Raw genomic sequence first — 111,904 nt, 5'->3', positions numbered from 1 at the left:
AGTTCATCAAGCCCTGCAACATGTGCCCGCACATGAAGCGCATGAGCCTGCGCAACATCCGCCGCTCGCTCGAGACCCTCACGCACGAGGTCACCGTCGATCCCGCGCTCGCCGACCGGGCGCGCGCGGCGGTGGAGCGCATGCTCGCGGTGCCGGCCTCGAAGGCCTCCGCCCCGACGGTGATCGCGCGATGAACGCCTTCTCCCGCAACCCGGCCGACCGCGTCGTCGTGGTCGGCGCGGGCGTGGCCGGCCTCAGCGTGGCGCTCCGCCTTGCGCCCCGGCCGGTCACCCTGGTGAGCGTCGCGCCGCTCGGCACCGGCACCGCCACCGGCTGGGCGCAGGGCGGCATCGCCGCCGCGATCGGCGCCGACGACGCGCCGGGCCTGCACGCCGCCGACACCCTGGCGGCGGGCGCCGGCCTGAGCCGGCCCGACGTCGCCGCCCGGGTGGCCGCCGAGGGGCCGGGCCTGATCGCGTGGCTCGTCTCCCTCGGGATCCCGTTCGACCGCACCGAGGCGGGCGCGCTCGCCCTCGGCCTCGAGGCGGCGCATGGCCGCCGCCGCATCGTCCGCTCGGGCGGCGACGCCACCGGCGCCCGGGTGCTGGAGGGCCTCGTGCGGGCCGTGCAGGCCGCCCCCACGATCGAGGTCGTCGTGGCGGACGTGCGCGATCTCCTGCGCGACCGGCACGGCGCCGTCGCCGGGGTGGTCTGCGCCCGCGACGGCGCGTCCTTCCGCATCCCGGCCCGGGCGGTGGTGCTCGCCACCGGCGGCCTCGGGGCGCTATACGCGGCGACGACCAACCCGCGCGGCGCCACCGGGCGCGGCCTCGCCCTCGCGGCGCGGGCCGGCGCGGTCCTGCGCGATCTCGAATTCGTGCAGTTCCACCCCACCGCGATCGCGGCCGGCGCCGATCCGATGCCGCTCGCCACCGAGGCCCTGCGCGGGGAGGGCGCCCGGCTCATCGACGAGCGCGGCGATCCGGTCATGGCCGGGATCGAGGGCGGCGATCTCGCCCCGCGGGACGTGGTGGCCCGCGGCATCTTCCAGGCGCTGGCACGCGGACGCATTGTCCATCTCGACGCGCGCGGCGCGCTCGGGACCCGCATGCCGACGCGCTTCCCCACCGTCGCCGCGCTCTGCGCCGCGGCCGGGATCGATCCGGCCCGCGCGCCGATCCCGGTGCGGCCGGCGGCGCATTACCACATGGGCGGCGTCAAGGTGGATGCCCGGGGCGCGACCTCGGTCCCCGGTCTATACGCCTGCGGCGAGGTCGCCTCGACCGGGCTGCACGGCGCGAACCGGCTCGCCAGCAACTCGCTGCTGGAGGCCCTCGCCTTCGCGGGCTTCATCGCCGAGGGGCTCGACCTGCCGCCGCCCGCCGCGATCCTGCCCGATGACGGCACCGTGCGGACGTCCGGCGACCTCGCGCCGATCCGCCGGCTGATGGAGACGCATGTGGGCGTCGTGCGCGACGCGCAGGGTCTCGCCGAGGCGGTGGCCCGGCTGGCGCCCGCGATCGAGACCTGCGACGCGTCCCTCGTCGCCCTGCTGATCGCCCACGGCGCGCTCCGACGCGAGGAGAGCCGCGGCGCCCATTGGCGCAGCGACTTCAGCGGGGCCGCCCCCGCGCGCCACACCGAGACCACGCTCGGCGCCCTGCGCCGCGCCCTCGCCGACAGCGTTCCGGCCGCGGAGGCCCTGGCCCGATGAGCAACACCGACGGCACCGCCGACATCCTGCCCCTGCCGCGCCTCCTGGTGGAGCCGGTGGTGCGGGCCGCGCTCCTCGAGGATCTCGGCCGGGCCGGCGACATCACCACCGACGCGATCGTGCCGCCGGAGGCCCGCCTCGACGGCTTCATCGCGGCCCGCCAGACCGGGGTGATCTCCGGGGTGGACGCCGCGCGCATCGCCTTCGAGCTGATCGACCCGGCCGTCAGCGTCACGGTCGAGCGCGGCGACGGGGCGCGAGTCGTCCCCGGCGACGTGGTGATCCGGCTCGCCGGCCCGGCGCGCGCCATCCTCACGGCGGAGCGCGTCGCCCTGAACCTGCTCTGCCGGATGTCCGGCGTCGCCACCGCGACCGCGGGCCTCGTCGCGGCGGCGCGCCCGCACGGCAAGGCCGCCATCGTGTGCACCCGCAAGACCACGCCGGGCCTGCGCGCGCTGGAGAAGCACGCGGTTCGGGCCGGCGGCGGCTCGAACCACCGCTTCGGCCTCGACGACGCCGTGCTGATCAAGGACAACCACGTGGCGGTGGCCGGCGGCATCGTGCCGGCGATCGCCCGGGCGCGGGCGCGGGCCGGCCACCTCGTCAAGATCGAGGTCGAGGTCGACACGCTGGCCCAGCTCGAGGAGGCGCTCTCCGTCGGCGCCGACGCGGTGCTCCTCGACAACATGGGGCCGGACATGCTCCGGCAGGCGGTGGCGATGATCGACGGGCGGGCGCTGTCCGAGGCGTCCGGCCGCATCACCGTCGAGACGGTGGGCGCCGTCGCGGCCTCCGGCGTCGACCTGATCTCCTGCGGCTGGATCACCCACAGCGCCGCGATCATCGATCTCGGCCTCGACGCGGCCTGATCCGGGTTCCGCCCGCGCGGCGCGCCCGGATCTGCGCGGACTTGCCCGGGCGCCGCCCCTCGGCAATAACCCCGCTCGGCCGGGCGCCTTCGCCGCGGGCGGGGGACGGCGCAAATCCATGATGCGGGTGACGCCCGAGGAGGATCCGCGCGGTCCCGTCCCGGCCATGCCGCCGCGTCCGGCACGGCCGCTCGGCGTCGCCGGGCTGCTCAGGACGGTGGCGACGAACTCCCTCGCGGTCTGCGACGAGGAGCTGTTCGAGCGGCCGATCGTGCCGCGGCGCTACCTGCTCCAGCCCGTCCTGTTCGTGAGCGACCCGGCGGCGATCCGGCACGTGCTGATCGATCGCTTCGACACCTATCCGCGCGTCACCTCGATCCGGCGCCTGTTCGAGACCGACCTGCGCACCGGCACGCTCGCCAGCGAGGGCGAGACCTGGCGCCGCCACCGCCGCGTCGCCACCCCGGCGATCGACCATCGCGCCATCCGCCCGGACGTGCCCGGCCTGATCGCCCTGGCCGAGGCGCATGCCGAGACGCTCGCGCCCGCGGGCGCCGCGGCGGAGGCGCCCCTCGACATCGAGCGCTGGGTCGGCGGGCTCGCCACCCTGCTGTGGAACCAGATCGTGACGGGCGGCGATCCCGACGGCGTCGCGATCCTGCGCTGGCTCTCGAAGGTGCCGCACAAGCCGCGGCCGATCGACCTCGTGCCGATGCCGGACTGGCTCGCCCGGCGCTTCGTCCACGACCGGCGCGACCCGACGCTGAAGCTGCACGACGCGCGCCTGCACGCGATGATCGCCGAGCGCCGGGCCGAGGGCTATGCCGGCGCGCAGGACCTGCTCTACCGCCTCGTCCGCATCCGCGACCGCCAGACCGGCCTGACCCTGCCGGATACGGAGGTGCGCGACGAGGCCGCGAGCCTCATCGCCGGGGGGGCGGCCTCGGTCCGGGCGCTCACCTGGATCTGGTACCTCCTCGCCCTCCACCCGCAGGTGGAGGCCCGGGTCCACGCGGAGATCGACCTCGTCCTGGGCGGGCGCGCGCCGGAGCCCGACACCCTCGGGCAGCTGCCCTATACCCGCCGCGTGCTCGAGGAGGTGATGCGCCTCTACCCGCCGATCCCAGCCATCCTGCGGCAGGCCGCCGCCCGCGACGTGGTGGGCGGCCATACGGTCCGGCGCGGCACGATCGTCGCCGTGCTGCCCTGGATCGTGCACCGCCATCGCCGGCTCTGGCAGGATCCCGACCGGTTCGATCCCGACCGCTTCCTCGACGCCAACAGCGCCGGGCGGCCCAAGCTCGCCTACCTGCCCTTCGCCACGGGGCCGCGCGTCTGCGTCGGCGCGTCCTTCGCGATGACCCAGATGCTCGCCGTGATCGTCGCGCTGGCCCGCCGCTACCGCTTCCGGCTGGCCTCCGACCGGCCGGTCGTGCCCTTCGGCGCGATCAGCCTGCAGCCCCAGGGCGGGCTGCCGGTCTGGGTGGAGCGGCGCTGAGCGCGGCCCCGCGCAAGGCCCCGGACAAGGAAAAAGCGCGACTCCGGATCAGGAGGGTCGCGCTTTCGGGAAGGTGGCCCGCGGTCTCAGGGAACGGGCTGGGACACTCCTAGCCTAGGCCGGCCGGCGGCGCAGCCGCGCGCGCTCGAAACTGCATACAATGTTCACGGCCTGTCGCCCGGTCCGGATCGCGTCGCGATCCGGCCGCCGCGCCGCCGCAATCCCGCCGCGGCCGGCCAGCGCCGCGGGGTCCGCAAAGCCCTGATTCCACAGGGGGCGCAGGGCCGCCGCGGGCGCCTTACGGCAAAGCTGCCACAGTGTTGCCACGCAGTCACGAGGCGGTCCGAACCGTGCTGCAATGCGGTTTCGAGCTTGGCTTTGGGCGGCGCTCGTTTACCCGTTGTGGAGACATGGCGCCCCAGTGTGCCTGCGATATCCACCGCGTTCTCCACAGTACCAGCCTGCCTTCGAGAGGCCTCGATGCGTCGTTCCGCCCCCGCCCTGATCGGGCTCGTCTGCGCGGCTGCCGCGTGGGCATCCCCCGCGCTCGCCTACGAGATCGATCCGCTGACTCGTCAGCCGCTCGACAACGCCCTCACGGTCCGCGTGCGCCCGCAGGCCGTGGAGACCGTGGCGGTGCCCACCGCCAACGCCTCCCTGAACCCGGCCGCCGACCCGATGGCCTCCGCCGTCCCGCAGATGTCGGCGATCCCGCGCGAGACCGTGTCGTATAACGGCCCCTACGGCGCCGGCACGATCGTGGTCTCCACGGCCGAGCGTCGGCTCTACTACGTCCTTGGCAACGGCGAGGCCCTGCGCTACGGCGTCGGCGTCGGCCGTCCGGGCTTCACCTGGGGCGGCGTGCAGACCATCACGATGAAGCGCGAGTGGCCGGATTGGCGTCCGCCGTCGACCATGCTGCGCCGCCGTCCCGACCTGCCGCGCTACATGAAGGGCGGCATCGAGAACCCGCTCGGCGCCCGCGCCATGTATCTTGGCGGGACCATCTACCGCATCCACGGCTCGAACGAGCCGGAGACGATCGGCACCGCCGTCTCGTCGGGCTGCATCCGGATGACGAACGACGACGTGGCCGATCTCTACACCCGCGCCAAGGTCGGCACGAAGGTGATCGTCCAGCGCTGAAAGCCCGTCCGGCTCGCGGCGATCCAGATATCCGGGGGCCGGCGGCGACGCCGGCCCCCGTCGCGTTCCGGCGTCCGGCTCGGGCCGGCGCGGGGAGGAGATCAGGCCGGCACGGGCGCCGGGCTCAGGCCGGCAGGGGCGCGAACGCCAACGCCTCCGGCCGCTTCACCTCGATCTCCACGAAGGCGATCGGGTGGTCCGAGCCGTTCTGGACGTCGTGCCGGATCCCGGCCGGGCGGCCGTAGGCCTCGCCGGCCGCGAGCCGGGTCTCGCTGACCGCGGTGCCGTCGTGCACCCGGAGGGTGCCCGCCACCAGCATCACCACGAAGTACGGCCAGCCGTGTTCGTGCCAGCCGGTCACCGCGCCGGGTGGGAAGTCCCAGCGGGTGATCCGCAGGGAGGCGTCGTCGCGCTGGACCGTGGCCAGCGCCGGAATCGTGCAGGCGAAGGCCATGGAGTTCGCCGCGTCCGGTCAGTGGCAGCCGCAACTGCCGCTGCCGCAGCCGCCGCCCTTCGCCGCCGCCGCGGCCGTCCCGCGGCGCTCCCGGTCGAGGCCGCGCTCGGCCAGCTCCCGCAGGTAGGTCTCCCAGCGGCTGCCGTACTCGGCACCGAGCTCGTAGAGGTAGCCCCAGCCGAAGATGCCGGTGTCGTGCAGGTCGTCGAAGCCGAGCTTGACCGCGTAATTGCCCACGGGCTCCACCGCCAGGATCTCGACCTCGCGCTTGCCGCCGATCACCTTGCGCTCGGCGGGCGAGTGGCCCTGCACCTCGGCGGAGGGGCTCGACACCCGCAGATACTCGGCCGGTAGGGCGAAGCGCCCCCCGTCGTCGAAGGCCACGTTGAGCACGCGCCTGTCCGCGGACAGGCGGATCTCGGTCGGCCAGCGCTCTTCGGTCACGGCTCTCTCCTCAAGTCCTGTGCAACCGCGCGGTGCGATCGGCTTGCCCGGCGACGCGGATCCCCTCATATGCCAGGGCATGCTAGGTTCGTCATCCGACGCCGATCCCGCCGTCAGGCCGCACAGTGCAGAGTCCCAGATGTGGGGTCCGCGTACCGATACCGCAGCGCCCGTCGCGCCGCTGATCGACCCGTTCCAGCGGGCGATCACCTATCTGCGCATCTCGGTGACGGACCGGTGCGACCTCCGCTGCGTCTACTGCATGGCGGAGGAGATGAACTTCTTGCCCAAGCGCGACCTGCTGACGCTCGAGGAGCTCGACAGGCTCTGCGGGGTGTTCATCGATCGGGGCGTGCGCAAGCTCCGCATCACCGGCGGCGAGCCGCTGGTGCGGCGCGACATCCTGCACCTGTTCCGGCGGCTCTCGCGCCATCTGGGCACTGGGGCGCTGCAGGAGCTGACGCTCACGACCAACGGCACCCAGCTCGGAAAATTCGCGGGCGAACTCGCCGAACTCGGCGTGCGCCGTGTGAACGTCTCCCTCGACACGCTGGACCCCGACAAGTTCCGGGCGATCACCCGCCGGGGCGACCTGGCGGTGGTTCTCGACGGGATCGCGACCGCCCGGGCCGCGGGCATCAAGGTCAAGATCAATGCGGTGGCGCTGAAGGGCGTCAACGAGCACGAGATCGCCGACATGATCGCCTGGGCGCACGGCCTGGGCATGGACATGACGCTGATCGAGGTCATGCCGCTCGGCGAGATCGAGGGCGACCGCACCGATCAGTTCCTGCCGCTCTCGGTCGCCCGCCAGCGCCTTGAGGCGCGCTACACCCTGACGCCGCTGCCCGATCGCACCGGCGGCCCGGCGCGCTACGTGCGGGTGGAGGAGACGGGGGGACGCCTCGGCTTCATCACGCCGCTCACTCACAATTTCTGCGAGAGCTGCAACCGCGTACGGCTGACCTGCACGGGCAAGCTCTACATGTGCCTCGGGCAGGAGGATGCCGCGGATCTGCGCGCCGCGCTCCGGGCCTCGCCGGACGACGCCCTGGTGACGCAGGCGGTGATCGACGCGATCGCCCGCAAGCCGAAGGGCCACGATTTCGTCATCGAGCGCCAGCGCCCGGCCGCCGTGCCGCGGCACATGAGCGTGACGGGCGGGTAGGGCGGCCGAGGGCTGCCCCGCGCGGGCCTGACCCGCGCGAGCCTGACCCGCGCGGGCGCGCTATCCCTTACGGGCAGGCGTGGCGCCGGCCGTCATTGCCCAGATAGGTGCCGGTCCGGACGTCGTAGGAGCGGAAGCGCTGGACGCAATAGGCGGTGTCGTCGCCGGTCGCGGGGGCTTCCGTCGTCTCGGCGCCGTAGCCGACCGTGGCATAGCCGTCGTCGTACCCGTAGCTGCCCGGATAATCGTAGCCGTAAGCCGCGGGGTAGCCGTAGCCGTAGGCGCCGTAGAGGCCGCCGGCCGCGAGGCCGAGACCCAGGCCGACGCCGGCATAGCCGAGGCCGCGCCCGCCGCGGCGATAGCCGTAGCGCTGTCCGCCGAACCCGCGCTGCCCGGCAAAGCCCGCGTTCCCGCGATAGCCGGCATTGCCGAGGGCGCCGCGGCCCGCGAAGCCCGCCGTGCCGACGCCGGCGGTGGCGATTCCCGCCCGACCGGCGAAGCCGGGATTGCCGAAGCCGCCCCGGTTCCCCGCGAAGCCGCCCCGGTTGCCCGCGAACCCGCCGCGGTTTCCGGCGAAGCCGCCGCCGCCGAAGCCGCCGCCGCGGCTCGTCAATCCGCCGCCCGCGAGGGCGCCGCCGCTGAATCCGCCGGCGCCGTGGAATCCGCCCACGCCCCCGCCCCCGCGGAAGCCGCCGCGGGCGTCGGCGCCGGCCGGCAGCAGGGCGAGGGCGCCCAGCGCGAGCGTGGAGACGATGAGAATGCGTGTCATGGGTTTCGTCCTGATGTCGTGACCTCTGAACAGGGTCAACGAAGGCCGAGCCGCCTTCGTCGGGTGCGACATCTTGTCATTCGCGTCCTGCCCCGCTCCGGGGGCGGCTCAGAAGAAGGCCTGCAGCCCGGTCTGGGCCCGGCCGAGGATCAGCGCGTGGACGTCGTGCGTGCCCTCGTAGGTGTTGACCGTCTCGAGGTTCTGGGCGTGGCGCATGACGTGGTACTCGCCCATGATGCCGTTGCCGCCGTGCATGTCGCGTGCCGTGCGGGCGATGTCGAGCGCCTTGCCGCAATTGTTGCGCTTGATCAGCGAGATCATCTCGGGTGCCATCCGGTTCTCGTCCATCAGCCGCCCGACGCGCAGGGAGGCCTGAAGGCCCAGCGCGATCTCGGTCTGCATGTCGGCGAGCTTCTTCTGCACGAGCTGGGTCTGGGCGAGGGGTCGGCCGAACTGCTTGCGCTCCAGCGTGTAGGCGCGCGCCCGGTGCCAACAATCCTCGGCCGCGCCCATGGCCCCCCAGGAGATGCCGTAGCGCGCCCGGTTGAGGCAGCCGAACGGGCCCTTGAGCCCGGACACGTTCGGGAGCAGCGCGTCCTCGCCGACCTCGACGCCCTCCATCACGATCTCGCCCGTGGTCGAGGCGCGCAGGGAGAGCTTGCCCTTCAGCGTCGGGGCGGAGAGGCCCGCCATGCCCTTCTCGAGCACGAAGCCGCGGATCGCGCCCTCGTGCGCGTCGGACTTGGCCCAGACCACGAAGACGTCCGCGAAGGGGGCGTTCGAGATCCACATCTTGGCGCCCGAGAGGCGGTAGCCGCCGTCGATCTTCTCGGCGCGGGTCTTCATCCCGGCCGGGTCCGAGCCGGCATCGGGCTCGGTCAGGCCGAAGCAGCCGATCCACTCGCCCGAGGCGAGGCGGGGCAGGAACTTCCGGCGCTGCTCCTCCGAGCCGTAGGCGTAGATCGGGTACATCACGAGGGAGGATTGCACGCTCATCATCGAGCGGTAGCCGGAATCCACCGCCTCGACGGCGCGGGCCACCAGCCCGTAGGCGACGTAGCTCGCGCCCGCGCAGCCGTATTCCTCCGGCAGCGTCACCCCGAGCAGGCCGCGCTCGCCCATCTTGCGGAACAGCCCGGGATTGCCGGTCTCGTTGGCGTAGGCCTCGACGATGCCGGGCAGGAGCTCCTCCTGCGCGAAGGCGTGGGCCGCGTCGCGGATCGCGCGCTCGTCCTCGGTGAGCTGGTCCTCGATCAGGAAGGGGTCGTCCCAGACGAAGCGCGCCGAGGGCGGGGCCGAGGGGGCGGCGGAGCCCGCAGGCGCGCGCAGGGGAGCATTCATGGTCGGTTCCTCGCCTCTGTCCGGGTCCGGCCGCGCGGGCCGGACGATGCCGGTCTCGGGGACCGGACGTTGCCGGCCAATCTAAGCGGACCGGCGGCGGGTGCCAGCCCGGACGGTGACAGGCGCGGGCCATGCTCCGCCGGGAGGCGCTCCGGCCGGCCCCGAGAGATCGGGGCGGGCCAGGACCTCGGGTCGGTCAAAGGCCTCGGCTCGGTCCTCGGCTCAGTCCACGAATTCGGCGGCGGCGAAGCCCTGCAGGTAGAGCAGGGCGGTGAGGTCGGCGTGGTCGATCCGGACATCGGCCGCGGCGGCGACCGCGGGCTTGGCCCGGAACGCGACGCCGAGCCCGGCCTCGCCCAGCATGTCGAGGTCGTTCGCGCCGTCCCCGACCGCCAGCGTCTCGCCCGGATCGAGGCCCAGGCGCGTGCGGAGCGCGATCAGGGTGGCGCGCTTCTCGGCCTTGCCGACGATCGGCTCCGCCACGGTGCCGGCGAGCCGGTCGCCGTCGAGGACGAGGCGGTTGGCGTGGTTCTCGTCGAAGCCGAGCCGGTCGGCGACCGGCCCGGTGAACAGGGTGAAGCCGCCCGAGACGAGGCAGGTGCGTGCCCCGTGCGCCCGCATCGTCCGGACCAGCGTGCGCCCGCCGGGCGTCATGCTGATGCGCGTGCGCATCAGCGCGTCGACCGTGCCCAGCGGCAGATCCTTCAGGAGCGCCACCCGCTCGCGCAGCGCCGGCTCGAACGCGATCTCGCCGCGCATCGCCCGCTCGGTGATCGCCGCGACGCGGGGCTTCAGCCCGACCTCATCGGCCAGTTCGTCGATGCATTCCTGCTCGATCATGGTGGAATCCATGTCGGCGAGGAACAGGCGCTTGCGCCGGTGCGCGTCGGCGGGCAGCACCGCGACATCGATCGGCTCGCCCGCGAGGGCCTGCCGCAGCCGGTCCGTCAGCGCTGGGGCCGAAGCGGGCGCGCCCGGCACCAGGATCTCGGCGGCGACCTCCCCGTGCAGGGGGCGGGGCTGGTGCTCGGTGGCGAGCACGCGCCGCGCCTCGGCGAGCACCGCGTCGGTGATGGCGGGCCGCTCCGGGTTTGATATCAGGACCGCGACGAGGGTCATCCGGGAGCCGTCCGCACGTGAAGTCACAGGGGCCGCCCAACGACCGGCCGGCGGCGATCCTCATCGCAGGGCCGACCGCCTCGGGCAAGTCGGCGCTGGCCTCCGCGCTGGCGCTCCGGCACGGCGGCGTCGTGGTCAACACCGATTCGATGCAGGTCTACGCGGATCTGCGCCGCCTCACCGCCCGGCCGGGCCCGGAGGAGGAGGCGCGCGTGCCCCACCACCTCTACGGCCATGTCGACGGGGCGGTGAACTACTCGGCCGGTCGGTTCGCCCGCGAGGTCGCGGCGTTGCTGCCGGCGCTGGGCGACCGGCTGCCGGTCTTCGTCGGCGGCACCGGCCTGTATTTCCGCGCCCTCGAGGAAGGCTTCTCCGAGCTGCCGCCGGTGCCCGACGCCGTGCGCGCGGCGGTCCGGGCGGATTCCGAGGGCCGGCCGACCGAGGCCCTGCACGCCGACCTCGCCGCGCGGGATCCCGACGGGGCGTCCCTGCTGCGCCCGAGCGACCGCGCGCGGGTGCTGCGCGCCCTGGAGATCCTCGCCGCGACCGGCCGCCCGATCCGGGACTTCCACGGGGCGCGGGTGCCGGGCCCGCTCGCCGGGCAATCGCTGCGCAGGCTCTTCCTGGCCCCGGACCGGGCCGAACTGCGCGCCCGCATCGACCGGCGCTTCGAGGCGATGATCGCGGAGGGCGCCCTCGACGAGGTCGCGGCGCTGCGCGAGCGCCGGCTCGATCCGCTCCTGCCGATCATGCGCGCCCACGGCGTTCCGGGCCTGATCGCCCATCTCGACGGCACGCTGAGCCTCGCCGAGGCCGTCGCGCGGGGGCAGGGCGACACCCGCGCCTACGCCAAGCGCCAGTTCACGTGGTTCCGCCATCAGATGGGGGCGGACTGGACGTGGCTGGATCCCAAGGCCGCGCTGGACGGCCTGGCGCCGACCTGACCGCATCCGGTCGGCGGCGCCCGGTCCCGATGGCGACGCGCGGTCCTTCGACGAGCCCGCAGCCGCGTCGCCGGAATGCGCGCCGGTCTCGGCGTCTCAGCGCTCCAGCCGCGCCACGAGGCTCGACGTGTCCCAGCGGTTGCCGCCCATGGCCTGCACCTCGGCGTAGAACTGGTCGACGAGGGCGCTCACTGGGAGCTTGGCGCCGTTGCGCCGGGCCTCGTCGAGCAGGATGCCGAGATCCTTGCGCATCCAGTCGACCGCGAAGCCGAAATCGAAGGTGCCGGCATTCATGGTCTTGCCGCGGTTCTCCATCTGCCAGGAACCGGCCGCGCCCTTCGAGATCACGTCGAGCACCGCCTCGACGTCGAGGCCCGCGCGCTTGGCGAAGTGGACGCCCTCGGACAGCCCCTGGACCAGGCCCGCGATGCAGATCTGGTTCACCATCTTGGTGAGCTGGCCGGAGCCCACCGGGCCCATCAGCCGGCAGGCGCGGGCATAGGCCATGATCGCGGGCTCGACCCGGGCGTAGGTCTCGGGGTCGCCGCCGCACATCACGGTGAGCACGCCGTTCTCGGCGCCGGCCTGTCCGCCCGAGACCGGCGCGTCGACGAAGCCGATGCCCGCGTCGCCCGCCGCCCCGGCCAGCTCTCGCGCCACCTCGGCGGAGGCCGTGGTGTGGTCGACGAAGACCGTGCCGCGCTCCATCCCGGCCAACGCGCCGTCGGCGCCGAGCACCACGCTGCGCAGGTCCGCGTCGTTGCCGACGCAGGCGAAGACGATCTCGGCACCCTGGGCCGCCGCGCGCGGGGTCGCGCCGTGCGCGCCGCCGTTGGCCGCCACCCAGGACTCGGCCTTGGCGCCCGTGCGGTTGTAGACCGTGACGTCGTGGCCCTTGCGGGCGAGATGTCCGGCCATCGGGCCGCCCATCACGCCGAGGCCCAGAAAGGCAACCTTCGCCATCGTGTCCGTCTCCGCTCGCGCCCTGAATGCGTCCCTGCGGTCTAGTTTTGGCGCGGGCCCCGGTCAAACCGCGCGCAGCGCCCGGAACTCCGGCCACGCTTGAATCGCGGGCGCGATTGTCGGCAAAATCCCCCGGAACCCTATTCTCGGGCTGGCGAATTTGGGCCACAAGGGCCGCCTGCGCCGGCCGTTCAAGAGCCGGTTTTTCGGAGCGAGACGCCGATGGGCGCAATCAGCAAGCACGGGCCCTGGGCCCTCGTGGCGGCCCTCGGCGCCGCCGCCCTGTCCATCGTCGCGGTCGAGCGCGGCGAGGCCGTCAACGCCCTCTGGCTCGTGGTCGCGGCGGTCTGCGTCTACCTGATCGCCTACCGCTACTACTCGCTCTTCATCGCCGAGAAGGTGATGCGCCTCGATCCGCGGCGCGAGACGCCGGCGGTGCGCCACAACGACGGGCTCGACTACGTGCCCACCAACAAGACCGTGCTGTTCGGCCACCACTTCGCGGCGATCGCGGGGGCGGGCCCCCTGGTCGGGCCGGTGCTCGCCGCCCAGATGGGCTACCTGCCGGGCATGCTCTGGATCCTGGCCGGCGTGGTGCTGGCGGGCGCCGTGCAGGATTTCGTGGTGCTGTTCGTCTCGATGCGGCGCGATGGGCGCTCGCTCGGCGAGCTGATCCGGGCCGAGCTCGGCACCGTGCCGGGCATCATCGCCCTGGTCGGCACCTTGCTGATCATGGTGATCCTGCTCGCCGTGCTGGCCCTCATCGTGGTGAAGGCGCTGGCCGAGAGCCCGTGGGGCACCTTCACGGTGATGATGACCATCCCGATCGCGATGCTGATGGGCGTCTACACCCGCTACATCCGCCCGGGTAAGATCGGCGAGGTCTCGATCCTCGGCTTCGTGCTGCTGATGGCCGCGATCCTCTACGGCCAGAACGTCGCGGCGAGCCCGGTCTGGGGGCCGGCCTTCACCTTCACGGGAACGCAGCTCTGCTGGCTGCTGATCGGCTACGGCTTCGTCGCCTCGATCCTGCCCGTCTGGCTGCTGCTCGCCCCGCGCGACTACCTCTCGACCTTCCTCAAGATCGGCACGATCGCGGGCCTGGCGGTCGGCATCGCCTTCGTCGCCCCGCACATGCAGATGCCGGCGATGACCCGGTTCGTGGACGGCTCGGGCCCGGTCTGGTCCGGCCAGCTCTTCCCGTTCCTGTTCATCACCATCGCCTGCGGCTCGGTCTCGGGCTTCCACGCCCTGATCTCGTCGGGCACCACGCCGAAGCTGATCGCCAGCGAGGCCGATGCGCGCTTCATCGGCTACGGCGGCATGCTGATGGAATCCTTCGTGGCGATCATGGCCCTGATCTCGGCCTGCGTGATCGATCCGGGCGTCTACTTCACCATGAACTCGCCGGCCGCCCTCGTCGGCACCACGCCCGAGACCGCCGCCGCCGCGGTGACCAAGCTCGGCTTCACCATCGCGCCCGAGACCATCACGCAGACGGCCCAGGACGTCGGCGAGCACACCATCATCTCCCGGGCGGGCGGCGCCCCGACGCTCGCGGTCGGCATGGCGCACATCATCTCCTCGGCCATCGGCGGCAAGGGCATGATGGCGTTCTGGTACCATTTCGCGATCCTGTTCGAGGCGCTGTTCATCCTCACCGCGGTCGATGCGGGCACGCGCGCCTGTCGCTTCATGGTGCAGGACCTCATCGGGCTCGCGGTGCCGTCGTTCAAGGAGACCGCGTCCTGGGTGCCGAGCATCCTGGCGACGGCGATCGCCGTGAGCGCCTGGGGCTACTTCCTGTACCAGGGCGTCACCGACCCGCTCGGCGGCATCAACACCCTGTGGCCGCTCTTCGGCATCTCGAACCAGATGCTGGCCGCGGTGGCGCTGACGCTCTGCACGGTGGTGATCTTCAAGATGAAGCGCGAGCGCTACGCCTTCGTCACCATCATCCCGACCGTGTGGCTCTGCATCTGCACCCTGACGGCGGGCTGGCAGAAGATCTTCTCCACCGACGCCAAGATCGGCTTCCTCGCCCATGCCGACCGCTACGCGAGCGCGCTCGCCGAGGGGAAGGTCCTGGCCCCGGCCAAGACCGTCGACCAGATGAGTCAGATCATCCTCAACGACCGGATCGACGCCGCGCTCGCCGCGATGTTCATCGGCCTCGTCGTGGCGATCGCGGCCTTCGGCATCCTGGCCTGCGCCCGTGCCTTCCGCGCCGACCGCTGGACGGCGCTGGAATCCGATGCCCGCGCCATCCCGGCGGAGTGACCCGATGCAGCCGTCGCAGGGATTGATGGATCGCTGGAAGACGCTCCAGAAATGCGTCTGCGACGGCGCCCGCCTGATGGTGGGGCAGGGGGATTACGCGGCCTATGCCGAGCATATCCGCCGGACCCATCCGGACCGGACGCCGATGAGCGAGATCGAGTTCTTCCGCAACCGGGAGAACGCGCGCTTCGGCGTCGGCAACACCAGCGGCTTCCGCTGCTGCTAGGGCGCTCTCCGCCGAAGCGGGTGCCGCTTCGGTGCGAGGCGGCCCGGCGCAGCGGCGGGCGCGGGTTTCATACGGCCTTCGGCACCGCGGGCCGATGCCGGCCGACCCCCGCCTTCCGGGGCATCGCAGCCAGATCCGGCTTGATCAAACCCCGCTCCGCATCCGTCGGGGAGGCCTGGAAGCGAGCCTTGCGTTCGGAGGCGCGGCCCCTGCGCACGAGATTTTGCGGGGCCGGGCCTCCGGGCTCGGGCACGAAACCGGCCCGCGCCGCGTTTTCCCGCCGAATCGATGCGTGTGGAGAGAGCGTGAACCATGGATGGTGAGTCTCGCGGGGACCCGACCGAGCCGAAGGCGGTGAATACCGGCGCACCGTGGGAGCGCGCCTACTGGGCCCGCCGCTTCATGGTCCCGGTCGAGCAGGTCCAGGCGGCGGTGGAGGCGGTGGGCAACGATCCCGCCCGCGTCGCCGCGCATCTCGGCCGCGACTGGCCGGGCCACGAGACCATCACCTGAGCGGGCCGCCGCGCCGGACGATCCCGGACGGTCGGGCCCCGCGCACGGATCCGGCCGTGCGCAACCGCGGGGAGCATCTTGACTTGATCCCCGCAATGCCGGCCTCTCCGCTGAACGGGAGCTTGGCATGAGCATCTTCCAGGACGCTATCCTGCGGTTCGGCCGGACGATTCTGTCCTATGCCGGGGACGCGCTGTTCCTCGAAGCCTCGGTCTCGGCCGCGGCGAACGTGATCCTGGCCGACGGCGACATCGCCGAGGAGGAGATCGAGCTCGCCATCGCCGGGATGCGGGCGAACCCGATCCTCGAGAAATCCTACGACACCCTGCGGATCGAGCAGGAGCTCTACGAAGGGATCGCCCGCGCCAAGACGCGGGCCGGGCGCCTCGAGAATCTGCGGCTCGTCCAGGCCATCGCCGACCGCCCGATCGAGCAGCGCCAGGATGTGTTCCTGATCGCCGCCGACGTGGCCGATGCCGGCGGCATCAGCGAGGTCGAGCACAAGGCGCTGGCCGAGATCGCGGCGGCCCTCCAGGTCGACAAGGACGCGCTGCTGCGCTGACGCCGCGCCGATCCTAGGGATCGATCGCCGGCTCCGGGATCGCGGGCCCTGATTCCGGGACCCGGAGGCAATCGAAAGGCACGTCCGCGCAATCCCCGCCTCTGGCCTCGTCATGCGCCGCGCGGCTAAGCTGACGCGGGACGGCAACGGTTCGTGACGAGGGCGGCGATGGATGCGGCGGGCACAGGGCTCGTCCCGCGCGACGGCGCGGTGACCTTCGACCCGCGGCTGCGGGGCCTGAACGCGATCGTGCTGAAGGGCATCCTGCTCTCGGTCGCCACCTTCGGCATCTACCGGTTCTGGTACATGACCGGCCTGCGGCGCTACTTCTGGAGCCGGACCCTCGTCGCCGGCTCGCCCGGCGAATATACCGGCACCGGAAAGGAGCTGTTCATCGGCTTCCTGCTCGCGATGCTGCTGCTCTCGGGTCTCTTCCTCGGCTCCGGCGTGGTCGCCAGCGCCGCCGCCCTGGTCTCGCCCGGTCTCGCGGCTGTTCTGGGCGGGCTGACGCCGCTCCTGCCGGTGCTGCTCGTGCCCTACGCGCTCTATCGCGGGCGCCGCTACCGGGCCTCCCGCACGCTGTGGCGCGGCATCCGCCTCGGCCAGGACGGCAGCGCCGGGGCCTACGCCGCCCGGACGCTCGGCTGGTGGCTGCTCACGGCCCTGACGCTCGGCCTCGCCTTCCCGTTCATGCGCGCGCATCTTGAGCGCTACCGGATCGATCATACCCTCGTCGGCACCAGCCGGATGCGCTCGACCGCCACCGGCCGGATGGTGCTGGGCCCCTGGCTCGCCCTCTACGCCGTCGGCCTGGGCCCGCCCCTCCTGGTCGGGCTCGCGCTCCTGTTCGCCACCGGCTTCTCGGTCTCGGATCTCCTGGTCCACCGGCCCGGCGGCGGCCCCGATGCCGTGACGACCAACCCGGCCTATGCGGGGACCGCTGTCGCCGCCCTGCTCATCGCCCTCCCGAGCGTCGCGGCCATCTGCCTGCCCCTGGCGCTGCTCCTCGTCCCGCTCTACCGGGCTCGCGAGGTCCGGGCCTTCCTGAATGCGGCCAGCCTCGGCGACGTCCGGCTGGTCTCGACCCTGACGGGCCGGGCCTTCTACGGGCCCTACCTGCGCTTCGCGCTGATCGCGGTCGGCCTCGTTGTCGGGGTCGCGCTCCTGGGCGTTCTGGCGGCCGTGGCCGGCGCCCTTCTGAGCGGGGGCGCGGTCGGAGCAGGTCTTGACGTCAAGGCGGCGATCGGCCCGCTCCAGGCGCTCATCGGTCTCGGCATCTTCGCGACCGGCCTCGGCGTGCTGCTGGCCCTCGCCGTGTTCAAGGTCCGGGTGATCCAGGCCGGCCTCTGGGGCGCGGTCGCCCGCAGCACCGGCGTCAGCGATCCGGACCGGCTCGCGGCGATCGTCGCCGCCTCCGGCCCGGCCGGCAGCGGCCTGCAGGAGGGCCTGGCCGACGCGCTCGACGTCGGCGGCGCCCTGCAGATCGGGTTCTGATGCGGATTGGGCTGCGATGACGGGCGCGGCGGACGCTCCGCTCACGGCCTCGGGGCGCTACTTCGACGGCCTGAGCGCGCGCCCGCATCCGGTGACCCTGCGGCTCGGAACGGGCCTCAGCCTCAGCGGCCCGGGGATCTCGCGCGAGTGGCACCTCCTCGATCTCCGGGCGGCGGCGTCGGAGCCGCCCTTGATGCGGGTCGGGCCGGTGGGCGAGGCCGGCCGGGTCGAGTTCACCGACGCCGCTCTGGCGGCGGCGCTCGCCGCGCGCTGCCCCGACCTCGCCCTCCGGGACGGCGAGCGGGGCACGGCGCGGCTGGTGCTCTGGTCGGTCGCCGCCGCTGGGGCGCTCCTGCTCGCCACGCTCCTCGGCATGCCGGCCGCGGCCCGCCTGGCGGTCCGGTGGGTGCCGGCCTTCGCCGAGGAGCGCCTCGGCGCCGCGGTCGAGACGCAGGCGGTCCGCCTTCTGGGCAGCCCGAAGGCCTGCACGGAGCCGGCCGGCCGGGCCGTGCTCGACCGCCTCCTCGCCCGCCTCGGCGAGCAGGCCGGAGAGGGCCGGGATCCGGCGCTTCCGTCCGGCCCGCGGGTCGCGGTGCTGCGCCACGCCACGGCCAACGCCCTGACCCTGCCGGGGGGGCGGATCCTGGTCCTCTCCGGCCTGATCGCCGAGGCGCGCAACGCCGACGAGTTCGCCGCGGTGCTCGCCCACGAGCTCGGGCACGTCGCCGCCCAGGACCCGACCCGCGCCCTGATCCAGGCCTCGGGGACCGCCTTCGTGCTCAGTCTCGTTCTCGGCGACCTCACCGGCTCGACGCTGATCGTGGGGCTGGGACAGGCCGCGCTCCAGGCCGGCTATACCCGCGAGGCCGAGCGCGCGGCCGACGCCTACGCCGTCGACGCGATGGCGCGGGCGGGCGGCAACGGCGCGGCGCTGGCCGACATCCTCGAGCGCATCGCCCGCGACGAGCCGGACGGCCTCGCGCTGCTGCGCAGCCATCCCTTCACCCGCGAACGGGCCGCCGCGATCCGCGCCCGGGCCGGCCCGGAGGCGGGGACGCGCCGCATCCTCGGTCCGGTGGATTGGGCGCTCCTGTCGGACGTCTGCGCCTCCGCGCCGCAGGCGCAACCGATCCGCCACCTGCGACACGGCGGCCCGCCCGGGCCGGCGGACATCCTGCAGAAACACGCCTACCCCCGGTTGTGATAGAGGGATCGGCGCGGCGCGGACCTCCGCACGCCGCCCGATCCCGGTTCGGACGCCATCGAGGGACGCTCGGAGACGGAGCGCGGAAGACCGCATGGGCCTCGTTCAGTACGCGCTGAAGTTCCGCATCACGGTCTACGTGCTGGCCGTGCTGATGACGCTCGGGGGCACCGCCGCCGTGGTGGTGACGCCCAAGGACGTGCTCCCCGTCGTCGACATCCCGGTCGTGGTCGTGGTCTGGACCTATACGGGGCTCTCGACCTCCGAGATGGAGCGCCGCATCACCACCTACGCGGAGTTCTCGCTCTCCAACAACGTCAACAACATCAAGCGCATGGAGTCGACGACGCTCCAGGGCACCGCGGTCCAGAAGGTCTATTTCGACGACGACGTGAGCATCGATCTCGCGATCTCGCAGACCGTCTCGGCCATGAACTCGATCCGCGCCACCATGCCCCCCGGCGTGCAGCCGCCAATCGTGCTGCGCTTCTCGGCCTCCTCGGTGCCGGTGATCCAGCTCGCCATGACCTCCACCAAGGAGAGCCTCACCAAGGTCAACGACTACGCCCAGTACCGCATCCGCCAGCGCCTCGTGCAGGTGCCGGGCTCGACGCTGCCCTCGCCCTTCGGCGGCACCCCCCGCCAGATCATGGTCGATCTCGACCTGCACGCGCTCCAGGCGCTCGGGCTGACGGCCCTCGACGTCACCAACGCGATGTCGGCCCAGAACCTGACGGTGCCCTCGGGCCTCGCCAAGATCGGCGAGCAGCAATACCCGATCCAGCTCAACGCCACCCCGGAGGCGATCGAGGCGCTCAACCAGATCCCGATCAAGACCGTGGCCGGCCAGCCGGTGCTGGTGCGCGACGTCGCCTACGTGCGCGACGGCGGGCCGCCCCAGGTCAACATCGTGCGCTCGGACGGGCTGCAATCGGTGCTGATGCGGGTGTTCAAGAACGGCACCGCCTCGACGCTGGACGTGGTCAACAACGTCAAGAAGGCGCTGCCCGAGATCCGGGCCGCCGCGCCCGAGGGCATGTCGATCAAGCCGCTCTTCGACCAGTCGGTCTTCGTCACCGCGGCGATCGAGGGCGTGCTGCACGAGGCGATGATCGCCGCCGGGCTCACCGGGCTGACGATCCTGCTCTTCCTCGGCTCCTGGCGCTCGACGATCGTCGTGCTGATCTCGATCCCGCTCTCGATCCTGACCTCGCTCGCGGTGCTCGCGGCGCTCGGCGAGACCATCAACGTGATGACGCTGGGCGGCCTCGCCCTCGCGGTCGGCATCCTGGTGGACGACGCGACGGTGGCGATCGAGAACACCTACCGGCTGTTCGAGGAGGGCGAGCCCTTCCGCAAGTCCGTGGTCGAGGGCGCGGCCAGCATCGCCAAGCCGACCCTGATCTCGACGCTGTCGATCTGCGCGGCCTTCACCTCGGTCTTCGCCCTCACCGACACGCCCCGCTACCTGTTCACCCCCCAGGCGCTCGCGGTCGTGTTCGCGATGCTGACCTCCTACCTGCTGTCGCGCACCCTGGTACCGGTGCTGATCGACGTGCTGGTGGCGCGCGAATATGCCGAGCACCACGGCGGCGGCGCTCCGGAGCGCCGCCGGGGCCGCATCGCGCGGGCCTTCGGGTTCGTCGGGCGCCCGGTGGTGCGGGCGGCCGGGGCGTTCCGGCAGGGCTTCGAGGCCCGCTTCGCGCGCTTCCACCGCGGCTATCTCGGGCTGCTCCACGTCGTCCTGCGCCGCCGCATCGCCACGCTCGCCGTCGTGGGCCTCGTCTTCGCCGGCACCGGCGTGCTGTTCGTCTTCGTCGGGCGCGACTACTTCCCGCAGGTCGCCTCGAGCCAGATCACCCTGCACCTGCGCACCCGCCCGGGGATGCGGATCGAGACGGCGGAGCAGACCTTCGCGGCGGTCCAGGCGGCGGTGCGCGAGGTGATCCCGCAGGGCGAGATCGAGCAGGTGCTCGACAACATCGGCCTGCCCTCGAACAACTACAACTTCGCCTTCTCGGACGGCTCGTTCGTCGCCTACAACGACGGCCAGATGCTGATCAGCCTGCGTGAGGGCCACGGCTCGACGGCGCTCTACACCAAGCGCCTGCGCGAGGTCCTGCGCGAGCGCTTTCCCGACCTCGTTGTCTACGTCCAGCCCTCCGACATCATCACGCAGATCCTGAATTTCGGCACCCTGTCGCAGATCGACGTCCAGGTCTCGGGCCGCAACACCGCCAAGGACCTCGACGCCGCGCAGAACATCGTCCGCCGGCTGAAGGAGACCCGCGGCGTGGTCGACGTGCATCTCCACCAGATCGTCGGCACGCCGCAATTCTTCGTCGACGTCGACCGCCGCCTCGCCTCGGAGCTGGGGCTGACGCAGCAGCAGGTGGCGCAGGGCCTCAACGTCTCGCTGGCCGGCTCCTTTCAGGTGACGCCGAACTTCTGGTCGGACCCGAAGACCGGCATCCCCTACCAGCTCTGGGTGCAGACCCCGGAATACCGCAACGATTCCCTCACCGCGCTCCGCAACACCCCGCTTCTCGTCCAGGGCGCGGGCGACCAGCCGGGCGTGCTGACGCTCCTGTCGAGCGTCGCCGATTTCCGGCGGGAGGGCGTGCAGACGGTGATCGGCCACGTGAACACCGCGCCGACCTTCAACATCTACGCGGCGGTGCAGGATTCCGATCTCGGCTCGGTCGCCGCCGAGATCCAGACCATCGTGGCCGAGGAGCAGAAGGCGCTGCCGGCACCCGACAAGATCACCGTCCGGGGCCAGATCGAGAACATGGAATCGGCCTTCTTCCGCCTCGGCGTCGGCCTCTCGATCGCGCTCGTCGCCGTCTACCTCCTGATGGCGGTGAACTACCAGAGCTGGGGCGATCCCTTCGTGGTGCTGCTGGCGCTGCCGCTCGCCTTCTGCGGCATCGTCACCAGCCTGTTCATCACCGGCACCACCTTCTCGATCCCCTCGCTGTTCGGGGCGATCATGTCGGTGGGCATCGCCTCGGCGAATTCCATCCTGCTCGTCACCTTCGCGCGCGAGCACCGGGAGGCGACGGGCTGCTCGGCGCTGGAGGCGGCCCTGCTCGCCGGCGACACGCGCCTGCGGCCGGTGCTGATGACGGCGGGGGCGATGTTCCTCGGCCTGATCCCGATGGCTCTGGGCACCGGGGAGGGCGGCGAGCAGAACGCCGCGCTCGCCCGCGCGGTGATGGGCGGCATCGCCTTCGGCACGCCCTCGACCCTGCTCTTCGTCCCCTTCCTCTACACGCTGCTGCGCAGCGCGCCGGTCCAGGCGCCGGCGGATTACCTCGAGGCCGAGGAGACGGGCGCGTCGGCGGCCGGGGCCTGATCCCGGCCGCTCAGGCCGCGCGGCGCGGAACCAGCGCCGCGACGGCGCCGGCGAGGTCCGAGAAATGCCCGATGACCCGGTCGGGCCCGAGCTGGTCGACGGGCACGTCGGTGTAGCCGAAGGTCACCGCCACCACCGGCACCCCCGCCGCCTTGGCGGCGTCGATGTCGGCGCGCGAATCGCCCACCATCACGGCGCGGGCCGGATCGCCGCCCGCCCGCTCGATCGTCAGGGTGATGTGGCGCGGATCGGGCTTGTGAAACGGGAAGGTCTCGCGGCCGCAGATCGCCGCGAAGCGCCCGGCGATGCCGAGCTTCTCCAGGAGGTCGATCGCCAGCCCCTCGACCTTGTTGGTGCAGACCGCGAGGCGGAACCCGTCCGCCTCCAGCCGGTCGAGCGCCTCGGTCAGGCCCGGATAGAGGTGCGAGCTCCCGCAGATGTTCTGCCCGTAATGCGCGATGAAATCGAGGAAGAGCTGCTCGTGCCGCTCCGGGCTCAGCGTGGCGCCGGCCGTCTCGAAGCCGCGCCGGATCAGCGCCTTGGCGCCCGCGCCGATCAGGTCGCGCGCCTCGGCGAGGGGTAGCTCCGGCAGGCCCTCGCGGACCATCAGGACGTTCAGGGTGCCGACGAGGTCGCCCGCTGTCTCGGCAAGCGTGCCGTCGAGGTCGAACACGGCGATCGGGGGCAGGGACATCGGCTCTCTCGGTTGTGGGTCGCGCCTCGCTAACCCTCCGCCGGCGCCCCCGCAACCGGGCGTGCCGGCGCGCGGAAGCCCCGTGCGCCCCGGCGGGTCGCGCATCCCGCCGCGGGATCCGTTCAGCGGGGGCCGGCGCGGCGCAGGCCGTCCGCCAGCGTCGCCCGCGCGGTGTCGAGCGCGATGGCGACGGCCGTCATCGTCGGACCGTCCGGCGTGCGCTCGCGGCTGTAGCGCACCGCGTCCGCGGCCAGCGCGTCGACCTCGGTGGTCAGCGCATCGAGCTCCGTCCCGTCGCGGCTCGACCGGGCGAGCCCGGCGACCTCCAGCAGCCGCTCGACGATCTCGTCGATGCGCTCCCGGCGCAGCCCCGCGAGGCGCTGGCGGATCCAGGCCAGGACCGAGACGAGGCCGCCCGCGATGGCGCCCAGCAGGTAGAGGGTATCGCCGTAGCGATCGACGAAGCCGTGCTGCTCGCGCTCGAAATAGTCGATGGCGCCCGGATGGATCGGGATGCGCGCGCTCGTCGCCGCCGCAGTGGTGTCGTAGGCCGGGGCCTGGATGTACTCGGCGGCGTCCGTCGTCTGGGCGGCCGCGGTCCGCTTCTCGAACAGCATCTGGGTCACGTCGGCTGCGACCGCGCGGCTCAGCGAGGCCCGCGCCACCAACCGGTAGGAGGCGCCCACCGTCTTCACGTCGTCGGCCGGAAGCTTCGGGTCTCCGCCGAACAGGCCGCCCGGCACGCTCACCGCCTGGAGCCGCGGGAAGCGTTCGATGATGGCGTCGTCGTCCTCGACCGCGACGAATTCCACCTTGCCGGTGCGGGCGACCGAGCGGACGGCGCCGACGAGGGCGAGCGCCTTCGGGGCCGACGGCGCGATGATGCTCACGAAGGCGTCGATGCGCTTCTCGCGGAAGGCGGCGGCGACACCCTCCTGGTCCACCCGGACGAGCTGCACCGCCCGCTCGCGGGCGGCGGCGCCCGGCTCCTCGAGCGGCAGGCCGAAATAGCCCAGGATGCTCTTGAGCAGGGCGAAGTCGGCATCCCGGTGCGCCGCGATGCCGAGCCGCTTGCCGGCGAGCTTCGGGAAGCTCCGGATGCCGGCGCTCTCCGGCGAGACGATGATCATCGCCTGATCGCGCAGGATGGCGAGGGTCAGCCCGTTCGTCGGGAGCAGGACGTCCGGCCGCACCACGGCGAGGTCGGCGCGCCCCTCCTGCAGGGCGGCGGCGCTCTCGCGCACGTCGTCGAACGACAGGATCTTCAGGCGCACGCTCTCCCCGCCCGCATCGAGAGCGTCGGCATAGGCCTTGATCAGGTCGGGCTCGGTGCCGTCCCGCGGGGCGACCGCGATGGTGAGCACCGTGGCCTGCAGCAGGTACCAGGCCGCGACCGCGCCCGCGCCGAGGAGCGCCACCGCGGCGGCTAGAAGCGTCTCCCGGCGCAGGAGCCAGCCGGCGGCCCGGCGCGCGTCGAACCCGCCCGTGCGGATGGGGGGCTCGGACGTCTCCGACGCCCGGTCCCGGCGGAACGGGCTCGGCCGATCGCTCGGCGCCGCGTCCCCGTCTCTCTGCCCCGTCCCGTCGATGACCGACGCCCTCCCGTCGCTGAGATGCCGGCGCTTCCGCCGGGCGGCCGGCGCTCAAGTCCCGGTTCCGGCCGCGGTTCCGTTCCGCACCCTTCACATGCGCGCGAGGATCTTGCGCGCGAGGCGCGTGCGGATCCTGCCCGCGCGAGTCACGCCCGCGCCCTCAACTTGCCCGATTGAGCGCCGAGAGGACGCCCGCCACATTCGGACCCGCCCATGACCGTTCGCCCGACGCTTCCCGCCCTCGCCCTCTGCCTCGCCGCCACGGGGGCGGGGGCGGCGTCCTTCGAGTTCGTGCCGGCGCCCCAGGCCGATCTCAACCGGATGTACCGGGTCGACAAGGTGACGGGCGAGGTCACCTCCTGCCAGTACGGGCTGCAGGAGAGCGGCGGCGGCATCGGCCTCACCGTCTGCTTCCCCTCCGGCGAAGGCGCCGGGGCGCAGCCGCCCTCGGAATACGGGCTCGTGGCGACGCGCCACACCCGCGAGGCCGGGGTGTTCCGGGTGAATTACCGCACCGGCGAGATGAGCATCTGCTTCGTGCTGGTGAAGAAGGGGCAGGTCGTCTGCACGCAGCAGGCCAACCCCGCCGCCGACGGCGCGGCCGAGGCCCCGTCCGCGGGTCCCGGGTCGGGCCGCGCCGGGGCCGGGGCCACGCCCTCGCAGGGTGGCCGGCCCTGACCCTGCCGCCTCGCCGCGACGGTTCCGATCCGGGCGCCTTCATGCTAGGGCCGGCCGCGCTTGCCGGGCATCCGGCGCGAGGAACGCCGTCGTGGTCCCACTCTCCCCTTCGATGATCGCGCCGAGCCGCGACGGGTGTGCCTGAGATGAGCGGTCCCGACCTGCGCCGCGCCGCGGCCGAACGTGCCCTGGCGCTGATCGAGCCCGGGATGCGGCTCGGCCTCGGAACCGGCTCGACGGCGGCGGCCTTCGTGACGCTCCTCGGCGCCCGGGTGCGCGCGGGGCTCGACGTGGTCGGCGTGCCGACCTCGGAGGCGACGCGGATCCAGGCCGAGGCGGAGGGCATCCGCCTCGCCACCCTGGAGGAGCTCCCCGAACTCGATCTGACCATCGACGGCGCCGACGAGGTCGATGACGACCTCCGGCTGATCAAGGGCGGGGGCGCGGCGCTGCTGCGCGAGAAGATCGTCGCCTGCGCGAGCCGCCGCATGGTGGTGATCGCCGACGCGGCCAAGCGCGTCCCCACCCTCGGCGCCTTCCCGCTGCCGATCGAGGTCAACGTCTTCGGCCACGCCGCCACCCTGCGCGCCGTCGAGGCCGCGATCCGCCGGGCCGGATGCGCCGGAGCCCTGCGCCCGCGCCTCTCCGCCGACGGCAGCCCGCTCCTGACCGATGGCGGCCACCGCATCCTCGACGCGCATCTCGGCGCGATCCCCGATCCCGAGGCCCTCTCCGCCGCCCTCTGGGCCGTGCCGGGCGTGGTCGAGCACGGCCTGTTCCTCGGGATCGCCGCCGCGGCGATCCTCGCCGAGGCGCGGGACGGCGCCGCCCACGTCACGGTGCTCGGATCCCTCGGATGAGGCGCACCCGGCCTCGCCCCGGCGCCCCACCCGCTCACCCGCCCCTCCCGGAAGGCCAACCATGACCCGCCGCCTCGTCGCGACCCTGGCGCTCCTCGCCCTGCCCAGCCTCGTCCTGCCCCCGCTCGTCCTGCCCGCCGCCGCCGCCGCGCCGGCCAAGCCCGCGGCGGCGCCCGCCAAGCCCGCGGCGGAGCCGGCCAAGCCCGTGACCTCGGGGCCCAACGCCAACCACCTCGCCCTCGCCCGCGAGGTCATGCTCTCCTCCGGCATCGCGCGCTCGTTCGATTCGGTGCTGCCGGCCTTCGGCGACCAGATCCGCCAGCAGAACCTGACCCGGCCCGAGCTGTCCAAGGACCTGAACGAGGTCCTGGCCGGTCTGCAGCCCGAGATGGAGCTGCAGAAGCAGCGCATGGTCGACATCGCGGCGCGCATCTACGCCGACAAGCTGAGCGAGGCGGAGCTGCAGGACATCGCGGCCTTCTTCCGCTCGCCCGCGGGCAAGCGCTACGTCGAGACCCAGCCGATGCTGCTCGACCAGATGGTGCAGGCGATGCAGAGCTGGACCCAGGAGGTCTCCGAATACGTGATGGTCCGCACGCGCGCCGAGATGGGCAAGCGCGGCCACCAGATGCAGTAGCCGGACGCCGATGCGTGCCCCTTCGGCCTCCGCACGCTTCGAGGCCGCGGGCGCGGCCCTCCTCGCCCTGATGCCGCTCGTCATGGCGCTGGCGAACCGCTCGAGCCCCCTCGTGGTCGGGCTCGCCGCGACGGCCTTCCTGGCCGGGCGCCTGCTCGGCGACCGCCCCGCGCTGAGGCCGCTCCTGCTGGCGCCGCTCGGCACCCCGCTCGGGCTGGCGAGCCTCGCCTTCCTCGCCTTCGCCCTCGTCTCCTGCGCCTGGAGCCCGTTCCCGGACGCCTCCGCCCGGGCGGCGCGGGAATTCCTGCCGACGCTCGGGGCGGCCTACCTGCTGGCCCGCCTCGCCCCGGGGCGGATCCCGACCTTCGCGCCGCGCCTCGCCGCGGGCGCCGCGCTCGTCGCCGCGCTCTCCATCGCGGTGGGGCTCGCCGCCGGCCTGCCGGTGCAGGCTTGGCTCGGGCAGCGGGTCGCCGCCTTCGTGTTCAACCGGCCCGCCATGACCCTGGTCCTCGTCGCCGGGCCGCTCGCCCTGCTGCTCTGGCGCCTGCGCCGACGGGTCCTCGGCCTGCTCGCCGCCGCGGCGGGCGTGATCGGGGCGCTCGGCTCGATCAGCGGCGCCGCCATGCTGGGGCTCGCCGCGGGGCTCGGCATGGCCGGGCTCGCCGCCGCGCTGCCGCGGCGCGCCGCGATCGCGCTGGCCGGACTCGGGCTCGGGCTCGCGCTGGTCCTCGCCCCGGTCGAGGGCGATCTCCTCGAGCGGTTCATGCCCGAGGCGGCGCATGCGCGCCTCGTGCAATCCTCGTCGCGGGCGCGCGTCGCGATCGCCCGCAGCTTCGGCGCCGCGGTGGCGGCCGATCCCTGGCGCGGGGCCGGGTTCGGGGTGGCGCCGCGCTTCGCCGAGACGCCGGTCGCCGCGCGGATCGACCCCGACCTGCGGCCGATGCTCGCCGTCGGGCACCCGCACAACAGCTTCCTGCAGGTCTGGGCCGAGCTCGGCGTTGCGGGGGCCGCGCTGCTGGCGCTGGTGCTGATGCTGACGCTGCGGGCCATCGCCCGGCGCGAGCGGGGCCCGCGCGCGGTGGCGCTCGGCCTCGTGGCGGCGGCGGCGGCCATCGCCTGCGTCGAGCACAACGCCTGGGCGGCGTGGTGGACGGCCGGGCTCGGGGCTGCCATCACCTGGCTCGCCGAGGCTGAACGGACCCGACCCGCATGAGCGACTTCGACTGCGACCTCTTCGTCATCGGTGGCGGCTCGGGCGGGGTGCGGGCGGCGCGGATCGCGGCGGGCTACGGCGCGCGGGTCCGGCTCGCCGAGGAGTACCGGGTCGGCGGCACCTGCGTGATCCGCGGCTGCGTGCCCAAGAAGCTGATGGTCTATGCCGGCCGCTTCGCCGACGCCTTCGCGGACGCGCCCGGCTTCGGCTGGGACGTCGGCACCCCGCGCTTCGACTGGAGCGTGCTCAAGCGCCGCCGCGACGCCGAGGTGACGCGGCTGGAGGGCATCTACGACGCCAACCTCCTGCGCGCGGGCGTCGAGATCCACCCGGAGCGGGCGGTGATCGAGGATCCCCACACCGTGCGCCTCGTGGGCTCCGGAACCCGGATCCGCGCCCGGATCATCCTGGTCGCGGTCGGCGCGCATCCGGTGAAGGAGCCGCTGATCCCGGGCGCCGAACTCGCCATCACCTCGAACGAGGTGTTCGAGCTGGAGACGCGGCCCGAGCGCATCCTCGTCGTCGGCGGCGGCTACATCGCGGTGGAATTCGCGGGGGTGTTCGCGAGCCTCGGCACGCAGACGACGCTGCTGCACCGGGGCGACCGGCTGCTGCGCGGCTTCGACGACGAGATCCGCGACGCGCTGGGCGAGGCCTACGGGCACCGGATGGACCTGCGCCTCGGCCGCACCGTCCAGCGCCTCGACCGGGTCGAAGGCGAGCGCCCCGACCGGGACGGGGGCGCGATCCGCGCCACCCTCGACGACGGCACGAGCCTCGTGGTCGATCAGGTGCTGGTGGCGACCGGCCGGCGCCCCAACGTCGCGGGCCTCGGCCTCGAGACCGTCGGCATCGGGCTCGACGCGGCGGGCGCGATCCCGGTCGACGCCTATTCGCAGACCTGCGTGCCCTCGATCTACGCGGTGGGCGACGTCACCAACCGCGCCAACCTCACGCCGATCGCGATCCGCGAGGGCCACGCCTTCGCCGACACGGTGTTCGGCGGCAAGCCGGCCTGCGTCGATCACCGCCTGATCCCGACCGCGGTGTTCTCCACCCCCGAGATCGGGGTCGTCGGCCACAACGAGGACGTCGCCCGCGAGATCTACGGCGCCATCGACGTCTACAAGGCCGCGTTCCGGCCGATGCACGCCACGCTGTCGGGCCGGCAGGAGCGCATCCTGATGAAGGTGCTGGTCGAGCCCGTGAGCGACAAGGTCGTCGGCGTCCACATCTTCGGGCACGATGCCGGCGAGATCATCCAGGCGGTGGGCATCGCGGTGACGATGGGGGCCACCAAGGCGGATTTCGACCGCACCGTCGCGGTCCATCCCACCGCCGCCGAGGAACTCGTCACCATGCGGGTGCCCGCCGTGACCAAGCGCCCGGTCGGCGTCGGCTAGCGGGGGCCGCGCCGCGATCGGGGCCGGCGCCGACCCGCGACGCGCCGGGGGCTCGACGCGGGCCGCGGCCGGGCCATATCACCGCCATGGGCAAGCGGGCATCCGGCAAGGGCAATTCGAGCGACGACGCGCATGCGCGCCGCCAGGCCATCATCGACGGCCTGCTGGCCGATGCCATGCGCCCGGCCTTCAGCTACCGCCTGCCTAGCCTCGACGCCCTCGCGGCCGATATCCGCCGCGCCATCGACGTGCTGCTCGCCAAGGCCGAGCGCCAGCGCAGCCGCTGCCTGACCTACGGGGACCTGGAGGAGGCGCTGCCCCCGCGCGACGTCTCGGCGGAGGACCTCGAGGCGATCTTCTGGATCCTGGCCGAGCACGGCATCGAGGTCGAGGACGGCGAGCCGTAGGACTTCGGATCGGTTCGAGGGACCGGCGCGCCTCCCGCCGATCTGTGGGCGAACCGGTTCCCACGTCGACATCGGGCCTCTCTCGGATCGCGTGCGAGGCGCGGGATCGTCCCTCCCCCCTCTGCGGGGGAGGGTGCCGAGCGCAGCGAGGCGGGAGAGGGGAGCGCCGGTGCAGGACGGCGATCTGCATCGACGCTGCGCCCTTGCCGGAAGCCGGGCTCCCCTCTCCCGTCGCCCTTCGGGCGCCACCCTCTCCCGCGGAGGGGAGAGGGACGCGCGGGCTTCATCCGCGATGTGTGAACCTCATAGCCCGCCGATGGGCGCGGGAGACGACGATCGGCGGAAACGCCGTGTGAACCCGCCCCGAAGGCGTGCCGGCGGACCGCACGCAACCACCCGCCCGAGCCGCCCGTTACCCGCCCGCGAGCCGGAGCGCCGGCCAGTGGGAGGACATCATGGGTCTGCTCGATTCGGTGATCGGCGGCGTGCTCGGGCAGGTTCTCGGCGGCGGGCGCCAGGGCCCCGGCGGGGCGGGCCACGGCGGCCAGGGCGGGGCCGGCGGCATGCTCGGCGGCGCGATGTCCCCGATCGTCAAGGCGCTGCTGATGCTGCTGCTCGCCAAGGGCGCGAGCGGCGGCTTCGGCGACATTTTTGGGCGCGGCCATGCGGGTGAGCCCGGCCCCGAGGCCGACCGCTCCGGCGGCGGCCGGCCCGCGCCGCGCGGCGACGCGGGCACCGGCGGCTGGGACCAGGATGGCGGACGCCGCGACGCGCCGCTGCCCCCCGGCGATTTCAGCGACCTCTCGGGGATGCTCGACGGCCCGGGCGACGGGCAGGCCCCGTCCCGCGCGCCCGGCGCCGGCCCCTACGCCCAGCTCGACACCGAGCCCGGCGACCATCCTGATCTCGGCGGCCTCGACGGCCTGATCGAGGGGTTTCGCAAGAACGGCCTCGGCGACGTGATCGAGAGCTGGATCGGCCACGGACAGAACCGCCCGGTGGAGCCGACCCGCCTCGCCGACGCGCTGGGCTCCGATACGGTGAGCACCCTGGAGCGCGCGACCGGCCTGGACCGCAACGCGCTCCTGTCCCAGCTCGCGGAGGTTCTGCCGGAGGTGGTCTCCCAGCTCACGCCGCAGGGGCGGGTGCCGGGGGAGGGGGAGCGGCGGGGGTGGTGAATCTGATTTGCTATTTTATCAAAAACTCACATTACTCAATTTCATAGATTAAAGTTAGAACAATGCGTGAAGATATTTATTTCGGGATGCGTCTAAGTAAAATATACTTCAAGAATGGGAAAAGCATAAATCTAAAATCGAATAGCATCATCCTTTTAACCGGTCCGAATAACTGCGGGAAAAGTCAAACATTAAAGGAAATTATACAATTCGATCCGACAGAAAATAAGCTTGTAGATAAGATGGAGTACGAAATTATTGGAAATAAAGATCTTATGTGGCAAGAAGTATTAAACGACACAACTTTGGCTTCTAATAGATCTTATTTTAGGGCAGAGATCGGCGATAATTTTTCTGGAATTGGTCGTGTAATTCTGCAAAATAAATCGAACCCGGCAGTTAGGAGGGTATTGTTACAATCTTTGCTTTCAAATATTACAACTGCAAATCGTTTATTTCGTATTCGTACAACGCCGTATGACGAAAACTTTCATCCCTTGACTGGAATGCCTCCCGCACCACAAGAGCTAAAATACCTCTATGAAGACGATCAGTTCGAAGAGGAATTTTTTGTGGCAGTGCAGAAGGCATTTGGAAAAGGAGCGGTAATTGATAAACACAATTTTCAAAGTCATAAATTGCATTATTTAGATAAATCAGAGCGAGAATCAGTTCCAGCGGTACGCAGTCGTGATTTTGCTAAGTGGTTTTCGGAAAGACCCTTGCTGGATAATCAGGGAGACGGTGTTCGGTCTTTTTGTTCGGTATTGCTTTCGGTTATGGCGGGGCAAAAGCCACTTGTCTTAATCGATGAGCCTGAGGCCTTTCTTCACCCCCCGCAGGTTAGGGAACTAGCGCGGGCGATAGCTAAGAACGCTGCTGAGCGCACGCAAATCATAATTGCGACTCACTCAACTGAATTTCTTCAAGGACTTATCGATTTTGCTCCAGAGAGAACTCAAGTTGTACGATTATCACGGCCAAAAGCTAATCCTCCGTGTTGTACTAAAGTTAGTGTGTTGAGGTCAGAAGATGTTTCGAATTTTTGGTCCGACCCGCTTTTGAGAATATCTGATGCATTGTCAGGGTTGTTTCATGATGCGTCGGTGCTTGTTGAAGGAGATAGTGACGCAACGTTTTTTAGGGCAATGTATGATCAGCTTGCTCCTGAAGAAAATTCGCGAAAGCCTGATGTTCGCTTTTTCCACTGTGGTGGTAAGCCGCGAATATATAAAATTGTGAAATCTCTGAGATCCATCGGTATACCTGTCATAGCCGTTCTAGATATCGATATATTGGATGATTGGGGAAATATTTTTCGACTTGTTGAAGCCTTCTCAGGCAAGCCAGAATTGATAAAAATAAATGTTGAACGCATATCTAGCTTTGTTTTGAAAAGCGCAAAGTTGAGAACAAAATCGGAAATTATGAATTTAATTGATAATGCGTTTTGCAATTACGATGACAACCAAACGGTCTTGGAAGCTGATTTGGAGATGGCAAAGCCTGCTCTAAGACCTAAATTGCCATGGCGCGAGATCAAAAAAGGAGGCAGTGCATACTTCGACGAGAATGGGTTGGGCAACGATTATAAGACAATTCAGAATTATTTAAGTGATCTGGGTATTTTGATCAATGATGTTGGCGAATTGGAAGGTTATGACAAGACGATTGTTGCAATAAAAAGGCAATGGCTTGAACAAGTTATGCAAAAGAACCTGATCACAAGCCCGGAGTTAGCCAAGGCTCGTGAGTTTGTTGAACGAATCCGGAAAAACGTACAGGGCCAGCAATCAGAATAAATAAGTTTACTGCTAAACCCGCCGCATCACCAAGCTGGCGTTCGTCCCACCAAACCCGAATGAGTTCGACAGCACGACATCCACCGACTTCCGCTTCGCTTCGTGCGGCACGAGGTCGATCTTGGTCTCGACGCTGGGGTTGTCGAGGTTGAGCGTCGGCGGCAGCACGCCGTCGCGGATGGTGAGGATCGAGAAGATCGCCTCGATGGCGCCGGCCGCGCCGAGCAAATGGCCCACCGCCGACTTGGTGGAGGACATCGAGGCGTTGGCGGCGGACTCGCCGAGCAGCCGCTCCACGGCCTTCAGCTCCAGCTCGTCGCCCATCGGCGTCGAGGTGCCGTGCGCGTTGATGTAGCCGATCTCGGACGGCGAGATGCCGGCGCGCTTCACGGCCGCGCTCATGCAGCGGAAGGCGCCGTCGCCGTCCGGGGACGGCGAGGTGATGTGGTAGGCGTCGCCCGAGAGGCCGTAGCCGACCACCTCGGCGTAGATCCGGGCGCCGCGGGCCTTGGCGTGCTCGTATTCCTCCAGCACCACCACGCCCGCGCCCTCGCCCATGACGAAGCCGTCGCGGTCGCGGTCATAGGGGCGCGAGGCCTGGGTCGGCCGGTCGTTGAAGCCGGTGGAGAGGGCGCGGCAGGCGGCGAAGCCCGCCAGCGAGAGGCGGTTCACCGGTGATTCGGCGCCGCCCGCCACCATCACGTCGGCATCGCCCAGCGCGATCAGCCGGGCCGCGTCGCCGATGGCGTGGGCGCCGGTGGAGCAGGCGGTGACGACCGCGTGGTTCGGGCCCTTCAGGCCGTGGGCGATCGAGATCTGGCCCGAGGCGAGGTTGATGATGCGGCCGGGGATGAAGAACGGCGAGACCCGGCGCGGGCCCTTCTCGTGCAGGGTGATCGAGGCGTCGTAGATGCCCCCGATGCCGCCGATGCCGGAGCCCACGAGCACGCCCGTGGCGCATTGGTCCTCGTGGCTCTTGGGGTGCCAGTCGGCGTCGTCGAGCGCCTGCTGGGCCGCGGCCACGGCGAAGACGATGAAGGGATCGACCTTCCGCTGCTCCTTCGTCTCCATGTAGGCGTCGGCGTTGAAGCTGCCGTCGCTGCCGTCGCCGAGCGGCACCTGGCAGGCGATCTTGCAGGCGAGATCGTCGGTCTCGAACGAGGTCACCCGCGCGGCGCCGCTGTCGCCCGCCACCAGCCGGCTCCAGGTGTGCTCGACCCCGCTGCCGAGCGGCGTGACCATGCCCAGACCCGTGACGACCACCCGACGCATCGCGTTATCCCGTACCGATTCCACCAGAACGAATAACGGCGCGCGGGGCGTTTGGCCCCGTCCGCGCCGCGATTTTTGCGAGAGCTCGACGCCTCAGGCGGCCGAGTTCTTCTCCAGGAACTTCACCGCGTCGCCGACCGTCTGGATGGTCTCGGCAGCGTCGTCCGGGATCTCGACGTTGAACTCCTCCTCGAAGGCCATGACGAGCTCGACGGTGTCGAGGCTGTCGGCACCGAGGTCGTCGATGAAGTTCGCGCCCTCGACCACCTTCTCGGGCTCGACGCCCAGGTGCTCGACAACGATCTTCTTCACGCGCTCAGCGATATCGCTCATCGTTTCCGGTCCTCGTCTTCTTGTCGTCTGTGTGTGTTGCGTGGTGAAGGCGCCGTTGCCATTGATCCCTGGGTCGAGACCCTGCCGGACCGGCATGCGGATGGCGGGCCCCATTCCCGTCATCCCGGAACTCACGGGGTGCGTTTGGACTGGTATCCCGCTCCGCCGTCAACCCCCTTGCCCGGCAGCCGGGGTGTTAACACAGGGTTTCGGCGCTGGCGAGGGGCGGTTCAGGCGCGGTTCATCGCCCTGAATTTCCTGCGCAATCGTTGCCCGAATGCCCCGCCTGCGCCCGCCGGCCGGTGCTCAGATCATCGCCATGCCGCCGTTGACGTGCAGGGTGTGGCCGGTGACGTAGGCGGCTTCCGCCGAGGCGAGGTAGACCACCGCCGCCCCGATCTCGTCGCCGCTGCCGAGCCGGCCCATCGGCACGCGCCCGAGGATGCCCTCGCGCTGCTTCTCGTTCAGCACGTCGGTCATCGGCGAGGCGATGAAGCCGGGGCTGACGCAGTTCACGGTGACGTTGCGCGAGGCCACCTCCGCGGCGAGCGCCTTGGTCAGGCCGATCAGCCCGGCCTTGGCCGCCGCGTAATTGCCCTGGCCGGGATTGCCGGTGGTGCCCACCACCGAGCCGATATTGACGATGCGGCCGGAGCGGCGGCGCATCATGCCCTTCACGGCCGCGCGCGAGAGCCGGAAGGCCGCCGTGAGGTTCACCGCGAGCACCTGCTCCCATTCCTCGTCCTTCATGCGCAGGAAGAGGTTGTCGCGGGTGATGCCGGCATTGTTCACCAGGATGTCGAGCCCGCCCAGCGCGGCCTCGGCCGCCGGCACCAGCGCCTCGACGGAGGCCGCCTCGGCGAGGTTGGCCGGCACCACGTGGGTGCGGCTCCCGAGTTCGGCGGCCAGCGCCTCCAGCGCCTCCGCCCGGGTGCCCGAGAGGGCGACGTCGGCGCCCTGCGCGTGGAGCGCGCGCGCGATCGCCCCGCCGAGGCCGCCGGTCGCGCCGGTGACGAGGGCCTTGCGGCCGGTGAGATCGAACATGCGGATCCTCGTGGTCAGGCCGTGAAGGCGGCGACGTCGTCGGGCGTGCCGACGGCCGCGGCCGTCGCGCCCGGGGCGATCCGCTTGACGAGGCCGGTCAACACCTTGCCGGAGCCGACCTCGCTGAAGGCGTCGACGCCCGCCGCCGCCATCGCGGCGACGCTCTCGCGCCAGCGCACCGTGCCGGTGACCTGGGCGACGAGGTTCCGGCGGATCGCGTCGGGATCGGATTCGGGCGCCGCCGTGACGTTGGCGTAGAGCGCGACCTTGGGCGCCCCCAGCCGGATCTCGGCGAGCGCCGCGCGCATCGCCTCGGCGGCGGGCGCCATCAGGCTGCAATGGAAGGGGGCGGAGACGTTGAGCATCACCGCGCGCTTGATGCCGCGCCCCTGCGCGATCGCGACGGCGCGCTCGACGGCGGCCTTGTCGCCGGACAGGACCACCTGCCCGCCGCCGTTGTCGTTGGCGACGTCGCAGACCGCGCCCTCCGCGGCGGCCTCGGCGATGGAGCGGGCGGCCTCGACCTCGGCCCCGATCAGGGCGGCCATCGCGCCCGCGCCCGGGGCGACCGCCGCCTGCATCGCCTCGCCGCGGATCCGCAGCAGCCGCGCCGCGTCGGCGATCGAGAGGCTGCCCGCCGCGGCGAGCGCCGCGTACTCGCCCAGCGAATGGCCGGCGACGCAGGCGACGTCGCGGGCGAGATCGAGGCCGCGCTCGGCCTCCAGCACGCGGAGCGCCGCGAGGCTCGTCGCCATCAGCGCAGGCTGCGCGTTGGCGGTCAGCGTCAGGGTCTCGGCCGGGCCCTCGAACATCACCGCCGAGAGCCGCTCGCCCAGGGCCGCGTCGACCTCCTCGAAGACCGCGCGGGCCTGCGGGAACGCCTCGGCCAAAGCCTTGCCCATGCCGACGGCCTGGCTGCCCTGTCCGGGAAAGATGAGTGCGCGCGCCATGGCCCCGCTTGTCGAATCAACGCCTTGGGAAGGGCGGCGCACTCGCACCGCCCGGGATCCAAGTCAATCTTGCGGCGCAAAAATCCGGGCGCCTGCGCCCGGTGCCTTCCGCGCCGGATCGTACGCTATCCCGTGGCCGCCGGGCGGCCCTTCGCCCACGGCAAGCCGCTGTGCTTGTTGCCAAAGCCCATCCGGTGTAAGAGGCGCCACCGCCCGACATCCATCCGTTCCGCCGAAAGGAGCCGCCTCGCATGGCTCGCGTCACCGTCGAAGACTGCATCGAGAAGGTCGAGAACCGCTTCGAGCTCGTTCTGCTGGCCAGCCACCGCGCCCGCCTGCTCGCCGCCGGCGCCCCGCTGACCGTCGACCGCGACCGCGACAAGAACCCGGTCGTGGCCCTGCGCGAGATCGGCGACGAGACCATCACGGCCGACGACCTCAAGGAGCAGCTGATCCACTCGATGCAGAAATACGTCGAGGTGGACGAGCCCGAGGCCGAGACGGTGCCGCTGCTGTCGAGCTCGCCCGCCGCCGCCGCCGTCGCCCCGCAATCGTCGAGCGACGATGCCGCGGTGCAGTTCGACCGGATGAGCGAGGACGACCTCCTGCGCGGCCTCGAGAACCTCGCGCCCCCGGTCGAGACCGAGGACGAGGGCGAGTAAGCCGCTCTCCCGAACGGATCAGGGCCCGGCGGCGACGCCGGGCTTTTTTGTCGGCGCGGCCGCAAAATCCGGGCGCTCTGCGACCCCGTGCATCTGGCGCCCGCCCGCGCGATGCGGGACACTCCCGGCTCGCCGAGGGGCGGGGCTGGCCGAGGGGAAGGACGTTTTCCGCGTTATGATGCGCCAGTACGAACTCGTGGAGCGGGTCAAGCGCTACAACCCGGCCGCGAACGAGGCCCTTCTCAACCGAGCCTACGTCTACGCGATGCGCGCCCACGGCACGCAGAAGCGCGCCTCCGGCGACCCGTTCTTCGCCCATCCCCTCGAAGTCGCCGCCATCCTCACCGATCTCCGGCTCGACGACGCCACCATCGTCGCCGCGGTGCTGCACGACACCGTCGAGGACACCGCGGCGACGCTCGACGAGATCCGCGCGCTGTTCAGCCCGGAGATCGGCGCCCTCGTCGACGGCCTGACCAAGCTCAAGCGCCTCGACCTCGTCTCGAAGCAGGCGGCGCAGGGGGAGAACTTCCGCAAGCTCCTGCTCGCGGTGGCGGCGGACGTGCGGGTGCTGCTCGTCAAGCTCGCCGACCGCCTGCACAACATGCGCACGCTCGGCCACATGCCGGCCGAGAAGCGGGTCCGCATCGCCCAGGAGACCCTCGACATCTACGCGCCGCTCGCCGGCCGCATGGGCATGCAGGAGCTGCGCGACGAGCTCGAGGACCTCGCGCTGCGCAATCTCAAGCCCGAGGTCTACGCCACCATCAGCCAGCGCCTCGCCAATTTGATGGCGAAGTCCGAGCGGATGGTGGAGAGCATCGAGCAGGACCTCACCGCCAAGCTCGCCGCGCAAGGGATCGCCGCGACGGTGACGGGCCGCCAGAAGCGTCCGTTCTCGATCTGGTCGAAGATGGAGCGCAAGTCCGTCGCCTTCGAGCAGCTCTCCGACATCTTCGGCTTTCGCGTCGTGGTGCAGAGCGTGGGCGATTGCTACGCGGCGCTCGGGATCGTCCACACCAGCTGGCCGATGGTGCCGGGCCGCTACAAGGACTACATCTCGACGCCCAAGCAGAACGATTACCGCTCGATCCACACCACGGTGATCGGGCCGAAGAGCCAGCGCGTCGAGCTACAGATCCGCACCGAGGCGATGGACGAGATCGCCGAGTACGGCATCGCCGCGCATGCCCATTACAAGGAGATGGGCGGCCGGGAGGAGGGGGGCATCCACCCCAAGCTCGCCACCGAGAGCGGCGCCTACCAATGGCTGCGCCGCACGATCGAGCTGCTGGCCGAGGGCGACAGCCCCGAGGAGTTTTTGGAGCACACCAAGCTGGAGCTGTTCCAGGACCAGGTGTTCTGCTTCACCCCGAAGGGCCGCCTCATCGCCCTGCCGCGCGGCGCCACGCCGATCGACTTCGCCTACGCGGTCCATACCGACGTCGGCAACACGGCCGTCGGCGCCAAGATCAACGGCCGCATCGTGCCGCTGCTGCACGAGCTGACCAACGGCGACGAGGTCGAGATCGCCCGCTCCGACGGGGCCTCGCCGCCCGCGGCCTGGGAATCCCTCGTCGTCACCGGGAAGGCCCGCGCGGCGATCCGGCGGGCGACCCGCTCGGCGGTGCGCCGCCAATATGCCGGGCTCGGGCGCCAGATCCTCGACCGGGCCTTCGAGCGCGCCGGCAAGACCTTCTCGGAGGACAAGCTGCGCGGGGCGCTGCCGCGCCTCGCCCGCGGCTCGACCGAGGACGTCTTCGCGGCGGTGGGGCGCGGCGAGATGTTCTCCGGCGACGTCGTGCGGGCGGTCTACCCGGATTACAAGGACGAGCGCCGCCCGGCGCCCGCCTCGCCCCAGCAGCCCGTCAACGGCGCCGGGCGGCTGACCCGCTCGAAGGACCAGACCATGCGTCTGACCTTCCCGGAAGGCGGGGAGGCCGGCCCGCAGGCCGACGCGATCCCGATCCGGGGTTTGGCCGGCGACCTGCCGGTGAGCTTCGCGCCGAACGGCGGCGCGGTGCCGGGCGACCGCATCGTCGGCATCCTCACCCCCGGCGTCGGGGTGACGATCTACCCGATCCAGTCGGCGGCGCTCGCCGCCTTCGACAACGAGCCCCAGCGCTGGATCGACGTGCGCTGGGACATCGAGGGGCCGTCGGCGGAGCGCTTCCCGGCCCGCCTCGCGCTGCAATCGATCAACGAGCCCGGCGTGCTCGCCCAGATCGCCCAGGTGATCGCCGACCACGACGGCAACATCGACAACATCTCGATGAAGCGCCGGACGCAGGACTTCACCGACGTCAGCATCGACCTCTCGGTCTGGGATCTCCAGCATCTCAACGCCATCGTGGCGGAGCTGCGCGGCAAGCGCGCGGTCAGCCGGGTGGAGCGGGTGAACGGCTAGCGGGCCGGCGGCTTGCGTCCCCGCGACCCCGCTGCCACAAGCCCGAACCAGCCCGACCCGACCACGACGGAGCCCCCGCGCCGATGACATCCGCCTCGATGAGCCCCGATGCAGTCCTCGCGGAGTTCCGCGACGCGGGCGCGCTGCTCGAGGGCCATTTCGTCCTGAGCTCGGGCCTGCACTCGGGCACCTTCCTGCAGAAGATGGCGATCTTCTCCGAGCCGCCCCGGACGGAGCGGCTGTGCCGGGCCCTCGCGGAGGCGATCCGGCAGCGCTTCGGCGCCGTCGACATCGTGGTCTCGCCCGCGATCGGCGGCATCGTGCCGGGCTACGAGACTGCGCGTCATCTCGGCGCCAGGGCGATCTTCGTGGAGCGCGATCCGGGCGGCCCCTTCACCCTGCGGCGCGGCTTCAGCATCCCGGCGGGCGCCCGCGCGGTGATCGTCGAGGACATCGTCACCACCGGACTCTCGGCCCGGGAATGCCTCGCGGCCCTGCGCGCCGAGCCCGGCGAGATCGTCGGGGCGGCCTGCCTGATCGACCGCTCCGGCGGGCGCGGCGAGATCGGCGTGCCCTTCGTCTCCCTCGTCACCCTGGATATTCCGGCCTATCCGGCCGACGCGCTTCCGCCCGAACTCGCCGCGCTGCCGGCCGTGAAGCCGGGCAGCCGCGCCATCAAGGCCTGATCCCGCGGGCTCTGCGCGCGCGGATTCCTGCGCCGGCCCGGGCCTGCCCGGACGCGGGCTCAGCTTGACAATGTGGTTGTCCGACGACCATTGTCGCGGGCGCTCGGCTTCGTGGCCTCACTATTCATCGGCCTGACGCGTGTATTGCCTGCATCGTAGAGTCACTCTCGGCCGGATCGGCCGGCCGGTACGCACGTTCCATTAACGACGGTGGACGCGAGATCCCGTTTTTTCACGCGGGATCGTGATGTCACCACCGCTCCCGTTTCAGAAAGCAGCCATTTTCCTATGGGTACCAGCCAGCGCAGCGCCCTGTTCATCGACGGCGCCAACCTCTACGCGACCACCAAGGCCCTCGGCTTCGATATCGACTACAAGCGCCTGCTCAAGGAGTTCCAGGCTCGCGACAACCTGCTGAGAGCCTTCTATTACACCGCCATGATCGAGGATCAAGAGTATTCCTCGATCCGCCCCCTGATCGACTGGCTCGATTACAACGGCTACCGCGTGGTGACGAAGCCGGTGCGCGAGTTCACGGATTCGGCCGGGCGACGGAAGTACAAGGGCAACATGGACATCGAGCTCGCGATCGATGCCCTGGAGCTGGCGCAGCATATCGACCACATGGTGCTGTTCTCGGGCGATGGCGATTTCCGCTCCCTCGTCGAGGCGATGCAGCGGCGCGGCGTGAAGGTCACCGTGGTCTCGACCATCCAGACCCAGCCGGCGATGATCGCCGACGAGTTGCGGCGCCAGGCCGACGAGTTCCTCGAACTCGCCCATCTGAGCGGCAAGATCGGCCGCGACCCCGGCGAGCGCCAGGCGCGCGCCAACTACGAGCCGCGCGAGCGTCCCGAGCGCCCGTCGCGCCCCGCCCCCCCGAGCCCCAATCCGGCGCTCGAGAGCCGTTACGGCATCCGGCAGGACGGCGACGAGGAGGCCTGAGGGCCGCTCCCAGGGGCCGCCTCGCCAGGACGGAGCCTCAGGGCTCTGCCCCGGGGCCGGGCCCGCCCTCAGCCCCGGTCGCGCAGGAGCCGGGCGCGGTCGCGCTGCCAGTCGCGCTCCTTCGAGGCCTCGCGCTTGTCGTGGGCCTGCTTGCCCTTGCCGAGGCCGAGCTCGACCTTCGCCCGGCCGCGATCGTTGAAGTAGATCTTCAGCGGCACCACCGTGTAGCCCTGGCGCTGGGTGGCGCCGATCAGCTTGTCGATCTGGCGGCGATGCAGCAGCAGGCGGCGCGGGCGCTTCGGCTCGTGGTTGAAGCGGTTCGCCTCGAGGTATTCGGGGATATAGGCGTTGAACAGCATCAGGTCCTGGCCGGAGGGGCCCGCATAGGCCTCGCCGATCGTCGCCTTGCCCTTGCGCAGGGACTTCACCTCGGTGCCGGTGAGCGCGATCCCGGCCTCCAGCGTGTCCTCGATCGAGTAGTGGAAGCGCGCGGCGCGGTTATCCGCGACGACGCGCCGGTTCGGTTCGGTTTTCGGGGCCATCGCGGTCTCTGGCTCAGCCCTCGATCAGGCCGGCATGGCGCAGAGCCGCGTCGACGATGCCGCGGGTCTCGTCGGAGATCCCGACCAGCGGCAGCCGCACGGCCTCGCTCATCATCCCGAGACGGGAGAGGGCATATTTCACCGGGGCCGGGTTGGCTTCGGCGAAGAGGCCGGTCTGGAGCGGGAACAGCCTGTCCTGAAGCCGGAGCGCCGTCGCGAAATCCCCCGACAGGGAGGCTTCCTGCAGGTCGGCGCAGAGGCGGGGCGCCACGTTCGACACCACCGAGATGCAGCCGTGGCCGCCCTGGGCGTTGTAGCCGAGCGCCGTCGCATCTTCGCCCGAAAGCTGGATGAAACTCTCCCCCATCGCTTGGCGCTGGGCGCTGACGCGGTCGATCTTGGCCGTGGCGTCCTTCACCCCGGCGATATTCTTGAGCTCGAACAGGCGCTGCATGGTCTCGACGCTCATGTCGACCACAGAGCGCGGCGGGATGTTGTAGATGATGATCGGGATCCCGATTGCGTCGTTCACCGCCTGGAAATGGGCGTAGAGGCCGCCTTGCGTCGGCTTGTTGTAGTAGGGCGTGACCACGAGCACGGCGTCGGCGCCCGCGCGCTCGGCGTGCCGGGCCCGCTCGATCGCCTCGGCCGTCGAGTTCGAGCCCGCGCCCGCGATCACCGGCACGCGTCCGCGCGCCTCGTCGATGCAGGCTTCGACCACGCGATCGTGCTCGGAATGGCTCAGCGTCGGGCTTTCCCCGGTGGTGCCCGTGGGGACGAGGCCGTGGGTGCCCTGCTCGATCTGCCAGTTCACGAACTTGCGGAACGCGGCCTCGTCGAAGGCCCCCTCGCGGAACGGGGTGACCAGGGCGGTCATCGAGCCCCTGAAGCGGGCGGTGGTCTCGGTCATCGTCAATGTCCCGGACGGCCGCGCCGTCCCCCTCGAGCGGCGCCGCGCCGGCGCCGGGCCGCAGACATAGGGCTTCCGCCGGGCGCGCGCAAACGGATGCGCGACGCGGTTAATCACCTGTTAACGGGCTTGGCCGGACCTTGCGGCATGACACCTCCCGCAAGCCTGGAAACAGGGGAGTGATCGCGTCCATGGCGTTTCTCGCGCGACCGCGCCGGGCCCTGATGGGTCTTCCCCTGATCGGCCTGCCCCTGGCAGGGCTGCCTGTGCTGGGCCTCGCCCTGTTGGCCGGGACGGCGCTGACCGGATCGCACGCGGCGCCGCTCGCCGAACTGCGCGGCTCGGACGGCACGGCCTCGCAGCCGACCCCGCCGGCGAGCGACGCGGTGGCCCCCTCGAGCCTCGTGGAGGATGCGCGCCGTCCGCTCGATGCCGCCGCCGCGGACGCGATGAAGCTCGATCCGAAGGCCGCCGAAGGCGAGCCGGCCCGGCTCTCGCCCACCAAGGCGCTGCCCCCCGGCGCCGCGGCCTACGCCTCGGCCGACCCGGACGCCCCGATCGCCTTCCCGCTCCCCGACGCCGCCGTCAGCCCGGCCGCTCCCGTGCCGGAGGTGCCCGACCCGGCCGCGGCCGCCAAGGCCGGGTCCACCGACGTGACGCTGCTGCGGCAGGCGATCGACCTCTACCGCAAGGGCAAGGTCGGCGACGGCGACCGCCTGCGCGACGGCTTCACCGACCCGGCCGCGCGGGCGCTGCTCGAATGGGTGGCGATCCGGGCGGGCGCCGGCATCGGCTTCGAACGCACGGTCGCCTTCACCCGGGCCAATCCCGACTGGCCCGCCGGACCGCTGCTGCGCCGCCGCGCCGAGGAGGCGCTGCTGACCGAGCGCAAGAGCCCGGCGGTGGTGCGCGCCTTCTTCGGCGCCGCGCGGCCCGCGAGCGCGCCGGGCAAGTTCGCCCTCGCGCTGGCGCTGCGGGCCGACGGGCTGGAGGCGGACGCCGCCGATCTCGTGCGCGACCTCTGGCGCGGCGAGACCTTCGGGCGCAGCCTCGAGGGCCGGGTGCAGGACGCCTTCCCGGGTGTCCTCACCCGCGTCGATCACCGCTACCGGATGGAGCGCGCGCTCCTGAAGGAGGATTGGGAGACGGCCGGCCGCGCCGCGGGCTACGCGGGCGGAGGCTATGTGAGCCTCGTGCGGGCGCGTCGGGCCGTGGAGGACAAGAGCTCGGGCGCCGCATCGGCGCTCGCCGCCGTGCCGCCGAGCCTGCGCAACGACGCCTCCTTCATCCTCTCCAAGGCGCAGTATCTGCGCCGCGCCGACAAGCCGGTGGAAGCGGCGGCCGTGCTCGCCACCGCGCCGAGCAACGCCGACGTGCTGGTCGACGGCGACGAATGGTGGGTCGAGCGCCGGATCGTCGCCCGCAAGCTCCTCGATCTCGGCGACGCGCGGACCGCCTACGCGGTGGCGGGCGGGCACGCCGCCCGCACCCCCGAGAAGCGCATCGAGGCCGAGTTCCACGCCGGCTGGATCGCGCTGCGCTTCGCGGGCGATCCGGCGGGCGCCGCCCAGCACTTCGCGCAGGCCGCCACGGCCGCCGAGACGCCGATCTCGCTGGCGCGCGCCGCCTACTGGCAGGGCCGCACCGCCGACGCCCTCGGCCAGCCCGAGGCGGCGAAGGATTTCTACGCCCGCGCCGCGCTCCAGCCGATCGCCTATTACGGCCAGCTCGCCCGGGCGAAGCTCGGCCAGACCAGCCTGCCGCTGCGGGCGCCGGCCGATCTCGATGCGGCGGCCCGGGCGGCCTTCGAGGACCGGCTCTGCATCCGGGCGCTGCGCCTGCTCGGCGCCGCCTCCCTGAAGGAGCTGGCGCTGCCGCTCTACATCGACACCGCCCAGCGCCTCGCCGACCCGGCGGAGCTGCAGGCGCTCGGCGACCTCGCCGTCGAGATGAAGGATCCCCGCGCCCTCGTGGCGGTGGGCAAGCTCGCGGTGCAGCGCGGCCTGCCCCTCGACGCCCACGCCTACCCGACCATCGGCATCCCGGCCTACGAGACCTTCACGGCGGTGCCGCAGGTGGAGCGGGCGATGGTCTACGCCATCGCCCGGCAGGAGAGCCAGTTCGATCCCCGCGCCCAGTCCGGCGTCGGGGCGCGGGGCCTGATGCAGATGATGCCGGCGACCGCCCAGCGCACGGCGCGCCGGGTCTCCGCCGCCTACGACGCCGACCGCCTCACCAGCGATCCGGCCTACAACGCCCGCCTCGGCCAAGCCCATCTCGGCGAGCTGATGGAGGATTGGCGCGGCTCCTACGTGCTGGCCTTCGCCTCCTACAATGCGGGGGGCGGCAACGTGAAGAAGTGGATCGACGCCTACGGCGATCCGCGCAAGGCCGAGGTCGACGTGGTCGACTGGGTCGAGCGCATCCCCTTCACCGAGACGCGCAACTACGTGCAGCGGGTGATGGAGAACCTGCAGGTCTACCGCTCGCGCCTCGACGGCAAGAGCGCGCTCCTGATCGACGGCGACCTGCACCGCGGCGCGCGGTAGGGCCCTCGGCGCGCCCGGGTCGGCGCACGCGCCGGCCCCGGACCGGCTGCTCCCGCAGCGGCCCGCGCGGGTCCGATCCCGCGCTACTCCGCGGGGACGAGCGGGCGCGGGGCGTCCTTCCGGGTGAGGGCGAAGAAGCCGACGGCCGAGGCGACGATCACGGTCCCGAAGGCGGCGGCGACCCCCAGCACGAACCCGAAGCCGCCCCGATCGTGCAGGAGGGCGATCATCGGCACCACGAACCCGCTGACGGTGAAGCCGAGGAAGTAGCGCACGCTGTAGGCCCGGGCGCGATAGTGGGGCGGCACGTACCGGGCCACCATCGCGTCGTTGATGACGACCTGCCCGTAGAGCGCCGCCATCGTCAGGACGAGGCCGACCAGGAGCGGCACTCCGGTGCTGACCGCCGCGATGCCGAGCCCCAGCGGCTGCAGCACGGAGAGGCCGAGGAAGAGCGTCGGCAGGCTGTAGCGGTCGATCAGGCGCCCCATCAGAAGCTGGGTCAAGGCCCCGAACGCGAACACGGTGGTGGCGACGGACCCGATCAGGACGAGGGGCAGGCCGTCGCCGACGCGCTCGTCCACCACCTTCGGCAGCGCGATCGTCGTGATGTTGAAGGTCATCCCCCCCGCCACGATGGCGAAGGCGAAGGCGACGAGGAGCGCGACGGGACGCGCGACCGCGATGACGGGCTTCGTCCCAGCCTTGCCGTGGGCGCCGTCGCCGTCGCCGGGGACGAGCCCGACGAAGGCCGCGCCGCAGGCGAGGCAGAACAGGCCCGGCACGATGAAGGCCGCCTGCCAGCCGAGCCCGGCCGCCAGCAGAGCCGTCACGCCCGACGCCGTGGCGGCGCCGACATTGCCCCAGACGCCGTTCACGCCGAGATCGTGCCCGAGGCGGCGGGCATGGGTCACCAGCATGGTCGAGCCGACGGGGTGGTAGATGGCCGAGGCCAGCCCGAGCACGCAGAGCCACACCAGGAAGGCCGTCGGGCTCGCCGCCGTCGCCACGCCGAGGCAGGACAGGCCGTATCCGAAGAAGAAGATCGCCAGCATGGTGCGCCGTCCGAACCGGTCGGCGAGCCAGCCCATCGGAAGCGCGCAGAGGCCGAAGGCCACGAAGGCGCCGGTCGCGAGCTTGATCAGCTCGCCGTAGCCGAGACCCGTCTGCGCCGCGATGGCGATCACCGCGGTCGGGTAGATCAGCAGGACGAAATGGTCGAGGGCATGGGCCACGTTGACGAAGCGAAGGGTGCGGCGCGACAGGGTTTCGGCATCCATCGTCCAGCCCTCTCCTCGTTCGTCCTCCCGTCTACCTGACCCGTTGAACGCCGTCGGGCCGAAGGTGTACGTCATCGGGCCAAGGAGGCGCCATGCGCTCGACCCGGGCCGAGGATTACCAGGGGGTTCCGCGCGCCGTCGCGGTGATGCCGAAGCGGTTCGCGTCCGGCGGAACGACCGATCGGCACGTCCACCCGCGGGCGCAGCTGCTCTACGCGACCGCCGGCCTGATGATGGCGCGTGCCGAGGACGGCACCTGGGTCGTGCCGGAGGGCTATGCCCTCTGGATCCCGCCTGGGCTGCCCCATGCCGTCGTCATGCACGGCGATGTCGAGATGTGCTCGGCCTATCTGGCGGCGGACGCGGTCGCGGACGTCCCCGACCGGGCGCGCGTCATCGAGGTCTCGGCCCTGCTCGCGGCCGCCCTGGTCGCCCTCTCGGGAGAGCCCGTGCTCTACGACGAGGCCGGGCGCGGCGGGCACCTGGCGGCCCTGGTCCTCGACGAGATCCGGCGGGCCTCGGAGACCCGATTGACCCTGCCGCTGCCGCGCGACGCCCGCCTCCGCCGGATCTGCGTGAGTCTGGTGGACGACCCGGCCTCGACCCTCGATCTCGACGCCTGGGCCGAGCAGGCCGGACTGAGCCGGCGCAGCCTGACGCGCGGGTTTCGCCGCGAGACGGGCCTCACCTTCGGCCAGTGGCGGGCGCGGGCAAGGGTCGTGCGGGCCCTGGCCCTCGCGGCCGATGGCCGGTCGCCGCGCCAGGTCGCGGCGTCGGTCGGCTACCGGAGCATCCAGGCCCTGCGGGGCAGGACGGAGGCGCTGCTGCCGGAGCCCTGATCCGCCGTCCCGCAGGGCGCCTCCCGGTGTCGGCGCGGCGTCGGCGCGGCGTCAATCCCGGGCCAGCGCGCCCTTGCCGATGGCGAAGACGCGGCCGTCGCCGAGGAGATGGGCGGTGAAGCCCTGGGGGAAGAGCGGCTCGAAGGCCTTGTCGCGCACGTTCAGCCCGCCCGTGAAGGCGCCGAAGGCCGGCATCACCAGGCGCGCTCCGTCCGAGACGAAGCAGCGGCGGCGCACGGCGCGGCCCCGCATCGCGACCTTGCCGCAGGGATGCAGATGGCCCGCGACCTCGCCCGGCCCGGCGCCCGGCACCGGCTCGTGGCGCAGCGTCAGGGTGCCGAGAGCGAGGGTGTCGGCGTAGCGCCCGCCGACGCCCTCGCTCACGCCGGCATCGTGGTTGCCCGCGATCCAGACCCAGTCGCGGCCCGCCTGCAGGGCGGCGACCATGGCGCGGTCGCCGGGCTCCATGCGCTCGGGCCCGCGGGCGTCGTGGAAGGAATCGCCCAGCGCCACGACCCGCGCGGGCTCCAGCCGGGCGACCGCCTCGTGCAGGTTCGCGAGGGTCTCGCGGGTGTCGTAGGGCGGCAGGAACTGGCCCGAGCGCGCGGCGAAGGCCGAGCCCTTCTCCAGGTGCAGATCGGAGACCACCAGCGTGCCGTGCGCCGGGAGCCAGAGCGCCCCGGACAGGTCCAGGATCGCCGCCTCGCCCGCGAGCGTCAGGCCGGCGGGCTTTGCCGTCTTCTCAAGTCTCTGGCTGAGCGCCAAGATCAGGTCCTCGTCCGGGGGATCGGGGCGCATCGCGGTCGGCCTCAGCCCAGCGCCTCTTCGAGAAGCTGCGCCTCGGCCTCGGCCAGGATCTCGTCCGCACCCTCGCCATAGACCTTCTCCCGCCCGATCTCGAGCATGACGGAGACGGAGAGCGGCGAGACGCGGTCGAGCGCCCGGTGGATGATTCGCCCCTGGATGCGCTCTAGCATCATGCCGAGGCGCCTCACGTCGAGGAGTCCAGTTGCCGCATCCTGCCGCGCGGCGCGCAGGAGCAGGTGGTCGGGCTGGTGCTTGCGCAGCACGTCGTAGACGAGGTCCGTCGAGATCGTCACCTGCCGGCCGGTCTTCTTCTGGCCCGGATGGCGCCGCTCGATCAGCCCGGCGATCACCGCGCATTGGCGGAAGGTGCGCTTCATCATCGCGGATTCGTCGAGCCAGGCCTCGAGGTCGTCGCCCAGCATGTCCTGCGCGAACAGCTCGGCCAGGAAGCCCGGCTCGGTCGCGGCGCGCTCGGAGACGTCCCGCGTCATCCAAACGGCGATGCCGTAATCGTTGGCCGCAAAGCCCAGCGGGCGCAGGCCCGCCCGCTCCAGCCGCCGGGTCAGCAGCATGCCGAGGGTCTGGTGGGCGAGGCGGCCCTCGAACGGGAAGGCGCTGAGATAATGGCGCTTGGCTCGTGGGAAGGTCTCGACCAGGAGGTCGCGCGGGCCCGGCAGCACCGAGCGGCTGCGCTGCTGCACGAGGTAGTCGGCGACCTGCCGCGGCAGGCGGTCCCACTCGAACGGGTCGGCGATCAGCGCCCGGACGCGGGCGGCCAGGAAGGTCGAGAGCGGGAACTTGGCGCCCGCGTAGCTCGGAATCGCCGGGTCGGTGCCGGGGCCAGCCTTCGTCACCATCGCCTCGTCCTCGGCGAGGCCCTCGAAGCGCAGGACCTCGCCGGCGAACAGGAAGGTGTCGCCGGGCGTCAGGGTCTCGGCGAAATCCTCCTCGATCTCGCCGAGCACCCGGCCGGTCTTCGGCAGCACCGTGCCGGGCCTGCCCCGGAGCTGGCGGGCGAGGCGGACCTTCACCTTCGCGGATTCCACGATGGTGCCGATGTTCATCCGGTACTGCTGGGCGACCCGGGCGTCGCGCACCCGCCAGAGCCCGTCGGGCCCGCGCAGGATCTTGGCGAAGCGCTCATAGGCCCGCAGCGCGTAGCCGCCGGTGGCCACGTAATCGACCACCGCCTCGAATTCCTCCCAGGCGAGGCCCGCATAGGGCGCGGCCGAGACGATCTCGTCGTGGAGCGCCACCGGGTCGAAGGCATCGGCGCAGGCCATGCCGAGCACGTGCTGGGCCAGCACGTCGAGGGCGCCGATGCGCGCGTCCGGCGTGTCCTGCGCCGCCTCCTCCACGGCGTCGAGGGCCGCTTGGCATTCGAGGATCTCGAAGCGGTTGGCCGGCACGAGATAGGCCTTCGAGGGCTCGTCCATGCGGTGGTTGGCCCGGCCGATCCGCTGCATGATCCGGCTCGCCCCCTTCGGCGCGCCGATGTTGATCACCAGATCGACGTCGCCCCAGTCGATGCCGAGATCGAGGGTCGCGGTGCAGACGATCGCGCGCAACTGGCCCGCCGCCATCGCGGCCTCGACGCGGCGGCGCTGCGTGGCGTCGAGCGAGCCGTGATGGAGGGCGATCGGCAGAACGTCGTCGTTGAGCTGCCAGAGCTCCTGGAAGGTGTACTCGGCCTGGAGCCGGGTGTTGACGAAGACGAGGGTGGTGCGGTGCTCCCGGATCAGGCCGTAGATCGCCGGCATCGATTGCCACGCCGTGTGGCCGGCGAGCGGCAGCGGCCGGTTCGACTCGAGCATGCGCAGGTCCGGCCGCGCGCCGCCGCGGACGACGACGAGGTCGGCCATCGCCGCGGCGGCTGGCGCGCCCTCGGCCGGGGACCGTTGCGGTACGAGGTACTTCCGCAACTCGTCCGGCTCGCGCACCGTCGCGGACAGGCCGATCGCCACGAGGCCCGGGCTCAGACGGTGCAGCCTCGCGAGGCCGAGGGAGAGGAGATCGCCCCGCTTCGAGGTGACGAGGGCGTGGAGCTCGTCGAGCACCACGCAGCGCAGGTTCGCGAAGAGCTCGGCGGCCTCGCGATGGGCGATCAGCAGGGCGAGCTGCTCGGGCGTCGTCAGCAGGATGTCGGGCGGGCGGTTGATCTGGCGGGTGCGCTTGTGGGCCGGCGTGTCGCCGGTGCGGGTCTCGACCCGGACCGGCAATTCCATCTCGGCGATCGGCGCCTCGAGGTTGCGGGCGATGTCGACCGCGAGCGCCTTCAGGGGCGAGACGTAGAGCGTGTGCAGGCCGCGCCGCGCGGCGGGCTTGGCCTGCGCCAGGGCGACGAGGCTCGGCAGGAAGCCCGCCAGCGTCTTGCCGGCCCCGGTCGGAGCGACGAGCAGCGCCGAGCGGCCGGCGCCGGCGATCGCCAGCAGGTCGAGCTGGTGCGGACGGGGCGCCCAGCCGCGCCCGGCGAACCAAGCCGCGAAAGCGGGCGGCAGCGGATCCTGTCGGCGTCGCGCGCTCAGGCCAGGGCCATCAGGAAGCGGTCGCTCAGCTCCAGCGCCCGCTCGGTCATCGCGCCCGGATAGCGCACGAAGACATGGCAGCCGCCGGCATAGACGGCGGTGTGGCCGCCGTTGTTGGCCGCCGCCCAGCGCGAGGCCATGTAGAGCGTGTCGTCGAGGAGCGGGTCGGCGGTGCCGATGGTGAAGAGGGCCGGGGGCAGGCCCTTCAGGTCGGCGTAGATCGGCGAGACGTCGGGTCGGCGCCGGTCGATCCCCTCGCGCACGTAGCCGTCGGCGAAGCGGGTGAGGTCGGTGGTGTTCACCACGAGGCGCTCGTCGCCCCAGTTGCGCACGGACGGGGTCAGGCCGAGATCGTAGAAGCCCGCGTTGAGGTTGGCGCCCCGGAAGGCGCGGGGCAGGTTGTGCCGGTCGCGCAGCCGCAGCAGCACCATCACGGCGAGATGCGCGCCGACGGATTCGCCGCCGATCGTCAGCGCCGTGACGCCGAATTCGGCCCGGCCGGGCCCGGCGAGCCAGAGGGCGGCGGCCTCGCAATCGAGGAGGGCGGCCGGATAGGGATGCTCGGGGGCGAGGCGGTACTCCACCGAGAGGCAGACGAAGCCGCAGGTGTCGGCGATCCGCTCGAGCCAGGGATCCTGCTCGTCGGCCGAGCCCCAGACCCAGCCGCCGCGATGGATGTGCAGGTAGGCGCCGCGCAGCTTCACCCCCGCCTTCGGGCGGATCACCCGGAGCGGCAGCGGGCCGCCGGGGCCGTCGATCCGCATGGTCTCGGCGCGGGCGCTGCGCGGCATCGCGGGGGAGGCCTGGGTGCCGGCGCGACGGCGGGCGCGCACCTCGGCGATCGGCAGCGACCAGGGGTCGGCCTGCGCCGCGTGGGCGGCGACGATCTCGGCGTTGAGCCGCTTGGTCGCCGGATCGATCGTCGCCGGGTCGAACAGGGCGTGGTCGATCATCGTTGGGGCCGTTCCATGGAATCGGGGCCGGTACCGTGACGCACCGGAATCACGTCTGTCATCTGCGCTGTGTGCGGATATCTTGGCGGCTCGGCGAGCCGTTGCCATCTTTTGATGGCTCGGGAAACAACCAAACGTCCGACCGGGTGGGGAGTTTCGCGCAGGGTGTGACGCAGGTGTCACGCTTCCGCCGGGTTCCCGGACTTCAAGGGGGCTCCCCGCCGGAGCGGACGCCGGTCTGCACGCCCTCCTCAAGCGCCGCACAGAGTTTCAGGACCAGCCGAATGAACGTCCCGCACGACCGGCACCGCGGCCCGGAGCCCTACACCCAGATGGCCTATCGGCCGGACGGCGAGCGCGGCAGCGCGCTGCGCCGCTTCATCGGCGGCTCCCCGGCCGCCGTGTTCCTGCGCCTGCTGTTCCTGTCGGTCCTCGTCGGCGCCTTCATGGCGATGCTCGGCCTGACCCCGGCACGCCTGTTCTGGCAGATCTACGACGGGGTGCGCAGCCTGATCGATCTCGGCCTCGCCACCTTCCACGATTTCGGCGGCTGGATCCTGGCGGGCGCCGTGGTGGTGGTGCCGCTCTGGTTCGTCTCGCGGCTCTTCGCGACCTCCCGGTAGGACGCAGTCGGGCGGCCGGGCCGCCGCGCGGGTCAGCCCTGCGCGCGGCGGCGCGGCTTTCGGTTGAGCGCCCGGCCCGCGCGGTTACAGTCGCGGCCTCTCCCGCCCCGGGCCCGCCATGCTCGCACCCTCGCCCGTAACCGGCCGGCGCGTCCTCGCCCTCGCCCTGCCGATGACGCTCGCCAACGTGACGACGCCGATGCTCGGCTTCGTCGGCGCCACGGTGATCGGCCGCCTCGGCGACGCGGCGGCGCTGGGCGCCATCGCCCTCGGCGCCGTCATCTTCGACGCGATCTTCTGGTCGTTCGGGGCCCTGCGCATGGCGACCGCGGGCCTCACCGCCCAGGCGGTCGGCGCGCGGGACGCGGCGGAGGTCGACCGGACGCTGGCGCGGGCGCTGGCCGCCGGGCTCCTGGCGGGGCTCGCCCTGGTGGTCCTCCAGCTCCCGATCGCGGCGACCGCCTTCGCGATCAGCGGCGCCAGCCCCGCCGTGGTCGCGGGCCTGTCGACCTATTTCCACATCCGGATCTTCTCCGCCCCCGTCGTGCTGGCGAACTACGCCGTGCTCGGCTCTGTCCTCGGTCGCGGCCGCACCGACCTCGGCCTGCTGATCCAGGTGGCGATCAACCTCGTCAACATCGTCCTCACGCTGGCCCTGGTGCTCGGCCTCGACCGCGGCATCGCCGGGGCGGCCTGGGCGACGCTCGGCGCGGAGGCGCTGGGGTTCGCGCTGGGCCTCTGGCTGCTGCGGCGGCTCGGCGCCCGGCCGTTCCGGGTGCCGCTCGCCGAGATCCGCGATCCGGCCGCGCTCCGGCGCACGCTCGCGGTCAACGTCGACGTGGTGATCCGAACCCTGGCGCTCGTCGCCGGCATCGTGCTGTTCTCGGCGCTCGGCGCCCGCCAGGGCGACATCGTGCTCGCGGCCAACGCGGTGCTGTGGAATCTCTTCCTGATCGGCGGCTTCTTCCTCGACGGCTTCGCCACCGCGGCCGAAGCCCTGTGCGGACAGGCGATCGGCGCGCGCGACGCGGCCGATTTCCGCCGCGCCGCCCGGCTGAGCCTGCGCTGGTGCCTCGGCTTCGGCGTGGCGGTGAGCCTGCTGGCGCTGGGCCTCGGCCACGCCTTCATCGACGTCGTGACGACGAGCGAGCCCGTCCGGGCGGTGGCCTACCGCACCCTGCCGTTCGCCGCGCTGGCGCCGCTGGTGGCCGCCACGCCCTTCGCCTACGACGGCATCTATATCGGCGCCACCTGGACGCGGGCGATGCGCAACCTGATGCTGGCGGCGCTGGCGGGCTATTGCGCGGTCCTCGCCGGGGTGCAGGCGCTCGGCCTCGGCAATAGCGGGTTGTGGCTCGCCTTCCTGGGCTTCCTCGCCGCCCGCGGCATCGGCCAGGCGCTGGCCTATCCGGGCCTCGCGCGGCGGACCTTCGCGCGTTTCCCGGTCCCGGCCGTCTAGACGTCGCACCCGGTGGGCAACGCAGCCTCTCGACGAACCCGCAACCGCGTCGCCGGGATGCGCCCTAGCGCGGGTCGGTCCAGGCCCGGGGCGCGGCGGATCCCGTCCGGACCGGCTCCGCCTCCGCCGAGACGGTCGGCGTGAGTGCGCGAGCCGGGGCGGGGCGCTGCGCCGCCCGCTGCACGCTGGGCTGCACGGGCGCCTGCACCGGAAGCGCGGCGCGGCGCGTGCGGACCCGGCGATGGCGGCGCGCGCGCGGGCGCTCGCTCGACGCGCCCACGACGCCGCCCACGATCGCCCCCGCCACGGCTCCGACCGGGCCGGCGATGAGAGCGCCCGCGACGGCGCCCGTCCCGACCCCGACCGCCGTGTCGCTGGCCGCCCGCGCGGCAACCGGCGCGGCGAGCGGCGCCGCGAGCGCGAAGATGATCGCCAGTGCAGGCCGGATCGATGTCATGGCGCGTTCCCTCGTCAACGGGGCGCCTCTGATCGGCGAAGGTGGCCGCAGCATGGCTGAGGGACAATCGCACCGGATTCTCGCCGCCGTGCGGCGGCGCGTCTGGCGCGACGACCGCTTTGCATTATGGTGCAGCGCACAGTCCAAGGCCTCTACAGGAAGACCCGATGTCCGACCTTCGTCTCCGCCGCAGCGTGCTCTACATGCCAGGCTCGAACCAGCGTGCCCTGGAGAAGGCCAAGACCCTGCCGGCCGACAGCCTCATCCTCGACCTCGAGGACGCGGTCGGGTCCGAGGAGAAGGAGCTCGCCCGCGCGCAGGTCTGCGCCGCGGTCAAGAGCGGCGGCTACGGCGACCGCGAGCTGGTGATCCGCGTCAACGCCCCGCAGACGCCCTGGGGCGAGGCGGACCTGCGCGCCGCCATCGAGGCCCGGCCCGACGCGATCCTGATGCCGAAGGTGTCCTCGCCCGCCGTGCTGGAGAGCATCGCCAACCATCTCGAGGCCCTCGACGCCCCCGAGGACATCGCCGTCTGGGCGATGATCGAGACGCCGGCGGCGATCCTCAACATCCAGCAGATCGCCCAGGCCCGGCGCGACCGGCGCACCCGCCTGACCTGCTTCGTGCTCGGCACCAACGACCTCGCCAAGGACACCTGGGCGCAGCTCGTGCCCGGCCGCGTGCCGATGCTGCCCTGGATCATGTTCGCGCTGGCCGCGGCGCGGGCCGAGGGCCTGACCATCCTCGACGGCGTCTGGAACGACATCTCGGACGTCGACGGCTGCCGCACGGAGTGCCGTCAGGCGCGCGACCTCGGCTTCGACGGCAAGACCCTGATCCACCCCAACCAGCTCGAGCCCGCCAACACCTCCTTCGCGCCGACCGAGGAGGAGGTCCGCCGCGCCCGGCTCGTGATCGAGGCCTTCGCCAAGCCCGAGAACGCCAAGCGCGGCGCGATCAAGCTCGAGGGCCGTCTCTACGAGCGCCAGCACATCAGCATGGCCAAGCGCGCGGTGAGCTGGGCCGAGACGATCGGGGCGAAGGGCTACTGAGGAGCGCCGACGCCGCCCGCCTCGCGCGGGCGGCGGGGCGCTAGGCCTCAGGCCGCCAGCAGCGTGCGGGCGTCGTCGGTCGGCGCGAAGGCGGCGCGCTGGGTCCGCGGATCGCGCTCGGTCACCGTGACGAGGCCGGCCTCGTCGAGGCGCGAGAGGGCGCGCAGCACGTGCGCGTGCGCCACATCGAAGATCCGGGCGAAGCTGCGCGTGTCCGGCGCGAGGCCGAGATGAGGGGCGGCCAGCAGGCCCGCCTCCAGCTGGGTCAGGTCGGGCCGGCGCTGGCGAAGCTCCGCGACCGTACCGATGAACTCGACTTCCGTCATGCCTGTGCTCGGGGATGGAGGGTGACGAGGACCGACTTCGAGGTCGGCGTGTCGCTCTCGGCCCCGAAGGTCGAGAGCGGCACCAGCACGTTCAGCTCCGGGTAGTAGCCGGCCAGCGCGCCGCGCGGCATGTCGAAGGGGACGAGGCGGAAATCCTCGGCCATCCGCTCGACGCCGTCCGCGTGCGTGCCCCGGATGTCGACCCGGTCGCCCGCCCGCGCCCGGATCTCGGCGAGATCGTCGGGATGGGCGAACAGCACCTTCCGCTCGCCGTAGACGCCGCGGTAGCGGTCATCCAGGCCGTAGATCGTGGTGTTGTACTGGTCGTGGGAGCGGAAGGTCTGCAGAACGAAGGTGTGGTCGCAGGCCGCGGCCCGCTGGTGCTCGGTCGCCGCGGGCAGCGGATCGGCCGAGAAGGTCGCCTTGCCGGCCTCGGTCTCGAACACCCGCTCGGCGGCGAGGTTGCGCAGCATGAAGCCGCGCGGGCGCCGGACCCGGGTGTTGTAGTCGGCAAATCCCGGGATGGTGCGGGCGATCCGCGCGCGGATCTCGTCATGGTCGTCGGCGAGCGCCGCCCAGTCGATCCCGTCAGAGCCGACGGTGGCGGCCGCGAGGCCGGCGATGATCGCGACCTCCGAGCGCAGGTGCACCGAGGCCGGCTTGTTGATGCCCCCCGAGCCGTGGACCATGCTCATCGAATCCTCAACGGTCACGATCTGGGTCTTGCCGCGGCTGTTGCGGTCGATCTCGGTGCGGCCGAGGCAGGGCAGGATGTAGGCGACCGCGCCCGGCACGAGATGGGAGTGGTTGAGCTTGGTCGCGATGTGGACGGTGAGGCGGCAGCCCGCCAGCGCCCGGGCGACGAGCGCCGAATCGGGGGCCGCCCGGGCGAAGTTGCCGCCGAGGCCGATGAAGGCCCTGGCCGAGCCGTCGAGCATGGCGCCGATCGCCGCCAGCACGTTGTGCCCGGGCTTGCGCGGCGGCGCGAAGCCGAACTCGCGCTCCAGCGCGTCGAGCAGGGCGGCGGGCGGGCGCTCGTTGATGCCGACGGTGCGGTCGCCCTGCACGTTGGAATGGCCGCGCACCGGGCAGAGCCCCGCGCCCGGCCGCCCGACATGGCCGCGCAGGAACAGCACGTTGGCGATCTCGCGGATCGTCGCGACCGAGTGGCGGTGCTGCGTCACCCCCATCGCCCAGGTGGCGATCACCCGCTCGGCCCCGAGATAGACCGCGGCCATCGCCTCGATCGCGTCGCGGGGGAGGCCCGACTGATCGAGGATCGCCTCCCAGGGGGTGGCGTCGACGGCGGCCCGATAGGCCTCGAAGGCCGCCGTGTGCCGGGCGAGGAAGGCCCGGTCGAGGAGCGAGGGCCGGCCCGCGGCGAGGGCCGCGTCATCGGCGGCGAAGACCGCCTTGGCGAGGCCCCGGAAGGCCGCCATGTCGCCGCCGAGTCGGGGCTGCAGGTAGTGGCTGGCGATCGGCCGGCTCGCGCCGCGCAGCATCTCGACGGTGTTCTGCGGATCGGCGAAGCGCTCCAGCCCGCGCTCGCGCACGGGGTTCAGCACCACCACCTCGGCGCCGCGCTGGGCCGCCCGGCGCAGGTCGCCCAGCATGCGCGGATGGTTGGTGCCGGGGTTCTGCCCGACCACGAAGATCGCGTCGGCGCGCTCGAAATCCTCCAGCGTCACCGTGCCCTTGCCGACGCCGATCGCCTGGGTGAGCGCGATGCCGCTCGCCTCGTGACACATGTTCGAGCAGTCGGGGAAGTTGTTGGTGCCGAAGCGCCGCGCGAAGAGCTGGTAGAGATAGGCCGCCTCGTTGGAGGCCCGGCCGGAGGTGTAGAACTCCGCCTGATCCGGATGGTCGAGGCCGCGCAGCGTCGCGCCGATCTCCGCGAAGGCCTCGTCCCAGGCGACCGGAAGGTAGCGGTCCGAGGCCGCGTCGTAGCGCATCGGGTGGGTCAGCCGGCCCTCGCCCTCCAGGGCGTAGTCGCTCCAGCCGCGCAGTTCGGTGACGGTGTGCCGGACGAAGAAAGCCGGCGGTGTGCGCTTGTCGGTGGCCTCCCAGGAGACCGCCTTCACGCCGTTCTCGCAGAACTCGAAGGAGGAGCCGTGCTCCGGATCGCCCCAGGCGCAGCCCGGGCAATCGAAGCCGTCGGGCTGGTTCGCCTTGAGCATGGCGCGCGCACCAGACAGCGGCGCACGGCTGCCGAGCAGATGCTTGCCGCAGCTCTTCAGGGCCCCCCATCCGCCCGCCGCCGACGAGCGCTTGGTGGACCCGACCGGGTTGTCCATGCGGTGACCTGACAAACGACCTGCTCTGTGCAGGTGCGAGATAAGCGGCCCCCTCGCGCCGGCTCAATCCGGTCCGGATGCAGGCCCCTCATGCGTGGGGCACGTGGGCCGAGCGGGAATTGCCGCCGCCCATGCAACCAGAGCTTAAGCCGCCCGTGCCAACTCGGCCGCGTCCCGCCCGACCGCGGATGCGAGGCTCGTCAGGCCCTCGGCCCGCATCCGGGCGACCAGCCCGGTCTTGATCGTGCCGACGAGGCCGGGCCCGGCATAGACCAGCGCCGAGTAGAGCTGGATGAGGCTCGCGCCGGCCCGGATCTTGGTCCAGGCGGCCTCGGCCGAATCGACGCCGCCGACGCCGACCAGCGGCAGCCGGGCGCCGACCCGCAGGTAGGTCTCGGCGAGCAGCCGGGTCGCGGGCCCGAACAGCGGGCGGCCCGAGAGGCCGCCGGTCTCCCGGGACAGCGCGGCCTCGGCGAGGCTCGCGGGCCGCGCGACCGTGGTGTTCGAGACGACGAGGCCCTGCACGCCGCGCCGCTGGGCCGTGGCGCAGATCGCATCGAGGCTGTCCAGGGTGATGTCGGGGGCGATCTTGAGCAGCACCGCCGCAGGGGCCGTCCCAGAGGCCGTGGCGGAGGACGCCGCCCCGTCGCGGGCCTCGACCACCCGGGCGAGCAGGTCGTCGAGGAAGGCCTCGCCCTGGAGGTCGCGCAGGCCTGGCGTGTTCGGCGAGGAGACGTTGACGGTGACGAAATCCACGAGCGGGGCGAGCCGGGCCGTGCAGGCGACGTAGTCGGCCAGCCGGTCCTCGGTCTCCTTGTTCGCCCCGATATTGACGCCGACGACGCCCGGGCGCCCATGCCGAGCCGCGAGGCGGCGGGCCACCACGTCGAGCCCCTCGCTGTTGAGGCCGAAGCGGTTGATGACCGCGCCGTCGCGGGCGAGGCGGAACACCCGCGGGCGCGGATTGCCGGGCTGCGGGCGCGGCACCACGCCCCCGACCTCGACGAAGCCGAAGCCCAGCCCGAGCAGGGCGTCGGGCACCTGCGCGCCCTTGTCGAAGCCCGCGGCGAGGCCGACCGGATTGGGGAAGCGGCGGCCGAACAGCTCGACCGCGAGGCGCGGGTCGTCGGAGGGCGCGCGACGGGCCGGCAAGGCCGCCAGGGCTCTCAACGTCAGATTGTGAGCCTGCTCGGCGTCGAGCCCGTGCAGCACCGGGCGAACCAGGGGGAACAGGATTTCGATCATGCTCCGATCTCCGCCGGGAACACGTGCGCCCCGTCCGGCCCCAGCGGCAGGTCGACCGTGGACCGGACCGCGGCGAGGGGCAGGTCGCCGTAGAGGTGCGGGAACAGGTCCCCGCCGCGGGACGGCTCGAAGCGCAGGGCCTCGTCGAGCGCGTCCGCATCGACGGACAGGAGAATCAGGTCGGCCTGCCCCGCGAAATGCCGGCGCGCGGTCTCCGCGACCTGCGCGGCCGTGGAAAAATGGATGAATCCGTCCGCCTGATCGACGGGCGCGCCGCCGAAGCGGCCGGCCGTCAGGGCCGCGTCCCAGAGATTGCGCGGACAGATCTTGTAGATGAGGGGCATCGCGTCACCGTTTCCATGCGCGCCGTCGATAGGATCGGCGACCACGTCGTGACAACCATTCCGCGGAATCGCGGTTGATCGGGAGGGGGACCTAGCCCCTCGGATGCGGTTGCGCAGCCCCGAAAAGCGGTTGCATTCGTCCGCGAGTAGTTCTACATTCCTACAACTAGGCCGTGCGTCTCAGCGGCCCGGCGAGGCACCGAGCCCGACAGATGTTGTCCCACGAACAGATCTGGACCGCCATCGACCGCTTGGCGGAACGTCACGGTTTCTCTCCCTCCGGCCTCGCGCGGCGCTCCGGGCTCGACGCCACCAGCTTCAACCGGTCGAAGCGGATCGGCGCCGACGGCCGCAAGCGCTGGCCCTCGACGGAATCCGTCTCGAAGGTCCTCGCCGCCACCGGCGCGAGCCTCGACGATTTCCTGCGTCTGATCGAGGCGCGCGAGGGGCCCGTGCGCTCCACCGTGCCGCTGATCGGCATGACCCAGGCCGGCGCCGGGCGGCTGTTCACCGACGACGGCATGCCGACCGGCGGGGCGGGCTGGGAGGAGATCGACTTCCCCGATCTCGGCGAGGAGCGCGCCTTCGCCCTGGAGGTGCAGGGCGATTCGATGCTGCCGCTGTTCCGCGACGGGGACGTGCTGATCGTCTCGCCCTCGGCCAGCGTGCGCAAGGGCGACCGCATCGTGGTCCGCACCCATACGGGCGAGGTGCTGGCCAAGGAGCTGAAGCGGCGCACCGCCCGCACGGTGGAGCTGATCTCGCTCAACCCCGACCACGAGGACCGGGTGCTCAACGTCGGCGAGATCGCCTGGATGGCCCGGGTGATGTGGATCCGCCAATAGGCGTGCCCCCGCCCCGGCGCGGGCCTCGGCGGCCGCGCTCCGGTGCGGCGCGTCTGGCCCTCCGGCCGTGAGCCGCCCGACGCGAACCGCGCGACGTGAACCCTCTGCCTTGGCCGTCGCGCCAAGTGCCGTTAACGCTGGGGCGAGCGCGGCCCCGTCCGGGCCGCTTTCGGATGACCCGATGCCAGAGCCGTATGCCGATGGCCCGATCGACGAGGCCGACAGGGTCCTGGCCGCGGCGGCGGCGCTGCTCGACGGGGCGGCGGTCGCGGCCTTCCTGCTCGACGGGTCGGGAGCCGAGGCGCGCATCCGCTACGTCAATCCTGCGCTCACGGCCCTGACCGGCCACGACCGCGCCGCGCTGCTCGGGAGCACGCTCGGGGTGCTTCTGCCCGAGGCGGTGGTCGAAACCGGGCCCGCGGCCGAAATCCTGGCCGCGCGCGCCGACGGATCGAGCTACTGGGCGCGGCTCACGCTCTCGCCGGTGGCCGCGAGCGCGCTGCGCCTCGGCCAGATCCTCGACGTGACGGCGCGGCGGGAACTGGAGGGCGCGCTCGCCTTGTCCCGGCAGCGGGAGGCGCTCGGCCTGCTCACGAACAGCGTCGCGCACGAGTTCAACAACTTCCTGCAGATCCTGATCGGCTACATCGACGGGCTGAAGCGCCGGCTCGGCAACCATCCGGAGCCGTTCATCCAGCGCGCCATGAGCCGCTCGGCCGACGCGACGGAGCGGGCGGCGGTGCTGACCCGGCAATTGCTGGCCTTCTCGCGCCGCATCGCCCCCGACCTGCGGGCGATCGATCTGGACGCCACGGTCGCCGAAGTGATCGCGGCGATGCGGCCAAGCCTGCCTCCCCGGATCGGCCTCAGCGTCGCCACGACGCCCGACCTGCCCTGGGCGATCGCCAACGCGACGCAGGTGGAGCTGGCGCTTCGCCACATCGTGGCCAATGCCTGCGAGGCGATGCCGGACGGCGGCACCGTCACGGTCTCGAGCTTCCGCGTGCCGCCGGGCGACCGCTCGATGCAGCATCCGGGCGAGGGCGCGGTCGGCCTGATCGTCTCCGATACCGGCACCGGCATGTCCCCCGAGATGCTGGCGCGGGCGCTGGCGCCCTTCGCCACCAGCCGCGAGGCCGGCCGCGGCGCGGGCCTCGCCATCGTGCACGGGCTGATGAAGCGGCAGAACGGCACCATCAGCCTCGACAGCCAGCCCGGCGCCGGGACACAGGTCCGGCTGGTCTTCCCGGCCGCCGCCCGGCGCAGCCTGCATTGAGGGCGGCCCGGAGGGAGGGCGGACCGTGCCGGACCCGGTGCGAAACCCCGCGCTCTTGCCTCGCGGCGGCGACGAAATCGGAAACGTCGCGATCGGGACGGACTAAAACCGCGTCTGGCCCGTCCCCATATTGTCGACGGCGCGCATAGCCGCGACCTGTTCTCTCGTAGAGGCCATCGATGCTCACCTCCACCAAGCGCCGTAAGCGCACGGCGACCCTTCTGGCGCTCGCCGCGGCCCTGACGCTTGCGGCTCCCCTCGCCGAGGCACGGCCCGGCGGCGGCGGCAGCATGGGATCGCGCGGCTCCCGCACCTTCAACGCTCCGTCTGCCACGCCGACCGCTCCGAGCGCCGCGCCGATGCAGCGCACGCAGACCCAGCCCGGCTTCAACAATCCGGGCATGCAGGCGCCGGCCCAGGGGCGGCGCTTCGGCGGCGGCTTCCTCGGCGGTCTGCTCGGCGCGGGCCTGATCGGCGCGCTGCTCGGCGCCGGCCTGTCCGGTGGGCTCGGCGGTATCGGCTCGTTCCTCGGCCTGCTGATCCAGATCGGCCTCGTCGTGCTGCTCGTCTCCTTCGCCCTGCGCTGGTTCCGCCGCCGCAACGGCCAGCCGGCCGGCGCCGGTGCGCCCTACGCGCGCTCGGGCCTCGACGACGCGCCGCCGCGCGGTCCGATGGGAGGTCCCGCGGGCGGTCCGATGGGCGGCCCGTCCGGTCCCTCGGCTGGCCGCATGTTCGGCGGCCAGCCGGCGCAGCCGCAGCAGCGTCCGGTCCAGATCGGCCCGAACGACTTCCAGGCCTTCGAGCGCCTGCTCGGCGAGGTCCAGGACGCGTTCTCGCACGAGGACCGGGTGGCCCTGCGCAACCTCGCGACCCCGGAAATGGCCGGCTACTTCGATGAGGAGCTGCAGGCCAACGCCGCCCGCGGCGTCGTCAACCGGGTGACCGACGTGAAGCTCCAGCAGGGCGATCTCGCCGAGGCCTGGGGCGAGGGCCAGGACGAGTACGCCACGGTGGCGATGCGCTACACGCTCCGCGACGTCACCGTCGACCGCCGCAGCGACCGCGTGGTCGAGACTGGCGCGCCGGAGGCCACCGAGCTCTGGACCTTCGTGCGCCGGCCCGGCCGGGCCTGGATCCTCTCGGCGATCCAGCAGACCCGCTGAGCGCCGCTCGTACCGCGCTAAACTAGGCCGGCCTCGCCTTCGGGCGGCGCCGGCCGTCTCATGTCGTCCCAGGCGTTGGCGAGGGCGACGAAGCCCGCTACCGGCACCTCCTCGGCCCGCGCGGTCTCGCTCAGGCCGGCGGCGGCGAGGATCGTGCCGGGCTCAGGCGTCAGCGCCTTCAGACTCTGCCGCAGCATCTTGCGGCGCTGGCCGAAGGCCGCCCGCGTCACCGCCTCCAGCGCTCCGACCCGGCAGGGCAGGGGAGCCTTGCGGGGTCGGAGCTGCACCACGCTTGAGGTCACCTTGGGGGGCGGCACGAAAGCCGAGGGGCTGACGTCGAACAGGATCTCGGCCTCGGTGCGCCAGCCGCAGAGCACGCCGAGCCGGCCGTAATCGGCGCGCTGCCCTTCATCGGCGACGATCCGCTCGGCCACCTCGCGCTGAAACATCAGCGTCAGCGAATCCCACCAGGGCGGCCAGGCCTCGGCGTCGAGCCAGCCGGTGAGGAGCGGCGTGCCCACGTTGTAGGGCAGGTTCGCGACGACCCGGGCCGGCCCTGCGCCGATCAGCGGCCGCGGGTCGAATTCCAGGGCGTCGGCGTCGATCACGGCCAGCCGGCCGGGATAATGGGCGGCGATCTCGGCCATCGCCGGCAGCGCGCGCGGGTCGCGCTCGATCGCGATCACCCGGCCCGCCCCCGCCGCCAGCAGCGCCCGAGTCAGTCCGCCGGGCCCCGGCCCGACCTCGACCACCGTGACGCCCTCCAGGGGCCCCGCCGCCCGGGCGATCCGGCCCGTCAGGTTGAGGTCGTAAAGGAAGTTCTGGCCGAGCGCCTTGCGGGGCTCCAGCCCGTGGCGCGCCACGACCTCGCGCAGCGGCGGCAGACCGTCCGGGGCGCTCACAGCTCGTCGTCGAGGTCGAAGTGGCGCGACGCCGTCGTGCGGCCCGCATAGGCACTGAGCGGGATCACCGTCGCGCTCTCCGGACGGCCCCCGGCGCGGGCCTCCGCGTTGCGGGCGAGCCGGTCCGCGAGGCGCAAAGCCGCGATCAGGCTGTCGGGCCGCGCGATGCCCTGGCCCGCGATGTCGAAGGCGGTGCCGTGGTCGGGCGAGGTCCGGATGAAGGGCAGCCCGAGGGTGACGTTGACCCCGTCGTCGAAGGCGATGGTCTTGATCGGGATCAGGGCCTGGTCGTGGGTCGGCGCCAGCGCCACGTCGTAGGTCTCGCGGGCGCGGGCGTGGAACAGTGTGTCGGCCGGCAGCGGCCCGGTGATGTCGATCCCCTCCGCCCGCAGGCGGGCCACCGCGGGCGCGAGCACGTCGCGATCCTCGCTGCCGATCGTGCCGGATTCGCCGGCATGCGGGTTGAGGCCGGCCAAAACGAGGCGGGGCGCGGCCAGCCCGAAGCGCTCGGTCAGATCGCGCACGACGATCCGGGCGGTCTCCTCGACGAGGTCCTGCGTCAGCAGGCGGGGCACGTCGCGCAGGGCCACGTGGATCGTCACCGGCACCACCGCGAGGGTCTCGCTCCAGATCATCATCACGGGCCGCGGCGGCGGCAGGCCCGGGGGCACGGCGAGCGCCGCCAGGAACTCGGTATGGCCCGGATGGGCGAAGCCCGCCCGGGTCAGCACGACCTTGGCGATCGGGTTGGTCACGATCGCCGAGGCGCGGCCCGTCCGCACGAAGCCGACGGCGGCGGTGATCGATTCGATGACAGCGCCGGCATGGATCGAATCCGGGCGGCCGGGCAGGGCAGCGACGGTCGCGCCGCTCGGCAGCGCCACCACGGGAAGCGCCCGCGGAAAGACCTCGGCGGCAGTCTCGGGGTCGATCTCGGCCACCGGGACCGGCAGGCCGAGGCGGTCGGCGGCCCGCTCGACGAAGGCCGGGTCGGCCACGAGGAAGAAGGGCGGCAGCGGGTTCAGGCCGCCGCGCCCGAGCCAGGCCGCGAGGGCGAGCTCCGGGCCGATCCCGGCGGGATCTCCGAGCGTGAGGGCGAGCGGTGGCATGGGCAACCCTGACGATGGCTGGGACGGATCCGCCCGCGATCCGGCGGTCCGGTCCCGGGATCTCTCGCCCGGATCTAAGGAGATGGCGCCGGCCCGCAACCCGCGCGGCTGCGAACGGCCCGGCGGCAGGCCGCCCGGCCGCGCGATGCGTCAGCGCACCGAGGCGATGCCGTCGTTGGTGGTGACCGTGCCGACGTTCTGGCGCAGGTCCGCCTCGCCGAGCGTCTTCAGCTCGACGCGGAGCAGGACGGTCTGGTTGCGCTCGCGCGTGCCCAGCGTCGTGGCGATCGGCGAGACGATGTAGTTGAGCGAGACTGTGGTGCACTCGTCCTGGTAGCCGCCGCCCAGGCTCATGCCCGAGAGGTAGAACCGCCCCGGATTCTGATAGACCGGCGTCGCCCCGACCGGGTTCGCCAGGAAGTTGGCGTAGGCGTCGGCGAAGATGTCCCGCGTGTCGAGGTAGTGCGTCAGGTCGACCAGGGCCGAGCCGGTGATGAACCAGTTGGGCGTGATGTTGTAGGTCGCGGTCGCGGTCACGCCCTCGCGGCGATGGGCGAAGCCGAGCAGCGGCTGCGCCTCGTAATAGGAGTAGAAGGTCGAGAGCGTCAGCGGCAGGAACGGCGCGAAGCGCGCGGTCACGCCCGTCTCGAAGCGGTTCACCTTGAAGTCGGTGTGGTCGAAGCGCGCCCGGGTGATGAACGAGATGTTCTGGTTCGGCGAGACCTGGAAGCGGCCGACGAAGTCGGAGCGCCGGGTCTCCAGGCCCGATTCGAGGCCCACATTGGCGATGTCGCCGCGCCGGAACGAGTTGACGCCCGCGAGCTGGATGGATTCGCCGAACAGCACGTTGGTGTACCAGCCGGACGGCGTCACCACCGAGTACTGGGCGCCCAGATTGGTGCGCACGCCGCCCTCGACGCGGTCGTAGCCGGAGAACTTGTCCCACTCGAATAGCGAGGTGTCGTCGAAGACGAGGCTCTGGGCGTCCTCGTTCGGCAGCCGGCCGATCCGGGTCTCGGAGGGCCGCGCGATGATCTGCCCGATCGGCTCCAGGGTGTGGACGCCGAGCGGCCCGAACTCGCTGACGAAGGGATAGCGGTAATCGAGGCCGACCGCCGGCATCACGCGGGCGCTGACGCCCTCGTCGACGTTGGCGATCGTCGGCACCAGGGCGTTCTGGTAGCCCGACAGGCTCGGATTGGTGAAGAAGGTGTCGGCCCGCAGGTAGGCGAAGGGCGTGAACACCTGGCCTGCGTCGTCGATGAAGGTGCGCCGCCAGGAGACCTGGCCCGAAGCGCGGGTGTTCGTGCCGGCGAGGCCCCGGATCAGGCAGGAGGCGCGGTTGAAGGTCGAGCAGGTCTCGTAGAGCGGGTAGCTGATCCCGTTGAAGCTCGGGCTGAACAGGTAGGCGCTGGTGCGCGGCAGGCCCTGGAAGTCGGTCGCCTCGCGCGTCAGGCTGGTGATGTTGCCCTCGAAGCGGACCTCGCCGCCGATCTCGCCCGGCCCGTTGATGCGCTTGTCGTAGTCGATCACCGGAGCGACGATCGGCTGCTCCTTCTGCCAGTCGAAGCTCGACAGGCCTTTGAAGTAGAGGGCGCGTGCCTCGAACCACGAGCGGTCGCCCTGGCCGATCAGGTAGGCCGTCGACACCGCCTCGCGGAAATAATCCGTGGTGATGCTCTGGTTGCGGATGCGGTAATTGTCGAGGAACCACTTGTCGGTGACGCCGACGAGGTCCCAGCCGGTGCGCCAGCGGTCGTTGATGTAGAAGCGGCCCTTGGTCTCCACCGAGCCGCGGAAGTCGCGGTCGCCTGCGCCGAGCGGCCCCGGCAGGAAGGCGGAGGGCGTCGTCTGGAAGATGCCCGACAGGCGCAGATTGTAGGTGCCCGTGTCGAGGCGCTGGCGGAACTCGGCCTGCCCGAGCACGCCCTGGCGACTCACGAAGGCCGGCGACAGGGTGAGGTCGTAATCCGGCGCGAGGTTGAAGAAATACGGCACCGAGGCGCCGGTGCCGAGCGCCGTCGAGGTGATGAAGCGCGGCGTCAGGAAGCCGCTCTTGCGCTTCACCGTCGGGTCGGGCGCCTCGAAATAGGGCAGGTAGGCCACCGGGATGCCGGCGAGCTCGAGGGTCGATTCCTCGAAATAGACCGTGTGGGTCTCGTTGTTGTGGATGATCTTGGCGGCGCGCACCTGCCAGAGCGGCGGCTTCTCCGGGTTGTCCTTGCACGGCTCGCAGGCCGTGTAGGTGCCGTAGTCGAAGGTCGTCTGCTCGCCGTCGATCCGCTCCGCCCGCGGCGCCGAGAACCGGGTCCGCACCGTCTCGCCGCGCCGGACCACCGTCTGCTGGATGCGCAGGGAGTCGATGAAGCCGGTCTTGAAGTCGTCGGTCAGCTCCATCGTCTCGCCGGTGACGACGGCGCCGTCCTGATCGGTGAGGCGGACATTGCCCTCCGCGAAGACGCGGGACGAGGCGCGGTCGTAGCGGACGCGGTCGGCCTGCAGGGTGCGCGGGCCGTAATGCAGCTCGGCGTTGCCGCGTGCCGTGACGGTGTTGTTGTCGTTGTCGTAGATCAGCTCGTCCGCCTCGACGAGGAGCTTCTCGCCCGGCTTGGCCGCGACCTTGGCGGCGAGCGGGTTCGCGGCGCTGGTCTTGTCGCCGCTCGCCTTCTCGGCGCCCGTCCTGGCTCCGCTCGCCTTGGCCGCGCCGCTCGGCGCGGTGCCGGGCTGGGCGGCAGCCCGCGTCGCTGCGGGCGGCAGAGCCGCCAGCAGCGCCAGCAAGCCGGCGAACCGCACGATGGTGGAGACCTTACGCAACGCCTGTCCCAACCTCGGTGACGACGATCGTCACGAACCCAACCAACCCTGCCTCCCGACCCCGCTCGGGGAGCGGGCTTCAGCCGTCTTCCTGGTACAGAAGCGTGAGCGTACCGAGAAGGCTTCCTACCACGGCCGGGAGCCATGCCGCCACTGGCGCCGCCACCACACCGGCGCCGCCGAGCCCCTCCATCAACTGCCGGGCGACGTAGAGGGCGAACCCCGCCGCCACCCCGCCGAGCACGAGCTTTCCGACACCACCAAAGCGGAAAAACCGTAAGGAAACGGTTGCGGCGACGAGCACCATGGCCACGAACAGGATCGGCCGAGCCCAGAGCACGTCGTACTGCAGCCGGTATCGCGTGGCGTCCAAGCCGGCCTTCTCGGTGCGCGCGATGGTTCCGGGCAGTTGCCAGAAAGGCACAGATTCCGGGGGGGTGAAGCGTTGCCGCACCTGTCCCGGATCGAGGGTCGAGGCAATCAGGTAGGTGCCGAAGCTCTCGGGCGGCGACTCGGCCGTGAGCAGGCGCACGTCGCTGAGCTCCCACCAGCCGTCGTGCAGCGACGCGCGCGCGGCCATGATCTGCGACAGGAAGCTGCCCGCCTCGTCGAAGGTGAAGACCTGCACGCCGGCCAGCGTGGTGGTGCCCTCGATCGCGGTCTCGGCCCGGATGATGGCGCTGCCGTCGAGGCTCTTCTGCCGGATCCAGAGGGCCTTGCCGGAGCCCGCCTTGGTGGAGCGGGCGAAGATCTTGGCCTCGATCTCGGTGGAGCGCTGCTTCATCGCCGCCGAGACGGGGTTGTAGACCCCGACCGCGAAGGCGCCGAGCCCGAGCGCCACGCACAGGCCCGGCTGAAGGAACTGCCACGCCGAGATCCCTGCGGCGCGGGCGACGACGAGTTCGAGCTTGCGCGAGAGCTGCAGCAGGGCCGCCATCGAGCCGAACAGCACGGCGAAGGGCAGGACGCCCTCGGCGACCGTCGGGGTGCGCAGCAGCGAGAGCTGCGCCATCAGACCCGGAGAGGCGCCCTCCGCATCGCCCGCCCGGCGCAGCAGCTCGACGAAGTCGAGGGTGTAGACCAGGGCGAAGACCGTGATGAACACGCCGAGGATGGTGCGCACGAAGCGGAGGGCGAAGTAGCGCCCGAGGGTCCAGCCGAGCAGCACCGCCTCAGCTCCGCGCCGGCCGCAGCGTCGGCCGCAGGCCCCGCAGGGCCGCCGAGGTCCGGGCGTTGAAGGCCCGGACGGCCGGCCCCTGGAAGATGATCAGGGCGGAGAGCGCGATCGCCAGGAGCGGCACCCCGTAGACGGCGGCGACCGCGCCCTGGCTGCGCGCGGCGGCGCTGACGGCCGCGAAGCCCGCGATCCGGAGGGCGACCACGGCCGCCACCGCCCCGGCTACCGCCACGCCCCGGCCCTGGCGGGTGGTGCGCGGGTCGCCCAGAGCCGCGAAGGCGATGAAGGCGAGGGCGAGCGGGTAGAGCCAGGACGAGAGACGGTCGTGCAGCTCGGCCCGGAAGCGGCCCTTCTGCAGCTTGAAATAGCCCTCGGACCGGTCGGGAAAGAGCAGCTGCGTCGTCGAGCGCTCGCGCGGCTTGTAGATCAGGTCGGAATCGGGGGGCGCGAAGGCGGCGAGATCGATGGTGTAGCGCTCGAAGGTGAGGATCGAGGAATCCCGGCTGTCCTTCTGCTGCTGGTGCACGCTGCCCTTCTCCAGGGCGAGGTAGCTCTGGCCGTCGACCTCGATCGCGTTGCCGCGCTCGGCGATGTAGATCTTCGTCTTCCCGGATTCCCGCGAATCCTGGATGAACAGTCCCAGCAGGGTGCCGTTCTGTCCGCGCTCGCGGAAATGGAAGGTGATGCCGTTGTCGAGGGTGGTGAACTGCCCCTCCTTGACGACGTTCGCGATGAAGTCGCCGCGCACCCGCGTGATGACGTCGCGCAGCTCCTGGAAGCTCGCGGGCATGACCACGATGGTGGTGAAGCCCACGAGGAAGCTGACCATCAGGGCGAGGGAGAGGAACGGGCGCAGGATCGAGCGCGGCCGCATCCCGGCCGCCGCCATCACGATCAGCTCCGAATCACCGTTGAGCTTGTTCAGCGCGTAGATCACCGCGATGAACAGCGCCATCGGGGCGATCACCACCACCAGCGTCGGCAGCGACAGGCCGGTGACGAACAGGAAGATCAGCAGGGTCTGGCCCTTGGCGGTGATCAGGTCGAGCTCGCGCAGCGCCTGGGTCACCCAGATCGTGCCGGTCAGCCCGATCAGGCAGGCGAGGCAGGCGCCGAGCGCGATGCGGAAGATGTAGCGCTCGATCTGGTTCATCGGCCTGCCGTCCCGGGCTCCTCTTAGCCGGCGCGTCCGGACTCGATTGGCGCGCGAAGTGCGGCGGTTTCAAGAGCGGATGCGCCGCGTTGCGTTCTCCGCCTCAGTGGCTACACAGTGCGGAACACGTAAGACACGGGGACCTCCGGTGCGCGTCACGCGCCCGGGACGGCAGCGCGAGCGCGGAAAGCGAACTCATGGCGGACGGCATCACCATCACCTTCGCTCCGGTGGGCCGGACCGGCGGCGGCGACCTCGTGGTGTTCGTGGGCGACGATCTCGCCCTCGGCTCGGGGGCGGTCGAGGTTCTGGGAAGCGCCGGGCGCGATCTCGTGGCCCGCGCCGCGGCCTCGGAGCAGTTCAAGGGCCGTGCCCTCACCGCGATGAGCCTCCCGGCCCCGGCCGGCGTCGAGGCCGAGCGCCTCGTCGTGGTCGGCCTGGGCACCGAGAAGGACCGGACCAAGATCGAGTGGCCGGTGCTCGGGGGCTTCACCGCCGGCAAGGTCTCGGGCCGGCAGGCCCGGGTGGTGCTCGACTGGCCGGGCACCGAGGTCTCGGCGCGCAACGCAGCCGATTTCGCCCTGGGCGCGCGCCTGCGCAGCTACAGCTTCGACCGCTACAAGACCAAGAAGAAGCCCGACGCCGAGGACAAGGGCGGCAGCGCCCTCACCCTGATGCTCGGCCAGCACCGGGCGGCCGAGGCCGAGGCCGAGGAGACCCGCGCGGTGGCCGAGGGCGTCGTCCTCGCCCGCGACCTGATCAACGAGCCGCCGAACGTGCTCTTCCCCGAGGAATTCGCCCGGCGCGCCTCGGAGCTCGGCCGCCTCGGCGTCGAGATCGAGGTGCTGGAGCCCGCCCGCATGCGCGAGCTCGGCATGGGGGCGCTCCTCGCGGTCGCGGCCGGCTCCGCCCGCGAGCCCCGGGTGGTGCTGATGCGCTGGAACGGCGGACCGGCGGGCGAGGCGCCGCTCGCGCTGATCGGCAAGGGCGTGGTCTTCGATTCCGGCGGCGTCTCGATCAAGTCCGCCGGCGGCATGGAGGACATGAAGGGCGACATGGGCGGCGCCGCCGCCGTCGTCGGCACGCTCCACGCGCTCGCCGCCCGCAAGGCCAAGGTGAACGTGGTCGGCGCCATCGGCATCGTCGAGAACATGCCCGACGGGCAATCCTACCGGCCCTCCGACATCGTCACCTCGATGTCCGGGCAGACGATCGAGGTGATCAACACCGACGCCGAGGGGCGCCTCGTCCTGGCCGACGTGATCTGGCACGTGCAGCAATCCTGCAAGCCGAAGGCGATCATCGATCTCGCCACGCTCACCGGTGCGATCATCGTGGCGCTCGGGCAGGACATCGCCGGCCTGTTCTCGAACGACGACGATCTCGCCGCGCGCATCCACGCGGCGGGCGAGGCGACCGGCGAGAAGGTCTGGCGGATGCCCCTGATCCCCGCCTACGACAAGGCGATCGACTCGAAGTTCGCCGACATGAAGAACACCGGCGGGCGCCACGGCGGGGCGGCCACGGCCGCCACCTTCATCAAGCGCTACGTCAACGACGTGCCCTGGGCGCATCTCGACATCGCGGGCGTCGGCATGTCCTCCTCGCCCACCGAGATCAACCGGAGCTGGGGCGCCGGCTGGGGCGTGCGCCTGCTCGACCGGCTGATCCGCGACGGCTACGAGGGCTGATCGCCCGCATCCCGTAGGATCCCATGCGCCGCGTCGCGCTCATCACCGCCGCGATCCCGGTCGCCGCGGCGCTCCTCGCGCTCGGGCTGGTGGCCGGGCTGGGCCTCAGCGCGCGCTCGCCCCTGCCGCCGGTCCTCGACGCGCTCGCCTACGGGTTCTTCCTCGAGCGCTACCCGCTCTTCGCCTTCGGCCTCGTCTACGGGCTCGCGCGAATCGCCGCCGCGGCGGCGGGGCCGGGGCCCGCCGGCTGGGCGCGGCGGCTGCCGTTCGGGCTCCTCGGCCTCGCCCTGCTCGCGGGCCTCTCGCTCTATCCGACCTTCGGCGGCCTCGTCCTGCGCGGCGGCTTCGCCGTGGGCGGGGTCGCCTTCCTCAACCATCAGCCCATGCTGGTGGCCTATGCCCTCGGCGCCGCCGTCGCTGCCCTGGCCTTCGGTCTGCCGATCGGCCTCGCGGTCCTGCTGGCGAACCGGCGATTCTCCGGGATCGGCCGCGGGCTGGCGACCGCGGCCCTGAGCTTTCTCGCCCTCTGGTTCGCCGCCGCCCTGCTCGGCCTCGCCCGGGACGAGGGCATCGGCCCCTGGCCGCGGCGCGCCTTCACGGCGGGCGAGGCCGCGAGCGCGGCCGGGATCCTGCTGCTCGCCTGCCTGCCGCACGCGCTGGTCTCGGCCCTGCGCGCGCCCGCGTCCGCGGCGACCGCGCGACGCTGAGGATCCGGGCGGCTCCGCGACCGGCGACGATGCCGGCCGGCTGTCTAGCGCCGATCCGCCGACTCGCTTGCCCCGCTCCCGGCCCTGTCGCAATGATCCGAATCGAGGGAGCGGGACAATGGGTAGCGCGGCCGGCAGACGCCGCGCGTCAGGGAGTACGCCGTGATCGAGCAAACCAGGGCCCCCCGTCCGTGGGTCGGGGCCTATCCGCCGGGCATGCCGGCCGAGATCGATGTGGACGGGCTCGGCACCGTCCTCGACCTGTTCGAGACGAGCGTCGCCCGCTACGCCGACCGTGCCGCGGTGATCTGCTTCGGTTCGTCGATGCGCTACGCCGCACTCGGCGCCGACGCGCGGGCGCTCGCGGCCTGGCTGCAGGGGCAGGGCCTCGCCCAGGGCGACCGCGTCGCCATCATGATGCCGAACGTGCCCGCCTACGCCGTGGCCCTGTTCGGGGTGATCGCGGCGGGCGGCACGGTGGTCAACGTCAACCCGCTCTACACGCCGCGCGAGCTGACCGCGCAGATCACGGATTCGGGCGCCCGGATCGTGATCGTGCTGGAGAATTTCGCCGGCACGGTCGCCGCGGCGCTGCCCGATCTCGCCCTCGACCGCGTGGTCGTGGCCCGCGCGGGCGACGGGCTCGGGCTCAAGGGCCGGGTGATCAGCCTCGCGGCGCGCCACATCAAGAAGGCGGTGCCGGCCTACGCCCTTCCGGCGGGCCTCGCCCACGGCTTCGAGGACGCCGTGAAGGCCGGCCGCCGTCTGCCCTATCGCCGGCCGGACCTCGGCCCCGAGGACCTCGCCTTCCTGCAATATACCGGCGGCACCACCGGCATCGCCAAGGCCGCGATGCTCACGCACCGCAACATCATGGCCAACGTGGTGCAGTCCCAGACCTGGTTCGAGGCGATCGACCCGGACGGTCCGCAGCGCACGATGGTCACGGCGCTGCCGCTCTACCACATCTTCGCGCTGACCTGCTGCTTCCTGTTCTTCATCCGAGCCGGCGGCTCCTGCCTGCTGATCCCCAACCCGCGCGACGCCGACGGCTTCATCAAGACGCTCAAGCAGCACCGCTTCACCCACATGTCGGGGGTGAACACGCTCTTCAACCTGCTGAACAACCATCCGCAGATCGGCACCGTGGACTTCTCCCATCTCGACTACGTGGTGGCCGGCGGTATGGCGGTGCAGAAATCCGTGGCCGCGCGCTGGAAGCAGATCACCGGCAAGGCCATCATCGAGGGCTACGGCCTCTCCGAGACCTCCCCGGTGGTCTGCGTGAACCCGTATCGGCTGAGCGAATGGTCGGGCACGATCGGCTACCCGCTACCCTCCACCGACGTCTCGATCCGCGACGCGGACGGGATGCCCCTGCCGGTCGGCGTCCCGGGCGAGATCTGCGTGCGCGGGCCGCAGGTGATGAAGGGCTACTGGAACCGGCCCGACGAGACCAGGCGGGCGATGACCGCCGACGGGTTCTTCCGCACCGGCGACGTGGCGGTGATGCTGCCGGACGGGCAGGTCCGCATCGTCGACCGGATGAAGGACATGATCCTGGTCTCGGGCTTCAACGTCTACCCGAACGAGGTCGAGGACGTCCTGGCCTCCCATCCGGGCGTGCTTGAGTGCGCGGTGGTCGGCGCGCCCTGCGACGACAGCGGCGAGATGGTGGTGGCCCACGTGGTGCTGAAGGATGCGGGCCTCACCGGGGATGCGATCCGCCTGCACGCCCGCTCGCAGCTCACCGGCTACAAGGTGCCGCGCAAGGTCGTGATCCACGACAGCCTGCCGAAGACCAATGTCGGCAAGGTGCTGCGCCGGGCCCTGCGCGACGACGCCCCGGCCGCCTGAGCCGCCTCCGGGGCTCGTCTCAGGCTCGCTCGGTCCGGACCGCGACGAGCCCGACGCGTCGCGCTCCGTCCGCGCGGCCCGCCAGCCTCGCGGATCGGGGCTATCGGTTCCGGTGCGGGCGCGTTGCGCGCACGCCGCCTGCGGCACCATGCGCCGTAACCCTGCGGTTTCTTGAACGAAGCCGCAGGCGCGGCCGGTTGTGCCGGCCGGCTCCAGGGCCGATCTTGCCGGAGCTTCGCGCGCAGGAGAGCAGCATGTTGATCAAGCGGACCCGCGGCTGGGAGATCCCCGAACGCCTCGCGACACCGGAAGCGGTCTTCCTGAACCGCCGCGCGCTTCTCGCCGGCGCCACCGGACTCGCCGCGGGGTCGCTCGCCGGCGGTTCCATGGCCTTTGCCGCGGCCGGCCCCTACCCGGCGCCGCGCAACGACGGCTACACGCTGGACCGCCCGGTCACGCCGGAGCGCTACAGCGCGGACTACAACAACTTCTACGAGTTCGGCACCTCGAAGAGCGTCCTGCCGGCCGCCAACGCCCTCAGGACCGACCCCTGGGTGATCAAGGTCGACGGCCTCGTCGAGAAGCCGTTCGAGATCGGCGTCGAGGACTTGATCCGGAAGATCGGGCTGGAGGAGCGGCTCTACCGGCACCGCTGCGTCGAGGCGTGGTCGATGGCCGTGCCCTGGACGGGCTTCCCGCTGTCGAAGCTCGTGGCCTTGGCCAAGCCCGCGTCCGGCGCGAAATACGTACAGTTCCAGACCTTTCTGGACAAGGCGATGGCCCCGGGCCAGCGGGCGTTCTTCTATCCGTGGCCCTATGTCGAAGGGCTGACGATGGCCGAGGCCGGCAACGACCTGCCGTTCGTCGTCACCGGAATCTACGGCAAGCCGCTGCCGAACCAGTTCGGCGCCCCGATCCGGCTCGCGGTGCCGTGGAAGTACGGGTTCAAGTCGATCAAGTCGATCGTGAAGGTGTCGTTCGTGGCGGAGCGGCCCAAGACTTTCTGGGAGGGCCTGCAATCCTCCGAGTACGGCTTCTGGGCCAACGTCAACCCGGCCGTCCCGCATCCGCGCTGGAGCCAGGCCAGCGAGCGGGTGCTCGGTACCGACCAGCGCGTGCCGACCCTGATCTACAACGGCTACGGCGAGCAGGTCGCCGATCTCTACAAGGGCCTGGAGAAGGAGCGGCTGTTCGTCTGACGCCCGGTGATCGCGGGCTCCCGGCACGCGGCCGGGAGCTCGAGCGCCGCCGGCTCAGTAGGTCCAGCGCTGGGCCTTCGCCACCAGGAAGTCGCGGAACGCCTGCACGCGGGCGACGGTGCGCATCTCCTCGGCATAGACGAGGTAGCTGTCCAGCGTCGGCATCTCGCTGTCGCGCAGCACCTGAACCAGCGTCTCGCCGCCGTCCACGGCGTAGTCCGGCAGGATGCCGATGCCGACGCCGGTCTCCATCGCCTTCTGCAGGGCCGCGACGTTGTTGACGGTGAAGTGCACCGGCCTCCGCTCGCGGCCCTCGCGGCCGATATCGGCGAGGTAATGCGCGGCTAGCAGATAGGAGGGCTCGTTCCCGCCGAACGAGACGAGGCGATGGTCGTCGAGATCGGCGATGGTCTTGGGCTCGCCGAAGCGCTTCACGTAATCCGGGCTCGCGAAGGCGTGGTAATGCACGGTGAAGAGCCGGCGCTGGATCAGGTCGGGCTGGGCCGGGCGGCGCATGCGGATGGCGATGTCGGCCTCGCGCATGGCGAGGTCGAGCTCCTCGTTCGTCAGGATCAGCTCGATCCGCACGTCCGGATAGAGATCGAGGAACTCCGCCACCCGCTGGGCGAGCCAGGCCGTGCCGAGGCCGACCGTGGTCGTCACCTTGAGGTCGCCCGACGGGCGCTCGCTGGTCTCGACGAGGCGCGCCTTGGTGTTCTCCAGGCGCAGCTTCATGTCGCGCGCCGCGCGGAACAGCAGGTCGCCCTGCTCGGTCAGGATCAGCCCGCGGGCGTGGCGGTGGAAGAGCGGCGCTTTCAGCTCACGCTCGAGGGCGCTGATCTGGCGGCTGACCGCCGATTGGCTCAGCCCGATATCGTCGCCGGCTTTCGTGAAGCTTCCCGCTTCGGCGACATTGAGGAAGATCCGGATCTTGTCCCAATCCACGGCGGCCCCGCACACGTGAAACGCCCGCGCGCCTGCGCGGTCGAGCTTCCGGTCCGATCCGCACCGTTGCGGCGGGCCGCGCTCGGCTGACATCATCGCACTGCGGCAATGTCGCCAGCACATAACTCATGCGTGCAGGAGGTCGCTCCGCGCAAGTCGCGCGGAGACAATTTTGTTGACGGCGCACCGGAATGGCGCGGCGGGCGCCGTGGGGTTACTCGGCCGCGGCCTGCTGCGGCGGCTCGCCGATCTCCAGGTTGGCGAGGTACTTCTCGGCTTCCAAAGCCGCCATGCAGCCCATGCCGGCCGCCGTGATCGCCTGCCGGTAGACGTCGTCGGTGACGTCGCCCGCCGCGAACACGCCCGGGATCTCGGTCTCGGCGGTGCCCGGCCGAACGCTGAGGTAGCCGCCGTGGCGCATGGGAAGCTGCCCCTCGAAGATCGCGGTGGCCGGCTGATGGCCGATCGCGACGAACAGGCCGTCGGCCTTGCGCTCGCTGATCGCGCCGGTGCGCACGTCGCGCAGGCGCAGATGGGTGACCGTCGGCGCCGGCTTGTCCGTGCCGCAGACCTCCTCCACGGCGTGGTTCCAGACCACCTCGACGTTGGGATGCTTGAACAGGCGCTCCTGCAGGATGCGCTCGGCCCGGAAGGCGTCGCGCCGATGCACGACGGTGACCTTGGCGGCGATGTTGGCGAGGTAGAGCGCCTCCTCAACGGCCGTGTTGCCGCCGCCGACCACGACGACCTCGCGCCCGCGGAAGAAGAAGCCGTCGCAGGTGGCGCAGGCCGAGACGCCGCCGCCCTGGTACTTCGCCTCGGAGGGCAGCCCGAGCCACTTGGCCTGGGCGCCCGTGGCGATGATGAGCGCGTCGCACGAGTAGGTCTCGCCCGAATCCGCCTCGAGCCGGAAGGGCCGCTGCTTCAGGTCGACCGTGGTGATGTACTCGGAGACGATGCGGGTTCCGACATGCTCGGCCTGGAGCCGCATCTGCTCCATCAGCCAGGGCCCCTGGATCGCCTCGGCGAAGCCCGGGTAGTTCTCGACGTCCGTGGTGATCATCAGCTGCCCGCCGGGCTGGAAGCCGGAGATCAGCAGCGGCTCGACCATGGCGCGGGCGGCGTAGATCGCCGCCGTGTAGCCGGCAGGTCCGGAGCCGATGATCACGAGCTTGGCGTGGGTGTGGGCCATGTCGTCCTCGAATTCTGCCGGCGCCTCAGCCCGGCCGTGAAGCCCGGTGCGCCGCGTAGCGGCGGCCCAGCACCGCCGCGATGACGGGCGTCGCGTCGACCGGCTTGTAGCTCAGCGGTTCCAACCGACCGGTGAACGGCCGCAGGGCGCCCATGAGGGCGAGGCCCGCGAACATCCGCCGATGCCGGATATAGGTGCGCGGCAGGTCGAACAGCAGGACCGGCGCCCCGGTGCTCACCGCCTCGCTGACCATGTTGGCAGAATCCGACGTGACCACGACGGCGTCGGCGAGCGCCAGCATGGCGACGTAGGGGTTCTCGCCCGTCCCGTCCCAGAGGAAGCCGCCGGTATCGGCCGCCAGCACCTTCACCGCCTCTCGCAGGGGATCGGGCGTGCGGCGCGAGACCGTCACCATCAGGCGGCAGCCGCTGGCGGCGAGCTTGCGCAGGTCCGTCACCAGCCGGGTCATCTGGGCCCGGCCGTAGCTCAGGTGCCGGCTGTCGCCGCCGATCAGCACCGCCGCCCGCGGACCTGCGAGCGCCGCGAGCCGCGGATCCGGCTTGGCGCGCGCGGCGGCGAGGCGCTCGGCCGTCACCAGATGGGGTGCCGTCAGTGTGGTGAAGACGTTGGGCCCGCGCAGATCGTCGTAATCGGGCACCCAGATGAAGTCGGCGCTGTCCTGCCCCGTGCGCGGGTCCTTGAGGAAGGCCGTGAAGGTGTGCCCTTCGCTCGCCCGGCGCAAAGCCCGCATGTAGGGCACCGAGCGCCGTCCGGAGGCGATCAGGATCTCGGGGAACGGCCCGGCCAGCGCCCCGGAATTCCGGTACGGCCCGTGACGCGGGTCGATGGGCCCCCAGGGCGCCATCCAGCCGAAGGGTCCGTGCGCGGGCACGCGGCGCAGCACGTAGTCGAGGCCCAGCGTCTCGGCGATGCCGACGCACTGGTTCTCGTCGCCGGCCTTGCCGTCGGTGACGATCCAGGCCCGCGTACCCGCGAGCGCGCGCGGCGGAAGGGCCTCGGTCCGGCGGGTCGTGTCGATGTCCTGCTGCACGGTTCGAGCGGCGATCGAGGGGAGGCCGGTCAGTCCGCCGGCAGGCTGCGGCGCAGCCAGGCGGCGTAGATCTCGGCGATGGCCGCGACGCGGCGGCGCTCCGAGCCCGGCTCGTACCATGCGCCGCCGTAGCTCGACGGCATGGCGCTGAGCTGGGGATGGCGGGCGAGGACCGCGCCGCGCGGGCCGACGAGGAGCACCTCGCCGTCAAGGTAATCGGTCTGTCCGCCGCCTCCGAGGCTGCCGCGCCCGTTGTCGCCGCCCGCATAGGCCCGCAGCGACAGGCCGGTGACGCGCACCACGAGGCCGGGGCCGCGCCCGCCGATCCGGTCGCCGAAGCTGCGCTGGAGCGCCGCCGTGAGATCGGCCCGCAGGACCTCCGCCTGTGTGCCCCCACCCTGGGCGATCAGCGGGCGGACATCGACGCTGATCGAGCTGAAGCGCCCGCCCGCGGCGGCGAAGCCCTCGGCGCGGACGGCCCCCGAGATCGGCGGCGAGACCGATCCGACCAGGAGCGCCAGCCCTGCGGCGAGCACGGCCGCGAGGCGGCGCGAAAGCGGGATCCTCACCTGCGCTCAGCCGCCGTACTGGACGCCGACGACTTCGTAGGACTTGCCGCCGCCAGGCGTCGTCACCTCGACCGTGTCGCCGACGCCCTTGCCGATCAGCGCGCGGGCGATCGGCGAGGTGATCGAGACGCGGCCGGAATGCACGTCGGCCTCCGGCTCGCCCACGATCTGGTAGGTCTTCTCCTCCTCCGTGTCCTCGTCGACGAGCTTCACGGTGGCGCCGAACTTGATCTTGCTGCCCGACAGCTTCGAGACGTCGATGATCTCGGCGCGGGCGATCATGCTCTCGAGCTCGAGCACCCGGCCCTCGTTGTGTGACTGGGCCTCCTTGGCGGCGTGGTACTCCGCGTTCTCGGACAGGTCGCCATGGGCGCGGGCCTCGGAGATCGCGGCGACGATGCGCTGCCGCTCCACCTGCTGGCGGTGCTTCAGCTCCTCTTCGAGAGCGGCGAAGCCACGGACCGTGATCGGAACCTTGTCTATGCTCATCGTCTCGCGCCACAATGAAGAAGCCCGGCCGGGAGCTGAGTCGCTCCCTCCGGGCCAGTTGTCCGAGTTGTCGACATCGCGGCCGTCCCGTCGCGGGTCAGGCCACGAAATATTCCTGCAGGGCGCGGACTTCGAGATCGCCTTCGAGATAGGCCTGGATCCCTTCGGCCGCCGCCATCGCGCCCGCTAGAGTGGTGTAGTACGGCACTTTATGCAAGAGGGCCGCGCGGCGCAGGGAGCGCGAGTCCGAGAGCGCGCCGGCCCCTTCGGTCGTGTTCAACACGAGCTGGATGTCGCCGTTCTTGATGGCGTCGACCACGTGCGGGCGGCCTTCCAGCACCTTGTTGATCCGCTCCGTCGGCACGCCGTTCTCCACCAGGAAGCGCTGGGTGCCTCCCGTCGCCACGATGGTGAAGTCGAGCTGCTTCAGGAGGCGAATGGCCGGCAGGATGCGCGCCTTGTCGGCGTCGCGCACCGAGACGAACACGGCGCCGGAGCGCGGGACCTTCGTGCCCGAGCCGAGCTGGCTCTTGGCGAAGGCGACCCCGAAGCCGGCATCGAGCCCGATCACCTCGCCGGTCGAGCGCATCTCCGGCCCGAGCAGGACGTCGACGCCGGGGAAGCGGGCGAAGGGGAACACCGCCTCCTTGACGGCGATGTGGGCGAGCGTCTTCGGCTTGAGCCCGAATCCCGCGAGCGGCTCCCCGGCCATGACGCGGGCCGCGATCTTGGCGATCGGCTCGCCGATCACCTTGGCGACGAACGGGACGGTGCGCGAGGCCCGCGGGTTCACCTCCAGCACGTAGATGGCGCCGTCCTTGATCGCGTATTGCACGTTCATCAGGCCGCCGACCTTGAGCGCCAGCGCCATCGCGCGGGTCTGCCGCTCCAGCTCGGCGATGGTCTCGGGCGAGAGCGAGCGCGGCGGCAGCGAGCAGGCCGAATCGCCCGAGTGGATGCCCGCCTCCTCGATGTGCTCCATGATGCCGGCGATGAACACGTCCTGCCCGTCGCAGACCGCGTCGACGTCGACCTCCACCGCGTCCGAGAGGTAGCGGTCGAACAGCAGCGGGCTCTTGCCCAGCACCGTGTTGATCTGGCCGGTCTTGTCGTTGGGGTAGCGCGCCTTGACCTCGGAGGGGATGAGGCTCGGCAGGGTGTCGAAGAGGTAGTCGGCGAACTGCGCCTCGTCGCGGATGATCGCCATGGCGCGCCCGCCCAGCACGTAGCTCGGGCGCACCACGAAGGGCAGGCCGAGATCGGCTGCGACGAGCCGGCTCTGCTCCACCGAGTAGGCGATGCCGTTCTTCGGCTGCTTCATGCCGAGCTTGTCGAGCAGGCGCTTGAACTGGTCGCGGTCCTCGGCGAGGTCGATGGCGTCCGGCGAGGTGCCGAGGATCGGCACCCCCGCGGCCTCGAGGGCGCGGGCGAGCTTCAGGGGCGTCTGCCCGCCGAACTGCACGATCACGCCGTGCAGCGTGCCGGCCTGGCTCTCCGTCTCAATGATCTCGAGGACGTCCTCTTGCGTCAGCGGCTCGAAATAGAGCCGGTCCGAGGTGTCGTAGTCGGTCGAGACCGTCTCCGGATTGCAATTGACCATGATGGTCTCGTAGCCGGCCTCGGAAAGCGCGAAGCAGGCGTGGCAGCAGCAATAGTCGAACTCGATGCCCTGGCCGATCCGGTTCGGGCCGCCGCCGAGGATGATGACCTTCCTGGCGTCCGTGGGCTGCGCCTCGTCCACGACGGTGCCGGCGAAGGGCGCCACGTAGGTCGAGTACATGTAGGCGGTGGGCGCCTTGAACTCGGCCGCGCAGGTGTCGATGCGCTTGAACACCGGCCGCACCGCGAGTGCCCGGCGCTTCTCGCGGACCTCGGCCTCCTCCATTCGCGCCAGCACCGCGAGGCGCGCGTCGGAGAAGCCCGCCGCCTTGAGCTGGCGGAAGGCGCCGGGGGTGGCCGGCAGGCCGTGCGCCCGCACCCGGTTCTCGAGATCGATGATCGCCTGGAGCTGCTCCAGGAACCACGGGTCGATCTTGCAGGAGGCGTGGACCTCCTCCTGGCTGACGCCGAGGCGCAGGGCCTGCGCCACCTTCAACAGGCGGTCCGGCGTCGGCGTGCCGATCGCCGCCTTGATGGCGTTGTGGTCGTCGCCCTTGCCGAGGCCCTCGATCTCGATGTCGTCGAGGCCGGTCAGCCCGGTCTCCAGCGAGCGCAGGGCCTTCTGCAGCGATTCGGCGAAGCAGCGGCCGATCGCCATCGCCTCGCCCACAGACTTCATGGCGGTGGTGAGGGTCGGCTCGGCGCCCGGGAACTTCTCGAAGGCGAAGCGCGGGATCTTGGTGACGACGTAGTCGATCGTCGGCTCGAACGAGGCCGGGGTGGCGCCGCCGGTGATGTCGTTGGCGATCTCGTCGAGGGTGTAGCCGACCGCGAGCTTGGCCGCGACCTTCGCGATCGGGAAGCCGGTGGCCTTGGAGGCCAGCGCCGAGGAGCGCGAGACGCGCGGGTTCATCTCGATCACGATCATGCGCCCGGAGGCGGGGTCGATCGCGAACTGCACGTTCGAGCCGCCGGTCTCGACGCCGATCTCGCGCAGGACCGCCAGCGAGGCGTCGCGCATGATCTGGTATTCCTTGTCGGTCAGCGTCAGCGCCGGGGCCACCGTGATGGAATCGCCGGTGTGCACGCCCATCGGGTCGATGTTCTCGATGGAGCAGACGATGATGCAGTTGTCCGCCTTGTCGCGGACGACCTCCATCTCGTACTCCTTCCAGCCGAGCACGCTCTCCTCGATCAGCACCTCGTTCGTCGGCGAGGCGTCGATGCCGCGCTCCACGATGTCGAGGAACTCCTCGCGGTTGTAGGCGATGCCGCCGCCGGTGCCGCCCATCGTGAACGAGGGCCGGATGATGGCCGGGAGCCCGACCTCGGCCAGCGCGATCAGGGCCTGACCGATGGCGTGCTCGCCGTAGCGCTTGCGCCGCTCGGATTCGCCCGCGCTCCAGCTCTTCTCGAAGGCCGCGAGGGCCGCCTTGCGGGCGTCCGGCTCCGCATTGGCCGCCTCGATCCGGGCGATCTCGGCGAGATACTTCTCACGGTCGGCCTTCTTGGCGGCCGAGGCGTTGGCGAGGGCCGATTTCGGCGTCTCGAGACCGATCTTGGTCATGGCGTCGCGGAAGAGGTGGCGGTCCTCCGCCTTGTCGATCGCCTCGGCGGTGGCGCCGATCATCTGGACGTCGAACTTCTCGAGCACACCCATCTTCTGGAGCGAGAGGGCGCAGTTCAGCGCGGTCTGGCCGCCCATCGTCGGCAGGATCGCGAAGCCGCCGGGCAGGACGTGGCGCTCCTTCTCGATGATCTTGGCGACGACCTCGGGGGTGATCGGCTCGACATAGGTCGCGTCCGCCATGTCCGGGTCGGTCATGATGGTCGCGGGGTTCGAGTTGACGAGGACGATCCGATAGCCCTCCTCGCGCAGGGCCTTGCAGGCCTGCGTCCCCGAATAGTCGAACTCGCAGGCCTGACCGATGATGATCGGGCCCGCACCGACGATCAGGATCGAGGAGATATCGGTGCGCTTGGGCATGCCTGACCTTGTGTCACACGCACGCGCCCGAGCGCGGATGGTCCCTCGGCAGGGCCACGCGATCGAGCGGTGCGGTCGGATTGTCGTTGAGGCTCGCGTTTACACGCGAGGCGGCGGGTTTGAAAGGGCGACGTCGGCGGGGCAGGCTCATCCTGTGTGCAGGCCGGGGGACGACCGCCTCACGGCACGCGGACCCAGCCCTGCGCCATCAGCCGCTCCTGCGGGCGGAAGCGGGCCTTGTAGTCCATCTTGCGCGAGCCCTCGACCCAGTAGCCGAGGTAGAGGTAGGGCAGGCCGAGCGCCCGGGCGCGGCGGATATGGTCGAGGATCATGTAGGTGCCGAGCGAGCGGTGGGCCTCGTCGGGATCGTAGAACGAGTAGACCATCGACAGGCCGTCGGCGAGAACATCGGTCAGGCAATAGGCGACCGCCGGGCCGCTGCCGCGGCCGTTGATCGCCGTATCGGGCCCGCGGCGCCGGTAGGTGACCAGATGAGTGTCGACGTGGCTGTCCTCGATCATCATGGCGTAGTCGAGCACGGTCATGTCCACCATGCCGCCGTCGCCGTGGCGGGCATCGAGGTAGCGCCGGAACAGGGCGTATTGCTCGGAGGCGGGCCGGTTCGGCTCGTCGGCGCCGACGAGGTCGGCGCTGCGGCCGAGAATCCGCTTCTGGCTCGCCGAGGGCTCGAAATCCGCGACGACGACGCGCACCGAGATGCAGGCGCGGCAGGTCTCGCAGGCCGGCCGGTAGGCGATGGTCTGGGACCGGCGGAAGCCGCCCTGGGTCAGGATCTCGTTCAGATCCCGGGCCCGGCGGCCGACGAGGTGCGTGAAGACCTTCCGCTCCTCCTGCCCCGGCAGATAGGGGCAGGCCGACGGCGCGGTCAGGTAGAACTGCGGTGTATCGCGCGGGTGGCTCGTCACGCTTCACGTCGCCCTGGCGCCGGCAAAGCAGCCGAGCCGATGCTTGAGTGTAACGCCCGTCGGCCGCGGCTCAATGGGTCGGGCCAGCGCCGCGCCAATAAATTTCGGCGCATGGCCCGGCCCCCATCGCCCGTCAGCGCGCGTGCACGACGGCGAGGCCGAGGAGCAGGTCGTGGCCGAGGCGGCGGTCGCTGCGCACGAGGCCGAACGCGATGTCGACGAACCAGAGCAGGAAGGTCGAGATCGCCACGTAGAACAGCAGGGCGTGCACCGCCGCGGTGATCAGGTCGACCGGCCGGCCGCTCTCCGGTGCGACCACCCTGAGGCCGAGCATCCGCATGCCCAGCGTGCTCTGGCGGCGGCCGCCGACGGTGATCGCGCTGTACAGGATGCCGCTCGCCGGCAGGACGGCGAACAGCGTCCAGCCGAGCCCGAAGGTCACGAGGCCGATCACCGCGATCGCGATCCAGAGCAGCATCGAGAAGCCGAAGATGAACAGGATGTCGAGGAGATAGGCGCCGGTGCGCGCCCCGAGGCTCGCCCGCAGCATCGGCACCGGGACCGGCGGGAGGTAGGGGGGCGTCTCGAAGCGCTCGGCGTAACCGGTTTGGCGGCTCGGCATAGCGTCGCATCCTGTGCGGCGTGGCGGACGGTGACGAAGTGGGGACGCCGTGCCGATCCCTCAAGGCCACGCCCCGCCGCGGGTCCGCGGGGTCCCGCCCTCAGCGCCCCTCCGCGGCTCCGCCCGGGTCGGCAGCCTCCGCCTCGGGGGTGTCGAGGTAGAAGCGCTTGAGCATGTAGAGCGAGGCGCCGGTCAGGTTCTGCCGGTCGGTGGTGATGCCGGCGAGCTCCCGGCCCGAGGCGAACCGGCACACCGCCCAGTGCTGGCGCTGGCCGACGGCGTAATCCACCCGCACCGTCTCGGGCGAGTTGCCGGTCCCCGCGCGCAGCAGCCGCAAGCCGTCCTCCGAGCCGGCGAGCGCCGGCACCGCCCGGCGGCAGGTCGCCACGCGCTCGCGCTGCACGGTGTTCTCGCAGGCGGCGATGCCGGCGGCGAAGCCCGCGAGCGCGGCGCCGACGACGAGCCAGCGGCGCGTTCGCGGTTCGAGGCCGGGTCTCACGCGCCGGCGCGAAGGTGTTCGGCGACGCGGGGGGCGTAGTAGGTGAGGATTCCGTCGGCGCCCGCGCGCTTGAAGGCGAGCAGGCTCTCCAGCATCGCGCGCTCGCCGTCGATCCAGCCGTTGCGGGCGGCGCCTTCCAGCATCGCGTACTCGCCCGAGACCTGATACGCGAAGGTCGGCACGCCGAACTCGTCGCGGACGCGCCGGATGATGTCGAGATAGGGCATCCCCGGCTTGACCATCACCGAATCCGCGCCCTCCGCGAGATCGAGGGCGACCTCGCGCAGCGCCTCGTCGGAATTGCCCGGATCCATCTGGTAGGTGCGCTTGTCGCCCACCAGCGCCGCCTTGGTGCCGATCGCGTCGCGGAACGGCCCGTAGAAGGCGCTCGCGTACTTCGCCGCGTAGGCCATGATCTGCACGTCGAGGAAGCCCGCCTTGTCGAGCCCCGCCCGAATCGCGCCGACCCGGCCGTCCATCATGTCGGAGGGCGCGATGATGTCGGTGCCGGCCTCGGCCTGGATCAGGCTCTGCTCCACGAGGAGCGCCACGGTCTCGTCGTTGAGGATGGCGCCGTCCGCCAGCAGGCCGTCGTGGCCGTGGCTGGTATAGGGGTCGAGGGCGACGTCGGTCATCACGCCGATCTCCGGCACCGCCCGCTTCACCGCCCGCACCGCCCGGCAGACGAGGTTGTCGCGATTGAGCGCCTCGGAGCCGGTCGCGTCGCGCAGGCCGACCTCCGTGTAGGGGAAGAACGACACGGCCGGGATGCCGAGCCTCGCCGCCCGCTCGGCGGCGCGCACCGCCTCGTCCACGCTGAGGCGCTCGACGCCCGGCATGGAGGCGATCGGCTCGCGCCGGCCCTCGCCCTCGATCACGAAGAGCGGCCAGATCAGGTCGTCGACGGTCAGCGTGTTCTCGCGCACGAGGCGCCGGGACCACGCCGCCTTGCGATTGCGGCGCGGGCGCTGTGTGATGCCGAGCCCGCCGCGCGGGTTCGTCCTGGCCGCCTCGACGGCGATCGGGCGCGGCTCGGGGCTTTCGTGCGACATGGCGTGGAACCTGGGGACGCCCGACGGGGCCTTCGCGCGGGCCTACCACATCCGCCCGGTCTGTCGAACCCTGCCGGGCGTCCCGCCCCCGCTCGTCGCCAAGCCCGTCCCCACGCCCGTCCCCAAGCCCGGCACCTTGCCGTCCGCGCGCCGGTCCGGGGCCGGTCCCCAGCCCAGCGGGGCGCCCGAGGTTGACGCGACGTCGGGGGGCGGCTTCTAAGCGCTGCGGCGCCGGGGCGCTTCGCGCGGGACGGACCCCGCGCGGGGCCCGCTGAGGGGCCGGCCGAAGGGGAGGGCGCGTGAGACAATCGCGGGCGGACGGCGACGGGACCCGGGACGGACGGCGCGGCGACGCGCCGCGCTCCCGGACGCGGGCGGCCTGAGATGCGCACGCCGCTGAGGGGATCGCGCGGGACCGACGCCCCGGGGGACCGGATCGAGCGCAACGCCGACACGCGCAAGTCCCACTGGGACACCGCCCTGATCTGGTTCATGCGCGTCACCGCCCTGGTCTGGCTCGCCCGCAGCATCGCGTCCTGGGCCGCGATCGTCGACGCGTGGCCCGGCGGTCGGCCCTTCGAGAGCGAGCCGTTCGGCCGGCAGGCGGCAATCGTCTACTTCGCGGTGATCGACGCCACCGCGGCGATCGGGCTGTGGCTCACCAGCGCCTGGGGCGGGGTGATCTGGCTTCTCGCCGTCACCTCCTCGGTGACCCTGGCGCTGCTCACGCCGCAATTGCTCCCGACGCCGCTGACCCTCGTCGCGGCTCAGATCAGTATAGTTTTGATTTACTTCCTTTTGTCCTGGTCTGCGGCCAGGGACGTGCGGTAAACGGAAGGTTGTCGTAATCACTTCATTTTGCATTTACCGATAGAAGTAAATCGCGAATTCATCTTGTCGCTTAAAGCGCTTTTCATTCCCCGCCCGTAGGTTGGCTCCATAAGCGGCGCCGCAAACGGCGATCGACGACAAGCAGATCGGGCGAGGCACACGATGAAGACCCAGGCGACCAAGACCGTTGCGACCACCGCCGCCGCCCCCGAGGCGGCCCCGGCCCGCGGCTCCTATCTGGAGGCGCTGCACTTGGTGGAGCGGCTCCACCGCCGGCTCCTCGACGTGATCAAGGACGAGTTCGAGCGCCGCGGCCGCGAAGACCTCAACAGCGTCCAGGCGCTGCTGCTCTACAACATCGGCGACAAGGAGCTCACCGCGAGCGAGCTGCGCACGAAGGGCTACTATCTCGGCTCGAACGTGTCCTACAACGTGAAGAAGCTCGTCGAGACCGGCTTCCTCCACCACGCCCGCTCGAAGACCGACCGGCGCTCCGTCCGGATCAGCCTGACCGACAAGGGCCGGCAGGTGCACGAGATCATCCAGGGCCTCTACGACAAGCACGCCCGCACGATCGCCCCGATCGGCGGCATCAGCGAGGACGATTTCGGGCGCCTGAACCTCGCGCTGGGCCGCCTCGAGCGGTTCTGGACCGACCAGATCCGGTATCGCCTCTGAGCCGCCACGGCGTGAACGCATCGGGGCCGGACTGCGATCGCAGTCCGGCCCCGATGCGTTTCGGCATGAAAAAGGCGCCGCCTCGCGAGAGACGGCGCCCGGACGGGTCGCGGAAGCGACCGTCGGCTCAGTTGAAGGTGTCGATCTCAGCCGACTCGTAGCTGGTGACTTCCATGCCGACGCAGACTTCCTGGACGATGGGGGCGGACCACTTCATGGCGTTTCTCCGGTTTGGGGTAAGACTTGAAAGACAGGATCGGTCGTCAGGACCGGTTCGGCTCAGTTGAAGGTGTCGATCTCAGCCGACTCGTAGCTGGTGACTTCCATGCCGACGCAGATTTCCTGGACGACGGGGGCGGACCAAGCCATGGCGTTCTCTCCTGTGTTGGTGAGTGTTAGATAGGCGATGCTTGGGGCGCAATACAAGCGGGCCCTACACTTATATTTCTCATAGGAGCTTATGTCCGCGCTGTCGCCGGCTCGTCGATCCGGAAAGGCCAGTTCGGTCAAGGCGTTGGTTCGATCCGCGTCGGTGCGGACCCGGACCCGCCCGGCCCGCCTCCGCGCGCGGTCCGGCCGGCGCGTATCGGGTGGGTGGCGTGCCGGATCCGTTCACGATCCGGTCGTGTTGGAGGAGGGCGCGGCGGCCGGCGGCCGGCGGCCTTGAGGGCGACGCGCGTGCGCGGCCGTCTGGCCGACAAAGTCTCTCTTCACCGAGACGTCACCGGCACCTTCCAGCATCGCCGGATGCGCGCCGAGATGGCCGCCGGTGGGCCCGAGCGGGTCGTGCAGGCCCTTGACCTTCCGCATCCGGCCCCGCGGCGAGCGCCGCCCCGATACTCGGGCGCGCCGGTGCCGGCCGCGACCGCCGCCTCCGGCTGCCGCGGCCGAGCGCGGGGCACCTGTCGTGGACGGCCGGACCCCCGATCGTCGCGGTCTTGACGGCTTCCCCGACGAGGCGCATCGGAGCCGCACCGGCCCCGGCCGACGACTCACCCGAATTCAGCGATGCCCAGCGACGGACCCGATCGACCGTTTTCGCCGAGACCCGTGACGCGCCCGCCCGCCTGAGTTCCTCGCGCGGGCCCGCCGCGCGCCCGGGCTCGGCCGGACGCGCGGGAGTCGTCGCCTCAGCCGAGGCGAGGCCCATGAACGAGATTGCTCCCATCGACGTCCGGGTCGAGCCCTCGGTGCTGGCCGCGCGGCTGTCGGACGAGCGCGCGCCCGACATCGTCGAGGCGCTGAACGAGGAGGCCCCCGAGGTCGCCGCCGCGATCCTGCTCGGGCTGCCCTTCGAGCGCGCCGTCGAGGTGCTCGACCAGCCCGAGCTCGATTGCGCCGCCGACATCATCGAGATGCTGCCGCGCGACCGCGTCGCGACCTACCTGTCGGGCATGTCGGCCGACCGCGTCACCGACGTGTTCCGCGAGATCGAGGAGCCCGGCCGCTCGGACCTGCGCGCCCGCCTCGACGCCGAGACCCGCGGCGCCGTCGACCGGCTGAGCGCCTACGGCGAGGAGACGGTGGGCTCGCTGATGACCACCGAGTTCGTGACCGTGCCGGGCACCTGGACGGTGGCGCAGACCCTCGACCACATCCGCCGGGTCGAGAAGACCCGCGAAACCATCTACGCAATCTTCGTGCTCGACCCGCGCACCCGCGCGCTCACCAAGGCGGTGCCGCTGCGCCGCCTGATCTCGGGCAATCCCGACGACAGCGTGCTCTCCGTCGCGCCCGGGCGGCGCCCGCTCGCGGTGACGGCGACCGCGAGCCGCGAGGAGGCCGCGCGGCTGATCTCGAAATACGACCTCCTGGCCCTGCCGGTGGTCGACGCGGTGGGCCACGTCATCGGCATCGTCACGGTCGACGACATGATCGACGCCATGATCGAGAAGCAGACGCAGGACGTGCAGCGCTTCGGCGGCATGGAGGCGCTGCCCGAGCCCTACATGGATATCGGCTTCCTCACGATGATCCGGAAGCGGGCCGGGTGGCTCTGTGCCCTGTTCCTCTCCGAGATGCTGACCGCCTCGGCCATGCAGGGCTTCGAGGGCGAGCTGGAGAAGGCGCTGGTCCTGACCCTGTTCATCCCGCTGATCATGAGCTCGGGCGGCAATTCGGGCAGCCAGGCGACCTCGCTCCTGATCCGCGCCCTGGCGCTGCACCAGATCCGCCTGCGCGACTGGTGGAAGGTGGCCTTGCGGGAATTGCCGACCGGCCTCGTCCTCGGCGCGATCCTCGGCCTCATCGCCATCGCCCGCATCGCGATCTGGCAGAAGACCGGCCTGTACGATTACGGCCCGCACTGGCCGCTCGTCGCCGCCACCGTCGGGGGGGCGCTCGTGGGCATCGTCACCTTCGGCTCGCTGGCCGGCTCGATGCTGCCCTTCCTGCTCCAGCGCATCGGCTTCGATCCGGCGACTGCCTCGGCGCCGTTCGTGGCGACCCTCGTCGACGTCACGGGCCTCGTCATCTACTTCAGCGTGGCGCTGCTGATCCTGCGCGGCACGCTGCTCTGATCCGGCCCGGCGGCCACGGCCGCGAGGGGGGCGTGCGCAGCCGGTTGATCGCCGCCACGCGACTGTAGGTCAGCCGGTCGCGCGCGAACGCGACATTGGTCTTGGCGACATTGGCCTTGGCGACATTGGCCTCGGTCAGCTCCGCCAGGATGTTGAGGATGTCCACGGTCGTCATCGTGCCGAGCTGCATCTCCATCTTCCGGCCCTGCACCGCCTGCTCGATCTTGCGGACGCGCTTGGCCGCCTCGCCGACTTGGACGATGGCCGAGCGCCGCCGGACGAAGACCGCCGAGGCCTGCACCACCGGCGTCCGCTCCAGCTCGAGGGATTCGTAGGCCTTCTGCTGCGCGAGGGCGTTGCCGCGCGCGACGTCCGAGAACTCGCCCGGGTCGTCGATCGGCAGCCGGGCCTGCAGCATCGTCGACGTGTCGCGGAACTTGTAGGGGTATTCGAGACCGCGCCCTGGCGCGTGTGGGTGAAGACGAGGTTCACCTGCGGCAGGAAGCGCGCGTGGGCGGTCCGGCCCCAAGCCGCTTGGCACGCCCACACCACGTCTGTCGTTCCAGCCTGGCTCGGCGACCGCGCGATACTGAATACAGTTAAAACGCGCGTCCTTAACGATCCATGACGCGATGGATTGCTATAGCCGGCCGCAGTGGAGCATTGGATCTGACGACAGGCTTGTCGGCCGGCGCGCCGCATAATTCGGTCGGCGCTGATCGGTCGAAGATTCGCGCGGTCGCCCCGCTCCGGCGGTCGCGTCCCGAACGGATCAGGGCGCGGCGCGGGCGGCATTCGCCGCGGGCACGGACAGGCCCGTCCGGTTCGCGAGCCAGCCGCGCAGGCGCGCCACGGCCGCATCCGTCCCCAGGACGAGGTGCGGCCCGTCGGCGATCGGCGCGAACTCCGCCGCGGGGCCGGCCGCCGCGAGACGCTCGGCGAAGCGCAGCGGAATCACCCCGTCGGCGGTGCCATGCAGGATCAGAATCGGCGCCCGCACCCGCGGGATCAGCGCGGTCGCGTCGAAGCGGTCGCGCAGGCCGAGCCGGATCGGGAACATCCAGTAGCGATCGGCGGCCACGTCGCTGATCGACGAATAGGCCCCGGCCAGCACCACGCCGCCCACCGGGACCTGCGCGGCGAGCCCGAGGGCGATGCCCGATCCGAGCGATTCTCCGAGGACGACGATGCTCTCCGGCCCGAAGCCGAGGCCGCGGGCGAAGCGGTAGACGGTCTCGGCATCCGCGCCGAGCCCCGCCTCGGAGGGTTCGCCGCCCGAGCCGCCGAAGCCCCGGTAATCGAGGGCCAGGACCGCCGGTCCAAGTTCGGCGAGCCGCGCGAAGCGGTCGGTCCGGTAGGCGAGTGACCCGCCGATCCCGTGCAGGTAGAGGATCAGGCCGGGGCCGGTGCCGGGTCGGTACCAGGCCACGAGCGGGGTCCCGTCCGGTGCGGTCAGCCGCTCGACCGCGACGTCCTGCAACCCGAGGGCGCCGGGTGCGATCTCGGCGGGATCCGCTCGGAACAGCAGGCTGCGCTGGCTCAGATACAGGGCGAGGGCGGCGCAGAGATACAGGCCCGCGACGAGACCGGCCGCGACGGAGAGGGCCTTGATCACCCGGGCCCGTCCGCGAAGACGAGCATCAGCGACAGCTCCGCCGTGAGCACGACGGCGCCCGTCCCCGCGGCCTCGATCGAGACGCGGGCGCGCAAGGCGGCTCGGCTCTCCGGCAGGACGCTGAGGCCCGTCAGCACGAAGTGGCCGCGGATCCGCTCGTTCACCCGGACGGGCGCGAGCAGCCGCACCTTGTCGGCCCCCATGTTGACGCACATCCGCAGGGCGGGATGGCGCGGCAGCGCCTCGTCGGCGAAGGTGGAGACCATCGCGAGGGTCAGGTAGCCGTGCGCGATCGTGCCGCCGAAGGGCGTCTCGGCGGCGGCCCGCTCCGGATCGACATGGACGAACTGGAAATCGCCCGTCGCCCGCGCGAACGCGTCGATCCGGCCCTGATCGATCAGGGCCCAGGACGAGGTGCCGATCGGCAAGCCGATGCGCGCCTTCAGATCGGCGAGGAAGTCGGCGGCCGTCCCGGGGGCGGCCTGCGAACCGGCCTCCGGGGCTGCCGCAGGGGCCGTCTCCCCGGCCTCCGGCAGGATCAGCGCGGCGCCTGCCATCAGCCGGCCTGCCGCAGGATCAGGCTGGCGTTCAGCCCGCCGAAAGCGAAGGAATTCGACATCGCGGCGGGGATCGGCATCGGCCGGGCCTCGAGCGGGATGGCGTCGAAATCGAGCTCGGGATCCGGCTCGTGGAGGTTCGCGGTCGGCGGCGCGATCGCGCGTTCCATCGCCAGCACGGTCGCCACCGCCTCCAGCGCGCCCGCCGCCCCGAGCGCGTGGCCGACCGCCCCCTTGATCGAGGAGACCGGCGGGATCCGGCCCCGTCTGAACACCTCCGTCATGGCGAGGCCCTCGGTCAGGTCGTTGGCCCGCGTCCCGGTGCCGTGGGCGTTCACGTAGGCGATGTCGCGCGGGCTCATCCCGGCCGCCGCCAGGGCGCCCGCCATCGCGCGGGCCATGCCGTCGGCGCTCGGCGCCACGATGTCGCCCGCATCGGCATTCGAGGCGAAACCCGCCACCGCGACCCCGGGCCGGCGCCCGCGCGCCCGCGCATGCGCGCCCCGCTCCAGGACCAGGATGCCGGCGCCCTCGGCGACGACGAGGCCGTCGCGGTCGCGCGCGAACGGCCGGCAGCGCGAGCGGCTCATGATCTTCATGGCGTCCCAGGCGAGGAGCGTGCCGCGCGACAGGGGCGCCTCGGTCCCGCCCGCGATGGCCACGTCGACGATGCCGGCGGCGACCATCTGGGCGGCGAGCCCGATCGCGTGGGTGGCCGAGGCGCAGGCGCTGGCGATGACGAAGCAGGGGCCTTTCGCGCCGAAGGCGAGCGAGACCCAGCTCGCCGAGGAGCTGGTCATGGCCCGGACTACGGAGAAGGGATGCAGGCGCTTGCCGTCCTTGTAGAGGCGCTCGTACTGCACATCGAGGCTGGTCAGGCCGCCGCCGCCGTTGCCGAGGATGACGGCGACGCGCTCGGGCGCGACGGATCCCGTCTCGAGCCCGGCATCCGCGACCGCCTGCTTGGCGGCGGCCACCGCCAGGAGGCCGCTGCGATCGCAGGCCGCGAGCGTCGGGATCGGCAGCCCCGAGAAATCGGCGGCCTCGTCCACCTGCGCGGCCAGGATCCCGGTCTCGGGCACGGCGCGGGCGGGCGTGAACAGGTTGGCGCCGGAAACGAGGCTCGACCAGAAGGCGTCGACCGTGAGGCCGCCCGGAGCGACGACGCCGAGGCCTGAGACGACGACGTCGCTCATGCCGCCCGCGCCTCGTCCAGGATGGTCGACGCGTTCCAGCCCGGGATTTCGGCACTCAGGATCTGGCCCAAGATGTCGATCGGCCAGGCCTCGACCGGATTTGGCGGCGGGAGATCAGTTGTTTCAGGCGCCATGATTGCTCGACCCCGCTTCCGGCATGCCGGAGAGTGTCGATGTCAGGCGTAAATTTTCAAGCCAATTATATCGTTCTTAACCCGATTCGCGAAGGATAGTAAATACAGACCTCGCGCTGGGGTTAAGGAAATAACACCGTAGTCTGACCACGTTGAGCAGTTTTGGGACGCCCGATAGGAATCGGAGGCGGCCGATCAACGGCCCGCCGGCAGCACGACAGTGATGCCGTGCCCTTTTCAGGAGTGCATCTTGTGAAGAAGCTCGACCTCGCCGCTCTGAAGACCGTTTCCGGTGGCACCTCCTGCGCCCCGCCCTGCCCCCCGCCGGCCCCGGCCTGCAAGCCGGCCTGCAGCAGCAGCTGCTCGTAATCCGTTCCGCGGGCGGATCGGGACAGTCGGCGCCCGGCCTGTCCCGGATCGTCCTTCGCCGGACGTGGGACGTCGCTCGGGGTTTCGGGCGACGTTTCCATGTGTGGAGCCCGGTTTCTGCCGCCGCCGCGGCCCCGAACAGGCAGTTCCGACCGACGATGATCGAAGCGACGCCCCTGCAGACCTTCGTGGCCGGCCTGCCGATCGGGTTGCGCCGCCGCGCCCTGCGCGCCGCCTGGCAATGGCGGCGGATGACCCGCCGCCTCGCCTCGCACGGCTTCGGTCCCGTCCTGCGCGACACCTTGCGGCTCTCCCGCGCCGAGGCGGACCGGCTCGACGCCGAGGCGGTGTTCTCCGACGATCTCTACCAGCTGGAATGGTTGTCGCTGCTCAATCGATCGCAGGCCAGCATCAAGGCCGATTGGCAGCGGATCGCGTTCCCGGATCGCGCGGCGCTCGAGCGGGTGGCCGCGAGCGGCAAGCCGGTGATCCTCGCCCCGATCCACATGGGCTGCTTCGCGCTCGCCTTCGCGCGGCTGATCCACGACGTCTTCCCCGACCGCAAGATGCTGATCCTGCGCGCCCGCGAGGATCGCGAGATCGAGACCCGGGTGATGCGGCGCATCTCCGAGATCGGGATCGACATGCGGTTCCTGAACGTACGCGACAAGCAGGATTACATCGATGCGGTGCGCTTCGCGCGGACCGGCAGCGTGATCGTCACCTTCGTCGATCTGCCGGGCAGCTACGGCGGCGCCGTCGACGCGACGCTGTTCGGCCGCCCGGTCCGGCTCGCCATGGGGATCGACAGCCTCGCCCGGCTCACCGAGGCCACCGTCGTGCCGCTCGCCATCACCTCCGGCGTAGGCGGCGACACGATCCGGGTCGGCCGGCCCTTCGAGGTCGCCGAGAGCGGCCCGGAGACCCGGCGCCGGGTCACCGACCTCGTCTGCCGCCACATCGAGCAATCGGTGCTCGCCGCGCCGGCGCAGTGGTTCATGTGGCCGCGCCTCGACGAATTCCTGACCGTCCGGCCCGGGGGAGGGCATCCCGCATGAGCTCGAGCGCCGCCCCGACCGAGGCCCGCCACGACGCCCCGGAGCCGGATCCCGCCCCGGGCGAGGCCGCCGACGCCGCGGCCGATCCCGGCGACGCGTCCCAAGCGACCCGGATCGCGGCGCCACGCATCCTCCAGACCATCGATCTGCGCCAGGACCGGACCTCGGCCTTCGCCACCCTGCTCGTCGCCGCGGTGGTCGTCGCGGTCGCGGGCGGCCTCTGGTTCGGGCATTTCGCGCAGACCGAGAGCGTGCGCGGCACGGTGGCGGCGACCGGCGGATTCGCCAGGCTCGACGCTCCGCGGGCGGGCGTGGTCAGCCGCATCTTCGTCAAGCAGGGCGACGCCGTCCAGGCGGGCCAAGCGATCTACGCCCTGCGGATGGGCACCGCCACGGTCGGGGGCGAATCGGCCGTCGACGCCGAGATCCGCAACCTGCAGCTGACCCGCAAGGGCCTCGTCGAGGAGGTCGAGCGCGCCAAGGCCTTCATTGCCCGCGCCCGGACCCAGCAGGAGAAGATCACCGCCGACCAGGAGGTCTTCTACGCGGGCCTCGCCGAGCAGGCCAAGCGCCAGATGGCGGCCGTGGAGAAGACCCGCGCCGTGGTGCGGCGGATCTCGGCCTACGTGCAGAGCGGCTACGCCACCCGCGACCTGCTCGAATCCCACGAGCGGACGAGCTTCGAGTACGAGCGCCAGCTCTCGGAGCTGCGCCTCAAGCGCCTGGAATATCAGCGCCAGGACGCGGAGCGGCGGCGGGAATTCGACCTCCTGGTCGCCACCAAGCTCTCCCAGCAGGCGACCGCGCAGAACCAGATCGAGGCGACCGACAGCCGCCTCGCCATGCTGAAGACGGAAGCGGCGATCGACGTCCAGGCCCAGAATCCCGGCACCGTGCTGGCGCTCGCCGCCCAGGTCGGCGATTCGGTGAAGGCCGGGCAGTTCGTGGCCGCGACCGGCGACCCGAACGCCGCGCCGCTCATCGTCATCGACGCGCCGGCCCGCGCGGTGGGCCTCGCCAAGGTCGGGCAGCGGGTCATCATCAAGTACGACGCGTTCCCGTTCAAGACCTTCGGCATCCAGCACGGAACGATCACCTACATCTCGGCGGCGGCCGTGCGCGCGCCCGCGGGCGACGACAAGCCCGATCTCGGGCTCGATCCGCGACCCGTGGATCGCCAATCCGCCTACCGCATCGAGATCCGCCCGGATCGCAGCGACGTCGAGGCCTACGGCGAGCGCATCCCGATCAAGATCGGCTCGACCCTGTCGGCCGACATCGTGATCGAGCGGCGCCGCTTCCTGGACTGGGTGCTCGATCCGATCCGTGCGCTGAGGGGACGCTGATGTTCGGGGCCGGTCCGCGGCGCAGGCGCAAGATCCGCTCGGTCGTGCAGAGCGAGACCATGGAATGCGGTCTCGCCTGCCTGGCGATGGTCGCCAACGCGCACCGGCACGACATCGACCTGCCCTATCTGCGCGCGCTGTTCCCGCCCTCGCAGCGCGGGATGACCTTCGCCGACATCGTCGAGGTGGCCGAGCAGGTCGGACTCGACGCGCAGGGGCTGGCGATCGCCAATGTCGGCGAATTGCATACGATTACCTGCCCGGCCATCCTGCACTGGAACGGCAACCACTTCGTCGTGCTCGAGACGGTGGTGCGCGGCGTCTTCCACATCCACGATCCGGCCTTCGGCCCGCGTGCCTACGCGCAGGAGGACGTGGAGCGGCATTTCAGCGGCGTCGCCCTCGAATTCGAGCGCCGCGTCGATTTCCAGGCGATCCGGACGGCGCGCAAATCCCTGTTCTGGGCGGTGTTCCGCTCGTGCCGGGGCATCGAGGGCACGCTGGCGCGGATCACCGTCCTGTCGCTCGGCGCGACCCTGTTCGCCCTCGGCACGCCGATCTTCCTGCAGACCGCGATCGACACGGTGATCCCGCAATACGACCTCGACCTGCTGACGGTCGTGGTCGTCGGGCTCGCCCTGTTCAGCGCCTTCGAGGCGGTGTCGCGCTGGCTGCGCGACGTGATCGCGCTGCGCGCCGCGACCATGTTCGAGATCCATTTCACCCGCAACATCGTCAGCCACGCCTTCCGGCTGCCGATCGGCTTCTTCGAGGCCCGCCATCCGGGCGACTTCGTCACGCGGCTGAGTTCGGTCGACCAGATCAAGACCTTCCTGGTCAACGGCTTCATCTCGTCGATCGCGGACGGGGCCATGTCCGTCGTCCTCGTCGGGATGATGTACTACTACTCGCCCACCATGGCCGCCGCCTCGCTGGCGACGCTGGTGGCGGCGATCCTCGTCCGCTTCGCCACCTATCCGGGCATCGCGCGCAGCACCGCCCTGTCCCTGGAGGCGCGCTCCGAGGAGCAGGCCCGCCTGCTCGACGGGCTGGCGCAGATCTCCGCGCTGAAGGTCAGCAACACCACGAGCTTCTTCTCTCTCAAGTGGCTCGAGACATTCACACGCTTCGCCAACTACGGCTACCGGTCTAAGAAGCTTTCCATCGACGCGGACCTGTTCCTGCACTTAATCTTCATGCTCGGCACGGTGACGACGCTCTACATGGGCGTCACCGACGTGATGAAGAGCACGCTCTCCGTCGGCGTGCTCTACGCCTTCTTCGCCCTGCGCGGTTCGTTCTTCAACAGCATGAACACGCTCATCATGAGCCTGCTGCAGCTCTCGGTGATGCGGGTGCATTTCGGCCGCCTCGACGACGTGCTCGACGAGGATCCCGAGCCGCAGAGCGCGGGCGTCGGCATCGAGCGGGTGATCCGCCGGACGGTCGCCCTCGAGGACGTGGCGATCCGGTTCGACCGGTCGGCGCGCCCTCTCGTGGAGCATGTCCGCCTCACCATCCGGGTCGACCGCGCCGAGACGATCGCGATCGTGGGGCCGTCGGGCTGCGGCAAGTCCTCGCTGCTCAAGATCCTGGCGAGCCTGAACGGGCGCGCGGCGGGCGCCATGCTCGTCGACGGCCGCCCGATCGAGGAATTCGGCATCCACGAGTACCGCGCCAATATCGGCTGCGTCTTCGCGGACGACCGGGTGCTCGCGGGCACGGTGCTCGACAACCTGTCCCTGTTCTCGCCCGACATCACGCAGAGGCAGATCGAATCGGCGCTCGTGACGGTCGGCCTGCTCGACGCGATCCGGGACCTGCCTCAGGGCTTCGCGACCCAGCTCTCGGACGAGAGCCCGCTGCTCTCCACCGGCCAGCGCCGCCGGCTGCTGCTCGCCCGCGCGCTCTGCCGCAAGCCCCGACTGCTGCTTCTGGACGAGATCACCGCCAATCTCGATCCCGCCTCCGAGCAGGCGCTGATCCGCGCGCTCATGGAGATCCCGGTCGCCAAGGTCTTCGTCACCCACAGCGCGCACCTGCTGCCCTTCGCGGACCGGGTGCTGGAGGTGAATCACGGCGCGCTGGTCGACGTCACGGCGACCCGGCGCGCCGCCTGACGCGCCCTCGGGCGCGCCTCGGGTCGGCACGGGTGCGGGAATCCCACACCGGGCCGCGAACGTGACACACGGTTAACACCTTCCTGGCTAGGATCGCCCCGTCAGACCCGGAGCCGTCCATGACCATGCTGCTCGTCGCGCTGCTCGCCCCGCTCCTCGCCGCCATCTTCCTCGCCAAGGGACGTCCCGGCCCGGCCCTCGGCTGCCTCTGCCTGATGGGCCTCGGCGTGATGATCGCCTGCGCGAGCGTCGTCGGCCTCGTCCGCCAGCGCGCCTGATCTCACGCGCTGAGGTCGAGGGCGACCGCCGTCTCCTTGCCGCGGCCGGCTTCCGTCTTGCGGGTCGCCTCCACCTCCGCGTAGGCCCGCGCCTTCAGGACGGTGGCGGTCGGCAATTGCACGACGATGTCGCCCGAGGTCGGATCGATCACCTGATAGACGAGATCCTTGGTGCTCGCGTCGCGCACGAATTGCGTCCGGTAATCGGACTCGTTCGGGACCGCGGGGGAGGGAGCGTCCGCCGGCGCGCGGATGTCGAGCGTCACCGCGGGCTCGAGCGGCGTCGGGCTCCGCTCCGTCGGCGCGATCGGGGCAGGCGGTGCCGCGGGCTGGACCGGGGGGACGACGGGAAGTGCCGGCCTCTCGGCGGCTTGCACGCTGCCGATCTCGTTCATGTGTTGGGCCTCCGGATGGGAACCACGATCCCATCAGGCGCCGCAGCGGTAACCCGTCCGTTAACGGCGCACTCACGATCCGAGAAGGCCTCAACACCGGGTTAACGCAGCGCTGAAAATCCCGGCGATGTGGGCCGCCCGAAACGCGACGGGGGCGGGATTCCGACCGGACCCCGCCCCCGTGCCGTTCGGATCGGCGTGTCGGCGCCTACTCGGCGGCGTCGACGTAGAGCTTGCCGCCCTCCGCCAGGAACTCCTCGGACTTCGCCTTCATGCCGGCCTCGCGCTCGGCCGTGGACATGACGGGCGCGGTGTGGATGACCTCGCCCGCCGCCTCCATCGCCAGCACCTCGGCGCGCAGGTCCTGCGTGATCTTCATCGAGCAGAATTTCGGTCCGCACATCGAGCAGAAATGCGCGACCTTGTGGGCGTCCTTCGGCAGGGTCTCGTCGTGGTAGGCGCGCGCCGTGTCGGGGTCGAGGCTCAGGTTGAACTGGTCCTCCCAGCGGAAGTCGAAGCGCGCGCGGGACAGCGCGTCGTCGCGCAGCTGCGCGGCCGGGTGGCCCTTGGCGAGGTCGGCGGCGTGGGCGGCGATCTTGTAGGTGATCACGCCGGTCTTCACGTCGTCGCGGTTGGGGAGCCCGAGATGCTCCTTCGGGGTGACGTAGCAGAGCATGGCGGTGCCGAACCAGCCGATCATGGCGGCGCCGATGCCCGAGGTGATGTGGTCGTAGCCGGGCGCGATGTCGGTGGTCAGCGGGCCGAGTGTGTAGAACGGCGCCTCGCCGCACTCGCGCAGCTGCTTCTCCATGTTGACCTTGATCTTGTGCATCGGCACGTGGCCGGGGCCCTCGATCATCACCTGGCAGCCCTTGTCCCAGGCGACCTTGGTGAGCTCGCCCAGCGTCTCCAGCTCGGCGAATTGCGCGGCGTCGTTGGCATCGGCGATCGAGCCGGGCCGCAGGCCGTCGCCCAGCGAGAACGAGACGTCGTAGGCGCGGCAGATGTCGCAGATCTCGTCGAAGCGCTCGTAGAGGAACGACTCGCGGTGCCCGGCGAGGCACCAGCGCGCCATGATCGAGCCGCCGCGCGAGACGATGCCGGTGACGCGCCGCGCGGTGAGCGGCACGTGGGCGAGGCGCACGCCCGCATGGATGGTGAAGTAGTCGATGCCCTGCTCGGCCTGCTCGATGAGGGTGTCCTTGAAGACCTCCCAGTCGAGCTTGAGCGGATCGCCGCCGACCTTCTCCAGCGCCTGGTAGATCGGCACCGTGCCGATCGGGACCGGCGAGTTGCGGATGATCCACGAGCGGATGTTGTGTATGTTGCGGCCGGTGGAGAGGTCCATCACCGTGTCGGCGCCCCAGCGGATCGACCAGACCAGCTTCTCGACCTCTTCCGCCGCCGAGGAGGTCACCGCCGAGTTGCCGATATTGGCGTTGATCTTGACCAGGAAGTTCCGGCCGATCGCCATCGGCTCCAATTCGGTGTGGTTGATGTTGGCCGGGATGATGGCCCGGCCGCGGGCCACCTCGTCGCGCACGAATTCCGGGGTGATGAAGGCCGGCACCGCGGCGCCGTAGCTCTCGCCGTCGGCGAGCGCGGCCTCGGCCCGCTCCAGCATCTGCTCGCGGCAGAGGTTCTCGCGGTGGGCGACGTAGATCATCTCCTCGGTGACGATCCCCGCGCGGGCGAATTCGTACTGCGTCACCATCTGGCCGGGAGCGGCCTTGCGGATCAGGCGCTCGGCGGGGCAGGGGGCGACGAGCTTGTCGGCGGCCGCGAAGCCGTTGTCCTCGGGCTTGACCGCGCGGGGCTCGACCGTGGCGTAGCCGCGGGACGCGATCCAGGGCTCGCGCACGGCGTTGAGGCCCTTGGCGAGGTCGATGCGGGCGTCCGTCTCGGTATAGGGGCCCGACGGATCGTAGACCCGCACCGGGGCCTCCTTGGGATCCGTCAGCACGATCTCGCGGAACGGCACCCGGATGTCGGCCCGACCGGGGACCTCGGCGTAGAGCTTGTGCGAGCCGTTGATCGGCCCGGTGGTGACGCTCTCTGGGCTACCCTTGACGTCTTTGGTCAGGACGGGTGCGTTCATCGTGGATCTCTCCCTGTGGCGGAGCGATCCGAACCCCTGACGAAAGGCCGATGAGAGCCGGCCCCATATCCCGAGGCCGCAGGTTCCCGTCCCTCCGCCGGTATGAGCCGGATCAGGTTCAAGGGTCAGGACCTGCAGGCCCAATCTCAGCCCCCTCGTGACGGGGCTCCCCTCGGAACGGCCAGAGCCTCGACACTTTGGGCCGCCTTGTCAATCGCGCCCGCATCCGCGCCCGAGACGGAAGGCGCGCCCCGTGTCGGCATGTCGCCGCGCCGCGCGGTCCTCGCGGGCGGGGCGCAGACCTATATCCGGCGGCGACCACGGGAGGGATCCGGTTGGGACGGCGGGACCGCATCTGGCGCGACGACGACCCCGAGACGCACGGGCCGCGGGCAGCGGCGCCCGTGATCTGTCCGCTCTGCGCGCGCCCGATCCCGCCCCGCGCCCGCTCCAGCCTGCATCACCTGACGCCCAAGCTGAAGGGCGGCACCCATCGCGGCACCGTGCGGCTGCACCAGATCTGCCACTCGGCGATCCACGCCCGCTACAGCGAGGCCGAGATCGCCCGCCGCCTCGCCGACGTCGAGGCCCTGCGCGCCGACCCGGAGATCGCGCGCTTCCTCGCCTGGGTGCGGACGAAGCCCGACGATTTCCACGCGGCCACCCGGATGACCCGCGACCGGCGCGGAGCGCGGCGCGACCGGTTCTCGTGAGCCCGCCGCCCTCGGCCCGCACGGGGCCGCGGGACGGCGTTTACCGCGCGTTCGCCATGCCGCGCGGAAGCCCGAGCCGCCGGGGCCTCCTTTAACGGGATGCGCCGAGATTCCCGCCCTGCATGAGGGAGCGGACGGTCATGGCGGGCGGAACGGCGGCGACACCGGAGGCGGATCTGCGGCTCGCCTGGGTCGATGTCGCCAAGGGCATCTGCATCCTTCTCGTGGTCATGATGCACGCCACCCTCGGCACCGGCGAGGCGATGGGCGGCGAGGGCTTCCTCCACACCGTGGTGGCCTTCGCCAAGCCCTTCCGCATCCCGGACTTCTTCCTGCTCTCGGGCCTGTTCGTCGGCCGGGTGATCGACCGCGACTGGCGCCTCTTCGCCGACCGGCGCGTGGTGCACTTCGCCTATTTCTACGGGCTCTGGGTGCTGATCCAGTCGCTCGCCAAGTACGGTGCCATCGTGGGCGACGGCGGGGCGCCGGCCTTCCTCGCCCATCTCGCCGGCACCCTGGTCGAGCCCTACTCGACCCTGTGGTTCATCTACCTGCTCGCCGTGTTCTCCGTGGTCACGAAGCTGCTGCGGCGCCTCCCGGCCCCGCTCCTCCTCGGCGGCGCCGCGCTCCTGCAGACGCTGCCCGTCGATACCGACTGGACCCTGATTGACGAGTTCTGCGCCCGCTACGTCTACTTCGTCGGCGGCTACCTCTTCGCCGGGCGCATCTTCGGCTTCGCCGACGCGGTGCGGGCCCGTCCCGTCGCGGCGCTCGCCGGGCTGGCGCTCTGGGCCGCGATCGAGGGCTGGCTCGCCTTCACGCCGTCCGGGATGGCCGGTTACCCGACGCTCGCGAGCCTGCCGCTGGTGGCGCTCGTCCTCGGGGCCGCCGGGGCGCTCGCCATCGTGGCGAGTGCGGCCCTGCTGATCCGGGCCGGCGGCCCCGTGACGGAGGCGTTGCGCACCTGCGGCCAGCGCTCCATCGTGATCTACCTCGCCTTCTTCCTGCCGATGGCGGCGACCCGCACCCTGCTCGCGAAGTCCGGCCTCGTCCCCGACGTCGGGCTCGCCTCCCTGATCGTCTGGACGGTGGCGGCGATCGTCCCCCTCGTCTTGGAGCGCGCGATTCGCGGCACGCCCCTCGACCTGCTGTTCCGGCGCCCGCGCGCCCTGCACATCGTCCCCGAGCGCGGTCGCGCCGCGGACGCCGTGCTGCGGGCCGCCTGAGCGTCTTCACGGCAGATGCAACCTGTAACTGTATGAGGGGGTTGTTCGCCTGATCTGCCCCGCTCGTGGGCGCCGCGCACAGCGAGGTAGTGCCGATGACGTCCGGAACCGATTCCGTTGCCCGCCAGGACCGCAACGGCACGCTCTGGACGCTGGCGCTCTCGGCGGCGCTCGTCGGGATGGTGGCGCTGCCCCGCCGCCGCGGGCCGCCCGCCGAGGCCGGCGACGCGGCCCCCCGGGAGCCGTCCCCGTCCCATGCGGGAGCGGAGGCGCGATCCGTCTCGCGCCGGGAGGCCGATCGCGGCCGGCAGGCCGCCAAGCCTTCCGAGATCCCGGCCGCGGGCTGGAAGGACATCGCGCTGCGGGTCTACCACGACGTGTCGGAGAACCGCATCGTCTCGGTCGCGGCGGGCGTGACCTTCTACGTCCTCCTCGCGATCTTCCCGGCCATCGCCGCGCTCGTCTCCTGCTACGGCCTGTTCGCCGACCCGGCCGAGATCGGGCGGCAGCTCGACAGCCTGCAGGGCGTGCTGCCCTCGGGCGCGGTCGAGATCGTCGGCGAGCAGGTCAAGCGCCTGACCGAGACCGGCGACAGCAAGCTCGGGCTGACCGCGCTGACCGGCATCGTGCTCTCGATCTGGAGCGCCAACGGCGGCATGAAGGCCGTCTTCGACGCCCTCAACATCGTCTACGAGGAGCGGGAGCGGAGGGGCTTCTTCAAGCTCAACCTCGTCTCCCTCTCCTTCACCGCCGGGGCGCTGCTGTTCATCGTGCTGGCGCTCGGCGGGATCGTGGTGCTTCCGGTGGTGTTCAACACGATCGGCATCAGCGCGCAGGCCTGGTACGTCTCGCTGCTGCGCTGGCCGGTCCTGCTGGTGGCCGTGCTGTTCGCGCTCGCCGCGCTCTATCGCTACGGGCCGAGCCGCGACGCCCCGCGCTGGCGCTGGGTGACCTGGGGCAGCGCGCTCGCGGCCGTGCTCTGGCTCGGCGGCTCGCTGCTGTTCTCGTGGTACGTCGCGAATTTCGGCAGCTACAACAAGACCTACGGCTCGCTCGGCGCGGTGATCGGCTTCATGACCTGGATCTGGATCTCGACGGTGATCGTGCTGATCGGCGCCGAGGTGAATGCCGAGATGGAGCACCAGACCGCACAGGACACCACGCGCGGGCCGGCCCAGCCCCTCGGGCAGCGCGACGCGCGCATGGCCGACACCGTCGGGACGGCGAGCGGGAAGGGCTGACGCGCCGAGGGCAATGCGATCGGGATGAGCGGCCGTATCCGTCGCGTCGTGATCGCGGAAAGACTGCTCTCGGCGCTCTATATCCGGATGTAACCGGCTTAGAATTATTCGAATGCTAAAACATATCCGCGCCCGAACAGAATGCGTGCTTGACGGGCGCGTGCGCCGCACCTTACCGCGGGCCCGTCCCGGCCGTTCGACCCGGTCGGCCTGTCCCGGTATCCCTCGCGGCCGACCCCATGCGCCTGACGCTCCGCACGCTCCTGTTCCGCACGCACTGGATCCTCGGCCTCAGCGCCGGCCTCGTCCTGGCGCTGATGGGCCTGACCGGCGCCCTGATGAGCTACGAGGAGGCGATCGTCGACGCCCTGAACGCCGCGCGCCGCGCGGTCGCCCCCGACGGCCGTGCGCGCCTCGGGCCGGAGGCGCTCGTCGCCCGGATCGAGGCGCAGCACCCGGGCCTGCGCGTCGCCGGGCTGACGATCGCGGGCGATCCGGGGGAGGCGGTGCGGGTGCGCTTCGCCGGCGCGGACCCGGGCGAGCACGCGGCCTCGCACTACGCCGATCCCTACGACGGCGCCGACCGCGGCGCGGTGGCGGGCGAGGCGACCTTCGACACCGTCCGGGCGCTGCACCGCTTCCTCCTGATCCCCGGCGGGCCGCGCGGCTGGGGCCGCACCGTCACGGGGCTCTGCGCCATCGCGCTGCTGATCTTCCTGGCGACCGGTCTCTACCTGCGCTGGCCGAAGCGGCACGGCTGGAGGGTCTGGCTGCGGCCCAGCCTGCGCGTCGCCGGACGCCCGCGCTGGTGGTCGCTGCACGCGGTCGCGGGCACGTGGCTGGTGCCGGTCTACTGCGTCTTCGCGCTCACCGGCCTGTGGTGGTCCTACGATGCCTACAAGGCGGGGGCGACCTACGTCCTCACCGGCGCCTGGCCCGAGGCGCGCCCGCAGCGCGGCCCGCGGCCGGAGGGCGCCACGGCCGGCGGCTCCCGGATGGGCGGGGAGCGGGGCGGCGGCCAGCGGCGCGCCCAGGCCCCGGCGGGACCGGTCGCCCTCGACAAGGCCTGGGAGACCTTCCGGGCCGGGGCCGGGGCCGACGCCGCGACGGCGGTCCTGACGCTTCCCGGCGAGCGCGATCCCGGCATCCGGATCCGCTATCTCGCCCGCGCCGACGACCTGCCGCGGGCCCGCTCCGAGATGAGCTTCGACGCGGCCACGGGCGCCCTGCTGGCCAGCCGGAGCGCCGAGGACAAGCCGCTCGGGCGCCAGATGGCCGACGCCATGCTGGAGGTCCATCGCGGACGCTTCTTCGGCGCGACCGTCGCGCTGGTGTTCTGCCTCGCCGCGCTCGCCATGCCGCTCTTCGCGGCCACCGGCATCGCCCTGTGGATCCTGCGCCGCCGCGCGGCGCGCCGGCGGGCGGTCGCGCCGGCGCGGCCCGTTGCGGTCGGCGCCTGACAACCTGCCCGCGACCGCGACGGCGGTTTCCGTCCGTGCGGTTTCGGTTCTAGACAGGGGCCGACCGCACGCGACACGTAGGCCCGATGAGCGCGAAGACCGAGACCCCGACTCCCGATGCGGAGTCCAAGCCCGTCGGCCCCGGCGACCAGGTGATCCTGGTGGACGGATCGTCCTTCATCTTCCGGGCCTATTTCCAGTCGATCAACCAGGACCAGAAATACAACTCGCGCCCCTCGGACGGGCTGCCGACCGGCGCGGTGCGCCTGTTCTGCACCAAGATCGCGCAGTTCCTGCAGGACGGGGCCGCGGGCACGAAGCCGACCCATCTCGGCATCGTCTTCGACAAGTCGGAGGGCTCGTTCCGCAAGGAGATGTTCCCCGACTACAAGGGGCACCGCCCCGACGCGCCGGACGACCTCAAGCGCCAGATGCCGCTGATGCGGGACGCGGTGCGGGCCTTCGGCCTCCACGCCGTGGAACTGGAGCGCTACGAGGCCGACGACCTCATCGCCACCTATGCCCGGCAGGCCGAGGCGCGGGAGGCCGGCGTCATCATCGTCTCCTCCGACAAGGACTTGATGCAGCTCGTCGGGCCCCTGGTGCGGTTCTACGATTTCGAGTCGGGCGCCAAGGGCAAGCCCGGCTACCGGCCCGAGCGCAACCTCGACGTCGACGCCATCATCGCCAAGTGGGAGGGCCTGCGGCCCGAGCAGATCGGCGACGCGCTGGCGCTGATCGGCGACACCTCGGACAACGTGCCGGGCGTGCCCGGCATCGGCCTGAAGACCGCCGCCGCGCTGATCAAGGAATTCGGCAGCCTGGAGCAGCTCCTGGAGCGTGCGGGCGAGATCAAGCAGCCCAAGCGCCGCGAGACGCTGCTCGCCAATATCGAGCAGGCCCGGCTCTCGCGACAGCTCGTGGCGCTGATCGAGGACGTGCCGGTCCCGGTCGCCCTCGACGACCTGCGCCTGCCCCAGCCCGACCCGGAGCGGCTCGTCGGCTTCCTGAAGGCGATGGAGTTCAACACCCTGACGCGGCGCATCGCCCAGATGCTCCACGTCGATCCCGAGGCCGTGCAGCCCGATCCCCGGCTCCTGCCCGGCGGCCGGCCGCACGGCTACGCCAACGCCAACGGCGGCAGCGACGCGGTGCCGTTCTTCGGCGACGCGGTGCCGCCCGATCCCGAAACCGCGGCGGCGGGGCCTGAGCGTCCGCCAGGCGACGCGCCTCCCGGCTCCGAGGCGGAGGCCGACCCCTTCGCCGATCTCGACCTGCCGGACGCGGCGCCAAAGCCCCGCACGCCCGCCGAGCCGACGCCCGGCAACCTCGTGGCCGCGCGCGCGGCGGAATCGGTCAAGCCCTTCGACACCGAGGCCTACGTGGCGATCCGCAGCCTCGACGCCCTCGACGCCTGGATCGCCGAGGCCGAGGAGGCCGGGGTGATCGCCGTCGACACCGAGACGGATTCGCTGGACGCGCACCGGGCCAATCTCGTCGGCGTCTCGCTGGCCACCGCGACGGGCCGGGCCGCCTATATCCCGCTCGCCCATGTCGAGCCCGTCGAGGGCGTGGCCGACGGCGACCTCTTCGGCGGCGCCAAGTCCGCGACCGGCGAGTTCCGCCTCGTCGCCGAGCAGATCCCCCTCGACGCGGCGATCGCCCGCCTGAAGCCGCTCCTTGAGAACCCGGGCGTGCTGAAGGTCGGCCAGAACCTCAAATACGACTGGCAGGTGCTCGCCCGCTACGGCATCGAGGTGGCGCCCTTCGACGACACCATGCTGATCTCCTACGTGCTCGATGCCGGCAAGGGCGGGCACGGCATGGACGAGCTCGCCCGGCGCCATCTCGGCCACCAGCCGATCACCTTCTCGGACGTGGCCGGCACGGGCCGGGCCAAGGTCACCTTCGACAAGGTGGCGATCGACCGGGCGACGGCCTACGCGGCCGAGGATGCCGACGTGACGCTGCGCCTGTGGCGGATGATGAAGCCCCGGCTCGTGGCCGAGCGCCGGGTCGCCGTCTACGAGACCCTGGAACGCCCGCTGCTGCCGGTGATCGCCCGGATGGAGCGGAACGGCATCCGGATCGACCGCAACATGCTGAGCCGGCTCTCGGGCGACTTCTCCCAGACCCTGGTGCGGCTGGAGGAGGAGATCCAGGCGGATGCGGGCGAGACCTTCTCGGTTAGCTCGCCGAAGCAGATCGGCGACATCCTGTTCGGCAAGATGGGCCTGCCCGGAGCCAAGAAGACGCCGTCCGGCCAGTGGGCGACGCCCGCGACGCTGCTGGAGGAACTCGCCCAGGCCGGCCACGACCTGCCCAAGAAGATCCTCGAATGGCGCCAGCTCTCGAAGCTGAAATCGACCTACACGGACGCGCTCCAGCAACACGCCGACCGCGACACCGACCGGGTCCACACCTCGTTCTCGCTCGCCGCCACCACGACGGGCCGGCTCTCCTCCTCGGAGCCGAACCTGCAGAACATCCCGATCCGCACCGAGGAGGGCCGGCGCATCCGCCGCGCCTTCGTGGCCGGGCCCGGCAACCGCCTGATCTCGGCCGATTACAGCCAGGTCGAGCTGCGCCTGCTCGCCCACATCGCCGACGTTCCGCAGCTGCGCCAGGCCTTCGAGGAAGGCATCGACATCCACGCGGCCACTGCCTCGGCGATGTTCGGCGTGGCGCTCGGCGACATGACGCCGGACCTGCGCCGGCGCGCCAAGACCATCAACTTCGGCATCATCTACGGCATCTCGGCCTTCGGCCTCGCCGACCGCCTCGGCATCGGGCAGGCCGAGGCCTCGGCCTTCATCAAGCAGTATTTCGAGCGCTTCCCCGGCATCCGGGCCTATATCGACGACACCAAGCGCTTCTGCCGCGACAAGGGCTACGTCACCACCCTGTTCGGCCGGATCTGCCATTACCCGCAGATCCGTTCCAACAACCCGCAGGAGCGCGCCAGCGTCGAGCGGCAGGCGATCAACGCCCCGATCCAGGGCACGGCCGCCGACATCATCCGCCGCGCGATGACCAGGATCGAAGAGGCGCTCTCCGAGAAGCGGCTCAACGTCCGCATGCTGCTCCAGGTCCACGACGAACTCGTCTTCGAGGCGCCCGAGGACGAGGTCGACCGGGCGCTGCCGGTGATCGCCTCGGTGATGGAGGAGGCGCCCGCGCCCGCGCTGACCCTGCGGGTGCCCCTCGTGGTCGAGGCGCGGGCGGCGGCGAACTGGGAGGAGGCGCATTGACGGTGCGTCCGCGTCGCGCCGGGCCCTGAACCGCCCGGGGAACCTCCCGCTCGATCGCGCACATCACGTCGCCCATCGCCGACGACGAGCTTCAGGACGACGCCCGGCGCGTCCTGCGCGCCCTGGGGGCGATGAGGCGCGAGATCACCAACGCGAGACTACGGGCGCGCAGCGTCGTCCGCGTGCTGCCCTGTCGCAGCGTCGTCGCGGGCGCCGTCGTCACCGTCGTGGCTATCACAGCGCGCAAGGTCGCCGAGGCGCGCCTGCACGCGCGCGAACGCCGCCTCAGGGCCCGCGTGGAGGGGATCCCGCAGCTCGACTGGCGCGCCATCGCCCTGCGGCTCGGCCGCCGCGGCCGCGGGGAGCCCCCGGATCCGCCGTCCCGGCGAGCGCGCCCGGAGCCGCTCTGACGAAGCTGGGACGAGCCGCGATCAGCCGCGCTGGAGCGCGCCGCGGCGGGCGAACAGGTAGGCGAGATAGATCGCGAAGATGCGCGGGCCGTCCAGAAGATAGCGGCGCGCGAGGCGCTTCGGCTCGGTGCCGAGGCGGAAGGCCCATTCGAGCCCGGCCCGCTGCATCCAGAGCGGGGCCCGGCGCCGGGCGCCGACGAGGAACTCGAGGCCCGCGCCGACGCAGAGCCCGACGCCGCAGGCGATCCCGCGGGCCGCGAGCGCCGCGGCGATGTATTCCTGCTGCGGCGAGCCGACCGCGAGGAAGACGAGGCGGGCGCGGCTGTCCTCGACCGCGTCGAGCGCGGCCTCGAAGGCGCCGGGGTCGCGCAGCAGGTTCATCGGCGGCCGGTGCTGCCGGATCGCGGTGAGGCCGAGCCGGAGGGCGAGCTCTTCGGCGAGCCCGCGATGACCCCCGACCACCAGGATCGGCGTGTCGCGCGCGAGGCGCCGGTCCTGCAGCAGATCGCCCACGAGGTCCGCCCCGGGCGTCACCGGCAGGGCGACGCCCGCGGCCCGGGCCAGCGCCCCGAGGATCCGGCTATCGTTGATGCACAGCCAAGCGTTCCGGTAGAGCGCGGCCACGTCCGGATCGGCGTCGATGCGGACCATGTGGTCGACGTTGGGGGTGACCACGTAGCGGAAGCGCTCGGCCGTGGCCGCGCTCAGGATCGTCTCGACGACCTCGCCGGGCCCGAGCCTGTCGAAGCCGACATTGATGAATTCCTTCCGGTTCCACGGCATCGGTCGTCTCGGCTGGCCTGCGCAACACCCGCCGGTGTCCGCAAGCCCCGTTCCGCCGATCCGGTGCCGATCCGGGACAGAATCCGGCGCCGCGGCACCGCAGAGCCGGTCGATCCGGCGCCGCGCTGCCCGGCTCCGTGCCGGACCGTCCTATTCTGGGCAGGCGCCGAAGCGCCCGCACAGCTCCTCGGGCACGAAGCGGGCGCGGCCGAGGGGGGCCGCGTCCCACGTCCTGACGACGGCCGCCCGAGGGGAGGCCACCGAGCGCGGAGGGTCGGTGAGGATGGTGAGCCAGAAGGCGCCCGTGGCGAGCGCGAATGCGGTGACGAACAGACCGAGCCGGGACATGGGACTCACTCCGCGAATCAGGAACCGCCATGATGCACGCCCGACGCAGTCTCGACATGATCCAAATGGTGGATGTATATCGGGGTTCGTAACCGTATTTGCATGGTCTGTAATATTTAGCACATGACGTATTCAGAAAATACTCCCACGGCGTAGCCGTATTTTCATCGGTTGGACTGTCTGAAATCTTACGCGCTCTTGATCTGGCCGGGGCCGGCCAGGCGCGGCGCCGGACTATCGAAGCAGCGGGACCAGCCGGGGGACGCTCCGCGCGAACGGGGCGCACGGGCGGGTCCGCCGGGAGGCGAGCATGAATCCGATCGCGGTCGAGGATCCGGACGGGATGGAGCGCTATCTCGAGGAGGCCCGGCGCCTGATCGCCCGCGCCGAGGCCTGCGAGCGGGCGCTGCACGAGGCGGGCGCCCTCGAGGGACACCGGCTGATGGCGGCGCAGCTCCTCACCGCCATGCGGCGCCTGGAGCAGACGATGCTGCGCTACCGCGACAGCCGCGCGGAGGTCAGGCCCGCGGACCCGGCCCGCGTTCCGGTGCCGCGCGCGGCGCGGTCGTGGCCGTTCCGGGGGCGGCGCGCCGAGGTCCCGATGCCCTGATCAGGCCGCGGAGGCGATCACGCCGGTCGGGCCGAGCCGCACCTCGCTCTGCTCCAGGAAGGCGTGGGCGTCCTGCTTGCGCTCGAAGATGTGCGGGGAGAGCCCGCGCTTGCTCAGGGCCTCCTGCATCTTCAGACGCAGGAAGGCGCTCGTCGCGTAGCGCGTCGTCGTCAGGTAATGGTATTTGCAGAGGTACTCGATCATCTCCGCATAGGCGTCGTAGAGATTCTCGCTGATGCGGAAGCCGTCGTGGTTGACCACGGAGTTCACCCGCTGGCCCGCCTTCAGGCAGGCGGTCTCCAGCACCTGGCGCAGGGCGTCGATGTCGCCCTTCGAGCGCACCTGCCAGCCTTCCAGGTTCACGAACAGGAGGTTGCGCTCCTTGTCGTAGCTCACCCGCTCGCTGAGGTTGAGGTTGAGCAGGTCGGCCAGCAGCTCCATCGGCTCGTCGCGGAACAGGCGCCGGTCCATCGGGATCGGGTTCTCGATCACCGGGGTGAACTCCATGTGGGCGAGGATGTCGCGGCCGATATCGATGCCGGGCGCCACCTCGATCAGTTCGAGGCCGCGCTTGGTCAGGTTGAAGACGCAGCGCTCCGTCACGTAGAGGACCGGCTGGTCGCGCTCCTGCGCGAAGGGCCCGCTGAAGGTGTTCTGCTCCACGCTCGCCACGAACTTGCGCGCGCGGCCCTCCTGCAGGATGCGCAGGCGCCCGTCCTCGACCGCGGTGACGAGGCCGCCGTTGGTGAAGGTGCCGGCGAAGACCACCTTGCGGGCGTTCTGCGAGATGTTGATGAAGCCGCCGCAGCC

104 protein-coding genes and 1 riboswitch (2 of these 105 only partly in view) are annotated in these 111,904 nt (G+C 71.4%); of the genes, 53 read left to right on the top strand and 51 right to left on the bottom strand.

Going from position 1 to position 111,904, the window contains the following annotated elements:
• The 5 genes from nadA to ACS5RC_RS18140 all read left to right on the top strand — a co-directional run.
• Positions 1–194 carry the end of a quinolinate synthase NadA gene (nadA, locus tag ACS5RC_RS18160; protein ID WP_478345298.1) on the top strand. Its footprint begins 865 nt before the window's first position, so the window shows 194 of its 1,059 coding nt (coding positions 866–1,059); its start codon lies off the left edge, out of view; it ends in the stop codon at positions 192–194.
• Entirely contained in the window at positions 191–1,714 is a 1,524-nt protein-coding gene (locus ACS5RC_RS18155) for an L-aspartate oxidase (RefSeq protein WP_478345297.1), read from the top strand. The genes nadA and ACS5RC_RS18155 overlap by 4 nt, the downstream gene beginning before the upstream one ends.
• Positions 1,711–2,583: a carboxylating nicotinate-nucleotide diphosphorylase gene (gene nadC, locus ACS5RC_RS18150; protein ID WP_478345296.1), complete on the top strand. Its 873-nt coding sequence runs from the start codon at positions 1,711–1,713 to the stop codon at positions 2,581–2,583. Before ACS5RC_RS18155 ends, nadC begins: the two co-directional genes overlap by 4 nt.
• A gap of 118 nt (positions 2,584–2,701) precedes the next feature.
• Positions 2,702–4,081 (top strand): cytochrome P450, encoded by a 1,380-nt coding sequence (locus ACS5RC_RS18145; RefSeq protein ID WP_478345295.1) that lies wholly within the window; start codon positions 2,702–2,704, stop codon positions 4,079–4,081.
• 480 nt (positions 4,082–4,561) lie between these two features.
• A complete protein-coding gene (locus ACS5RC_RS18140; protein ID WP_478345294.1) occupies positions 4,562–5,227 on the top strand; it encodes a L,D-transpeptidase in 666 nt (221 codons plus the stop codon).
• Positions 5,228–5,351: 124 nt separating this feature from the next.
• On the opposite strand, the gene ACS5RC_RS18135 is transcribed toward ACS5RC_RS18140, so the two are convergent.
• Both ACS5RC_RS18135 and ACS5RC_RS18130 read right to left on the bottom strand, forming a co-directional pair.
• Positions 5,352–5,681: a cupin domain-containing protein gene (locus ACS5RC_RS18135; protein WP_478345293.1), complete on the bottom strand. Its 330-nt coding sequence runs from the start codon at positions 5,679–5,681 to the stop codon at positions 5,352–5,354.
• An 18-nt stretch (positions 5,682–5,699) separates the two neighbouring features.
• Positions 5,700–6,125, bottom strand: coding sequence for a gamma-butyrobetaine hydroxylase family protein (locus tag ACS5RC_RS18130; protein ID WP_478345292.1), 426 nt, complete (start codon positions 6,123–6,125; stop codon positions 5,700–5,702).
• A 139-nt stretch (positions 6,126–6,264) separates the two neighbouring features.
• On the opposite strand from ACS5RC_RS18130, the gene moaA reads away from it, so the two are divergent.
• On the top strand, positions 6,265–7,293 hold the full coding sequence (moaA, locus tag ACS5RC_RS18125; RefSeq protein WP_478345291.1) for a GTP 3',8-cyclase MoaA: 1,029 nt from the start codon (positions 6,265–6,267) through the stop codon (positions 7,291–7,293).
• A 67-nt stretch (positions 7,294–7,360) separates the two neighbouring features.
• Here the strand turns inward: moaA and ACS5RC_RS18120 are convergent, their stop codons facing one another.
• From ACS5RC_RS18120 to serB, 3 genes are all read right to left on the bottom strand, one after another.
• Entirely contained in the window at positions 7,361–8,062 is a 702-nt protein-coding gene (locus tag ACS5RC_RS18120; protein WP_478345290.1) for a BA14K family protein, read from the bottom strand.
• 108 nt (positions 8,063–8,170) lie between these two features.
• A complete protein-coding gene (locus ACS5RC_RS18115) occupies positions 8,171–9,403 on the bottom strand; it encodes an acyl-CoA dehydrogenase (protein WP_478345289.1) in 1,233 nt (410 codons plus the stop codon).
• Positions 9,404–9,625: 222 nt separating this feature from the next.
• Positions 9,626–10,522 (bottom strand): phosphoserine phosphatase SerB, encoded by an 897-nt coding sequence (serB, locus tag ACS5RC_RS18110; RefSeq protein ID WP_478345288.1) that lies wholly within the window; start codon positions 10,520–10,522, stop codon positions 9,626–9,628.
• 17 nt (positions 10,523–10,539) lie between these two features.
• Between serB and miaA the strand changes: the two genes are divergently transcribed.
• Positions 10,540–11,466, top strand: a complete 927-nt coding sequence (gene miaA, locus ACS5RC_RS18105) for a tRNA (adenosine(37)-N6)-dimethylallyltransferase MiaA (protein WP_478345287.1) — start codon at positions 10,540–10,542, stop codon at positions 11,464–11,466.
• Positions 11,467–11,562: 96 nt separating this feature from the next.
• Here miaA and ACS5RC_RS18100 read toward each other — a convergent pair whose 3' ends face one another.
• Positions 11,563–12,429, bottom strand: coding sequence for an NAD(P)-dependent oxidoreductase (locus ACS5RC_RS18100; protein WP_478345286.1), 867 nt, complete (start codon positions 12,427–12,429; stop codon positions 11,563–11,565).
• Between the two features lie 222 nt (positions 12,430–12,651).
• Between ACS5RC_RS18100 and ACS5RC_RS18095 the strand changes: the two genes are divergently transcribed.
• The 7 genes from ACS5RC_RS18095 (at position 12,652) to ACS5RC_RS18065 (ending at position 22,066) form a co-directional block, all read left to right on the top strand.
• Entirely contained in the window at positions 12,652–14,709 is a 2,058-nt protein-coding gene (locus ACS5RC_RS18095) for a carbon starvation CstA family protein (protein ID WP_478345285.1), read from the top strand.
• Positions 14,710–14,713: 4 nt separating this feature from the next.
• Positions 14,714–14,935: a YbdD/YjiX family protein gene (locus tag ACS5RC_RS18090; protein WP_478345284.1), complete on the top strand. Its 222-nt coding sequence runs from the start codon at positions 14,714–14,716 to the stop codon at positions 14,933–14,935.
• A gap of 312 nt (positions 14,936–15,247) precedes the next feature.
• Complete coding sequence (locus ACS5RC_RS18085) at positions 15,248–15,448, top strand: DUF3606 domain-containing protein (protein ID WP_478345283.1); 201 nt, start codon at positions 15,248–15,250, stop codon at positions 15,446–15,448.
• Positions 15,449–15,575: 127 nt separating this feature from the next.
• Complete coding sequence (locus ACS5RC_RS18080; RefSeq protein ID WP_478345282.1) at positions 15,576–16,010, top strand: Tellurite resistance protein TerB; 435 nt, start codon at positions 15,576–15,578, stop codon at positions 16,008–16,010.
• A 168-nt stretch (positions 16,011–16,178) separates the two neighbouring features.
• Positions 16,179–17,504: a DUF898 family protein gene (locus ACS5RC_RS18075; protein WP_478345281.1), complete on the top strand. Its 1,326-nt coding sequence runs from the start codon at positions 16,179–16,181 to the stop codon at positions 17,502–17,504.
• Positions 17,505–17,520: 16 nt separating this feature from the next.
• Positions 17,521–18,708, top strand: coding sequence for a M48 family metallopeptidase (locus ACS5RC_RS18070; RefSeq protein WP_478345280.1), 1,188 nt, complete (start codon positions 17,521–17,523; stop codon positions 18,706–18,708).
• Positions 18,709–18,802: 94 nt separating this feature from the next.
• Entirely contained in the window at positions 18,803–22,066 is a 3,264-nt protein-coding gene (locus ACS5RC_RS18065; protein WP_478345279.1) for an efflux RND transporter permease subunit, read from the top strand.
• 10 nt (positions 22,067–22,076) lie between these two features.
• Here the strand turns inward: ACS5RC_RS18065 and ACS5RC_RS18060 are convergent, their stop codons facing one another.
• Both ACS5RC_RS18060 and ACS5RC_RS18055 read right to left on the bottom strand, forming a co-directional pair.
• Positions 22,077–22,760, bottom strand: coding sequence for an HAD family hydrolase (locus ACS5RC_RS18060; RefSeq protein WP_478345278.1), 684 nt, complete (start codon positions 22,758–22,760; stop codon positions 22,077–22,079).
• A 122-nt stretch (positions 22,761–22,882) separates the two neighbouring features.
• Positions 22,883–24,178 (bottom strand): TAXI family TRAP transporter solute-binding subunit, encoded by a 1,296-nt coding sequence (locus ACS5RC_RS18055; protein WP_478345277.1) that lies wholly within the window; start codon positions 24,176–24,178, stop codon positions 22,883–22,885.
• A 387-nt stretch (positions 24,179–24,565) separates the two neighbouring features.
• Here ACS5RC_RS18055 and ACS5RC_RS18050 point away from each other — a divergent pair, with 387 nt between their 5' ends.
• The 8 genes from ACS5RC_RS18050 to ACS5RC_RS18015 all read left to right on the top strand — a co-directional run bounded on the left by ACS5RC_RS18050 (position 24,566) and on the right by ACS5RC_RS18015 (position 32,530).
• The gene (locus ACS5RC_RS18050) at positions 24,566–25,030 is read left to right on the top strand and encodes a hypothetical protein (RefSeq protein ID WP_478345276.1); all 465 of its coding nucleotides are present in this window, start codon (positions 24,566–24,568) and stop codon (positions 25,028–25,030) included.
• A 146-nt stretch (positions 25,031–25,176) separates the two neighbouring features.
• Positions 25,177–25,890 carry a ribose-5-phosphate isomerase RpiA gene (gene rpiA, locus ACS5RC_RS18045; protein WP_478345275.1) on the top strand — a complete coding sequence of 238 codons (714 nt, stop codon included), beginning with the start codon at positions 25,177–25,179 and terminating at the stop codon, positions 25,888–25,890.
• Positions 25,891–25,951: 61 nt separating this feature from the next.
• The gene (locus tag ACS5RC_RS18040) at positions 25,952–26,527 is read left to right on the top strand and encodes a DUF2059 domain-containing protein (protein WP_478345274.1); all 576 of its coding nucleotides are present in this window, start codon (positions 25,952–25,954) and stop codon (positions 26,525–26,527) included.
• Positions 26,528–26,537: 10 nt separating this feature from the next.
• Positions 26,538–27,740: an O-antigen ligase family protein gene (locus ACS5RC_RS18035; protein ID WP_478345273.1), complete on the top strand. Its 1,203-nt coding sequence runs from the start codon at positions 26,538–26,540 to the stop codon at positions 27,738–27,740.
• On the top strand, positions 27,737–29,143 hold the full coding sequence (gene gor, locus ACS5RC_RS18030; RefSeq protein ID WP_478345272.1) for a glutathione-disulfide reductase: 1,407 nt from the start codon (positions 27,737–27,739) through the stop codon (positions 29,141–29,143). The genes ACS5RC_RS18035 and gor overlap by 4 nt, the downstream gene beginning before the upstream one ends.
• A gap of 86 nt (positions 29,144–29,229) precedes the next feature.
• The gene (locus ACS5RC_RS18025; protein ID WP_478345271.1) at positions 29,230–29,550 is read left to right on the top strand and encodes an RNA polymerase sigma factor region1.1 domain-containing protein; all 321 of its coding nucleotides are present in this window, start codon (positions 29,230–29,232) and stop codon (positions 29,548–29,550) included.
• A gap of 455 nt (positions 29,551–30,005) precedes the next feature.
• Positions 30,006–30,728, top strand: a complete 723-nt coding sequence (locus tag ACS5RC_RS18020) for a YidB family protein (protein ID WP_478345270.1) — start codon at positions 30,006–30,008, stop codon at positions 30,726–30,728.
• A gap of 62 nt (positions 30,729–30,790) precedes the next feature.
• Complete coding sequence (locus ACS5RC_RS18015) at positions 30,791–32,530, top strand: ATP-dependent nuclease (protein ID WP_478345269.1); 1,740 nt, start codon at positions 30,791–30,793, stop codon at positions 32,528–32,530.
• Positions 32,531–32,542: 12 nt separating this feature from the next.
• On the opposite strand, the gene fabF is transcribed toward ACS5RC_RS18015, so the two are convergent.
• The 4 genes from fabF to fabD form a co-directional block, all read right to left on the bottom strand.
• Positions 32,543–33,802, bottom strand: coding sequence for a beta-ketoacyl-ACP synthase II (gene fabF / locus ACS5RC_RS18010; RefSeq protein WP_478345268.1), 1,260 nt, complete (start codon positions 33,800–33,802; stop codon positions 32,543–32,545).
• 93 nt (positions 33,803–33,895) lie between these two features.
• The gene (locus tag ACS5RC_RS18005; protein WP_066926221.1) at positions 33,896–34,135 is read right to left on the bottom strand and encodes an acyl carrier protein; all 240 of its coding nucleotides are present in this window, start codon (positions 34,133–34,135) and stop codon (positions 33,896–33,898) included.
• A gap of 306 nt (positions 34,136–34,441) precedes the next feature.
• Positions 34,442–35,179 (bottom strand): 3-oxoacyl-[acyl-carrier-protein] reductase, encoded by a 738-nt coding sequence (gene fabG, locus ACS5RC_RS18000; RefSeq protein ID WP_478345267.1) that lies wholly within the window; start codon positions 35,177–35,179, stop codon positions 34,442–34,444.
• 14 nt (positions 35,180–35,193) lie between these two features.
• On the bottom strand, positions 35,194–36,129 hold the full coding sequence (gene fabD, locus ACS5RC_RS17995) for an ACP S-malonyltransferase (protein WP_478345266.1): 936 nt from the start codon (positions 36,127–36,129) through the stop codon (positions 35,194–35,196).
• A gap of 251 nt (positions 36,130–36,380) precedes the next feature.
• Between fabD and rpoZ the strand changes: the two genes are divergently transcribed.
• The 4 genes from rpoZ (at position 36,381) to ACS5RC_RS17975 (ending at position 40,829) form a co-directional block, all read left to right on the top strand.
• The gene (rpoZ, locus tag ACS5RC_RS17990; protein WP_478345265.1) at positions 36,381–36,791 is read left to right on the top strand and encodes a DNA-directed RNA polymerase subunit omega; all 411 of its coding nucleotides are present in this window, start codon (positions 36,381–36,383) and stop codon (positions 36,789–36,791) included.
• A 175-nt stretch (positions 36,792–36,966) separates the two neighbouring features.
• A complete protein-coding gene (locus ACS5RC_RS17985) occupies positions 36,967–39,198 on the top strand; it encodes a RelA/SpoT family protein (RefSeq protein WP_478345264.1) in 2,232 nt (743 codons plus the stop codon).
• Positions 39,199–39,296: 98 nt separating this feature from the next.
• On the top strand, positions 39,297–39,884 hold the full coding sequence (pyrE, locus tag ACS5RC_RS17980) for an orotate phosphoribosyltransferase (protein ID WP_478345263.1): 588 nt from the start codon (positions 39,297–39,299) through the stop codon (positions 39,882–39,884).
• A gap of 288 nt (positions 39,885–40,172) precedes the next feature.
• On the top strand, positions 40,173–40,829 hold the full coding sequence (locus ACS5RC_RS17975) for a LabA-like NYN domain-containing protein (RefSeq protein WP_478345262.1): 657 nt from the start codon (positions 40,173–40,175) through the stop codon (positions 40,827–40,829).
• Positions 40,830–40,897: 68 nt separating this feature from the next.
• On the opposite strand, the gene smpB is transcribed toward ACS5RC_RS17975, so the two are convergent.
• Positions 40,898–41,371: an SsrA-binding protein SmpB gene (gene smpB / locus ACS5RC_RS17970; protein ID WP_478345261.1), complete on the bottom strand. Its 474-nt coding sequence runs from the start codon at positions 41,369–41,371 to the stop codon at positions 40,898–40,900.
• A gap of 13 nt (positions 41,372–41,384) precedes the next feature.
• Positions 41,385–42,281: a 4-hydroxy-tetrahydrodipicolinate synthase gene (dapA, locus tag ACS5RC_RS17965; RefSeq protein WP_478345260.1), complete on the bottom strand. Its 897-nt coding sequence runs from the start codon at positions 42,279–42,281 to the stop codon at positions 41,385–41,387.
• A 191-nt stretch (positions 42,282–42,472) separates the two neighbouring features.
• Between dapA and ACS5RC_RS17960 the strand changes: the two genes are divergently transcribed.
• Complete coding sequence (locus ACS5RC_RS17960) at positions 42,473–44,830, top strand: lytic transglycosylase domain-containing protein (protein WP_478345259.1); 2,358 nt, start codon at positions 42,473–42,475, stop codon at positions 44,828–44,830.
• A gap of 83 nt (positions 44,831–44,913) precedes the next feature.
• Here ACS5RC_RS17960 and ACS5RC_RS17955 read toward each other — a convergent pair whose 3' ends face one another.
• Positions 44,914–46,110 (bottom strand): MFS transporter, encoded by a 1,197-nt coding sequence (locus ACS5RC_RS17955; RefSeq protein ID WP_478345258.1) that lies wholly within the window; start codon positions 46,108–46,110, stop codon positions 44,914–44,916.
• Positions 46,111–46,202: 92 nt separating this feature from the next.
• Here ACS5RC_RS17955 and ACS5RC_RS17950 point away from each other — a divergent pair, with 92 nt between their 5' ends.
• Positions 46,203–46,949: a helix-turn-helix domain-containing protein gene (locus ACS5RC_RS17950; RefSeq protein WP_478345257.1), complete on the top strand. Its 747-nt coding sequence runs from the start codon at positions 46,203–46,205 to the stop codon at positions 46,947–46,949.
• Positions 46,950–47,000: 51 nt separating this feature from the next.
• On the opposite strand, the gene pdeM is transcribed toward ACS5RC_RS17950, so the two are convergent.
• From pdeM to ACS5RC_RS17935, 3 genes are read right to left on the bottom strand one after another with little or no spacing between them, the layout of a single operon-like run.
• On the bottom strand, positions 47,001–47,714 hold the full coding sequence (pdeM, locus tag ACS5RC_RS17945) for a ligase-associated DNA damage response endonuclease PdeM (protein ID WP_478345404.1): 714 nt from the start codon (positions 47,712–47,714) through the stop codon (positions 47,001–47,003).
• 44 nt (positions 47,715–47,758) lie between these two features.
• On the bottom strand, positions 47,759–50,281 hold the full coding sequence (locus tag ACS5RC_RS17940; protein ID WP_478345403.1) for a ligase-associated DNA damage response DEXH box helicase: 2,523 nt from the start codon (positions 50,279–50,281) through the stop codon (positions 47,759–47,761).
• Positions 50,278–51,234 carry an alpha/beta hydrolase gene (locus ACS5RC_RS17935; RefSeq protein ID WP_478345256.1) on the bottom strand — a complete coding sequence of 319 codons (957 nt, stop codon included), beginning with the start codon at positions 51,232–51,234 and terminating at the stop codon, positions 50,278–50,280. The genes ACS5RC_RS17940 and ACS5RC_RS17935 overlap by 4 nt, the downstream gene beginning before the upstream one ends.
• A gap of 284 nt (positions 51,235–51,518) precedes the next feature.
• Between ACS5RC_RS17935 and ACS5RC_RS17930 the strand changes: the two genes are divergently transcribed.
• Together ACS5RC_RS17930 and ACS5RC_RS17925 are read left to right on the top strand one after the other, a co-directional pair.
• Positions 51,519–51,857 carry a DUF6460 domain-containing protein gene (locus tag ACS5RC_RS17930; RefSeq protein ID WP_478345255.1) on the top strand — a complete coding sequence of 113 codons (339 nt, stop codon included), beginning with the start codon at positions 51,519–51,521 and terminating at the stop codon, positions 51,855–51,857.
• Positions 51,858–51,975: 118 nt separating this feature from the next.
• Positions 51,976–53,316 (top strand): MATE family efflux transporter, encoded by a 1,341-nt coding sequence (locus ACS5RC_RS17925; protein WP_478345254.1) that lies wholly within the window; start codon positions 51,976–51,978, stop codon positions 53,314–53,316.
• Between the two features lie 64 nt (positions 53,317–53,380).
• Here ACS5RC_RS17925 and ACS5RC_RS17920 read toward each other — a convergent pair whose 3' ends face one another.
• Complete coding sequence (locus ACS5RC_RS17920; RefSeq protein WP_478345253.1) at positions 53,381–53,773, bottom strand: hypothetical protein; 393 nt, start codon at positions 53,771–53,773, stop codon at positions 53,381–53,383.
• 167 nt (positions 53,774–53,940) lie between these two features.
• Here ACS5RC_RS17920 and ACS5RC_RS17915 point away from each other — a divergent pair, with 167 nt between their 5' ends.
• Positions 53,941–54,825: an HpcH/HpaI aldolase/citrate lyase family protein gene (locus tag ACS5RC_RS17915; RefSeq protein WP_478345252.1), complete on the top strand. Its 885-nt coding sequence runs from the start codon at positions 53,941–53,943 to the stop codon at positions 54,823–54,825.
• Between the two features lie 47 nt (positions 54,826–54,872).
• Here the strand turns inward: ACS5RC_RS17915 and ACS5RC_RS17910 are convergent, their stop codons facing one another.
• From ACS5RC_RS17910 to ACS5RC_RS17895, 4 genes are all read right to left on the bottom strand, one after another.
• Positions 54,873–55,151, bottom strand: a complete 279-nt coding sequence (locus ACS5RC_RS17910) for a hypothetical protein (protein ID WP_478345251.1) — start codon at positions 55,149–55,151, stop codon at positions 54,873–54,875.
• Positions 55,148–57,445: an FdhF/YdeP family oxidoreductase gene (locus ACS5RC_RS17905; protein WP_478345250.1), complete on the bottom strand. Its 2,298-nt coding sequence runs from the start codon at positions 57,443–57,445 to the stop codon at positions 55,148–55,150. Before ACS5RC_RS17905 ends, ACS5RC_RS17910 begins: the two co-directional genes overlap by 4 nt.
• Positions 57,446–57,589: 144 nt before the next feature.
• The gene (locus tag ACS5RC_RS17900) at positions 57,590–58,690 is read right to left on the bottom strand and encodes a quinone-dependent dihydroorotate dehydrogenase (protein ID WP_478345249.1); all 1,101 of its coding nucleotides are present in this window, start codon (positions 58,688–58,690) and stop codon (positions 57,590–57,592) included.
• Complete coding sequence (locus tag ACS5RC_RS17895; RefSeq protein ID WP_478345248.1) at positions 58,687–59,034, bottom strand: DUF952 domain-containing protein; 348 nt, start codon at positions 59,032–59,034, stop codon at positions 58,687–58,689. Before ACS5RC_RS17895 ends, ACS5RC_RS17900 begins: the two co-directional genes overlap by 4 nt.
• 212 nt (positions 59,035–59,246) lie before the next feature.
• Between ACS5RC_RS17895 and ACS5RC_RS17890 the strand changes: the two genes are divergently transcribed.
• The 3 genes from ACS5RC_RS17890 (at position 59,247) to ACS5RC_RS17880 (ending at position 62,318) form a co-directional block, all read left to right on the top strand.
• Complete coding sequence (locus ACS5RC_RS17890; protein ID WP_478345247.1) at positions 59,247–59,879, top strand: S24 family peptidase; 633 nt, start codon at positions 59,247–59,249, stop codon at positions 59,877–59,879.
• Positions 59,880–60,060: 181 nt separating this feature from the next.
• Positions 60,061–61,155: a two-component system sensor histidine kinase NtrB gene (locus ACS5RC_RS17885; protein WP_478345246.1), complete on the top strand. Its 1,095-nt coding sequence runs from the start codon at positions 60,061–60,063 to the stop codon at positions 61,153–61,155.
• Between the two features lie 179 nt (positions 61,156–61,334).
• Positions 61,335–62,318: a TIM44-like domain-containing protein gene (locus ACS5RC_RS17880; protein ID WP_478345245.1), complete on the top strand. Its 984-nt coding sequence runs from the start codon at positions 61,335–61,337 to the stop codon at positions 62,316–62,318.
• Positions 62,319–62,335: 17 nt separating this feature from the next.
• Here ACS5RC_RS17880 and rsmA read toward each other — a convergent pair whose 3' ends face one another.
• From rsmA to lptF, 5 genes are all read right to left on the bottom strand, one after another.
• Positions 62,336–63,220, bottom strand: coding sequence for a 16S rRNA (adenine(1518)-N(6)/adenine(1519)-N(6))-dimethyltransferase RsmA (rsmA, locus tag ACS5RC_RS17875; RefSeq protein ID WP_478345244.1), 885 nt, complete (start codon positions 63,218–63,220; stop codon positions 62,336–62,338).
• Positions 63,217–64,329, bottom strand: a complete 1,113-nt coding sequence (pdxA, locus tag ACS5RC_RS17870) for a 4-hydroxythreonine-4-phosphate dehydrogenase PdxA (protein WP_478345243.1) — start codon at positions 64,327–64,329, stop codon at positions 63,217–63,219. The genes rsmA and pdxA overlap by 4 nt, the downstream gene beginning before the upstream one ends.
• Before the next feature lie 150 nt (positions 64,330–64,479).
• Complete coding sequence (locus tag ACS5RC_RS17865) at positions 64,480–67,143, bottom strand: LPS-assembly protein LptD (protein ID WP_478345242.1); 2,664 nt, start codon at positions 67,141–67,143, stop codon at positions 64,480–64,482.
• A gap of 79 nt (positions 67,144–67,222) precedes the next feature.
• Complete coding sequence (gene lptG / locus ACS5RC_RS17860; RefSeq protein WP_478345241.1) at positions 67,223–68,311, bottom strand: LPS export ABC transporter permease LptG; 1,089 nt, start codon at positions 68,309–68,311, stop codon at positions 67,223–67,225.
• A gap of 4 nt (positions 68,312–68,315) precedes the next feature.
• The gene (lptF, locus tag ACS5RC_RS17855; protein ID WP_478345240.1) at positions 68,316–69,473 is read right to left on the bottom strand and encodes an LPS export ABC transporter permease LptF; all 1,158 of its coding nucleotides are present in this window, start codon (positions 69,471–69,473) and stop codon (positions 68,316–68,318) included.
• A gap of 197 nt (positions 69,474–69,670) precedes the next feature.
• On the opposite strand from lptF, the gene ACS5RC_RS17850 reads away from it, so the two are divergent.
• The 4 genes from ACS5RC_RS17850 (at position 69,671) to msrP (ending at position 74,927) form a co-directional block, all read left to right on the top strand.
• Entirely contained in the window at positions 69,671–71,164 is a 1,494-nt protein-coding gene (locus ACS5RC_RS17850) for a leucyl aminopeptidase (RefSeq protein ID WP_478345239.1), read from the top strand.
• 23 nt (positions 71,165–71,187) lie between these two features.
• On the top strand, positions 71,188–71,871 hold the full coding sequence (locus ACS5RC_RS17845) for a hypothetical protein (RefSeq protein WP_478345238.1): 684 nt from the start codon (positions 71,188–71,190) through the stop codon (positions 71,869–71,871).
• A 216-nt stretch (positions 71,872–72,087) separates the two neighbouring features.
• Complete coding sequence (locus ACS5RC_RS17840; RefSeq protein ID WP_478345402.1) at positions 72,088–73,728, top strand: AMP-binding protein; 1,641 nt, start codon at positions 72,088–72,090, stop codon at positions 73,726–73,728.
• A gap of 254 nt (positions 73,729–73,982) precedes the next feature.
• Positions 73,983–74,927, top strand: a complete 945-nt coding sequence (gene msrP, locus ACS5RC_RS17835) for a protein-methionine-sulfoxide reductase catalytic subunit MsrP (protein WP_478345237.1) — start codon at positions 73,983–73,985, stop codon at positions 74,925–74,927.
• Between the two features lie 54 nt (positions 74,928–74,981).
• Here the strand turns inward: msrP and ACS5RC_RS17830 are convergent, their stop codons facing one another.
• The 10 genes from ACS5RC_RS17830 to hemB form a co-directional block, all read right to left on the bottom strand.
• Positions 74,982–75,872 (bottom strand): LysR family transcriptional regulator, encoded by an 891-nt coding sequence (locus ACS5RC_RS17830; RefSeq protein WP_478345236.1) that lies wholly within the window; start codon positions 75,870–75,872, stop codon positions 74,982–74,984.
• 214 nt (positions 75,873–76,086) lie between these two features.
• On the bottom strand, positions 76,087–77,064 hold the full coding sequence (trxB, locus tag ACS5RC_RS17825) for a thioredoxin-disulfide reductase (RefSeq protein ID WP_478345235.1): 978 nt from the start codon (positions 77,062–77,064) through the stop codon (positions 76,087–76,089).
• A gap of 25 nt (positions 77,065–77,089) precedes the next feature.
• Entirely contained in the window at positions 77,090–78,115 is a 1,026-nt protein-coding gene (locus ACS5RC_RS17820; RefSeq protein WP_478345234.1) for a mitochondrial fission ELM1 family protein, read from the bottom strand.
• Between the two features lie 29 nt (positions 78,116–78,144).
• Entirely contained in the window at positions 78,145–78,684 is a 540-nt protein-coding gene (locus ACS5RC_RS17815) for a hypothetical protein (protein WP_478345233.1), read from the bottom strand.
• Between the two features lie 6 nt (positions 78,685–78,690).
• Positions 78,691–79,167, bottom strand: coding sequence for a transcription elongation factor GreA (gene greA, locus ACS5RC_RS17810; RefSeq protein ID WP_478345401.1), 477 nt, complete (start codon positions 79,165–79,167; stop codon positions 78,691–78,693).
• A gap of 103 nt (positions 79,168–79,270) precedes the next feature.
• A complete protein-coding gene (gene carB / locus ACS5RC_RS17805; protein ID WP_478345232.1) occupies positions 79,271–82,759 on the bottom strand; it encodes a carbamoyl-phosphate synthase large subunit in 3,489 nt (1,162 codons plus the stop codon).
• A gap of 179 nt (positions 82,760–82,938) precedes the next feature.
• Positions 82,939–83,685, bottom strand: coding sequence for an arginyltransferase (locus ACS5RC_RS17800; protein WP_478345231.1), 747 nt, complete (start codon positions 83,683–83,685; stop codon positions 82,939–82,941).
• A 133-nt stretch (positions 83,686–83,818) separates the two neighbouring features.
• Positions 83,819–84,307, bottom strand: coding sequence for an RDD family protein (locus tag ACS5RC_RS17795; RefSeq protein ID WP_478345230.1), 489 nt, complete (start codon positions 84,305–84,307; stop codon positions 83,819–83,821).
• A gap of 100 nt (positions 84,308–84,407) precedes the next feature.
• Positions 84,408–84,806: a hypothetical protein gene (locus tag ACS5RC_RS17790; protein WP_478345229.1), complete on the bottom strand. Its 399-nt coding sequence runs from the start codon at positions 84,804–84,806 to the stop codon at positions 84,408–84,410.
• The gene (hemB, locus tag ACS5RC_RS17785; RefSeq protein ID WP_478345228.1) at positions 84,803–85,858 is read right to left on the bottom strand and encodes a porphobilinogen synthase; all 1,056 of its coding nucleotides are present in this window, start codon (positions 85,856–85,858) and stop codon (positions 84,803–84,805) included. Before hemB ends, ACS5RC_RS17790 begins: the two co-directional genes overlap by 4 nt.
• Between hemB and ACS5RC_RS17780 the strand changes: the two genes are divergently transcribed.
• The 3 genes from ACS5RC_RS17780 to ldtR all read left to right on the top strand — a co-directional run bounded on the left by ACS5RC_RS17780 (position 85,857) and on the right by ldtR (position 87,367).
• Positions 85,857–86,078 (top strand): hypothetical protein, encoded by a 222-nt coding sequence (locus ACS5RC_RS17780; protein ID WP_478345227.1) that lies wholly within the window; start codon positions 85,857–85,859, stop codon positions 86,076–86,078. The two genes, hemB and ACS5RC_RS17780, sit on opposite strands and share 2 nt — an antisense overlap.
• A 164-nt stretch (positions 86,079–86,242) precedes the next feature.
• Positions 86,243–86,689 carry a DUF6163 family protein gene (locus ACS5RC_RS17775; protein WP_478345226.1) on the top strand — a complete coding sequence of 149 codons (447 nt, stop codon included), beginning with the start codon at positions 86,243–86,245 and terminating at the stop codon, positions 86,687–86,689.
• Positions 86,690–86,851: 162 nt separating this feature from the next.
• Positions 86,852–87,367, top strand: a complete 516-nt coding sequence (gene ldtR / locus ACS5RC_RS17770) for a transcriptional regulator LdtR (RefSeq protein WP_478345225.1) — start codon at positions 86,852–86,854, stop codon at positions 87,365–87,367.
• A gap of 127 nt (positions 87,368–87,494) precedes the next feature.
• Here the strand turns inward: ldtR and pqqA (ACS5RC_RS17765) are convergent, their stop codons facing one another.
• The 3 genes from pqqA (ACS5RC_RS17765) to ACS5RC_RS17755 form a co-directional block, all read right to left on the bottom strand.
• The gene (gene pqqA, locus ACS5RC_RS17765) at positions 87,495–87,584 is read right to left on the bottom strand and encodes a pyrroloquinoline quinone precursor peptide PqqA (protein WP_109951178.1); all 90 of its coding nucleotides are present in this window, start codon (positions 87,582–87,584) and stop codon (positions 87,495–87,497) included.
• 62 nt (positions 87,585–87,646) lie between these two features.
• Positions 87,647–87,736: a pyrroloquinoline quinone precursor peptide PqqA gene (gene pqqA / locus ACS5RC_RS17760; protein ID WP_238229886.1), complete on the bottom strand. Its 90-nt coding sequence runs from the start codon at positions 87,734–87,736 to the stop codon at positions 87,647–87,649.
• A gap of 243 nt (positions 87,737–87,979) precedes the next feature.
• Positions 87,980–88,177 (bottom strand): hypothetical protein, encoded by a 198-nt coding sequence (locus ACS5RC_RS17755; protein ID WP_478345224.1) that lies wholly within the window; start codon positions 88,175–88,177, stop codon positions 87,980–87,982.
• 338 nt (positions 88,178–88,515) lie between these two features.
• On the opposite strand from ACS5RC_RS17755, the gene mgtE reads away from it, so the two are divergent.
• Positions 88,516–89,886, top strand: a complete 1,371-nt coding sequence (mgtE, locus tag ACS5RC_RS17750; protein WP_478345223.1) for a magnesium transporter — start codon at positions 88,516–88,518, stop codon at positions 89,884–89,886.
• On the opposite strand, the gene ACS5RC_RS17745 is transcribed toward mgtE, so the two are convergent.
• From ACS5RC_RS17745 to ACS5RC_RS17725, 5 genes are all read right to left on the bottom strand, one after another.
• Positions 89,846–90,304 (bottom strand): hypothetical protein, encoded by a 459-nt coding sequence (locus ACS5RC_RS17745; protein ID WP_478345222.1) that lies wholly within the window; start codon positions 90,302–90,304, stop codon positions 89,846–89,848. The two genes, mgtE and ACS5RC_RS17745, sit on opposite strands and share 41 nt — an antisense overlap.
• A gap of 354 nt (positions 90,305–90,658) precedes the next feature.
• Complete coding sequence (locus ACS5RC_RS17740) at positions 90,659–91,501, bottom strand: alpha/beta hydrolase (RefSeq protein ID WP_478345221.1); 843 nt, start codon at positions 91,499–91,501, stop codon at positions 90,659–90,661.
• Positions 91,498–92,058 carry a MaoC family dehydratase gene (locus tag ACS5RC_RS17735; protein ID WP_478345220.1) on the bottom strand — a complete coding sequence of 187 codons (561 nt, stop codon included), beginning with the start codon at positions 92,056–92,058 and terminating at the stop codon, positions 91,498–91,500. The genes ACS5RC_RS17740 and ACS5RC_RS17735 overlap by 4 nt, the downstream gene beginning before the upstream one ends.
• Positions 92,058–93,254, bottom strand: a complete 1,197-nt coding sequence (locus tag ACS5RC_RS17730) for a beta-ketoacyl-[acyl-carrier-protein] synthase family protein (RefSeq protein ID WP_478345219.1) — start codon at positions 93,252–93,254, stop codon at positions 92,058–92,060. Before ACS5RC_RS17730 ends, ACS5RC_RS17735 begins: the two co-directional genes overlap by 1 nt.
• Positions 93,251–93,388, bottom strand: coding sequence for a hypothetical protein (locus ACS5RC_RS17725; RefSeq protein WP_478345218.1), 138 nt, complete (start codon positions 93,386–93,388; stop codon positions 93,251–93,253). Before ACS5RC_RS17725 ends, ACS5RC_RS17730 begins: the two co-directional genes overlap by 4 nt.
• Positions 93,389–93,915: 527 nt before the next feature.
• Between ACS5RC_RS17725 and ACS5RC_RS17720 the strand changes: the two genes are divergently transcribed.
• The 4 genes from ACS5RC_RS17720 to ACS5RC_RS17705 all read left to right on the top strand — a co-directional run bounded on the left by ACS5RC_RS17720 (position 93,916) and on the right by ACS5RC_RS17705 (position 98,559).
• Positions 93,916–94,815, top strand: coding sequence for an LpxL/LpxP family acyltransferase (locus tag ACS5RC_RS17720; RefSeq protein ID WP_478345217.1), 900 nt, complete (start codon positions 93,916–93,918; stop codon positions 94,813–94,815).
• On the top strand, positions 94,812–96,161 hold the full coding sequence (locus tag ACS5RC_RS17715; RefSeq protein ID WP_478345216.1) for an HlyD family secretion protein: 1,350 nt from the start codon (positions 94,812–94,814) through the stop codon (positions 96,159–96,161). The genes ACS5RC_RS17720 and ACS5RC_RS17715 overlap by 4 nt, the downstream gene beginning before the upstream one ends.
• Complete coding sequence (locus ACS5RC_RS17710; RefSeq protein ID WP_478345215.1) at positions 96,161–98,281, top strand: peptidase domain-containing ABC transporter; 2,121 nt, start codon at positions 96,161–96,163, stop codon at positions 98,279–98,281. The genes ACS5RC_RS17715 and ACS5RC_RS17710 overlap by 1 nt, the downstream gene beginning before the upstream one ends.
• A gap of 119 nt (positions 98,282–98,400) precedes the next feature.
• Positions 98,401–98,559, top strand: coding sequence for a hypothetical protein (locus tag ACS5RC_RS17705; RefSeq protein ID WP_478345214.1), 159 nt, complete (start codon positions 98,401–98,403; stop codon positions 98,557–98,559).
• Positions 98,560–98,561: 2 nt separating this feature from the next.
• Here ACS5RC_RS17705 and ACS5RC_RS17700 read toward each other — a convergent pair whose 3' ends face one another.
• Entirely contained in the window at positions 98,562–98,954 is a 393-nt protein-coding gene (locus tag ACS5RC_RS17700) for a flagellar protein FlaG (RefSeq protein WP_478345213.1), read from the bottom strand.
• Positions 98,955–99,162: 208 nt separating this feature from the next.
• Positions 99,163–101,052: a phosphomethylpyrimidine synthase ThiC gene (gene thiC / locus ACS5RC_RS17695; RefSeq protein WP_478345212.1), complete on the bottom strand. Its 1,890-nt coding sequence runs from the start codon at positions 101,050–101,052 to the stop codon at positions 99,163–99,165.
• 72 nt (positions 101,053–101,124) lie between these two features.
• A riboswitch (TPP riboswitch) is annotated at positions 101,125–101,235 on the bottom strand.
• Between the two features lie 152 nt (positions 101,236–101,387).
• On the opposite strand from thiC, the gene ACS5RC_RS17690 reads away from it, so the two are divergent.
• From ACS5RC_RS17690 to ACS5RC_RS17665, 6 genes are all read left to right on the top strand, one after another.
• Positions 101,388–101,765 carry an HNH endonuclease family protein gene (locus tag ACS5RC_RS17690; protein ID WP_478345211.1) on the top strand — a complete coding sequence of 126 codons (378 nt, stop codon included), beginning with the start codon at positions 101,388–101,390 and terminating at the stop codon, positions 101,763–101,765.
• Positions 101,766–101,905: 140 nt separating this feature from the next.
• On the top strand, positions 101,906–102,991 hold the full coding sequence (locus ACS5RC_RS17685; RefSeq protein ID WP_478345210.1) for an acyltransferase family protein: 1,086 nt from the start codon (positions 101,906–101,908) through the stop codon (positions 102,989–102,991).
• 95 nt (positions 102,992–103,086) lie between these two features.
• A complete protein-coding gene (locus ACS5RC_RS17680; protein WP_478345209.1) occupies positions 103,087–104,232 on the top strand; it encodes a YihY/virulence factor BrkB family protein in 1,146 nt (381 codons plus the stop codon).
• Positions 104,233–104,471: 239 nt separating this feature from the next.
• Positions 104,472–105,692, top strand: a complete 1,221-nt coding sequence (locus ACS5RC_RS17675) for a PepSY-associated TM helix domain-containing protein (protein WP_478345208.1) — start codon at positions 104,472–104,474, stop codon at positions 105,690–105,692.
• An 86-nt stretch (positions 105,693–105,778) separates the two neighbouring features.
• Positions 105,779–108,943: a DNA polymerase I gene (gene polA, locus ACS5RC_RS17670; protein ID WP_478345207.1), complete on the top strand. Its 3,165-nt coding sequence runs from the start codon at positions 105,779–105,781 to the stop codon at positions 108,941–108,943.
• Positions 108,944–109,074: 131 nt separating this feature from the next.
• Positions 109,075–109,353, top strand: coding sequence for a hypothetical protein (locus ACS5RC_RS17665; RefSeq protein ID WP_478345206.1), 279 nt, complete (start codon positions 109,075–109,077; stop codon positions 109,351–109,353).
• Between the two features lie 21 nt (positions 109,354–109,374).
• On the opposite strand, the gene ACS5RC_RS17660 is transcribed toward ACS5RC_RS17665, so the two are convergent.
• Positions 109,375–110,136 (bottom strand): WecB/TagA/CpsF family glycosyltransferase, encoded by a 762-nt coding sequence (locus tag ACS5RC_RS17660; protein ID WP_478345205.1) that lies wholly within the window; start codon positions 110,134–110,136, stop codon positions 109,375–109,377.
• A 150-nt stretch (positions 110,137–110,286) separates the two neighbouring features.
• Entirely contained in the window at positions 110,287–110,484 is a 198-nt protein-coding gene (locus ACS5RC_RS17655; protein WP_478345204.1) for a hypothetical protein, read from the bottom strand.
• A 310-nt stretch (positions 110,485–110,794) separates the two neighbouring features.
• On the opposite strand from ACS5RC_RS17655, the gene ACS5RC_RS17650 reads away from it, so the two are divergent.
• A complete protein-coding gene (locus tag ACS5RC_RS17650) occupies positions 110,795–111,094 on the top strand; it encodes a hypothetical protein (RefSeq protein ID WP_478345203.1) in 300 nt (99 codons plus the stop codon).
• On the opposite strand, the gene ACS5RC_RS17645 is transcribed toward ACS5RC_RS17650, so the two are convergent.
• Positions 111,095–111,904 carry the final stretch of an acyl CoA:acetate/3-ketoacid CoA transferase gene (locus ACS5RC_RS17645; protein ID WP_478345202.1) on the bottom strand. 1,164 nt of this gene lie beyond the right edge of the window, so 810 of the gene's 1,974 nt are visible here — the last part of the coding sequence; its start codon lies off the right edge, out of view — the gene reads right to left on this strand; the stop codon is at positions 111,095–111,097.

It is taken from the genome of Methylobacterium sp. HJ2 (genome assembly GCF_056431005.1).
Note: the sequence above shows the minus strand (reverse complement) of the source record. Positions and strands in the feature narration are given on the sequence as shown.

Bases quoted from the DNA above. Each gene is read 5' to 3' on its own strand.
- ACS5RC_RS18155 (WP_478345297.1), top strand. From the start codon at position 191: ATGAACGCCTTCTCCCGCAACCCGGCCGACCGCGTCGTCGTGGTCGGC.
- nadC (WP_478345296.1), top strand. From the start codon at position 1,711: ATGAGCAACACCGACGGCACCGCCGACATCCTGCCCCTGCCGCGCCTC.
- ACS5RC_RS18145 (WP_478345295.1), top strand. From the start codon at position 2,702: ATGATGCGGGTGACGCCCGAGGAGGATCCGCGCGGTCCCGTCCCGGCC.
- ACS5RC_RS18140 (WP_478345294.1), top strand. From the start codon at position 4,562: ATGCGTCGTTCCGCCCCCGCCCTGATCGGGCTCGTCTGCGCGGCTGCC.
- ACS5RC_RS18135 (WP_478345293.1), bottom strand. From the start codon at position 5,681: ATGGCCTTCGCCTGCACGATTCCGGCGCTGGCCACGGTCCAGCGCGAC.
- moaA (WP_478345291.1), top strand. From the start codon at position 6,265: ATGTGGGGTCCGCGTACCGATACCGCAGCGCCCGTCGCGCCGCTGATC.
- ACS5RC_RS18120 (WP_478345290.1), bottom strand. From the start codon at position 8,062: ATGACACGCATTCTCATCGTCTCCACGCTCGCGCTGGGCGCCCTCGCC.
- ACS5RC_RS18115 (WP_478345289.1), bottom strand. From the start codon at position 9,403: ATGAATGCTCCCCTGCGCGCGCCTGCGGGCTCCGCCGCCCCCTCGGCC.
- serB (WP_478345288.1), bottom strand. From the start codon at position 10,522: ATGACCCTCGTCGCGGTCCTGATATCAAACCCGGAGCGGCCCGCCATC.
- ACS5RC_RS18100 (WP_478345286.1), bottom strand. From the start codon at position 12,429: ATGGCGAAGGTTGCCTTTCTGGGCCTCGGCGTGATGGGCGGCCCGATG.
- ACS5RC_RS18095 (WP_478345285.1), top strand. From the start codon at position 12,652: ATGGGCGCAATCAGCAAGCACGGGCCCTGGGCCCTCGTGGCGGCCCTC.
- ACS5RC_RS18090 (WP_478345284.1), top strand. From the start codon at position 14,714: ATGCAGCCGTCGCAGGGATTGATGGATCGCTGGAAGACGCTCCAGAAA.
- ACS5RC_RS18085 (WP_478345283.1), top strand. From the start codon at position 15,248: ATGGATGGTGAGTCTCGCGGGGACCCGACCGAGCCGAAGGCGGTGAAT.
- ACS5RC_RS18080 (WP_478345282.1), top strand. From the start codon at position 15,576: ATGAGCATCTTCCAGGACGCTATCCTGCGGTTCGGCCGGACGATTCTG.
- ACS5RC_RS18075 (WP_478345281.1), top strand. From the start codon at position 16,179: ATGGATGCGGCGGGCACAGGGCTCGTCCCGCGCGACGGCGCGGTGACC.
- ACS5RC_RS18070 (WP_478345280.1), top strand. From the start codon at position 17,521: ATGACGGGCGCGGCGGACGCTCCGCTCACGGCCTCGGGGCGCTACTTC.
- ACS5RC_RS18065 (WP_478345279.1), top strand. From the start codon at position 18,803: ATGGGCCTCGTTCAGTACGCGCTGAAGTTCCGCATCACGGTCTACGTG.
- ACS5RC_RS18060 (WP_478345278.1), bottom strand. From the start codon at position 22,760: ATGTCCCTGCCCCCGATCGCCGTGTTCGACCTCGACGGCACGCTTGCC.
- ACS5RC_RS18050 (WP_478345276.1), top strand. From the start codon at position 24,566: ATGACCGTTCGCCCGACGCTTCCCGCCCTCGCCCTCTGCCTCGCCGCC.
- rpiA (WP_478345275.1), top strand. From the start codon at position 25,177: ATGAGCGGTCCCGACCTGCGCCGCGCCGCGGCCGAACGTGCCCTGGCG.
- ACS5RC_RS18040 (WP_478345274.1), top strand. From the start codon at position 25,952: ATGACCCGCCGCCTCGTCGCGACCCTGGCGCTCCTCGCCCTGCCCAGC.
- ACS5RC_RS18035 (WP_478345273.1), top strand. From the start codon at position 26,538: ATGCGTGCCCCTTCGGCCTCCGCACGCTTCGAGGCCGCGGGCGCGGCC.
- gor (WP_478345272.1), top strand. From the start codon at position 27,737: ATGAGCGACTTCGACTGCGACCTCTTCGTCATCGGTGGCGGCTCGGGC.
- ACS5RC_RS18025 (WP_478345271.1), top strand. From the start codon at position 29,230: ATGGGCAAGCGGGCATCCGGCAAGGGCAATTCGAGCGACGACGCGCAT.
- ACS5RC_RS18020 (WP_478345270.1), top strand. From the start codon at position 30,006: ATGGGTCTGCTCGATTCGGTGATCGGCGGCGTGCTCGGGCAGGTTCTC.
- ACS5RC_RS18015 (WP_478345269.1), top strand. From the start codon at position 30,791: ATGCGTGAAGATATTTATTTCGGGATGCGTCTAAGTAAAATATACTTC.
- fabF (WP_478345268.1), bottom strand. From the start codon at position 33,802: ATGCGTCGGGTGGTCGTCACGGGTCTGGGCATGGTCACGCCGCTCGGC.
- ACS5RC_RS18005 (WP_066926221.1), bottom strand. From the start codon at position 34,135: ATGAGCGATATCGCTGAGCGCGTGAAGAAGATCGTTGTCGAGCACCTG.
- fabG (WP_478345267.1), bottom strand. From the start codon at position 35,179: ATGTTCGATCTCACCGGCCGCAAGGCCCTCGTCACCGGCGCGACCGGC.
- fabD (WP_478345266.1), bottom strand. From the start codon at position 36,129: ATGGCGCGCGCACTCATCTTTCCCGGACAGGGCAGCCAGGCCGTCGGC.
- rpoZ (WP_478345265.1), top strand. From the start codon at position 36,381: ATGGCTCGCGTCACCGTCGAAGACTGCATCGAGAAGGTCGAGAACCGC.
- ACS5RC_RS17985 (WP_478345264.1), top strand. From the start codon at position 36,967: ATGATGCGCCAGTACGAACTCGTGGAGCGGGTCAAGCGCTACAACCCG.
- pyrE (WP_478345263.1), top strand. From the start codon at position 39,297: ATGAGCCCCGATGCAGTCCTCGCGGAGTTCCGCGACGCGGGCGCGCTG.
- ACS5RC_RS17975 (WP_478345262.1), top strand. From the start codon at position 40,173: ATGGGTACCAGCCAGCGCAGCGCCCTGTTCATCGACGGCGCCAACCTC.
- smpB (WP_478345261.1), bottom strand. From the start codon at position 41,371: ATGGCCCCGAAAACCGAACCGAACCGGCGCGTCGTCGCGGATAACCGC.
- dapA (WP_478345260.1), bottom strand. From the start codon at position 42,281: ATGACCGAGACCACCGCCCGCTTCAGGGGCTCGATGACCGCCCTGGTC.
- ACS5RC_RS17960 (WP_478345259.1), top strand. From the start codon at position 42,473: ATGGCGTTTCTCGCGCGACCGCGCCGGGCCCTGATGGGTCTTCCCCTG.
- ACS5RC_RS17955 (WP_478345258.1), bottom strand. From the start codon at position 46,110: ATGGATGCCGAAACCCTGTCGCGCCGCACCCTTCGCTTCGTCAACGTG.
- ACS5RC_RS17950 (WP_478345257.1), top strand. From the start codon at position 46,203: ATGCGCTCGACCCGGGCCGAGGATTACCAGGGGGTTCCGCGCGCCGTC.
- ACS5RC_RS17935 (WP_478345256.1), bottom strand. From the start codon at position 51,234: ATGATCGACCACGCCCTGTTCGACCCGGCGACGATCGATCCGGCGACC.
- ACS5RC_RS17930 (WP_478345255.1), top strand. From the start codon at position 51,519: ATGAACGTCCCGCACGACCGGCACCGCGGCCCGGAGCCCTACACCCAG.
- ACS5RC_RS17925 (WP_478345254.1), top strand. From the start codon at position 51,976: ATGCTCGCACCCTCGCCCGTAACCGGCCGGCGCGTCCTCGCCCTCGCC.
- ACS5RC_RS17920 (WP_478345253.1), bottom strand. From the start codon at position 53,773: ATGACATCGATCCGGCCTGCACTGGCGATCATCTTCGCGCTCGCGGCG.
- ACS5RC_RS17915 (WP_478345252.1), top strand. From the start codon at position 53,941: ATGTCCGACCTTCGTCTCCGCCGCAGCGTGCTCTACATGCCAGGCTCG.
- ACS5RC_RS17910 (WP_478345251.1), bottom strand. From the start codon at position 55,151: ATGACGGAAGTCGAGTTCATCGGTACGGTCGCGGAGCTTCGCCAGCGC.
- ACS5RC_RS17905 (WP_478345250.1), bottom strand. From the start codon at position 57,445: ATGGACAACCCGGTCGGGTCCACCAAGCGCTCGTCGGCGGCGGGCGGA.
- ACS5RC_RS17900 (WP_478345249.1), bottom strand. From the start codon at position 58,690: ATGATCGAAATCCTGTTCCCCCTGGTTCGCCCGGTGCTGCACGGGCTC.
- ACS5RC_RS17895 (WP_478345248.1), bottom strand. From the start codon at position 59,034: ATGCCCCTCATCTACAAGATCTGTCCGCGCAATCTCTGGGACGCGGCC.
- ACS5RC_RS17890 (WP_478345247.1), top strand. From the start codon at position 59,247: ATGTTGTCCCACGAACAGATCTGGACCGCCATCGACCGCTTGGCGGAA.
- ACS5RC_RS17885 (WP_478345246.1), top strand. From the start codon at position 60,061: ATGCCAGAGCCGTATGCCGATGGCCCGATCGACGAGGCCGACAGGGTC.
- ACS5RC_RS17880 (WP_478345245.1), top strand. From the start codon at position 61,335: ATGCTCACCTCCACCAAGCGCCGTAAGCGCACGGCGACCCTTCTGGCG.
- pdxA (WP_478345243.1), bottom strand. From the start codon at position 64,329: ATGCCACCGCTCGCCCTCACGCTCGGAGATCCCGCCGGGATCGGCCCG.
- lptF (WP_478345240.1), bottom strand. From the start codon at position 69,473: ATGAACCAGATCGAGCGCTACATCTTCCGCATCGCGCTCGGCGCCTGC.
- ACS5RC_RS17850 (WP_478345239.1), top strand. From the start codon at position 69,671: ATGGCGGACGGCATCACCATCACCTTCGCTCCGGTGGGCCGGACCGGC.
- ACS5RC_RS17845 (WP_478345238.1), top strand. From the start codon at position 71,188: ATGCGCCGCGTCGCGCTCATCACCGCCGCGATCCCGGTCGCCGCGGCG.
- ACS5RC_RS17840 (WP_478345402.1), top strand. From the start codon at position 72,088: ATGCCGGCCGAGATCGATGTGGACGGGCTCGGCACCGTCCTCGACCTG.
- msrP (WP_478345237.1), top strand. From the start codon at position 73,983: ATGTTGATCAAGCGGACCCGCGGCTGGGAGATCCCCGAACGCCTCGCG.
- trxB (WP_478345235.1), bottom strand. From the start codon at position 77,064: ATGGCCCACACCCACGCCAAGCTCGTGATCATCGGCTCCGGACCTGCC.
- carB (WP_478345232.1), bottom strand. From the start codon at position 82,759: ATGCCCAAGCGCACCGATATCTCCTCGATCCTGATCGTCGGTGCGGGC.
- ACS5RC_RS17795 (WP_478345230.1), bottom strand. From the start codon at position 84,307: ATGCCGAGCCGCCAAACCGGTTACGCCGAGCGCTTCGAGACGCCCCCC.
- ACS5RC_RS17780 (WP_478345227.1), top strand. From the start codon at position 85,857: ATGGCGTGGAACCTGGGGACGCCCGACGGGGCCTTCGCGCGGGCCTAC.
- hemB (WP_478345228.1), bottom strand. From the start codon at position 85,858: ATGTCGCACGAAAGCCCCGAGCCGCGCCCGATCGCCGTCGAGGCGGCC.
- ACS5RC_RS17775 (WP_478345226.1), top strand. From the start codon at position 86,243: ATGCGCACGCCGCTGAGGGGATCGCGCGGGACCGACGCCCCGGGGGAC.
- ldtR (WP_478345225.1), top strand. From the start codon at position 86,852: ATGAAGACCCAGGCGACCAAGACCGTTGCGACCACCGCCGCCGCCCCC.
- pqqA (WP_109951178.1), bottom strand. From the start codon at position 87,584: ATGAAGTGGTCCGCCCCCATCGTCCAGGAAGTCTGCGTCGGCATGGAA.
- pqqA (WP_238229886.1), bottom strand. From the start codon at position 87,736: ATGGCTTGGTCCGCCCCCGTCGTCCAGGAAATCTGCGTCGGCATGGAA.
- ACS5RC_RS17755 (WP_478345224.1), bottom strand. From the start codon at position 88,177: ATGCGGAAGGTCAAGGGCCTGCACGACCCGCTCGGGCCCACCGGCGGC.
- mgtE (WP_478345223.1), top strand. From the start codon at position 88,516: ATGAACGAGATTGCTCCCATCGACGTCCGGGTCGAGCCCTCGGTGCTG.
- ACS5RC_RS17745 (WP_478345222.1), bottom strand. From the start codon at position 90,304: ATGCTGCAGGCCCGGCTGCCGATCGACGACCCGGGCGAGTTCTCGGAC.
- ACS5RC_RS17735 (WP_478345220.1), bottom strand. From the start codon at position 92,058: ATGGCAGGCGCCGCGCTGATCCTGCCGGAGGCCGGGGAGACGGCCCCT.
- ACS5RC_RS17730 (WP_478345219.1), bottom strand. From the start codon at position 93,254: ATGAGCGACGTCGTCGTCTCAGGCCTCGGCGTCGTCGCTCCGGGCGGC.
- ACS5RC_RS17725 (WP_478345218.1), bottom strand. From the start codon at position 93,388: ATGGCGCCTGAAACAACTGATCTCCCGCCGCCAAATCCGGTCGAGGCC.
- ACS5RC_RS17720 (WP_478345217.1), top strand. From the start codon at position 93,916: ATGATCGAAGCGACGCCCCTGCAGACCTTCGTGGCCGGCCTGCCGATC.
- ACS5RC_RS17715 (WP_478345216.1), top strand. From the start codon at position 94,812: ATGAGCTCGAGCGCCGCCCCGACCGAGGCCCGCCACGACGCCCCGGAG.
- ACS5RC_RS17710 (WP_478345215.1), top strand. From the start codon at position 96,161: ATGTTCGGGGCCGGTCCGCGGCGCAGGCGCAAGATCCGCTCGGTCGTG.
- ACS5RC_RS17705 (WP_478345214.1), top strand. From the start codon at position 98,401: ATGACCATGCTGCTCGTCGCGCTGCTCGCCCCGCTCCTCGCCGCCATC.
- ACS5RC_RS17700 (WP_478345213.1), bottom strand. From the start codon at position 98,954: ATGAACGAGATCGGCAGCGTGCAAGCCGCCGAGAGGCCGGCACTTCCC.
- thiC (WP_478345212.1), bottom strand. From the start codon at position 101,052: ATGAACGCACCCGTCCTGACCAAAGACGTCAAGGGTAGCCCAGAGAGC.
- ACS5RC_RS17685 (WP_478345210.1), top strand. From the start codon at position 101,906: ATGGCGGGCGGAACGGCGGCGACACCGGAGGCGGATCTGCGGCTCGCC.
- ACS5RC_RS17680 (WP_478345209.1), top strand. From the start codon at position 103,087: ATGACGTCCGGAACCGATTCCGTTGCCCGCCAGGACCGCAACGGCACG.
- ACS5RC_RS17675 (WP_478345208.1), top strand. From the start codon at position 104,472: ATGCGCCTGACGCTCCGCACGCTCCTGTTCCGCACGCACTGGATCCTC.
- polA (WP_478345207.1), top strand. From the start codon at position 105,779: ATGAGCGCGAAGACCGAGACCCCGACTCCCGATGCGGAGTCCAAGCCC.
- ACS5RC_RS17665 (WP_478345206.1), top strand. From the start codon at position 109,075: ATGAGGCGCGAGATCACCAACGCGAGACTACGGGCGCGCAGCGTCGTC.
- ACS5RC_RS17660 (WP_478345205.1), bottom strand. From the start codon at position 110,136: ATGCCGTGGAACCGGAAGGAATTCATCAATGTCGGCTTCGACAGGCTC.
- ACS5RC_RS17655 (WP_478345204.1), bottom strand. From the start codon at position 110,484: ATGTCCCGGCTCGGTCTGTTCGTCACCGCATTCGCGCTCGCCACGGGC.
- ACS5RC_RS17650 (WP_478345203.1), top strand. From the start codon at position 110,795: ATGAATCCGATCGCGGTCGAGGATCCGGACGGGATGGAGCGCTATCTC.